The sequence below is a fragment of the Aminobacter sp. MET-1 genome (assembly GCF_026521175.1).
In the GTDB taxonomy this organism is placed as follows: Bacteria; Pseudomonadota; Alphaproteobacteria; order Rhizobiales; family Rhizobiaceae; genus Aminobacter.
The window spans coordinates 1-81,864 of the sequence record NZ_JAMSHL010000024.1 but is presented as its reverse complement, the minus strand read 5'-3'; the positions used below and the strand labels follow the sequence as shown (position 1 = coordinate 81,864).

Here is an 81,864-nt window from a genome sequence, read left to right as displayed (position 1 = left end):
ACCCCAAGAAGGAACGCCCGCGGTCCTAAGCCAAACAAACCTCTGGCCAACAACCAAAAGCCCCGCAAACGCGGGGCCTTTTCTTGCAGGGAAAGGGACGCGAACCCGGGGGAGGACGTTCAGGCGACGTTGCTCGCCACAGCGGTGGCCGATCTGCGCATCGACAGCCACAACGCCGTCTGGTCGCCAGGCATCGGCAGGGCGATGCCATAGCCCTGGACGGCTGGGCAGCCGAGTTCCTGCAGGCAGGACAGCTCGGCGTCGGTTTCGGCTCCTTCGGCCACGACCGAGATGCCGAGACCGCGCGCCAGCTCGACGATGGCCCGGACGATCTTCGCATTGGCCGGCTTCTTGTTGATGCCGCTGACAAAGCGGCGGTCGACCTTCAGCCTGTCGATCTCGTTGTCGCCAATATGCGCGAGCGAGGCGTAGCCAGTGCCGAAATCGTCGAGTTCCATGCGAATGCCGGCCCGGCGCAGATGCGTGAGCGCAAGCCCGATGCCGCTGTGCTCGTCGTCGAGCATCACCGACTCGACGATCTCGAGCGCAACCAGACGCGCCGGCAGGCCCTCGCGCCGCAGGAGTGAGAGCAGATGGCTGGCAAAACCGGGCTCGCGCAGTTCCTGGGCCGAGGCATTGAGCGAAAGACGGCCGAAAGCGAGGCCCGAACGATGCCAGGAGGCGGCCGTGGCGATGGCCTTCGCATAGATGATCCGGCCGATGGCCGGCATGAGGCCAGCCTTTTCGGCCACGGGCAGGAATTCGCCGGGCGAAACGGAGCGCCCGTCAATCTGCCAGCGCACCAGCGCCTCGACGCCGATGACCTCGCCCGCTCGGAGCGAAACCTGTGGCTGGAAATGAACCGTAAACGCTTCCTCGGCGATTGCCTTGCGCAGCGCCCGTTCGAGGTTCGTCTGCTCCTCGAACTTGTCGCGTAGGGTCGTGGTGAACAGCTTGTAGCAGCCCCGGCCTTCGGCCTTCGCCCGATAGAGCGCCAGATCGGCGTTGACCATCACGTCGTCGACGACGCTGTCTTCGCTGAACAGGGCGGCACCCACGCTGGCGCTCGGTTTGATCGAGGTGCCGGCAAACTCGATCGGTGCCTTGAGCGCGTCGACGATGCGCGCCACCACCCGGCCTGCATCCATGTCGGAGCCGGCGTCGTTGAGAACAATGGTGAACTCGTCGCCGCCCAGCCGAACGCAGACGTCCGACTCGCGGACGGTCGTCAGCAATCGACACGCCGTCTCCACCAGGACGGCGTCGCCCGCCGCATGGCCGAACGTGTCGTTGACCGTCTTGAAGTGGTCGAGGTCGATACGGACGATTGCCAGGGTTTCGCCCTTGCGCTTGGCGCTGGCAACCGCCGTCTCGATGTAGTCGTTGAGGAAGGCCCTGTTGTAGAGGCCGGTCAGTGCATCATGGTTGGCGGCAAACGCCATCGCGTCGCGCGCCTTGAGCAACTCGCTGGTGGTGGCGACCACCTTGCGGACCAGCGGGCGGAAGATGAGCAAGGCTTCGGCAATCAGCAGCAGGATCGTCAGGATGAAGACGGTCAGGTGGACTTTCTCGACGACCAGGCCCTTTCCGCGTGCCTCGGAAGAAAACAGCCGCGTCAGCGTCTCATATTCCCGACGGGCTTTCTCGACGACATAGAGTCTCAGCGCGGTGAAGTGGGTGACCGCTTCCGACGGCATGCTGGCCGACACGTTGAGCGGCAGCGCGTCCTGGAAGGCGTAGACCGTCTGCGCCAGGGTTTCGGTCGATTGCCTGAGCTGGCCCGGCGCCTGCTCGAACAGCCGCACAGCGTCCTCGGAGAGCTCCAGGCGGTAAAGCGGCGAATTTGGGTTGGTCGAGCCTTCGCGGATCAGCTGCTCGTTGTTGAGGAACTCGGTCAGTGCGTGGTGCAGGTTCTGCCGCGCCTGGGTGCGCATCCACTGGCCGTGGGCCATGTAGGCTTCGGTCGCCGACAGCAGGATGCGTTGCGACAGCATCTGCTGGCGCGCCCCGATCTCGATCAGCGCACCCTTCTGCACATTGGCAGAGATCACCGAACTGAGCAGGAAGAAGCTGGCGGTCGCCAGCGACGCCACCAAAAGCAGCGCGCCCGCATAGGACGCGCTGGTCTTGCGCATCAGACCATGCGCGAGCAACTGGTGTTCCGAACTTGGCCGAAGCCGCTTGTCCGGTGACATGCCGTTCTCCCCCTAGAACCAGCTCAGAATTCCTCCGGCCGGAAACTTAGGCGGCAATAGTGAAATCGATGTAAATCTCCAGACGTCGCAGATGATAAATTTGCGCTGTCAAGCCATGCCGAAATCGAAATGCCGATACATGATTTATATATTTGAGATTAGATCCATGATGAATTTGCAATCGACGCTATTCGAAGTGTGGCGCACGAAACGGTGGCGATGCTCGCTTGGATGTTCTCGGTCACAAGTGTTTCATGGCCAAGATGCCGGGCGACAGAAGTGTAGCCGACCACAGGAATGCTGAGAACCAGTTCGCGACCTGGAACGGCACGACCCTCAGTCCACATACCCCGGAAACGAATGGAACGGTTGCCCGCAAGGGGCCGAAGAATCGGCAGAGCACGATGCTGAGCGCTCCCCAGCGCTGGAAGAACGCTTCGCCTCGCGGCAGCAGATCAGGGTAGCGCCTGGCCAGCCGGGAGTCGTGCACGACATGTGCGAAGCGCCTGCCGAGCCAATAGGACACCCAGTCGCCGAGTGCCGCGCCGGCGCTGATCGCGATCCATACCGGGGTGATGTCGACGCCGCTCGCGCCGATCGAGAAACCGATGCCGATGAGAAGTGCTGTTCCGGGAATGAGCAGCGGTATGAAGGGCAGGGACTTCACGAAGGCGAGTATGAAGGCGATCGTGGTGAGCCAGCCTTCGGCTTCCTGGATAAGTTCGCCGACCGCGGCGGCGTATGGGCCCAAGTCGGCGACATATGGAAACAACCGGCCATCCTTTGTCGGGTGATACGCAGAAGCGACGCTGAAGTAGGAAGTTCAAGCGCGGAGCCCGCATTGCGTGGCTGGCGAAACGAAGCGGTGCCGATCTGCGCAAGAAACAAATGCGTTTCTCGAAGAAGTGCGCCAATGTCCTAGTCGTCGCTCAGAAGTGCCTGCAACTCGGCCAGCCTGTCGTTGATCAGCCAGCCATAATAGTTTTCGACGGGCAGCTTCCGCCCACTGCCGCTCGCCACGGCCTGCCTCAGTTCGGCTGCGCGCCGCCGCGGCTGGCCAACATTGAAAAGGGTCGCGGTAATGCCGGGATTGCCGGAAATGTCGAAGCCCTGGTCGGCATAGGCGTCGATTGCGTCGCGCACGATGGCCGCTATGTAGATGATCGCCCGGTCGGGATCCATGATGTCGCGATAGATGGCCTGCGGTTTTTCCGGGGTGAGCTTGGCAAAGCCGCTGTTTCGGTTGACGAGGTCGGTTACCTGAAGCGCTGTGAGCGGGCTGATCTGGCCGAGGCCGAATGTCTGGCCCGCATAGAACGGCTGGAAGAAGGCGCGTTGCATGGTCACGCCGTCATAGGTCACGCCATCGACCGTTCGGCCGCGAAAGGCATCCTCCCAGACCTGGTCGCGACAGCTCCAGAGGATGGCGCTGCCCTTGTCCTCGGAGCAGTTGGCAAACTCCGGCCGCGTCAGGAATTCCTGGACGGATTTTCCCTTGTACCGGAAGGAGAAGTCAGCATTGGCGTAAGCCAAGGCCTTGACGTAATAGGTCTGGGCGGTGCCGACGGCGCTGACGTTGTAGGTGTGCTCGCCCACAAGCGCGCCGATGATGTGGATCGGCGCAACGTCATAGGCCGCCGCCGCTTTCCTGATCTGGACCATCAGCTTCCTTTCGCGTTGCAGCAACGCGACGATCTGCTGGTATTTGGCGTCATAGGTCGTGTTGAAGGCGCTTGTGCGCCGCGCCGAAGCATCCGGGATGGTTGGCTGGCTGGCCGACCGGTTGCCGGCAGGCACGACCACCATCTTGTCGGCCAGCGAGGCAGTCGGTGCCCCCGATATGGCAATCGCCACCGCAACTGCCGCCACGGCTTTCGTTAGCCTGCCAATAAATCCCATTCCTCGCCCCCTCAGCCGTTCACCCGCGTCCACATAAGCATAGGTCGCCATGACCGGCGATGCGGCGGATTGCTTCACGAAGGTTCGGCTGGCGCGCGCTCGACGTCGAAGTTCACTCGAACCGGCAGGACACGGAGCCCAGTGTTCCGAACTCGACAGACAGGGTCTGGCCCGGAAGTACCTGAAGGATCGGCAGGCATGAGCCGGTCAAGACGACATCGTCGGCATTGAGTTGCCGATGATCGCTTGCAAGCTTCCGTGCCAGCCATGCGACCGCTTCGAGCGGATGGCCGAGGATGGTGCCTGCCGTGCTGCGTGCGACGACGTTGCCGTTCAGCCGTGCCGTCACCTTCAGCCGATCGAGTTGCGATGGGTCGATATGATGGTGCGAAGCGCCGCGGATCGTCGCCACATGCAGGCCGAAATCGGCGATCGCCATGAGCGCGCTCACCCCGGTTGGGCGGCTGCGGCGCCCGAGCAGCCCAATCGCCGGCTGGCAGGCGACGACGATGCCCGCGGCCGTCTGGCGGTCGATCGGGTCGATCGAAAACGGGTAAGTTTCGCCGATGGTCAGCGCCAGTTCGCACTGCGCGCCAAGCATGCCCCGGGGCAGGGTGATGTGCTCAAGACCGTCGTGAAACGACCTGCTGGCAATTGGCGCAAAGATCGGCGAACCAAGGTCGAGCGACCGTTGCACCGCGGGGTTGGTCGCCACAAGCGAGTAGCCCCTGAAGTCGTCGTCGAAGAGGTCGAGTGCTGCGGATTGCGCCGACAGCGCATCGGCTTCAGTCTCCAGGAGCGACATCGGCAGGTCGGTGACCAGCCCGGCGCGCCGATTTCGTGCCAGGTTCTCTGCCAGATTCTGAAGCTGTGCAGCGTCCATGGGCGACCTCGCATGGTTCCAGCATCAGGATAGGGCGGAAGCGCATAAAAATTCGAGATGGAAAGCTGGCCAAAGAAATAAACATCGGCGGTCGGCCATGGGACACCTCGTTCCTTTTTTGGGACAGTTTGTTCCAACGCGGCAGTGTCGGGTCGATTGGCGTTGCAATAGCATCGGATGCGGAGTGTTATCACTGAGATCGTGGAAGGGGGCCCACGTTGAAGATCGATATCCAGAAACTCGACCAGGCCCTGGATGGTGCCATCGAAGCGGCCATCGACGGCTCGTTGTGGCATGGCGTCGTCGAGGACATCGCCCGGGCAACCGGGTCGTACGGAGCCAACATCATCCCGGTGACGGAGCGTGCGCCGGGGCTGATCATCGCCAGCGACAGTCTGGGCGGGGTGTTCGACGACTATTTCAGCGATGGCTGGCATGAGAACGACTTGCGGCTCCGCGCCTTGCCATTGCTGCTGCGCGACGGCACTGCCTGCGATCCGCAATACACTTCCCGCGACGAGTTTGAGCAGCACGCCTACTACAGGTTCCTTGCCAAGCACGGCATTGGCCGTAGCTGCATGATCGGCTTCTCTATGCCCTCGGACATGCTCGTGCTGACGCTCAACCGAAAGCTCGAGCAGGACTTCTTCGACGAGGAAGAGGTCGCTGTCCTGGGCACAATGCGCGATCGCTTGATGATGTCGTCGGCGATCATGCGCGCCGCCTCGCGCCAGAAAACGGCCGGCATGGCCGAGGCCTTCGAGATGGCCGGGCTCGCGGCCATTTTCTTCGACAGGTTCTGCAAGGTGACGACGGTGAACGGCCCGGCGGAAAGACTGCTGGGAGGCGACCTCCAGGTTTCAGAGCGTGAGCTGCGCTCATCTCGCCGCAACGAAACCAGACTGATCGAGGAGCGGATGCGCGCCGTCCTCAGCGAGGATTGGCTGGGACAGGGCGCAGCCCATGGGCCGATCTTCATAGAGCGTCCGGGCCTGCGGCCGCTCGTGCTGCGCCTCCAGCGGCTGGGCGGCAATTTCCCCGACGTCTTCGCCCATTCGGTCGGTGTCTGCCTGGTCGAGGATTCCGAAGCTGTGGCGAGGTCCGAGCCGCAATTGCTCCGTCAGATGTTCGGCCTGACCCCGACAGAAGCCGAGATTATGGTGCTGCTCGGCCGCGGCATGCGCCTGCGCGACATCGCCGAAGTGAAATCGATTGCTTACGAGACGGCGCGCTCACATCTGCGTTCGATCTTCACCAAGACCGACACCGGCAGGCAGGCCGAACTGGTGGCCCTGGTCGCCAACGTTCGCGCCCGGTGCTGACGGGAAACGGCAACTAGCGGGCCGCTGATCTTGCCGGGCGGCGGATCGCCCTGACCACGCCTTTGTTGCCGCCGCCGCAGTAGAAGCGGCTGCCGCCATCGGATTCGAGCCCCGAAACGCCCATGCCCACGGGCATGTCGAGCTGTTCGAGCACCGCACCTGTCTGAGGATCGATACGCCTGACGTCGCTGGTCTCTCCCTCCCAGGTGCCGTGCCACAGTTCGCCGTCGACCCAGGTGACGCCGGTGACGACGCGCTTGGCCTCGATGGTGCGCAGGATGGTTCCGGTCTCGGGATCGATCTGGTGGATTTTCTGGCCGCGATACTGACCGACCCATAACGTACCCTCGGCCCAGGCCATGCCGGAATCGCCACCGCCGCCGGGAGCGGGGATCGTGGCGAGGATCCGGCCGGTCTCGGGGTCGATCTTGTGGATGCGGTCCTCGGCGATCTGGTAGAGATGTTTGCCGTCGAAGGCCGTGCCGGCATGGGCGGCGACGTCGATGGTCTGAACCGTGTCGCCGCTGTCCGGGTCGAAGGCCTGCAGCTTGTCTTCCGATGCAAACCAGACCTTCTTGCCGTCGAAGGTGACACCGGCGACTTTGGAGACGCCGGGGAAGGGGCCGTATTCCCTGATGATTTCGGCAGCTGCGTGTTTCATGGCTCGATCCCTGGCTTCGTTGGCACTGACCTTACCCTAGTCGCTCGGCAGTGGTCCCGGGAGTAACAACACTGTCGGGAAGTCGAGCACCGGCGGGCTGACCCAGCGTTGCGCCGGCCCGCGACCGAACGACTGCACCTTGCCGTCGGCGGCCAACTGCTCGAGCGCGCGCTGCACTGTGCGCGCGCTGGCGCCGAGCGCGATCGCCAGCGCCGAACTCGACCAGGACTCCCCGTCGGCAAGGAAGGCCAGCACCTGAGCATGCTGCCCTTCGGAAGGGGGCGCAAGCACGACGACCTGGCGCGAACGGTTGGGCGCCAGCGCGAAACCTTCTCGTGTCGCACTGATGTCGGCCAGATCCTTGAGCTCGGCGCGCAGACGCCCGATCTCGACCCGCAACCTGGCACGGTGAGATTCGTCGACATGCCTGGCGCGGAAAGCACGAGCGATCAGCGTGCTTCTGGAGACCTCTTCCGGCCATGCCTCGGCTAGGCTCCGGGCAAGCGCAAACAACACCGGCCGGGTTGCCAGCGGCACCACGGTTTGGTCCTGCCTCACGACGTTTCGGCACGCATCGACGACGAGTGTGTCGGAGGCGAAAAGCGCCTCCACCTCTTCCAAAAGCAGCATGCGCCGTTCGCCCTGCGCGATCAGCCGTGCCGCAGGCACTGCCATGGCTCGAGCCACGCCATCGACTTCGGCTATCAATGCGGGAATTTGGGCCTCGCGCGCCGCCTCCTGCGCGTGCGCCAACGCTGCCTTGGCGGCTTTCGTCTGCAGGCGCCGCATGGCGAGGCCGGCCGCGGCCAGTTGGTGTCCGGTCCTGAGCGGGGCCGGCAGTCCGGCGGTGTCTAGCGCCGAAAGCACGCGCGCGGCTTCATCCAGCCGGCCGATAAGCAGCAGGCGCCGAGCTTCCAGTGTGCGCGCATGCGCAGCGTTCAGGCGGTCGCCATGCGCTTCGAGCGTTGCCCTTGCAGCGTCGAGCGCCTTGGTCGGCCAATTCAGGTCGCGGGACACGAGTGCGATTTCTGCTTCGGCGACGACGCAGCGGGCGCGGGCGACGGCCTCTCTTGAGCCGAAGGCTTTGGCGGCACTCGTGAGCAAGGCTTTTGCGCGAACGAGATCGCCAAGCTGGGCCATGGCGATGCCGCGCAGCGCCAGTGCGGGCGGGTCGTCGCGCAGGGCAACCCGCTTGAGCGCGCCGAGCAGGTCCCCAGTGGCGAGTGCGCGCGCCGCGGCAGTGATCAGCGAGTCCATGAGGCATTTCCAGGAAAGGCGGGGTTTCCGTCAGGAATGGGCTGGAGTCGGGACGACAAAGAACTTTCGCTGCCTGATGAAAAGCTGCGACGTTTCCTGGACCTCGTCACACTTGTCACTCTCGCTTCCTCGTTTCCGCCCCTGGTCTTGCACACACCACCGCCCCGGAGGCGCGGCCGATCTGCAGGGTCGCGCAGTTTCATATGCGAGGACAAGGAGCGGCGACATGAAAAGTCACGATGTCACCGGAACGCGAGCTGTCTGGCATTCATCTATGGGAAACTAAGTTGCCCATGGGTGATGGGTCAGGTATTCAAGACGTGTCTGATGAAAATGGGAGGACTGAAAATGACCCGCAATACGATCCTCAAGTTCGGTCGGCCGGTAAGTGCCGACCCCAGCGATTTGCCGGGCTGGGTGGTGGTGGAAGGAAGTCCGTCGATGAAGACGGCCGTCCAGCACACGACCCAGGACGGCAAGGTCCTCTCGGGAACATGGCAGGCAACCCCGGGCACCTACCACGCGAGCTACACGGACTACGAATTCGTCCACATGATTTCAGGCCGCATCATCATCACGCCAGACGGTGGTGAGCCGGTCGAGGTCGGGCCGGGCGACGCGTTTGTTGTGGAAGCGGACTTCAAGGGCACCTGGAAGATCATCGAGCCAGTGACGAAGCATTTCGTCGTCACCGTCGGATCGTAGGAGCGAACCGACGCTGTCGTCCGAGATAACGCTCCCGTTCACCACGAGCGGCAAGTGTGCACTCAAGGTCCCGGCGGCTAGCCGGGGCTGAACGTGGCGACTGTGAGCCAGTGCGCTGAAGGCAATTCAGTACGTCGCCTCTTGAAACGCTTCTAACCACTTGAGATCTGGGGGAGTGGTGCCCGGAGGCGGATTCGAACCACCGACACGCGGATTTTCAATCCGCTGCTCTACCAACTGAGCTATCCGGGCAACTGTCCTCGATCGGGCCGCTAGGGCTTCGATCCGGGCTTCCTGGAGGTGCGCTGCACCCCTGAAAGCGGGTGGGTTATAGCACGAGTTTTTCCCCTGTCCAGCCGCCCCGATGCGTTTTTCTTGAAAGAAATCACAGGCCGTAGGAGAAGGTCGGGAAAGCCTTCAGCGTCCTTCGCCGGCGTCCGAATTTCCGGTCGAATCTTCCTCTTCGTTGTCGCGAACAGGGATGGCGTAGGAGCCTGAAAGCCAGCGGTTGAGGTCGACCGCCTTGCAGCGCGGAGAGCAGAAGGGATAGGACTCGCGCACTGACGGCTTGCCGCATTCGGGGCAGGAGACCTTGGCGCGCAGAGGCGTGACGGTGTCCTTGGCGTTCACGCGGAGGCGCCGTTCTTCCAGCTGGCCTGGACCTGATAGCCTTCGCCGGACAAAAGCGAGGTCGTCTCGTAGAGCGGCAGGCCGACCACGTTGGTGTAGGAGCCGACAAGCTTGACCACGAAGGTGCCGGCGAGGCCCTGGATGCCGTAGCCGCCGGCCTTGCCGCGCCATTCGCCCGAAGCGAGGTAGTTGTCCATGTCCTGGCGCGACAGGCGCTTGAAGCGCACGCGCGTCTCGACCAGTCGCTGGCGCAGCTTGCCTGAGGGCGTCATCAGCGCGAGGCCGGTGTAGACACGGTGCGACCGGCCGGAGAGCAGTTGCAGGCAGTGCAGCGCCTCATCAGACGTTTCCGCCTTGGGCAGGATCCGGCGCCCGACGGCAACGACCGTGTCGGCCGCCAGGATGAAGCTCGTTGCCTCGTCGTCGCTGGCCAGCACCGAATGCGCCTTCTCGGCCTTGGTCACCGACAGCCGCTTGGCCAGCGAGCGCGGATGCTCGGCGCGCATCGGCCGCTCGTCGACATCGGCCGGGAACAGCCGGTCGGGTTCGATGCCGGCCTGCTGCAAGAGCTCAACACGGCGGGGCGAACCCGAAGCAAGCACAAGCTTTTGCAGATCGCTCAAACCAGAATCCTGTCGGTAAAAGACGCTCTTTGCGCTCGCGGTCGCGGGCGAACTTACTTGAAGCGGTAGGTGATGCGGCCCTTGGTCAGGTCATAGGGCGTCATTTCGACGAGGACCTTGTCACCGGTCAGCACGCGGATGCGATTCTTGCGCATGCGCCCGGCAGTGTGGGCGATGATTTCGTGTTCGTTTTCGAGCTTGACCCGGAACATCGCGTTCGGCAACAATTCCGTAACGGTGCCCGGAAACTCGAGGACTTCTTCCTTCGGCATTAGGTACCTTTGGTTTGGGTGGCTTGCTCCGGCGCCCCGGCCGGAAGTTGCGCGGAACCTATATGATAATCCGCGCTTTGTGAACACGCTTAATCGGCGTCCATTTCCGGCGTTCCCACCGCAAATCTTTCGGCCATTCTGGCCTTCAGCCGCTCGCGCACGTCGCGGTAGGCCGTCATGATCTGGTCGCGCGTTCCCGAGATGACGGTTGGGTCCGGCGTCGGCCAGTATTCGACGTCGACGGCCATCGAGCGGGTGAACTCGAGCGCTGCGTGATGCGCCTCGGGCGCCAGCGTCACGATCAGGTCGAAATAGTCGTCCTCGAGATCGTCCACCGTGCGAGGTTGGTGGTCTTCCATCGCCATACCTTCTTCGGCAAGCACCGCATCAACGAACGGGTCGCGGTCGCCGGCGCGCACCCCTGCCGACGCCACGAAGATCGATTGGGGCAGCCTGTGGCGGGCAATCGCTTCGGCCATCGGCGAGCGGACCGAATTCATCCGGCACATGAACAAGACAGAGCGCGGAGGTTTAGCGTCCGCCATATGTCAGCCGCGCCAGTGCAATACGCAGATGAGCGTGAACAGGCGCCGGGCGGTGTCGAAGTCGATCTCGATCTTGCCGGCAAGCCGGTCGAGCAGGGTTTGCGATCCCTCGTTGTGCAGACCGCGCCGGCCCATGTCGATCGCCTCGATCTGGCTCGGCGTCGACGAGCGGATCGCTTCGTAATAACTCTCGCAGATCATGAAATAGTCTTTCACGATGCGGCGGAACGGCGTCAGCGACAGGATGTGGGTAACGACAGGGTCGCCATGCTCGCGCGCGATGGCAAAGACCAATCGCGAATCGACAAGCGACAGCTTGAGCCGGTAGGGGCCGTGGCCGTCGTCGTTGATCGGGTGGAAGCTGTTTTCCTCGATCAGGTCGAAGATGGCCACCGCCCGTTCATGCTCGACATCGGGCGTCGAACGGCCGATCGATTCGTCGAGTTCGACGTCGACCAGGCGGGATCGTGCGTGGCCTTTGTCGGACATGGTCGCCCTACATGTTCAATCTGATGGCAACGGAGCGGGCATGCGCGTCGAGGCCTTCCGCCTTGGCGAGCGCGATCGCAGCGGGTGCCAGTTCGCGCAGCTGGTCGGGACCGAGCTTCAGGATCGAGCTGCGCTTGACGAAATCGAGCACCGTCAGTCCCGACGAGAACCGCGCCGAGCGCGCCGTCGGCAAGACGTGGTTGGAGCCGCCGACATAGTCGCCGATGACCTCGGGCGTATGCCGTCCGATGAAGATCGCGCCTGCATTGCGGATTTTTGGCAGCATCGCTTCGGGATCAGCGACGGCGAGTTCGAGATGTTCGGCGGCGATGCGGTTGACCAGTGGCAGGGCCGCCTCGAAATCGTCGACCAGGATGACTGCCCCGAAGTCGCGCCAGCTGGCGGCGGCGGTCTCGCCGCGCGGCAACAGCTTGATCTGTCGCTCGACGGCGGCTTCCACCGCCTTGCCGAATTCGGCGTCGTCGGTGATCAGGATCGACTGGGCCGAGACGTCGTGCTCTGCCTGGGCCAGCAGGTCGGCCGCAATCCATTCCGGATCGTTGTCGCGGTCGGCGACGACGAGCACTTCAGAAGGCCCGGCGATCATGTCAATGCCGACAGTGCCGAAAACCTGGCGCTTGGCCGCTGCTACATAGGCGTTGCCGGGGCCGACGATCTTGGCGACCGGGCGGATGGTGTTGGTGCCATAGGCTAGGGCTGCCACTGCCTGGGCGCCGCCGACGCGGTAGATTTCGGAGACGCCGGCTAGGTCGGCTGCGACCAGAACCAGCGGGTTGATGGCGCCGCCCGAGGCCGGCACGACGATGACGATGCGCTCGACGCCTGCGACCTGCGCCGGAACCGCGTTCATCAGCACTGAGCTCGGATAGCTGGCCGTGCCGCCGGGAACATAGAGCCCGACCGCCTCGACCGCCGTCCAGCGTGAGCCGAGTTCGACGCCGATGGCATCCGTATAGCGGTCGTCCTTGGGCATCTGCCGCGCGTGATGCGAGCGGATGCGATCACGGGCAAAGCGCAGCGCTTCAACCGTCGCCGGATCGGCGTCCTTGTAGGCCTGGTCAATGTCGGCGCGCGTCACCGCGATGCCCAAAGCTCCGAGGTCGGCCCTGTCGAATTTCTTCGTATAGTCGATCAGTGCCGTGTCGCCGCGCTCGCGCACGTCGTCGATGATGGCGCGCACCGTCGCCTCCACGTCGGGCGAGACTTCGCGCTTGGTGGTCAGGAACGACGCGAACCGCTTCTCGAAGTCGGCGTCGGATTGGCGAAGCGTGATGGCCATGGTCGAATGCTCAGGTCTTGTGAATGGGGCGGGAGGAGGCCTGCCAAGCAGCTCCCGTATCGGTCAGCCGGGCCTCGATGACCTCGACCTCGAGGCGGATCGCTGCGTTGCCGGAAAAGGTGAGCTCGATGGTTCCCACCGGCTGCTGCGCCGCGGCGAAGCGCACCGCCAGCAACTCCAGCACGTCGTCCTTCTTGTCGCGCGAAATGCCGTGCAGCTTTGCCGAAAGCACGCGGTCGAAATGCAGGATCGAGCGGCGGCGCTCATATTTCGGACGGAAGAAGCCGGTCTTGGTTTCCCAGGCGAAGCGGTTCATCGCCAGCGCGAAACGCTTGGCGGCCGGCTGATACTCGAAGTCGCCGACCTTGACGGTCGCGTCCTGCACATGCGCAGAGACGATCTCCAGATCCTGTTCGTCGAGTGCGACTAGCTTGAGCTGGGTCATGTGGGATCGGCAGCCTGCTTGGAAACGATATGCTTCCTGCCTTGTTAGGCGGTCTTGATGCAGCGCGCAACCGAGCCGGAAGGCAGTAGCGGAATAGGGCACCAAGGCATTGGGGCAGAAGTCACTTGCCGCCCGTTGCCTTGTTCCCTAGGCGCGGCGGCTCAGCCGCTGATGCGCTCGATGATGGCGCCGCAGCGCGACAGCTTTTCTTCCAGTCGCTCGAAGCCACGGTCGAGATGGTAGACGCGGTTGACGGTCGTCTCGCCTTCGGCGGCGAGGCCGGCAATGACCAGCGACACCGAAGCGCGCAGGTCGGTCGCCATGACCGGTGCGCCCTTGAGTTTGGAAACACCCTCGACGATCGCCGTCTGGCCCGACAGCGTGATGTGGGCGCCAAGGCGGGCGAGTTCCTGCACGTGCATGAAACGGTTCTCGAAGATCGTCTCGGTGATCTTCGACTTGCCTTTCGACATGGTCATCAGGCCCATGAACTGCGCCTGCAGGTCGGTGGGGAAGCCGGGGAAGGGCTCGGTCACCACGTCGACGGGCGAGATACCCGAGCCGTTGCGCATGACACGGATGCCGGAATTGGTCGGGATGATTTCGGCGCCGGTGCGGGAAATCACGTCGAGTGCGCCCTGCAAAAGGTCGGCGCGCGCGCCTTCCAGCAGCACATCGCCCCCAGTCATGGCAACGGCCATGGCGTAGGTGCCGGTCTCGATGCGGTCGGGGATCACGCGGTGGCGTGCGCCCGACAGCGAATCGACGCCTTCGATGGTGATCGTCGAGGTGCCGGCGCCTGAAATCCTGGCGCCCATGGCGTTGAGGCATTCGGCGAGGTTGACGACCTCGGGCTCGCGGGCGGCGTTTTCAAGCACCGTTTCGCCGCGGGCGAGCGTTGCCGCCATCATCAGCACATGCGTGGCGCCGACAGAGATTTTTGGGAAGACGTAACGATTGCCGGTAAGCCGGTTCTTGGCGGTGGCCAGGATGTAGCCATTGTCGACATCGATCTGGGCACCGAGCGCCTGCAGTCCCTCGATGAACAGGTCGACCGGGCGCGTGCCGATGGCGCAGCCGCCCGGCAGCGACACCTTGGCTTCGCCCATGCGGGCGAGCAGCGGGCCGATGACCCAGAAGCTGGCGCGCATCTTGGAGACCAGCTCATAAGGAGCAGTGGTGTCGACGATGTTGCGCGCGGTGAACGAGATGGTGCGCGAATAGCCTTCGCCTTGGCGCTCGCGGCGGCCGGAGACGGAATAGTCGACGCCGTGATTGCCGAGGATGCGGATCAGTTGCTCGACGTCGGCCAGGTGCGGCACGTTTTCGAGCGTCAGCGTATCGTCTGTCAGCAGCGAGGCGATCATCAGCGGCAGGGCCGCGTTCTTCGCGCCCGAGATCGGGATGGTTCCGGTCAGCTCGTTGCCGCCGACAATTCTGATGCGATCCATTGGCCGTCGTTTCTCCGGGGGGATCCCGGTTCTGGCGAGAAATTTTCTTGCCGCCCGTCTAGACCATCGCGCTTTCTGGTTCAAGAAAGCCGGATTTGCGGTCTTTGGGCGCCAAGCGCCTGCCGTCGCCGGTCAGGCCTTCTCGGGTTTCTCTTTGTCACCCTCTCGGCCACCCTCGGCCGCTGCAAGGCCATCGGGCCGCGTATCGGCCTCGCCTGTACGTCGCGAACGCGCCTGCGCCTTGCGTTTCATCAGGTTGGCACGCAGCTCGGCCGCCAGCCGCGCCTTGCGTAGGTCGGCGTCAGCTAAGGGTGGTTTCTTGGTCGACGACATGTGGTGGTCCCCGCTTGTCGTTCGTTCATAGCGGCTTGGCAACGGAAATGGCCAGTATTGTGGCGTAAGCGGGCCTGTGGAAAATCTTCTGAAAAATGGTTCAACTCATAACTTGCGCTTCCGGGAATCATGTGGCACAAGCCGCCCCGTTCACGGTCGCTGCCGTAGCTCAGTGGTAGAGCACTCCCTTGGTAAGGGAGAGGTCGAGAGTTCAATCCTCTCTGGCAGCACCATTCCATCTCCTTGATGGCAAACAACATTCTGGATTTGTTGGCTTTTCCGCCGCCCTGATGGTGCACAGGGGCGTTCGTGTCGCCTTGCCAGCCATTTTCGAACTCGACCGTATCGACCGGTATAGCCGCAGCACCTGGCGGGGTGGCTTTAGGGTCGCGTGTCGGATTGGCTTGACCCATTGTGCTGCGCTTCACCTTGGCGCTGGTCCGCAGCGGTAGTGCTGCGTCTGAAGCGTACGGCAAAACAACGCTATTCGTGTGCGATCAGTTCTCTGGTGATTCTCTCGGTGGAGAGGCCTATCTCGGTCACCAGCTTTCGGCGGAGCGCCGCCGCGTAGTCGTCCGGTGTATCCGGCGCAATGACAAATGCCCCCGGACCGCCAATGACATTGTCAGCGAAGTATTGGGTGAGGTCGTACTTGACGCCGCGCGTCATCCCGGGAATGGCGATTGCGTTGATCGTGTAGCCCTTCGCAATCGCCTTTTGTCGGCTGTCGTGCAAAGGCAAGCCGTCGTTGTTGGTGCCGTTGGCGGAGATGTCGATGATCTTGGTGGAGGCATTGCCGGCGTATTTGTCCAGTAGCAAACTGGCCAGATTGATGGCGAAGGAAATGGAAGTTCCGCAGGAGTCCTCGCATCCATAGCCTCTGTCGCCGTTTTCCCTGATGAACGACGCCACGGGTTGTGCGTCCCCGAGCCCGCAGACGCTTGTCCAAGGCACCACCGACCGCATCTTCCCGGGACTTGACCATTCGACATAGGTGACCGCGATGCAGCCGGCGCGGTTGCGAGTAATGGCCGCTATGACCTCGGGCGAGGAGATTGCGGTGGCATGGCCTTCACGTTGCAGGTCGGCGGTTGCGGGGTCGATGGATGCCGAGACATCGACTGCAAATACAATCGCCGCGTCAACCTCGGCCGCGCCTGCCTGTGCCCCCAAAAGCGCCGGGACCGCGAGTATCGTCATCAGCCATGCAAGGGAATTTGCATCTGCTGCGCCTTCGCCACGAAGCCGCTCCACGCACATGATGCCCTCTACGCCTCAAACAACATCCCCGATGCTACGCCAGCTTCCTGGCGCCTGACAGATGACCGAAGGAGCTAGGCATATTGCGGGTGCTTGGTGATTGGGAGCAGTCCTGACCGACCCTGGCCATGGCACCTGAGTAGTCTGTCGACGCGAAATGCTTTTAAGCTCGCTTACATCGTAGCTTTCGCCTTTCCGCTCGCCTTCCGCTTGGCCGGTGCACGGCGGCGGACCATGCGCTTGGCGGCCTTGAGCGGCACGGCAGGCGTGTCGGCCAAGGCGCCTTCTGCGGCGCCTGCAAGATCGAAGGCGACGAAGTCGGCGTTGAGTTCTGTCGCCAGCTCGCCCGTTTCGCGGTTGGGTAGCTGGTCGCTCCACAACACGACACCGACACGGAGCGACGGTCTTGTGCGCTTGAGGCGCCGCACCAGGAAGCGGCCGTGGTTCAGCGAATCGGCGTTGAGGAAGCCGACAACGACCGTGTCGCGGCCTTCGAGTGGCAAATCGCGGATGCGACTTGGTTCGGCGTCGGCATGGCTGGCCGTTGCCGTATCGGCGCCCTGCACTGACAGCACCTGGGCGAGCATGGTGACCGCCGCATCGTCGAGGTCGCCGCGCCCGCCAATGCACAGCACCGAGCGGCCGGTGCCGTCGGGCAGGTCTATTTCACCGTTGCCCCCTTCGTCGGCGGCGGTTTCGTCGTCGTCTTCCTCCTCCGCCTCTTCCCGTGCGATCTCCTCGAGATTGGAGACGAGCATGCGGGCGCTGCCGGCGACACGCAGTCTCTGTTCGTCGTTCATCGCCCCGCGCGCCCGGTCGCGTTCGCCGAGCAGAAGGGCAGGGATCGCCACCTGGCTGTAGAAATCAGCGAGGTAGATGGTCTCAAGCATTTCTTCGGCCTGGTCTGTGGGTTCGTCCGAATCGCCCGACAGCAGGCGCTGGTAGAGCCGTTCCTTGGGGTCGAGCACAGGTTCGTTGCCGAACAGCACCTCCAGGAACTCGAATTGCGGCACATGCTTGCCGAGCACCACGAGGCAGACGGTGAGCGGCGTCGACAGCACCAGTCCGACAGGCCCCCAGAGCCAGGTCCAGAAGATCGCGGAAACGATGATGGCGAGCGGCGAAAGCCCTGTCCTGGAACCGTAGAGCCAGGGTTCGACGACATTGTTGATGATGAGTTCCATGACCAGGAACAGGGCGGCCGCCCACAGCACCAGCGACCAGCCCGGCGAGACGGCAAGCGCCAGAAACAGCGGCAAGATCATCGCGATCGCCGGGCCGATATAGGGCACGAAACGCAGGACGATCGACAGCAGGCCCCAGAGCAGCGCGTTGGGGATGCCGAGCGCCCACAGGCCAATGGCTATGGGCACGCCATAGGTGACGTTCACCACCAGTTGCATGAGCAGATATTGGCCGACGCGGCTGCCGGCATCCTGCAGCGCCTCGGTGGTGCGGTTGAGGTCGCCATAGCCGACGAGGCGGATGAAGCGGTCGCGCAGATCTTCGCGTTCGAGCAGCATGAAGATGACCACGACGATAACCAGACCTGCTGTGGCCAGCGGACCGATCAGTGGCGAGATCAGGTTCTTCAAGAGTTCGATCGGCTTTTCCGGATTGAAGACCTCGACCAGCAAAGGCTGTTGCCGTGCAGGTGCCGGCTCGGGCGAGGTGTTTGCGGCCGGTCCTTCAGGCTTGTCGATCTCCTGGCCGATGCGTTCGACAACGCGGCCAAGCCGCTCGATGATGCCATTGCCGCTGCCACTTTCCTTGAGCGAGCGAATCTTCTCGACGATGTTGGCCTGGTAGGTCGGCACGTTTTCGGCGACTTGCGCGACCTGCGTGGCGACGACGAAGCTGAATATGGAAACCACCGCAAAGGCTGCTATGACGCAGGCGATGACGGCAGGCAGCTTCGGCACGCCGAGACGTCTCAGCCATGAGACGATCGGCGCCAGCGCGAAGGTCAAAAGCACTGCGATGGCGAGTGGCAGGAAGACGTCGCGGGCGAAATAGAGGATCGCAACGGTCGCTGCGGTTGCCGCAAATGTCGGGAGCGCCGTGCGCATGCCCGGCTGCAATGACAGGCGTGAGCCCGATTCGCTGTTGTTCAAACCTGCATCTGCCACCGACACCCCCTTGCTGCCGACTGCGCGGCATGGGGGCTTAAAGCCGGAGGTCGGCCAATCGTTCCCGCATATCGTCCCGGCATGGCTGTTTCGTCGGCAAGTGTAGCGGAAAAATCAGCGGCAGGCCCGGTTGATGCGGCGGCCGATCTGCCAGAAGGCGGATTTGCTGTAGTCGCGCCGGCGGCCCTCGTCGGCAGGCGGCGGGGGCGGGCAGGGGATCCTGTAGCCGAAGGGTGCCGCGACAAGACCGCCGCGTTCGGCCCAGTAGTCGTCGAGGTCGGCCTGCATCATGCCCCGGCGCTTGGCGCGGCGCTGGTTGATGACATGGCCTGCGTTGGACACCGCCAATACATGCGGTGCGCCGGTCGACGTGGCGAGGCCCTGGAAAACCAGCAGCATCGCATCCTTTGGCCGGAGCCCGCCCATGCAGCGTGTCGCCGCAATTATGGCGCGCTTGGCGGCATCGCCCTTCGGGCCCTGCATGCCGCCGATGGCGGCGGTGTTGCCGCTGCTTTCGGTGAAGATGAAGGTGGCTGTCCACAGCAGATAGTCGTCGCTGGTGCGGCGCAGGCGCAGGGAAAAAGCGCCTTCGTGGCGGCAGCCGCAATGGTCGGCGAGCCGCATCTCGACCAGATAGCTGTCGGTGCGGCCGGCGACCGTTCCGAGAACAAGCCTGCCGCCCTGCCAAAGCGTGGCCAGATCGGCCTGGGCCATCAATTCGGCGGCGATGCGGAAGCTGTCGGTGAGGAGGTCGAGACGCCAGCGGCTTGGCGCTCCATGCAGGAAGAACGCCGCAGTCGACTTGCGCAGGAGGTCGTCATGCGGACGGCCGAGCCCCTGATCCGCGCCGAAGTCGCCGACGAAGCGCAGCCAGCGCAGCGTGGTCGTGGGGCGGATTGCCAGCCGAAGGCAGAAGGTGAGCGAGCGCTTGAGCGTCAGGCGCCTGCCGAGGCTCAGCACCTGCCAGGCGACCGAGCCGCCACGCGCGGCCGGAGTGTTGGCCGAATCCGGTTGCTGCCGGCCAAGGTCCGGGTTCCATTCGTGACGCACGGGCGCACCCCTCAAGCTGATTTGCCCGGTCGTTCGACCGGCGCGGCACATCTAAAGGGCGCATTGGGTTACGCCTGCATTGCACCCAGGGCGGGAAGGGTGTGAAACGGTTACAGTTGGGATTCGATCGGCAGATAGCCGATCAGCCAGGCGATGAGCCGCCGCCGCAGACTTGCGCGCGGTTCGTGGCCGAGTTCGTCGGCTTCGTGGGAATCCGTGTCTGTCCAGCTGATGCGCCCGTCGTCGAGTGCCAGCTGGAACGCGCAGTGCGGCGATATCTGCGAGGCGATCACAGCCGCGACCTCGCTGGCCAGTTCCTCCTGCCTGAACAGCACGCCCATCTCGGTGTTGAGCGAAGCCGAGCGCGGATCGAAGTTGAACGAGCCGACGAAGCCGGCCGAAATGTCGGCGACAAAAGCCTTGGTGTGCAGGCTGGCACCCTTGGAGCCGAACAGCGACAGATCGGTGCGCTCATCCTCGGGCTTGAGTTCGAACATGTGTACACCGGCCGCAAGCAGCGGCTTGCGATAGAGCGCGTAAGCGCCATGCACGGCGGCCACGTCGGTGGCGGCCAGTGAATTGGTCAGCACGGTGACCTTGACGCCCTGTTCGGCAAGCGCCGAAAGCTGGCGCGTGCCGCCCTCGCCGGGGATGAAATAGGGCGAAACGATCTTGAGTTCGCGCTTGGCCGAGAACAGCACCGGCCGAAGCGCTGTCATCAGCCAGTCGTCTTCGCCGGCGCCCATGGCCTTTTCCGGTGGGTCGGAGACGACCACCGCCTCGCTTGTCCAGCGCAGCTTGCCTGTGCCGGCGGTAGACCATTCGCGGCTTTCCGCGGCGACGCGGTGGATGTAGGGCGCGGCAAGCCCCATGGTCGCGACCTTCTCGAGCCGAGCCCGCAAGGCTGGCAGGTCCCCCTTGGCCATGCCGGTGACGTGGCGGATGGGCAGCACGGCTTCGCTGTTCCAGAAGCGGTCAAAGATGCTCTCGGCCTGTTCGACGGCGGGGCCGACGAGCAAAAGGTCCATGTCGCGGAAATTCGATTCTTCCGAGGCGTCGAAATAGGCGTCGCCGATGTTGCGACCGCCGACGATCGCCAGCCTGCCGTCCGAGATCCAGGCCTTGTTGTGCATGCGCCTTGTGGTGCGCACGGCCCGCAAGATGAGCTCGATGCCGCGCTGCAGGCCAAAGGCGCGCGCCCAGCTCGGATTGAACAGCCTGACTTCGATGTTGGGATGGCTGTCGAGCGCAAGGTAGTTGGGGTCATAGCCCCTGGCATTGATGTCGTCGAGGATCAGCCTGACGCGGACGCCACGGTCGGCAGCCCCGAGCACCTCGCGGGAAAGCAGGCCGCCGGTCAGGTCGTCCTTCCAATAGTAATATTGCAGGTCGAGGCTGCGCTGTGCGTGCCGGGCGGTATAGGCGCGCACCGCAAAGGCATGCAGGTTGCTGGACAGCAAGGCAAGGCCGCTCTGGCCGGTGTGGCTGTCGGTGAGCTGCGAGACCAGCGTGTCGAATTCGGCCGTGCCCGTCTTGGTAAGCGCATGCGACGGCTCGCCGCGTGCGCGCCTGGCGAAGCGGCCATAGGCATAGACCGCCAGCAGCGAAGCGATGACCAGGATGCCAGTGACGGCAATGACGATGCCGATGAGCTTCATGCGCCGAGCCGCCAGCCTCCCATAGCCATAAGTTCGCCACGCCAATGCGGTGGATGGCACTGCCGGCCGATGTGGAAAAACTCGAACACTGCAACCATATAGGTTAGACTGAACGGCGACGCATGCCGCAACTGAACATGAATTTCCCAGAGATTCCAGACGCGTGATGGCTAGCAGACAAGGCTTGGAGATTCGGGACAAGGAAGGTGCCTCGCGCCATCCTGTCGCCCCCCGCCATCACGATGGCGATTCCGTTTCCGAAACAGGCACCCACAGCGAAATCGTCGTTGCTTCCTACAACGTCCATAAATGTGTCGGGCTCGACCGTCGCTTCGATCCGGTGCGGACGATGCAGGTCATTTCCGAGATCGACGCCGACGTCATCGCCCTGCAGGAGGCCGACCAGCGCTTCGGCGACCGCGCCGGCCTGCTCGATCTTGCCGCCGTCGAGCGCGAGACGGGCCTCATCCCGGTGCCGCTTGCAGGACGTCTCAAGAGCCATGGTTGGCACGGCAATGTCGTCCTGTTCAGGAAGGGCTCGGTCGCCTCGGCCAGGCAGCTGGTGTTGCCGGGTGCCGAGCCGCGCGGCGCTGTCATTGTCGATCTCGAACTGGAGGCCGGCCCGCTGCGCGTCATCGCCGCGCATTTCGGGCTGTTGCGCCATTCGCGCAAGCTGCAGGCCGGCACGCTTCTGACTGCGGCCGAACTGCACAGCGACAAGCCGACCGTGCTGGTTGGCGATCTCAACGAATGGCGGCTGGGCAAGCGTTCGTCGCTGCGCAGCCTGGAGCCGGCCTTCGGCCCGGCACATGCCATCGTTCCCAGCTTCCCGTCGCGCTTCCCCGTGCTTGCGCTTGATCGTGTCATGGTCCGCCCGCACAACCTGCTCACCGATGTGCAGGCGCATGACACCGCGCTCGCCCGCATCGCCTCCGATCACCTGCCGATCAGGGCCGTGATCCGCCTGAGCGGCAAGCGCGGCGGCATGGCCGCTGCCGCCTGAAACGGCCCCAGCGTAAGGCCGGCGCGTCATTATTGCCCCTTGCGTGCGCAGGTGGTTGCCATATCACCTCCGTAAAAACGGGACCCGGCAAACATGCCGGCTGTGGGAGAGGGACGAAACGACAGGCGCTGGAGAGGCGAGCATGGTTCAGACACGGATAGGCTGCGAAAGCCTGCGTTCCAAGGTGATGAGCGCCGAGGACGCGGCCTCCCTGATCAGGCCCGACAGCACCGTCGGCATGAGTGGTTTTACCGGCTCCGGCTATCCCAAGACCGTCCCCCTGGCACTTGCCGCCCGCATCGAGGCCGAGCACGCCAAGGGCAATCCGTTTTCCCTGCGCGTCTGGACCGGTGCTTCCACCGGCCCCGAACTCGACGGCGCGCTGGCCAAGGCCGACGGCATCGAGTTCCGTCTCCCCTACAATTCCGATCCCATCGCACGCGACAAGATCAATCGCGGCGAGATGGAATATTTCGACATGCATCTGAGCCAGGTGGCGCCAGTCGCCTGGCAGGGTTTCCTCGGGCCGCTCGACACCGCGGTCGTGGAAGTTTCGGCTATCCGGCCAGACGGTTCGCTGGCGCCGTCGTCGTCGGTCGGCAACAACAAGACCTGGCTCGACCGGGCCGAAAAGGTGATCCTCGAGGTCAACCGCTGGCAGAATGCCGAGCTCGAAGGCATGCACGACATCTACTACGGCACGGCACTTCCGCCGCATCGCGTGCCGATCCCGCTGGTCAAGGCGGACGACCGCATCGGTGAAACCTTCTTCCGCTGCGACCCGGAAAAGATCGTGGCCATCGTCGAGACCGATGCGCCTGATCGCAACCTGCCGTTCTCCAAGCCCGACGAAACGGCCCATGCCATTGCCGGCCATCTGCTCGAATTCTTCGCCCATGAGGTGAAGAAGGGGCGGCTGCCGGCGTCGCTGCTGCCGATCCAGTCGGGTGTCGGCAACATCGCCAATGCCGTTCTGACCGGGCTTGTCGATGGGCCGTTCGAGAACATGACGGCCTTCACCGAGGTCATCCAGGACGGCATGCTCGACCTGATCGACACGGGCAAGCTGCGCATGGCCTCGGCCACTGCCTTTTCGTTGAGCCCGGAAGCTGCGGCAAGCCTCAACGCCGACCTGGGCCGCTATCGCGACAAGATGATCCTGCGCCCGCAGGAGATCAGCAATCACCCGGAGCTGATCCGGCGCCTGGGTTGCATCGCCATGAACGGCCTGATCGAGGCCGACATCTACGGCAATGTGAACTCGACCCACATCATGGGCTCGCGCATCCAGAACGGCATCGGCGGTTCCGGCGATTTCGCCCGCAATGCCTATGTCTCGATCTTCATGACGCCGTCGACGGCGAAGGGCGGCAAGATCTCGGCCATCGTGCCGCAGGCGAGCCATGTCGACCACATCAACCAGGATGTGCAGGTGCTCGTCACCGAGCAGGGCCTCGCAGACCTGCGTGGCCTGTCGCCCAAGCAGCGGGCGCGGTTCATCATCGAGAACTGTGCTCATCCGGACTATCGTCCGGCACTGTCAGATTATTTTGAGCGGGCGATGCGCGGCTCTTATGGCCTGCAGTCGCCGTCATTGCTCAACGAGGCTCTGTCCTGGCACCAGCGCTACGTCGACACAGGCTCGATGCGGCCCTGATCACTGAACGGCAAAGAAGTCGCTGATCCCTGCGGCTGTCGTCCTCAGGATCGGCAGAATCTGGGCTTCCATCTCGGCCGGCGTATGGCGGGCCGATTGTGTCGACACGTTCACTGCGGCGACGATTGCGCCCGACCGGTCGCGCAACGGTACGGCGATCGAGCGCAGGCCGATCTCCAGTTCTTCGTCGACCAGCGCAAAGCCCTCCCTCCGTACCCCGGCGATGATGTTCACGAGCTTTGCCCTGTCGGTTTCGGTCTTTGGCGTACGCCGGGCGACAGTTGCCCGCGCCAGAAAGACTTCCAGCTCGGCATCGGCAAGTCCCGACAGCAGCACACGCCCCATCGCCGTGCAGAAGGCAGGCAAATGCGCTCCGACCTGCAGGTCAACCGCAATGATGCGGGGGCCGGGCACGCGCGCGACATAGACCATGTCTTCGCCCGACAGGATCGCTGCAGAGCAGGATTCGTTCAGCGTCGCCGCCGTCTCTTTCATGAAGGGTTCGGCGAAGGTCCACAACGGCACGCCCTGAAGCCAGGTACGCGCCTGCGTCAAAAGCCTTGGTGACAGCGAGAAATGGCGTCCCGTCTGCACCGCATATCCCGTCGCCACCAGCGTCAGCAGGAAGCGGCGCGCGCCTGCGCGCGTCAGCCCTGCTTTGTCGGCCGTTTCCGAAAGCGTGAGGCCTGCCGGGTGCGCGGCGAGAATCTCCATCACGCCCAGTCCGCGCTCGAGCGAGGTGACGTGGTCGCGCCTGCTGTCCGCATCGCCGTCCATGGCGGCCCCTTCCGATAGTGTCAGACGCCAGAGCCATTGACACCGGCAACATCCTGCATCAAAAATGTATCGCATATAAAACAATTGTTCGCAATGCGAACTTTTGGTGACCGAGGCAAATTGCGATGGCCAAGTTTCTTCCCCTATCGAAGGCAGTTGCCGAAAATCTCAACAACGGCGACACGGTGGCCTTTGAAGGCTTCACCCATCTCATTCCCACTGCGGCCGCGCATGAGGCGATCCGCCAGGGCTTCAAGGACCTGACGCTGGTGCGCATGACGCCTGACCTGGTCTATGACCAGATGATCGGCATGGGCATGGCAAAGAAGGCAATCTTTTCCTATGCCGGCAATCCTGGCGTCGGCCTGCTGCGCCGCCTGCGCGATGCCGTCGAGAACGGTTTTCCGCATGCGCTGGAGATCGAGGAGCACAGCCACGCCGCCATGGCCAATGCCTATGAGGCGGGTGCTGCGGGTCTGCCTTGCGCCATCTTTCGAGGGTATCGCGGCGCCGAACTTGCCAGGGTCAACCCCAACATCAGGTCGGTGACCTGCCCGTTTTCAGGCGAGGTGCTTGCGGCCGTTCCTTCGGTTCGGCCCGACGTCACATTCATCCACGCGCAGAAGGCCAACAGGAAGGGCGATGTGCTGGTCGAGGGCATCATCGGCATCCAGAAGGAGGCGGCCCTTGCCGCCAGGCGCGCCGTGGTGACCGTCGAGGAGGTGGTCGATAATTTCGACGACCTGCATCCGAACCTGACGGTGCTGCCCAACTGGTCGGTAACGGCCATCTCGGTCGTACCTGGCGGGGCGCATCCATCCTACGCCCATGGCTACTACGTCAGGGACAATGCGTCTTATCTCGAATGGGACGAAATATCAGCCGACCGCGACCGCTTCCGCGAGTGGATGCAGAAGAACGTCATCGAAAAGACCGCCGACGATTTCGCGGCCCGCGTCGAACAGCTGAGGAACGTGGCATGAGCGAACTCGGCTTCACCCCAAACGAAATGATGACCATTGCCGCCTCGCGCGCGCTCAAGGGCGACGATGTCTGCTTTGTTGGCATCGGCGCGCCGTCGGCTGCCTGCAACGTGGCGCGGCTGACGCATGCGCCCGACATCACGCTGATCTACGAATCCGGCACCATCGGCACGGCGCCCGACGTGCTGCCGCTTTCGATCGGCGACGGCGAACTGTGTGACACTGCCGTCACCACCGTGTCGGTGCCGGAGATGTTCCGCTACTGGCTGCAGGGCGGGCGCATCTCCATCGGCTTCCTCGGCGCCGCTCAGCTCGATAGGTTCGGCAACATCAACACCACTGTCATCGGCGATTACGCCCACCCCAAGACCCGTCTTCCGGGCGGTGGTGGCGCGCCGGAGATCGCGACGTCGTCGAAGGAGATCTACGTCACCATGGCGCAATCCAGGCGCGGCATGGTCGAGAAGATCGACTTCTACACTTCGTTCGGCCATGGCGACGGCGGCGACCACCGCCAGCGCCTCGGCATCGACACCAAGGGCCCGACGCTTTTGATCACCGATTTGGCGATCTGGAAGCCGGATCCTGTCACCAAGGAATTCACCGTCGTCTCGCTGCATCCCGGCGTCACCCGCGATCATGTGCAGGAGACCTGCGGCTGGACGGTGAAGTTTGCCGACACGCTTGCCGAAACAGCCGAGCCAAGCCGGTTGGAATTGCAGACGCTGCGTGATTTAAAGGCGCGCACCGACGCCGCCCATAGCGGCCAGGCATCTGTACAGGGAGGATCATGAATGGCCGAGGCCTATATCTGCGACTACATCCGCACGCCGATCGGCCGCTTTGGCGGCTCGCTGTCTTCGGTGCGCGCCGACGATCTCGGCGCCATCCCGCTGAAGGCGTTGGTCGCGCGCAACGCCTCGGTCGACTGGGCCGCCATTGACGACGTGATCTTCGGCTGCGCCAACCAGGCCGGCGAGGACAACCGCAACGTCGCGCGCATGTCGCTGCTTCTGGCCGGACTGCCGCAGGACGTGTCGGGCACGACCATCAACCGCCTCTGCGGCTCGGGCATGGACGCGCTGATTGCGGCTGCTCGCGCCATCAAGGCCGGCGAAGCGGAGTTGATGATCGCAGGCGGCGTCGAGAGCATGAGCCGCGCGCCCTTCGTCATGCCCAAGGCAGATGCAGCGTTTTCGCGTCACGCCGAAATCCACGACACCACCATCGGCTGGCGTTTCGTCAACCCGGTGATGAAGGGGCAGTACGGCATCGATTCGATGCCGGAGACCGGCGAGAACGTGGCCGAGGAATTCTCGGTCAGTCGTGCCGACCAGGACGCCTTTGCCGTGCGCAGCCAGAACAAGGCTGTCGCAGCGCAGGAGAGCGGTCGCCTCGACAAGGAGATCACGCCGGTGACGATCCCGCAGCGCAAGGGCGGTGCAACAGTCGTCGCCAAGGACGAGCATCCGCGCGCCGGCACCACCATCGAGACTTTGGCCAAGCTGCCGACGCCGTTCCGGGAGGGTGGCACGGTGACGGCCGGCAATGCCTCCGGCGTCAATGACGGTGCTGCCGCGCTGATCGTTGCCTCCGAGGTCGCAGTGAAGAAATACGGCCTCACGCCGATCGCGCGCGTGCTTGGCGGTGCAGCCGCCGGTGTTGCCCCGCGCATCATGGGCATCGGCCCAGCGCCGGCAACCAGCAAGCTGTGCGCACGGCTGGGCATTTCGCCTTCCGACTTCGATGTCATTGAGCTGAACGAAGCCTTCGCCTCGCAGGGTATCGCCGTGCTGCGCGAGCTCGGCATTGCCGAGGACGCCGGGCATGTGAACCCGAATGGCGGGGCGATCGCGCTCGGTCATCCGCTGGGCATGTCGGGCGCCCGCATTGCCGGCACCGCAGCGCTCGAGCTTGGCCTGCGCGGTGGCAAGCTGGCGCTGGCCACCATGTGCATCGGCGTCGGCCAAGGCATCGCGGTCGCGCTCGAAAGGGCGTGACCGACTTCTTTCTCTGATGTGCAAACGCCCGGCATTGCCGGGCGTTTTCATTTGGGCAAAGGCATCAGTCGAACAGACTGAACAGGAAGCGCAAGCTGATCAGAAGCAGGAATATGCCGAAGGCAACCTCAAGCTTCCGCTTCGACAGTGCATGGGCAAGTTTTGCGCCCAACGGTGCTGTCAGCACACTGGTCGGCACGAACAGGATCAGGCCGACCAGCGAGACATAGCCGAGCGACAGCGGAAACTGCAGCGCGGCCACATCGGGATACTGGGCAGCGCGCGGCCAGCCGGCATAGATGTAGCCGAGAGCGCCCGGCACCGAGATCAGCACGCCGAGGCCCGACGAGGTCGCCACCGCCTGGTGGATAGGCCGGCCGTAGAAGGTCATGAACAGGTTGGACAGCTGGCCGCCGCCGATGCCCATCAGGCTCGACAGCACGCCGATGATCCAACCATAAACGTTCATCACCAGCTTGCCCGGCATCTCCAGGCCGAGGCGCCAGGAATCCTTGCCGAACAGCAGGCGGATCGCCGAGATGCCGGCGACGATGACGAAGATGGCCTTGAACAGGTCGGCGGGCGCATAGCGCGCAATGACGCTGCCCATGATGACGCCGACCACCACCGGTATGGCCCATTGCTTGAGGATCGCGATGTCGACGGCACCCTTGGCGCGGTGGGCGTTGAACGAGCGGATCGAGGTCGGGATGATGATGGCGAGCGAGGTGCCGACGCAGAGCGGCATGCGTACCTCCTCAGGAACCCCGACAGCCTGGAACAGTTCGTACAGCACCGGCACGATGACGGTGCCGCCGCCGACGCCGAACACGCCGGCGAGCAGGCCGGTGATGGCACCCGCGCCAAGAAGCGCAATAGCGAGCCAGATGAGGTCGAATGTGGTGATGCCGGACATGTCAGGGGGAACTCTTATTGCGGTGACGAAAGGGGAGAATGCGTCGGCGTGGCCGCCAAGGCTCCCATCCCCCATGGTAAGCCAGTCACATATGCCACGAACATGGGGGCCAGTCTCCCCCGGATTGCAGTGCCAACCCAGGCTCGCAACCGCTGCCCCATAGCCGCTGCTGTTGCCGCAACTCTTTCTACCAAAACCACCTCTATGGGTAGTTGCCTGCCCAGTGCTATATCCATATGAATATAACGAACTCGGCGCAAATCGGCCGACAATGACGGAGGGATCATCATGTTCACGCGTAGGGGATTTGGTTTGCGGCTTGCCGCAATGGCAGGCGGCCTGGCCGTCGCGCTGTCGTTTGGCATGCCGTCGGCACGGGCCGAAGGCGATGTTGTCGTGTTTGCAGCGGCGAGCCTCAAGAACGCGCTCGACGCCATCGACGCAGCCTGGAAGACCGAGAGCGGCAAGCAGGCGACCGCGTCTTATGCGGCAAGCTCGGCGCTGGCCAAGCAGATCGAGGAAGGTGCGCCTGCCGACGTGTTCATCTCGGCCGATCTCGACTGGATGAAGTACCTCGCCGACAAGAAGCTCATCAAGGAAGGTTCCGACGTGAAGCTTCTGGGCAACCGCATCGTGCTCGTTGCGCCGAAGGATTCGGCCGCCAAGGCTGACATCGCCGCGAATTTCGACCTCGCCGGACTGCTCGGCGAAGGCCGTCTCGCCATGGGCGACGTCAAGGCCGTACCTGCCGGCAAATATGGCAAGGCGGCGCTCGAGAAGCTCGGCGTCTGGTCGTCGGTCGAGGGCAAGGTCGCCCAGGCTGAAAACGTGCGTGCCGCCCTCAAGCTGGTCTCGACCGGCGAAGCGCCGCTCGGCATCGTCTACCAGACCGACGCAACGGCCGAGCCAGGCGTGAAGATCGTCGGCGTCTTCCCGGAAGACTCGCATCCTCCCATCGTCTATCCGGTCGGCGTGACGGCAGAATCCAAGAACGCGGACGCTGCCGAATACGTGAAGTATCTTCAGTCCGCCAAGGCCAAGGAACTGTTCGAAGCCCAGGGCTTCACGGTGCTGGCCAAATAGCGACTGGTTTACCGCTTTGCAGCTAAGCTCCCGCTATTGGGGACAAACGTCCCATCCCGGATGACGGGGTGGGACAGGTTTTTGAGGGAATGCGACTTGGGAATACTGGACCTCACTCCTGACGAATGGAATGCGGTCCACCTGTCGATAAAGGTCGGGCTGTGGGCGATGGTGGGCAGCCTGCCGCTCGGCATCCTTGTTGCCTTGGTGCTTGCGCGGAAGAATTTCTGGGGCAAGTCGCTGCTCAACGGCATCGTTCACCTGCCGCTCGTGCTGCCGCCTGTCGTCACCGGCTATCTGCTGCTGCTCAGCTTCGGCCGTCGTGGACCGATAGGCGCCTTCCTCGCGGACAATTTCGGCATTGTTTTCTCCTTCCGCTGGACTGGTGCAGCACTTGCCTGCGCCGTCATGGGCTTTCCGCTTATGGTGCGCGCTATCCGCCTGTCCATCGAGGCGGTCGACCGCCGCCTGGAATCCGCGGCCGGAACATTGGGCGCGAGCCCGCTCTGGGTGTTTGCCACTGTCACCCTGCCTCTGGTGCTGCCGGGTATCGTCGCCGGCATGATCCTGTCTTTCGCCAAGGCCATGGGCGAATTCGGCGCCACCATCACCTTCGTCTCCAACATCCCGGGCGAAACCCAGACGCTGCCGTCGGCAATCTACACCTTCACCCAGGTGCCGGGCGGCGACGCCGGGGCCATGCGCCTGACCCTGATTTCGATCATCATCTCGATGGCGGCACTGGTCGTCTCGGAAATGCTGGCGCGCCGCATCGGCAAGCGTATGGATGTCGAATGACGCTCTCGGTCGATGTCAGCCACCGTCTCGGCGCCCTCCAGCTCGAAGCCCGCTTCGAAAGCAGCGGTCATCTGACTGCGCTGTTCGGCCCGTCGGGCTCGGGCAAGACCTCACTCATCAACATCATCGCCGGGCTGATCCGTCCGGATGCCGGGCGGATCGTCATCGACGGGCGTACGCTGGTCGACAACGCCACGCGCAGCTTCGTGCCTGCCCACAAGCGGCGCGTCGGCTTCGTGTTTCAGGACGCCCGGCTGTTCCCGCATCTGACGGTGCGCTCCAACCTGACCTATGGCCGCTGGTTCACGCCCCGCGCCGAGCGTTATGCCGACTTCGATCGCGTGGTCGACATGCTCGGCATCGGCCAGCTGCTAGCGCGTCGGCCGTCGCTGCTGTCAGGTGGCGAAAAGCAGCGGGTTGCCATTGGCCGGGCGCTGCTGGCGAGCCCGAAGCTGCTCTTGATGGACGAGCCGCTGGCCTCTCTCGACGATGCCCGCAAGGCCGAGATCATGCCTTATCTCGAGCGGTTGCGCGACGAGACCAGGATCCCGATCGTCTATGTCAGCCATTCGATCTCGGAGGTGGCGCGGCTTGCCACCGACATCGTCGTCATGGGCAACGGCAGGGTGGCCGCTGCCGGACCGACCGCCGAGATCATGCGCCGCCTCGACCTTCTGCCGCCGGAAGAGGTGGGCGAGGGCGGTGCAGTCCTCGAGATGAAGGTGCTGGCCCATGACGAGGTCTTTGGCATGACCGTGCTGGGCGCAGCGGCCGGCGAAATGCGCGTAGCTCGCATCGACAGGCACGAAGGTGCGACGGTGCGCGTCCGCATCCGCGCGCGGGACGTGATGATCGCTACCGAGCGGCCGAAAGGCCTCAGTGCGCTCAACATTCTTGCCGGGCGTATCGCCGAGATCAGCCAGGTCGACGGCACTCAGGTCGATCTCAAGGTCGATTGCCATGGCGACCTGCTGGTGTCGCGCATTACCCGCCAGTCCTTCGAGGCGCTGCAACTTGCCATCGGGCGCGACGTGTTTGCGGTCATCAAGACTGTTGCCTTCGACCGCGCCAATCTTTCTCCGGGTGCGCCGCTTGTGCTAACCAGCTGAAGACTGGAGTAGCCGATGCCATCCCTGACCCTGCGCCTGTATCTCGATCCCAAGGGCCGCCTCGGCCCAGGCAAGGTCGAGCTTCTCGAACAGATCGCCGCCACCGGCTCGATTTCGGCCGCGGCACGCGCCATGGAAATGTCCTACAAGCGCGCCTGGGATCTGGTGGAAGAGCTCAAGGACATGTTCGGAAAGCCGCTGGTTGCGGCCAAGACCGGCGGCAAGCATGGCGGTGGCGCCGAGCTCACGCTTGTCGGCGAACAGGTCGTGCGCCAGTTCCGCGATATGGAGCGCGCCGTCAACGAGGCGGCAGCACCCCACATCCGGGCGCTGCAGGCCGAGGCCGAAGCGAAATAGCTACTTGCCGAGCTCGATGGAACGCAGCCGGGCCGCCTCGACGGCTTCGGTGAGCAGGTTCTTCAGGCGGTCCTCGCCCATCAGCACGTTGAGCGCCGCTGCCGTGGTGCCGTTCGGGCTGGTGACCTGACGGCGCAGCACGGCCGGGTCCTCGCGGCTTTCGGCGGCGAGGCTTGCCGCGCCATAGACCGTCTGCATGGCGAGCAGCGATGCCGTCTCCGGCGGCAGGCCGGCATGTTCTGCCGCAGCCGTCAGGCTCTCGATGAAGTGGAAGATGTAGGCCGGGCCCGAACCCGACACCGCGGTGACCGCGTCCATCAGCCCTTCGTCAGCGATGGCGGCAACTTCGCCGCTGGCCGAGAGCAGGTCGCCGACCATAGCCTTGGTCGCGTCGGTTACATGCTCGTTGGAATAGACCACCATCATGCCCTTGCCGATGGCCGCGGGTGTGTTGGGCATGCAGCGGGCGATCGGCGTCTTTGCCCCGAGGATTTCGGCGAAAGTGCTGACAGGTGTGCCTGCTGCGACGCTGACGAAGGTCGTGCGGCCATCGCCGAAGCGGCGGTAGCCTGATGTGACATCCTTGATGACCTGGGGCTTGACCGCGAGCACCACGATTTCGGGCTCGGCGTCAGCCGGGATGCCGCCGACTTCCGATGCGACGCGGCTGCCGAGTTCGGCCGCACGGGCGCGCAGCTCGGCATTGGGCTCGACGACGAAGGTTTCCGCCGCAGCCAGTTTGCCTGAATTCAGCCAGCCCTTGAGCATGGCATAGCCCATGTTGCCGCAACCGGCGAGGATCAGTCTGATGGTCATTCAAAGCCTCCGAACACTCCTGACATAGACGGTCTTGCCGCTATGCGGAAGGGCGAAGCGCAGCTTCAGGGTGTGCCAGATAGTTTCTTGGTGAAGGCGTTGGTGAAGGTAATGTCGCCTTGCTGGCCTGCTTCTGCCAGAACCACGTCCATGAACGCGTCGGTGATGCGCACCACTGCGAAGCCGCCCTTGAAGGCGGCAATCGGCTTGAACAGGTCCAGCCCGTTGCGCTTGTAGGCCATAGGTACCTTGTGTTCGTGGCCGTGGAATATGCCGATGACATTGTAGCCGCCGATCGCCTGGAGCAAGGCTCTCCGGTCGTCGTCGCTCCACCAATGGGGTTGGCCGCTGCCGCTGTCGTCGAAGGTGTTTGCGGCCGCATCCCACGCCTCGGTTGAAAACGGATCCCAGCCATAATGCTGGAACAGCACGACGGGACGGCCGTCTCCGGCATTGTCCTTCAGGTCCTGTTTCAACCAGTCCAGCGCGCTTACAGCTCCCTTGGCCGTGTCGCCGGCGAAGCGGTGCGTCTGTACCAGATGCAGCCCGCCCCAGTCCCAGGAGTAGCTGTCCGACAGCATGTCGTAATTGCCGGCGGGCACCGGCGGCTTGAAGAACACGCTGGGCCGGTGATTGATCTCGACATAGTCGCGCATCTCGCGGCGGTACCAGTCGACATGCGGGGGGGGGCCGTCCTGGTCGAGGTCGTGGTTGCCGAGCCCGACATAGACGGGCACATGGACCCTGTCGGGACCGGTGCCCTGCTGGTAGCGCTGGCTGAACTGTAGGAGCTGCGTGCCTTCATGCGGCAAGGTCACCTGGCCGCCGCCGTCGTCGGTCATGTCGCCGCCGATGACCAGCCCGAGCGATGCCCCGATGCGCTTGCCAGAACCGGCCAGTTGGGTCGGTACGCCATTGATCTCGCTCGGCCAGTTCAACTCGCCGACCCTGTTGAGCGCTGCGATATGGCGGCGCAAATTGTCATCGGTCTTGCCTTCCTCGAGGCAATGCGGACTAAGCCCGCTTGCCATGCGGCAGGCGTGGATGTCGCACGCAAAGAGAAATGTCGCCTCGATCTTCGGCCAGGCGGCGGCGCGTGCGCCGGGCAGTCCGAGGACAGAAACCGCGCCGGCGCCGGCGGCCTGGAGGAGGAGCTGTCGTCGGGAGAGGGCATGAACCATGGCGCGACAATGTCCCGGCCACATCGGGCGATCAAGGGGCCGACTTGCTGATCACCATACGCGAGGCCAGCCGCAGCCCGAGCACGCCGAAGACGAAGAACATCCACACAGGATCGGCGCGGCGGAAGAAGAAGCTTTCGAGAAACGCGTTGAGCGAGGTGAACAGCAACACCATCATGAAGAAGTCGCCGAGATAGACGTTCTCCTTGTAGAGCGGGATGCGCATGTAGTCGCGCAGGGGGGCAATCAGGAAAACGTAGACGGCTACCATCAGTGCCGGCAAGCCCATCTGCACGGCAAGGTCGACATAACCGTTGTGCCCGTGAACGATGCCGGTGATGTCCCAGTCCTGGTCGAACGACGTGTCGGTGTTGGTGACGACAGGCATGCCCCAGAAACTCTCATAGCCATAGCCGAACCATGGTTGCTTGGCGATCATCTCGCCGGCAAAGGCCCAGATCGTGGTGCGGCCGGTGTAGGTAAGGTCGGGGAAATAGTAGGCAGCGAGCTCTTTCAGCGGATCGATGAAGACGATGCCCAGCGTCGCCAATGCGGTGCCGAGGATCGCAACGGCAAACAGCAGCGCTGTTCCCAGCCGCATTCCGACGATCCCAGGCAGCATCACGAACATGATCGACAGTGGCACCAGGCCGGCTGTCGTCTTCGATCCCGTATGCGCCATGAAGAACATGGCAGCGAGAAACAGCGCGCCACCGCTCCAGCGCCAGTTGCGGCGGAATAGGTAGATACCGGCGAAGCTGAAGCAGGCCATGATCGGCCCGGCAATGTTCTTGTGGGTGAACGCGCCGCGCCACAGCCCGGCATGCTCGGGTTCGACGCCGTCGGCACCGTGGATCGCGACACTGGGATAGACCACGACGCCGGCAAGGCTGACGCCGACAATGATAAAGCCGGCGACAGCGAGCACCAGCGAAAAGGAATCGGCGTCGCGCGGCAGCATCAGGACGCACGACATGGCGAGAATGCCGATCAGTGTGAACGATGCGGCACGGAAGGCCGCCGCAGGATCGATGGCATTGGCAACCGACATCAGGAAAAAGCCGACCAGGATTGCCCATGGCAATCCGGCCAGGGCACGTAGCCGCGAGGGCTCCACCAAAGTCAGCAGCACGAAGATGCACGCAGCACCCAGCGAGCCGAAGCCGAGCTGGTTGACGATGTCACCGCCACCGCCGGTCACGTCGGCGCCCGCCGGCTGGAAGGGGCGGAACGACATGATCACGATGGTCAGCAACGCGGTTGCGATCGCGGTGGCGATGCCCGACCGCGTGAAGGCCGCCGTCAGCGGGGCGGTCTCAGTTTTTCTCAGGCTGCCGGTATTGCTCATTGGCGTAACCGAACTCGACCAGTACGCGGCCAAGTGCAACATGGATCGGATAGGCGGCGATCGAAAGCGAACCCGTTGAAATCAGGCGTTTTGCGGCCCGCAGCGGCGATGCGGCAAGCAGCGCCAGGCTCTTCAGGAACACCCGCGTGTTGGCAAACGGGGTGCCCGCATATTTCTTCTTGGCGACAAGCGTCGAGATCACCCCGTTGCGCAGGCCGCGCGCCCTGATCCAGTCCGGCTCGACGCGCCGAGCCGGCACGGTCTCGAATAGCTTGCCTTCCGCGCACCAGCCGAGCTTGAAGCCCTTCTGGGCCGACCGACTGAGAAAGTCGGAATCGCCCCCGCCCATGAAGTTGAAGCGCAGGTCGAGAAAGGGCGGCCCCATCGCCAGCAGCACCTCGCGGCTGATGAGCAGGTTGCCGGAGGAGTAAAGTGCCGAGACCCGGCCCGTGGTGGTGTAGGGCGGCGCAAAAACCGGATGCGTCGCCCACCGCTGGTGCGCGGGCTCGGCAAAGACGGGAACCTGAGGACCGCCGACAATGTCGACGCCAAGCCGCACCTGCGCCTTGCACATGGTCTCCAGCCAGAGTGGGTCGGCGAGTTCGTCGTCGTCGATCACCAGCAACTGGCTGAAGTTGGGAAAATGCAGCAGCGCGGTGTGCCAGCCGGCATTGTAGGCGCTGCAGTTGCCACGTTCATGGGCGACGATGACCATCCCGTCGATCTTGCCCGCTTCGAACAGCGGCAGCGCGGCCCGGACGCCTTCGCCACCCTCCGCATCGTTCTCCATGACGATGACGGCGAAGCGGCGCATCGTCTTCTGGCCAATGAGCGAATCGAGTGTCGCCAGCAATTGCTCCGGGCGCCGGAATGTCGGCAGCGTCACCACCACGTCCACCGCATCCGCTGCCAGGGCGGGCGACTGACCGGCAACGGTCACGGATCGAAGTGGAGGCAGTGCAGTCATGTCGGGCGCCGTTTTTCGAAGCCTTTCACTAACACCGCGCCGATAACGGTCGGTTAAACAAAGGCGCGCCTTGAGCCGGTTCGACGGCTCGAATTGATGCCGGAGCCGGACTGCACAATGAAGGGTTAACCGCGCCCTGTTATGGCGGTGACCAGGAATTTGTCGTGATGCATTTGCTGTTTGCCACATCCATCGTGCCCGATGGCGCCCTGTCCTCGGGCTACGAAATCGCCAACCAGGCGATCATCGACGCGTTGCGGCGCAGCGGCGTTCGCGTAACCGTGCTCGGATTTGGCTGGCCCGGCAAGGCGCCGTCGGAACCTGAAAGCACCATCCTGCTCGGCTCCGTCGACGTGCGCACCGATGCCGCACCTTTGCCGCGCAAGCTGGCCTGGCTGGCGAGCGCGGTCTCCTCGGGCCTGACCTTCGCCTCGGCCAAACTGCGCATCGTCTCAGAAGAGACGGTGAGGCAGGCGATCAAGGCTGCCGGTCCCGTCGACGGCTATGTGCTGAATTCGGTGCAGATGGCTGCAGCGTTCGAGCCGGTTTTCCAGGACAAGCCGTCGATCTTTGTTGCTCACAATGTTGAGTTCCGCTCGGCAGCCGAAAATGCCCGCGCCGCCGACGGTACCTTCCAGCGCGCTCTTTTCCGTCGCGAGGCGCGGCTGCTCGAAATCATCGAAAAGCGGCTGTGCCGCAATGCCCGTTTCGTCTTCACGCTGGCCGAGGAAGATCGCGCTGCACTCGGCGTCGATGCTGACTCGCGTTCGGCAGCACTCCCGCTGGTGACGCGGTCCGCGCTTCCGGCCATGGCGGGCAGTCGCCGCATCGAATGCGATGCTGCTTTGATCGGTACCTGGACGTGGGAACCCAACAGGATCGGCCTCGACTGGTTTCTCGGCAAGGTCGTGCCGCATCTGCGCAGGGATTTCCGTATCCACATCGCCGGCAGCACCCCGTCAGGCATGGCTTCGGCGCATCCCGGAGTGAAGTTCGTCGGCCGCGTGCCCGATGCGATCGATTTCGTACGTAGCGCCGCCGTTATTCCGCTGGTCAGCACTTCGGGCAGCGGTGTTCAGCTCAAGACCATCGAAACCTTTGAACTCGGCCTCCCGTCGGTGGCAACAGCGCATTCGCTGCGCGGCATTGCCCACAAGCCGGAAAACTGCGTCGTGACCGACGATCCTGCTGCCTTTGCAAGAGCTCTGCAGCGGGCCGTCGATCAGCGCGTCGGCGATGTCGATGGCGCTGATTTCCATGCCAGGCAGAAGGCTGCGCTCGACAAGGCCGTCCGCCTCGGCCTGCAAAAGCTGGGCGAAAACGCTCGCGAGGCCGCGGCGTGAGTATGTTGAAAGCCCAGTCCTTCGTCAGCGGCGTCGCCTTCCGGCGTATTCTTGGCATCCGGGTTGCCAGTCTGAAACGTGACGAGGCGATGTCGCTGCTGTCGGCGCATCTCGCCAGCCGCACCTTCACCAAGATCAGCTTCCTCAACGCCCATAACGCCAACATCGCCTGCTCCGACAAGGAGTTCGCCGCGGCACTCGGGGACTTCCTGGTGCTGGCAGACGGGATCGGGGTCGATATCGCGTCCCGCTGGCTCTATGGCCAGCCTTTCCCCGACAATCTCAACGGTACCGACTTCGTACCGGCCTTGCTCAAGGCGACCGATACGCCTCTGACGGTAGCATTGCTGGGTGCCAAGCAGGCCAGCGTCGACCTGGCGGCCGGACGGCTTGCCGAACTCGCGCCGCAGCACCGTTATGTCGTCATCCACGACGGCTATTTCAGCGCCGACGAAGAGCCCGAAATTGTTGGCCAGATCGGCGAACTGCGGCCCGACATCCTGCTGGTCGCCATGGGCGTGCCGCGCCAGGAACTCTGGATCGAACGCAACCTGAAACCGGAACACTGCACGTTGCCGATTGCCGTCGGTGCGCTGCTCGATTTCCTCAGCGGCTCGACGCCGCGGGCACCGATGTGGATGCGCCGGCTCCGGCTCGAATGGTTGTTTCGGCTGGTGCTCGAGCCCGGCCGTCTGTGGCGGCGCTACATCGTCGGCAACCCGCTCTTCCTCATCCGGGTACTGCGCCAGAAGCTCTTTGGTCGCAACGTGGAGGAGCGCCCGTGAACGCGGGCAGTCCGTCCATTCCCGACGCGGCGTTGCTGACGGCCAGCTATGCCGGCGACTTCGAGCGCTGCAGACTGTTGTGCGAAACGGTCGACGCTTATGTCAGCGGCGCCTCGCACCACTATCTGCTGGTGGAGCATCGCGACGTAGCGCTGTTTCGCCAGCTTGAGACCAGGCACCGCACGGTTGTCGACGAGCGCGACATCCTGCCGTCATGGCTGCGCGACATCCCTGACCCGGCGAGCCTGTTTCGCCGCCGCATCTGGCTGAGCCTCAAGGCGCCGCCGTTGCGAGGCTGGCACGTGCAGCAGCTGCGGCGCATGGCGATTGCCGAGCACATCGCGCAGGAAACGCTCGTCTATGTCGATTCGGACGTCGCCTTCGTGAAGCCGTTCGACTGTCGACGGTTCTGGCACGACGGCAGGCTGCGGCTGTTCCGGCGCGATGATGCCCTGCTCAAACCGGGGCATGAAAACCAGCGCATCTGGTCGCAAAACGCGGCACGGGTCCTTGGCATTCCTGCGTCGAATACGTCATCGCACGACTATATTTCGACCCTGATTGCCTGGCGCCGGTCGAGCGTGCTGGCCATGCTTGCCCGCATAGCCCAAGTCAGCGGCCGGCAATGGGTCGAGACCGTGTGCAGCAGGCGCAAGTTTTCCGAATGCATGATCTATGGCCGCTTCGTCGATGACGTGGCGGGCAGGTCGGGGCATTTCCCGGGATCGCAGGAATTCTGCCGGGTTCACTGGACGGGCGAGGCTATGTCCGACGCCGAGTTCGAGGCCTTCATCCGCGACATGGGCGATGAGCAGGTGGCGATCGGCATGCAGTCCTTCATCGGGACCGACCTCGGCCGCATTCGTCGTTTCGTCAGGGCCTGACGCAGACAATTCCAGAGGAAATGCGAGGCGGCTTTCCGTCCGAAGTGCGGCAGACGATGATCTACCGTGCCTTGGCCGGCCGGCGCAGGAATGAATACGTCACCAGCGCTGATGCCAGGTAGAGCAGCCCAAACATTCCGTTGAGCAGCCAGACCAGTGTTTCGGTGTCGGTGACTTCCTTCAGTAGCAGCGTCAGCAGGCCCGCCTTGAGGGCCGCCAGCATGGCCAGGTTGATCGCGCGGACCAGCGTCTGGCCACGGGCGAACAGCAGTTCGGCGTGGTATTCGACGAGATTGCGCAAGGCCGGGATCAAAAGCGCGAGACCGATCAGCGGCGCGGCTTCTGCGACGTTGCGGCCGAGAATGTTGGGGAAGAAGTGCAGGGCGACGACCAGCGCCAGCAGCGCCGCCGTCGAGACGAAGAAGATGCCGCTTTCGATGCCGACCTTGATCTTCAGCCGCGACAGCATTTCGGGCGCACGCATCATCTTGCGCACCAGCATCATCGAGAAGACGCGGATCGGAATGGCCGTCAGGTCGACCAGCCGCATCAGGATGGCGTAGATGCCGGCGAGATTTGGTCCGCCCATGGCAAGCACCAGAAGCTTGTCGAATTCCATCTGCAGGTAGAACAGAACCTCCGATCCCGCGACATAGATGGAATCGGTGAGACGGCGCCAATAGAGATCGGGCACCAGCCGCAGCCGCTGGCGCGGATAGAAGAAGCCGAAAGCGAAAATCAGCGAGACGAGATTGCAGGCGACATAGAAGCCCGCCCAGGCGGTGATCGAGTGGCTCGGCCAGACGGCGAACAGAGCTGCTGCTGCTGCCTTGATCGCCGCCGTGATGATCAAAAGCGTTGCGGCGCGCCCGAAATGACCAAGACCGTTGTTGACGATCATTGCCACTTCGACGGGGCGCCAGAGCAAAGCCTCGGCGACGATGATGGTTGCGAAAATGCCGGCGGCCAATGTGCCGGAAAAGAACAGCCACCAGGTCAGGGCAGAAGCGGCGGCAAGCAGCGGCAGCGACAGCAATGCCAGCATCAGGAAGCCGGCTGTGTAGGTGCCGATCAGCCGGGGGCGGATCGTTGCGGTGCGGTAGAGCGCGGAGATGAAGCCGAAGGCAAGCGTGCGCGACAGCATGACGCCTGCGGCCGAAGCCGTGGCGAACAGGCCGAAATCGGCGATCGACAGCGTGTTGGCCAGCGCCACGAAATAGACGAGCGAGAAGATCAGCCGTCCGGCCGAGCCGCTGATGGCCGAAAAGTAATCGCGCAGCAGTGTCCGCTGTTGCGACAGCAGACTGCCGATGCGGCTGCGCAGTGGCACGCGCCCTATGTCGTTGGCCTGGGTCATGATCCGGATGAACGATAGGGCGCAAAGCTTAATGTGCCGTTCTGCCCGGCCATTTTGGGGGCGGGATTTGCCGACAATTAACCTTTTGTTTTCCATGCCTGCTTAGCTTGCGTTAACGACCGGATGTCTGATCCGGCGCGACGCATTGAGAGCAGCTCCGCAAAAATGGCCGAATCCGGAAACCGCGATGACTGGAGGCGCAAGCACTCGCTGCTAGCGCTCGGCCAGGAAGATGCGGCCCCAAAGGTTCGGGGCAGCTCGCTGCTGTCGGTTGCCGCCGACGATCATCATCAAGATGTCCACTCCGAAGACGACGTGCAGGATGCAGCGGCGCGCCATCGCCTGGCGCGCTTCCGCCGCGAGGCCGAGCAGGCCGCGCGCGACGAGGCGATTGCCGAGGCGGCTCCGGCGCAAGCCCAGCCGCATACTGGGCCGATCCAAGCGCAGAGCGCTCCGGCCACGATAGTTGCCCCGGCTCCCCGGCCTGAAGCCAATGACGTTGCGGACAGGACGTCGATGCTCGGCGGCTGGCGCGGCCGGCTGTCCCGCTCGACACCTCCACCCTTGGCTGCCGCCGAGCCTCCAGTGCCGGAGCCTGCCCCGGTCTACGAGGATGAGGGCGACGATGCCCGCTGGCGCCCTCTGATCGATCCGATGAAGGTGATCGGCGGCATCACCCGCTCCAAGTGGCTGATCACCACAACAACATTGGTCGGTGCGCTGCTCGGTGTGGCGATCGCGCTGTCGACGCCGAAGATGTACCAGGCGTGGACCGAGATGATCGTCGATCCGCGCAATCTCAAGCTGACCGACCGCGACCTGACCGATACCGGCCTGCCGTCGGACGCGACGTTGGCCATCGTCGAAAATCAGGTCCGCGTCATGACGTCGGGCTCGGTGCTGACCAAGGTGGTCGACAAGCTCAATCTGGCCGACGATCCCGAGTTCAATGGCAAGGCCGGCAGTGGTGGCTTCAGCCCGCGCGCCTTCGTCAAGTCGCTGCTCGGCGCGGGCGAGGCCGGTGGCGACGATGCCGGCCGTCGGCATACGCTTGCCACAGAGCATCTGGCCCAGGCGCTGACCGTCGAGCGCGGTGGCAAGACCTTCGTCATCTCGATTGGTGCCAAGACGCGTGAGCCTGAGAAGTCGGCGCTCATCGCCAACACCATGACCGAGGTCTTCATGCAGACCTATGGTGAGCTGCAGGCCGGCACCGCCGGCCGCGCCACCGACGAGCTTAACGCCCGTCTCAACGAGCTGCGCAGTTCGGTCGAGGCGGCCGAGCGCAAGGTCGAGAGCTTCAAGGCCGAGAACGACCTCATCAATCCGCAGGGCCGGCTGATCACCGACGACGAGATTCAGCGCGTCAACGACCAACTGACCGCCGCGCGTGCCCGCACGCTCGAACTCAACGCCCGCGCGTCGTCGACGCGCAGTGTCGGGGTCGATGCCGTGCTAACCGGCGCGCTGCCGGAAGCCATCAATTCGCCTGCGATCACCGAGCTCAGGGCGCAGTATGCGGCGCTGACCCAGGAGGCCGACCGTGCTTCGGTCCGGCTCGGGCCGCGACATCCAGAGCGTCAGGCAGTCGAAGCCCAGCTTTCTGGCGCGCGCGAGCGCATCGCCACCGAACTCAAGCGTGTTGCCGGCTCGATCCAGGTCGAACTCAAGCGCGCCGTCCAGACCGAACAGGAACTTGCGGCACGGCTTGCCCAGCTCAAGGTGCGCCAGGGCAGCGTCGGCGACGAGCTGGTGACGTTGCGCGAACTCGAGCGCGACGTGGCGGCCAAGCGTTCCGTCTATGAAGCCTTCCTGCTTAGAGCCCGCGAGACTGGCGAGCAGCGCGACATCAACCCGGCCAATGCCAGCGTGATCTCGGTGGCCTCGCCACCGCTCGAATCGACCGGCCCGTCGCGCGCCATGATCTCGCTTGCCGGAGCATTCCTAGGCTTTGCCGCCGGCGTCGGCATCGGCGGCATGCGCGGTGCCCTGGAAAGCCTGAGGGAAACCGCCGCGCGCCGCACGCGCGAGAACAGGCGCCGCAATGTATCAGGCGAGGGGACAAGCGGCGCGCGGGCCGAACCCGTAGTGCCACCTCGATCAACGCAAGTTGCCGAATCGGTCGAAATGGCTACCGAAACAGCGCCTGCACCCGTTCAGCAGCCGGCCCCGCCGCCAATGCCATATGGCGGCATGGCGTCGCCATATCCGCCGCAGCCGGGGTTCGCGCCGGTTTTGCCGCAGGCTGGCTATGGCGCGTCATACCCTTATCCGCCACAGCCGCCGGCAGGGGCCGCCTATCATCCCTGGCCGCAGGCGCCGCAACCGGCCATGCAGCACGAACCGCAGGTGCCGACCAGCCAGATCGAAGAGATCAGCGCCAGCCTGCGCGAGGTACGCAAGGAGCTGAACCAGCTCAGGGAGCGGCGGTCGCGGCGCTACTTCTGAAATTTCGCTGCCACGGTTTCGAGTTTACGGCACCCGACGCCGTTATGGCGCGGTTGCAGGTCGAAAATTTGATGACAATGCCACGCTAGGCGTAGCAGCAGACAGGAGTTGACCATGGCTGAAATTATCGACGGGAAGAGTGTCGCAGCCGAGGTCGTCCAGGGCGTCAAGAAGTCCGCGGCGGCGCTGATAGCGCGTGGCGTGCAGCCGGGTCTTGCGGTGGTAATCGTCGGCGAGGATCCGGCCAGCCAGGTCTATGTTGCCTCCAAGTCGCGCATGGCCAAGGAATGCGGCTTCCATTCGGTCCAGCATACGCTGGCGGTCGATACCTCCGAGGCCGATCTGCTGGGGCTGGTCGAACAACTCAACGCCGATCCTACCATCCACGGCATCCTGGTGCAGCTGCCGCTGCCGGGCCATATTGACGCCGGCAAGGTCATCCAGACCATCGCTCCCGACAAGGATGTCGACGGCTTCCACTTCATGAATGTCGGCAAGCTCGCAACCGGCGAGGTCGAATCCGCGCTGGTACCGTGCACGCCCTTCGGCTCGATGCTGCTCATCGAGCGCTGCCACGGCAAGGATCTCTCGGGCCTCAACGCCGTCGTCGTCGGCCGCTCCAATATCGTCGGCAAGCCGATGGCCAATCTCCTGCTCGCCGCCAACGCGACGGTGACGATTGCCCATAGCCGTACAAAGGATCTGCCGGCGTTGTGCCGCACCGCCGACATCCTGGTCGCTGCCGTCGGCCGCCCGGAAATGGTCAAGGGCGACTGGGTCAAGCCGGGCGCCACCGTTATCGATGTCGGCATCAACCGCATCCCGGCCCCCGAGAAGGGTGAGGGCAAATCGCGACTGGTCGGCGACGTTGAGTTTGCCTCGGCTGAGAAGAATGCCGGCGCCATCACTCCAGTGCCCGGCGGTGTCGGCCCCATGACCATCGCCATGTTGATGGCCAACACGCTGGTGTCGGCCTACCGCCACGCGGGCTTCGAACGACCAGCTTTCTGAAGGCGGGCGGTGTTGTCCAGATCGACGCAGCTTCCTTGCCCAAGTCAACGCATTCTGTAGATTTGGCCTCCATGTCAGAGCCCCATGCCGTCGGCCGCCAGTTCGCTTTCCTGCTGGTCGACAAGTTCTCGATGTTCTCGCTCGTTGCCGCCATCGACACCTGTCGGTCGGCGAACCGCCTGCTCGGTCGCGACGTCTACAGCTGGACCACCGTGTCGCCCGACGGCGAGGCGGTGATGGCGTCCAACGGCCTACCGCTCAAGGTCGACTACAGCGTCGCCGATGTGCCGCCGGTCGACATCCTCTTTGTCTGCGTCGGCGTTGCCACAGAATTCCCCGGCAAGAGCAAGGTACTGGCGGCACTGCGCGCCTGGGGCCGCCGGGGTGGTTCGCTCGGTGCGCTGTCGGTCGGCTCCTATCTTCTGGCCGAGGCCGGCCAGCTCGATGGCTACCGTTGCACCATCCATTGGGAAAACCGCGCCGGCTTCATGGAGAAGTTTCCCGACATCGAATGCACCAACAACGTCTTCGAGATCGACCGCAAGCGCTACACCTGCGCCGGCGTGACCACCTCGATCGACCTGATGCTGGAAATCGTCAAGCGGGACTTCGGCTCCAACCTTGCCAACGAGGTGGCCAACCAGTTCCAGCACGAGCGCATCCGCTCGGCCGGCGACCGCCAGCGCGTCGGCCCCGAGCGCGACCTCACTGGCAAGTCCGACAAGCTCAAACGTATCGTCGAACTGATGGCCGACCATCTCGACGAGCCGTTGTCGGCGGTCCAGCTCGCAAAAACCGCGGGGCTGTCGGTGCGCCAGGTCGAGCGCCTGTTCCTGCGTCATCTCAACGTCACACCGGGGCGCTATTATATGCGCCTCAGGCTGGAGCGCGCGCGCGAGCTTCTGCGCCAGACCAACATGCCGATCCTCGACGTGGCCATCGCCACCGGCTTCACCTCGCATTCCTACTTCGCCCAGAGCTATCGCCTTCAGTTCGGTCGCCCACCGAGCGAAGAGCGACGGACGACCTACTGATCGCTGCCAGGGTTGTCAGCAGCAGGCCTCAAGTTTAGCTTCGCCAGACAGACGGTCTGAATCGGCGAGGGACAGCATGAAGGCGTTTTCGCGAACTTTCCTGGCGTCCATCGTCATGCTGACGGCGGCCTCGGCGCACGCCGCCGACCGCGCCATCATCGTGCTCGACGCCTCGGGCTCGATGTGGGGCCAGATCGACGGCAAGCCGAAGCTCGAAATCGCACGCGAGGCGCTGCGCTCCGTGCTCAAGACGGTGCCCGCCGACACGGAACTCGGGCTGATGGCCTATGGCCACCGCGAGAAGAGCAGCTGCTCCGACATCGAACTGGTGGTGCCGCCCGCTGTCGCTTCGGCAAGTGCCATCACGGCTGCTGCCGACGGCATGAAGTTCCTCGGCAAGACGCCGCTGACGGCGGCGGTCAAGCAGGCGGCCGAGGACCTCAAATACACCGAAGAGAAGGCGACCGTCATCCTCATCACCGACGGGCTGGAGACCTGCAACGCCGACCCCTGCGCGCTTGGCAAGGAGCTGAAGCAGAGCGGCGTCGACTTCACCGCCCATGTCGTTGGTTTCGGCCTGACTGCGGACGAAGGCAAGCAAGTCGCCTGCCTCGCTGAAAACACCGGCGGCAAATACATCCAGGCCTCCGACGCCAAGGGGCTGGAAGAAGCCTTGGCCCAGACGGTTGCCGCCCCTGCGCCGGCACCGGCTCCCGCGCCTGTGGCCGAGCCAGCCAAGCCCGAATTCAACTTCGTGCCCGAACTCGTGATGGCGCAGGGCGGCGACCCGTTGAAGGATGCGGGCAATGCCTGGGAAATCTACAAGGCCGCCGCCGACGGTTCCAAGGGCGAACGCCTGACCACCGAATACAACAACTACAAGGGCTCGCTTGAAGCGGGCGACTACGTCATCCGTGCCACGCTCGGCGAAGCCGGCGTCGAACAGCCGCTCAAGGTCGAGGCCGGCCAGGTGTACAAGCCGACCTTCGTGCTCAATGCCGGCACGCTGGTCATCCGCCCGCGCCCGAGCGAGGGCGACGACATCGACACGGGTGCGACTGTCGTCTTCGACTTCCCCGGCGCCGACCATCCGGCGACCTACTACGGCCAGACCAAGGTGGTCCTGCCGGCGGGCGAGCAGAAGGTGAAGGTCACCATCGGCCAGGGCGAAGCCAGCGAGACCATCCAGCTCGCCGCGGGTCAGACCGTCGAGAAGGACATCGTCGCCGGCGTCGGCCGTGTCGTGGTCAATGCGCTTTATGCGCAAGGCGGCGAGAAGGTCGATGCTTCGGGTCTCGACGTGAAGATCTTCAAGGCCAGGAAGAAGATCGACGGAACGCGCGAGCAGGTGACCTTCGGCTTTGGCCCGGATGGCAAGTTCGACCTGCCCGCCGGCGACTATGTGGCCGTCGTGCGCATGGACCAGGCCGAGGTCGAGCAGCCCTTCAACATCCGCGTCGGCGAAGCCGGCGACGTGACGGCTGTGCTCGATGCCGGCGTGCTGGCGATCGACGCTCCCGGTGCCAAGGAGATCCGCGTCTATTCGGCAAAGAAGGACATCCAGGGCAACCGCAAGGAGTTTGGTTACGCCTACGACCAGAAGCACCAGACGACGCTGCCGACAGGCGAATATGCTGTCGAAGTCGACCGCGGCGACGCCGGCAAGAAGGACGGCACGGCAAGGGTCAATGCCGGCGAGCGCACTGAGCTGAAGATCGACTAGGATTGCCAGCCGCCGCGCATGCGGTTATGAAGGCGGCGCAACTCGAACAACAAAGGAGGGCTGCGTGCATACGTTTTTTCGTCACCACCGTCAGCGCGGCCCCGTCCATGCCCTGCAAATGCGTTTGCAGGGCTGACCACAGACGAGATGCCAGCCGCATCTGCCTCAGTGGCACGATGCGAGACTTATGAAGCTGTTCTCTTTTCCGGTCTGCCCTTCGTGATGATGCAGTGCTGAGCATGTTGCTCGTCCGCCTGCATCGTGAGCTTTCCGCCGGACCCGGTTTCCCCATTTGTGCACCCTTGATGGTGCGGGCGACGGTCCGGACAGACCAGAGAACGAAAATGGCTTTGATCAATCTGCGGTCGCTTGGCGTCACCATCGGTGCGCCGCTCTTCTCCAACCTCAACCTGTCGGTCGAGCCGGGCGATCGCCTGGGCATCGTCGCTGCCAACGGCCGTGGCAAGTCCACCTTGCTGCGCGCCATCTCGGGCAGCTTCGAACCGACCTCGGGTGACATCACCCGTTCGCGCGGGCTGCGGGTCGGCTATGTCGAGCAGGACGTGCCGGCGACCCTGCTGGACGCGACCTTCTACGATGCCGTGCTGCAGGCTCTGCCGGCCGATCAGGCCGAAAGCGAGAGCTGGCGGGTCGACGTCGTGCTTGGTGAACTCGACGTTCCGGAGGAACTGGTTCACAGGCCGCTGTCGAAGCTGAGCGGCGGATGGCAGCGCCTTGCGCTTTTGGCGCGCGTCTGGGTAACCGAGCCCGATATGCTGCTTCTCGACGAACCGACCAACCATCTCGACCTAACCCGCATCGGGCAATTGGAAGGGTGGCTGAATGCCCTGCCGCGCGATGTGCCGGTTGTCATCTGCAGCCACGACCGCGCCTTCCTCGACGCGGTGACCAACAAGACGCTGTTCCTCCGGCCGGAGAATTCACAAAGCTTCTCGCTGCCCTATTCGCGGGCGCGCGAAGCGCTCGATGAGATCGACGCCTCGGACGCCCGCCGTTTCGAAAAGGACATGAAGACGGCCCAGCAACTGCGCCGGCAGGCCGCAAAGCTGAACAATATCGGCATCAACTCCGGTAGCGACCTGCTTGTCGTGAAGACCAAGCAGCTGAAGGAGCGGGCCGAGCGGATCGAAGACAGCGCGCGTCCGGCCCATCTCGAACGATCCGCCGGAACCATCAGGCTGGCAAACCGCGGTACGCATGCCAAGGTGCTGGTGGCGCTCGACGATGCGCCTGTTACCACACCCGACGGTACGTTGCTGTTCAGGACCGGCAAACTGTGGATACGCCAGGGCGACCGCGTTGTCCTGCTGGGCCGCAACGGTGCCGGCAAGACGCGGCTGGTCAATATGCTCAGGCGCGCCATCGCCCAGCCGGACGTCGCTGTTAATGGCATCAAGGCGACGCCCTCGCTGGTGCTGGGCTACGGCGATCAGGGGCTGTCCGACCTTGCCGACAAGGACAAGCCGATGGACGTGCTGACGCGCCGTTTCGAACTCGGCGAGCAGCGCGCCCGCAGCTTGCTCGCCGGAGCGGGCATGACCGTCGAGATGCAGTCGAACCCGATCGGTCGTTTGTCGGGCGGCCAGAAGGCGCGCCTCGGCATGCTTGTGCTCAGACTGACCAACCCCAACTTCTACCTGCTCGATGAGCCGACCAACCATCTGGATATCGATGGGCAGGAAACGCTGGAGGCTGAGCTTCTGAAACACGAGGCGAGCTGCCTGCTTGTATCGCACGACCGCAGCTTCGTCCGCGCCACAGGCAACCGCTTCTGGCAGATCGAGAAACGCAGGTTGGTCGAGGTGGAGAGCCCGGAAGGCTTCTTCACCGACGTGGCAAGGAACGGCGCCTAGCCTTTGGCGTGAAAAAAACTGCCGGAGCTTCGGCTTCGGCAGTCTGTTTCGCCGTGCTATCGTCGGCATGACGAGCAATTCGGGAGACCGTCATGCGCTTGAGCTTCACTGCGATCATCCTCGCTGCCGTGACCAGCGCGGCAATGGCCTCGACCGTGACGCTGGAACTGCCGGGCAGTGCACCGGTCGAGCGCAACTCCGTCAGCTACAAATGCGGCGACCAGGCCGTGAAGGCCGAATACGTCAATGCCGGCGACAATTCGCTCGTGGTGCTGACACTCGGCGACCAGACCGTCGTGGCCGTCACCGTGCTGAGCGGCAGCGGCGCGAAATATGCCGGTCAGCAATATGTCTGGTGGACCAAGGGCGACAACGCCGACCTCTACGACCTGATGAAGGGCGAGGACGCTCCGGCGGTGCTGTCGTGCGAGGCGGTGAAGTAGAAAGGAAGCTCGGCCTCTCGGTCGAGCTTCTGCATTAGACAGAATTACGCCGTCCCGAACGCGCTCGCGCCGTGGTCGGCACGGCCGACCATCTGGCGGAAGCCGGCGAACAGCTCGCGGCCCATGCCGTGTTCGTTGTCCGAGAGGTCGCAGACGGGCTTTGGCCGCGCGGCGAGTTCGGCCGCCGGCACCAGCACTTCCAGCGTGCCGGTCTCTGCGTCGAGCCGGACGATGTCGCCGTCATGGACGCGGCCGATCGGCCCGCCTTCGAGCGCTTCCGGCGTAACGTGGATAGCTGCGGGCACCTTGCCTGAGGCGCCCGACATGCGGCCATCGGTGACCAGCGCCACCTTGTGGCCGCGGTCCTGCAGAATGCCGAGAACGGTCGTCAGCTTGTGCAGTTCCGGCATGCCGTTGGCCTTGGGGCCCTGGAAGCGGATGACGGCGACGAAGTCGCGGTCGAGCAGGCCAGCCTTGAAGGCGTCGTTGAGTCCCTGCTGGCTGTCGAACACCAGCGCCGGCGCCTCGATGATGCGACGTTCGGGCTTCACGGCTGAGGTCTTGATGATGGCATGGCCGAGATTGCCGCCGAGCACCTTGAGCCCACCCGTGGGCTGGAAGGCCTTTGTGGCGGGTGCCAGCACCTTGTCGTCGCCACTCTCCTTGGGAGCCGCTTCGCGCACGACGGACCCGTCGGCGCCGAGCTTGGCTTCGACGGCATAGGGCCGCAGGCCTTCGCCCCACACGGTCTGCACATCCTCATGCACAAGGCCGGCGTCGAGCAGCTCGCGGATCAGGAAGCCCATGCCACCGGCCGCCTGGAAATGGTTCACGTCTGATAGACCGTTCGGATAGACACGAGCGAGCAGTGGTACCGCATCCGACAGGTCGGAAATGTCCTGCCAGGTCAGGCGGATACCGGCTGCGGCGGCCATGGCGATCAGGTGGATGGTGTGGTTGGTCGAGCCGCCTGTCGCATGCAGGCCGACGACGCCGTTGACCACCGAACGCTCGTCGATCATGCGGCCTACCGGCGTGTAGGCGTTGCCGAGCGCAGTGATCGCCAGCGCCCTCCGGGTCGCCTCGCGGGTCAGCGCGTCGCGCAGCGGCGTGCCCGGATTGACGAAGGAAGCGCCCGGCGTGTGCAGGCCCATGATCTCCATCAGCATCTGGTTGGAGTTTGCGGTGCCGTAGAAGGTGCAGGTACCCGGGCCGTGATAGGACTTGGACTCGGCTTCGAGCAGCTCGGCGCGGCCGACCTTGCCCTCGGCGTAAAGCTGGCGGATCTTGGCCTTCTCGTCATTGGGCAGGCCCGAGGTCATCGGTCCGGCCGGCACGAACACGGCGGGCAGGTGGCCAAAGGTCAGGGCCGCGATCACCAGGCCCGGCACAATCTTGTCGCAGACACCGAGATAGACCGCAGCGTCGAACATGTTGTGGCTGAGGCCGATGGCGGCTGCCATGGCGATCACGTCGCGCGAAAACAGCGACAACTCCATGCCCGGCTGCCCTTGGGTGACGCCGTCGCACATCGCCGGCACGCCGCCCGCCACCTGGGCGATGCCGCCGGCTTCGCGCGCTGCGTCCTTGATCAGTTGCGGATAGGTCTCGAACGGCTGATGCGCCGACAACATGTCGTTGTAGGAGGTGATGATGCCGAGATTGGCCACCTTGTCGCCGCCGAGAGCGACTTTTTCCGAAGGGCTGCAGACGGCAAAACCGTGGGCGAGGTTGCCGCAGGAGAGAACGCCTCGGTTGGCGGTCTTGCCTGCGGCACTGGTGATGCGGTCGAGATAAATCTCGCGGCTGACCCTCGAGCGTTCGCGGATGCGCTCGGTGATGGCTTGGATGTCTTTCCTGGCGGTCATGGCCTGTCCTTTCAACTCGGAGCCCGAATTGGGGGGAGCTTCGGGCTGGCGCATGGACCGGAATACGGCGCAGCCGATTGCGCCAGGCCATGCTCGATTTCGGCATTCAAGGCGCAGCGGTCCCGGAGGATGCGCGACGCTTGGAGGCGCCCGGTCAGGGCGCCCAGTAGATCTCGGCGGCGCGTGGCGCCTGGTCGAGCACGGTGCGGATCGGCAACGGCCTTTCGGCGGCAAGTGCTGCCTCGATGACGTTGCGCTTTTCAGCGCCTTCGATGTGCACGATGACAAGTCCGGCGCCGATGAGCGCAGGCAGCGTCAGCGTCAGCCGCGTCTCGCCGGCACTTTCGGAATGCACCGGCATGACAAGCCGCGATGATGCCGGGTCGAGCAGGGTTTCAAGCCCCTGGGCATCGGGAAAGAACGAGGCGGTGTGGCCATCTGCACCCATGCCCAGGATCGCGGCGTCGAGCGGCCAGGGCAGGGACCTCAGCTTGATATCGGCGAGGTCCGCGCCCTCTTCTACTGACGCCGCTTCATGAAACAGCGGCGCGAAGCGCGCGCCCGCCGCTTCGTTCTGCAACAGGCTGGCCTTGGCAAGTGCTGCATTGGAGCGCGGCGAGCTTTCCGGCACGAACCGTTCGTCGACCAGCGTCACCGTGACCTTGCTCCAGTCGAGCACCTGTTTCGACAGGGCCGCGAAGAAGCGGCCGGGCGTGGTGCCGCCCGACACGGCGAGGAATGCCGTGCCACGACTGATGATTGCAGCCTTCAACGTGTCGGCCACCTTGGCGGCAAGGCCTGCCGCCAGTTCGTCCCTTGTCTCGAATTCGTTCCAGCGAGGGGCTGCCATGGCGCTCAATTGCTCTCGTGCCAGGTGCGGCCATCGCGCTCGATCAGCGCGATCGACGCCGACGGGCCCCAGGTGCCGGCGGTGTAGCCCTGGGCTTCCTGGCGGCTGCCTTCCCAGGCGTGCTGGATCGGGTCGATCCACTTCCACGCGGCCTCGACCTCGTCGCGGCGCATGAACAGCGTCTGGTTGCCGCGAACCACGTCCATGATCAGGCGCTCATAGGCGTCAGGTGCGCGGCCGTCGAAGGACTGGGCAAAGCTCATGTCGAGCGGGATCTGGCGCAGGCGCATGCCGCCCGGGCCCGGATCCTTGATCATGATGTACTGCTTCACGCCCTCGTCGGGCTGCAGGCGGATGACCAACTGGTTGTTGAAGATCGGCCCGGCACTCTCGCCGAAGATCGAGTGCGGGATCGGCTTGAACTCGATGACGATCTCGGAGACGCGGGAGGCCAGCCGCTTGCCGGTGCGCAGGTAGAACGGCACGCCGGCCCAGCGCCAGTTGGCGATCTCGGCCTTGATGGCAACGAAAGTCTCGGTGGTGCTCTCGGCGCCCAGCTCCTCGATGTAGCCCTTGACCGGGCCGCCGGCAGAGGCGCCGGCGCGGTATTGGCCGCGCACCGTCTGCTTGGGGGCCTCGTTGCCGTTGACCCGCTTCAGCGCGTTCAGCACCTTGAGCTTTTCGTCGCGCACCGCATTGGCCTCCATCGAGGCAGGCGCTTCCATGGCGACGAGGCAGAGCAGCTGCAGCATGTGGTTCTGCACCATGTCGCGCAGCGCGCCGGCCTTGTCGTAATAGGTGACGCGGTCTTCGAGGCCGACGGTTTCGGCCACCGTGATCTGCACATGGTCGATATGGGCAGAGTTCCACAGCGGTTCGTAGAGCGCGTTGGCGAAACGCAGCGCCATCAGGTTCTGCACCGTCTCCTTGCCGAGATAATGGTCGATGCGGAAAATCTGGTGTTCGCCGAAGTCGTCGCCGATGGTGTCGTTCAGCGCCTTCGCCGACTCGAGGTCGCGGCCGATCGGCTTTTCGACGACAATGCGCGAATCCGGCGTGATCAGCTTGTGCTGCTTGAGATTGTCGGAGATGTCGCCAAACAGGCTGGGCGAGACGGCAAGGTAGAAGACGCGGATGCGCTTGCTGTCGGCCACCGATTTCTTGAGATCCTCGAAGCCGTCGCCCGACTTGGCGTCGACTGTGACGTAGCTCAACCGGTCGAGGAAAGTCGCGAGTTCCTTTTCCTCGATGTATTCTGGCTTCACGTGGTCGGAGATCGCTTTCTTGGCGAAGGCGCGGAACTCCTTGTCGTCCATCTTGGTGCGCGACGCGCCGATGATGCGTGTCGGCTCGGAGAACTGGTGGTCGCGCTGGCGGTGATAGAGCGCCGGCAAGAGCTTGCGTTCCGACAGGTCGCCGGTGCCCCCGAAAATGATGAAGTCGAAAGGATCGACGGGGATGATCTGGCTGGTCATGATCGTTCCAATTTCAAGACGGTTTTCGCGTCGCCGCCTGATATATTCTAATCGATTTAAAAGCGCTAGTGCAAAAGCCGGCACCACGCTGTTCACAGTTTCGTTTTCGGCTCCGCGAATGGCTTGCCGAACATAGGGCTTCGGCGCGCCAAAATCCAAAGGAGAAGCCGCTGGCCTGATCCTTTGTCATGGGCTGACCGGCGGCAAGCATTGCCGCTTGTTGCAACGGCGGCTAGACCGAAAGTGAAGAGCAAGATGGGGCGGAAGACGATGCGTCTGAAAGACAGGGTTGCGATCATCACTGGTTCGGCCGCCGGTTTCGGCGAGGGCATGGCCAAGCGTTTTGCCGAGGAAGGCGCCAAGGTCGTTGTCGCCGACCTCAACACCAGGGAAGCCGAGCGCGTCGCCGCCGAAATCGGGGACAATGCTATCGCGGTCACGACAGACGTCTCGCTCAAGTCCGAATTCGACGAACTCGTCTACGCCGCCAAGAGCGCCTTCGGCCGCATCGACATCATGGTCAACAATGCCGGCTACACCCACCGCAACGGCGACATGATCGATGTCGAGGAGGAGGTCTTCGACCTGATCACCGCCGTCAACATGAAGGCGATCTACCACGCTGCCCGAGCAGTCGTGCCGATCATGGAGCGGCAGGGTGGCGGCGTGATTTTGACCACGGCGTCGACCGCGGGGCTGAGGCCGCGACCGGGTCTCACCTGGTACAACGCCTCGAAGGGCTGGGCGATCACCGCCACCAAGTCGATGGCTATCGAGCTCGCGCCGAAAAACATCCGCGTCAACTGCCTCTGCCCGGTCGCCGGCGAGACCGGCATGCTGGAGAAATTCATGGGTGCCGACACGCCGGAGATCCGCGAAAAATTCCGCTCGTCGATCCCGCTCGGCCGCTTCTCGACGCCGCTCGACATCGCCAATGCTGCCCTGTTCCTCGTCTCCGACGAAGCCGCGCTGATCACGGGCGTGGCCATGGAAGTGGACGGCGGGCGCTGCATTTGAGCGTTTCTGCCGCGAGGTAACCGCGCATTCGGCGTTGAATCGAGGCCGTGGAGCTTGACCGGCTGGCCTCAAACCCTATTCCAATGATGCAAGACCGATAGGGGACGCCATGCACAAGGTTGCGATCAGCGGTACCGGCATCTTCACGCCGGAGGAAGTCATCACCAACGCCGAGTTGGTGGCCTCCTACAATGAATATGCCCACCGCCAGAACAGGCTGCACGCCGACGCCATCGAGGCCGGCGAGCGCGAGCCGATGGCGATGTCTTCGGAAGAATTCATCGTCAAGGCATCAGGCATCGAGCGCCGCCATGTCGTCTCCAAGTTCGGCATCCTCGATCCTGGCATCATGCACCCGGTTCTGCCCGAGCGCGCCGAGGACGAGCTGTCGTTGATGGCCGAGATTTCGGTCAAGGCGGCCGACAAAGCGATGAAGAAGGCCGGGCTCGCCGCCCAGGACGTCGACGCCGTCATCTGTGCCGCCTCCAATCACGAGCGCGCCTATCCGGCCATCGCCATCGAGGTGCAGCAGGCGCTCGGCATCAAGGGCTTCGCCTTTGACATGAACGTCGCCTGTTCTTCGGCGACCTTCGGCATCCAGCTTGCATCAGACATGATCCGCACCGGTTCGGCGCGTGCGATCCTGATGGTCAATCCGGAGATCACCTCGGGCCATCAGGAATGGCGCGACCGCGACTGCCATTTCATTTTCGGCGATGTCTGTACTGCGGTCGTGCTGCAGCGCGCCGAGGAGGTGAAGTCGGAAAACGCCTATGAGGTGCTGGCCACCCGCTGCCTCACCGAGTTCTCCAACAACATCCGCAACAACAATGGCTTCCTGCGTCGCACGCGCGAAGGCCATATGGTCGACCGCCGCGACATGCAGTTCCACCAGGAGGGTCGCAAGGTCTTCAAGCAGGTGGTGCCGATGGTGGCCGAACTGATGCTAGGCCATCTCACTGAGCAGGGCATCGAGCCGCAAAGCCTGTCGCGGCTGTGGCTGCACCAGGCCAACAAGGGCATGAACGACTTGATCGGTTCGAAGGTGTTGGGGCGCGAGCCGAGCCGTGAGGAACAGCCGAACGTGCTGCAGGATTACGCCAACACCTCGTCGGCCGGTTCGATCATCGCGTTTTCGAAGTTCTCCGACGACCTGCCCGCCGGCAGCCTCGGCGTCATCTGTTCCTTCGGCGCCGGTTACTCGGCCGGCTCCGTCATCGTCAGGAAAATTTAAGCCGTCACTCGGCAAGTACCGGCATCGCCTGACTGTCGATCGATGCACTGTAATGTGCGGGCAATCTTCGCCGCCTAGCTGCGCTCATCGATCACAGGAACAAGTTATTGATGTCCGCATCTCTGCTGCGCTTCGGCGCGCCCGCCATCCTTGCCACATTTGTCGTATCGGGCTGCGTCTCCGACACCATGAGGGATCATATCGGCCAGCCCATCAACGAACTGGTCTATGAGTATGGCCCGCCGAGCGGCGTGCTCGATCTCGGGCAAGGCGAGCGTGCCTATCAGTGGCGCAACCTGTCGCGCCCTTGCGTGCCGCGCCGGCCGTATGGCGACGACTTCGACGATTATGGCAGTCGCGGCGGCTATGACGGTTCGGCGCGGCCGGGTAGGGGCATTGACGGCTGCTTCTACACCTTCCATGCGCGCTGGTCCGGCCGCTGGTACGTGACCGGCTTCCAGAAGCCCGAACCCCATTGCGAATAGAGGCAGAGCCTGGAAATGCGTATCCTTCTCGTCGAGGACGAACCAGAGATGGCCTCGACCTTGCTGGCCGCCCTCAAGCGCCGGCAGGTCGTTGTCGACCATGCCCCCAACCTGGCCGACGCGCTGGCGATTGCCGAGCTTGGTACCTATGACGCGATCGTGCTCGACCGTCGCTTGCCGGACGGCGAAGGCCTGGACCTGATTCCGAAGCTGCGGGCGATGAGGATCACCGCACCCGTGTTGATGCTGACGGCCCTCGGTGCGCTTGACGACCGGGTCGCCGGGCTCGACGCGGGCGCCGACGACTATCTGACCAAGCCTTTCGCCGTCGAGGAACTGATGGCGCGGCTGCGGGCCTTGCGCCGACGGGCAGTCGTATCGCAGGCAAATCACGCGATTGTCGGCCAGCTGACTTTCGACTTCGAGCATTGCGAAGCCCTTGTCTCAGAAAAGGTCCTCGATCTCCCGCGGCGCGAGCTACTGGTACTTGAGGCCTTGATGCGCCGCCCTGAACGGACGGTTCTCCGCGCCACCCTTGAGGAACATGTCTACGCGCTCGGCGACGAGATCGGCTCCAATGCTCTGGATGCCCACATGTCGCGCCTGCGCCGTAAGCTCGACGAGGCCGATGCCGGCGTCGAGATCCGGGCGATCCGCAACCTGGGCTACCTGCTGAGGGCGGTGGAATGAAGGGGCGGTCGCTCCAGTGGCATCTTGTCCGTCGCCTGATCCTGCTTCAGGCGGCGACTTTGTCGCTCTTCGTCGTGCTGCTGTGGATCGTGGCGTTCATGCTGGAGCCGCGCGTCATCAGCGACAATGAGAATGCCGCCAACGTGATTGCGGAGGCCGTAGACCGCGACGCCTCCCGGAAGCTTGTCGTCAAGGAAACTTCTGACGTTACCGCATTACGCGCCAGCTTCCCGAATGTCTGGGCCATCGTGCGCGACGCCAAGGATGAGGCATTCGTCCTTGGCCAGGTGCCGGATGCGTTCACCGACGCGGCCGTCCGCGTTCCGATGACGCTGGACCACAGTTGGCTGTATTTTCCGGCGGTGGATGTACGGCCGGACGCCTTCGTGGCCAACCGGAACGGTCCTGCCGGCCGCGTCCAGATTCTTGTCTCGACGATCCATTCGCGCGTGGAGCAGGGGCCCGAGCTCAACTTCAATCTTGGCCTCGATGGTGCCCGCAATCCCGACGGCACCTTCGCCTGGTACGACATGGGGCCGGTGCTGGCGATGATCCTGGTGCTGATGCTGGCGCCCTTCTTCATCGTCATGGGCGTGACCACGCTGGTCACCACCCCTGCAGTGGTGCGGCGCTCGCTCGCTGGCCTTGTCGCCACCGCAAGTCAGGCCAAGGATATCGACATCGACAACCGTGCGGTGCAACTGCCCACCGCCCAGGTGCCCAACGAGATCGCGCCGCTGGTCGACGCCTTCAACCTGGCGCTTGCCCGTCTTGGCGAAGGCTACGATCGGCGCAACCGCTTCCTCACCGACGCCGCCCACGAGCTGCGCACGCCGATTGCCATCCTGCGCACCAGGGCAGAACTTCTACGCGACGATCCAGAGAGCCGCCATCTGGTCCAGGATATCGAACGTCTCTCCCAGCTCGCCCAGCAACTGCTCGACCGGCAGGTGCTGGACTATCAGACCGGCTCGCGCGAGGCGATCAATCTGGTCGGCTTCGTCGGCGACATTACTGCCGACTTCGCTCCGCTGGCTTTCCGCGCCGGCTATGATCTGTCGTTCGAGCCGGCGGCAGGCCCGGTCATGGTCGAGGTCAGGCCCTCGCAGATCCGCCAGGCGATCACCAATCTCCTGCGCAACGCCATCGACCATGGCGGCGGCAGCGGCACGATTTCCGTGGTGGTCGATGCAACAGGCGGCATCGAGATCCGCGACGAGGGCCCCGGCATCCCCAAGGACGAACACGAACGCGTCTTCGAACCGTTCTACCGGCTCAAGCCGCGTTCCCACGGTGCCGGCCTCGGCCTCAATCTGGCGCGCGAGATCGCCCGCCTGCATGGCGGACGCATCGACATCCTGTCGGGGCCGTGGCGTGGCGCGCGCATCCGCATCCAGCTGCCGCTGGTTTCGGCATAGGCATTGCGGGAAATACGCTGAGCCGGTCCGTCATCGTCGGTCGGTAGCCGTGGGAGCCGGCTCAGGCGCCGCGCAGCCGGTCCACCACCCGCTCGGCCATGTTTTCACAACGCCAGCCATTGAACGGGAACAGTTCGGCAAAGCCGGCCGACAGTCGCCTTTCGATTGCCGAGCGCATCAGCCGGCGCGCCCTGAACAGGCGCGTCTTCACCGTCTCCGGCCTCAGCGACAGCTGCGAGGCCGTTTCCTCGACGCTGAGTTCCTCGACGTCGCGCAGGATGAAGACGACGCGGAAAATCTGCGGCAGTTCGTCGATGGCATCCTCGAGCAGTTCCCGTGCCTGGCTGCGCCCGGTCTCTGCATCGGCATCGGGCGGCGTCAGAGACGTTGGAAACATGACCACGCGGCCTCCATCCGCCGCCGCTTTGGTTTCGAGGTCTTCGATGTTGTCGGCCGGTCGCCGACGGCGGATGCGGCCCAGCGCTTCGTTGAGCGCGATCCGCGTCAGCCAGGTCGAGAACGCTGCGTCACCCTTGAAGCTGTCCAGCCTTGTGAAGGCTTTAACATAGGCCTCCTGCACCACGTCCTCCGCTTCCGCGTCGTTACGCACGACCGCGCGGGCGGCACGGAACAGGCGCTGGTTGTTGCGCTTGATCAATACGCGGATGGCGCTCTCGCCGCCGCTGCGGGCGAGCGTCACGAGCTCTTTGTCGTCGAGGCCTTCCACGTCGATCGGCTTGTGCAGTGTTGCGATCTGCATGGCCATCTCCCTTGCCGCGAGCCGGTGCTCAACTGCGGCGGATCACGCCCTTTGCGATGATGTCCTGGACATCGGGAAACCCGTTCAATGCGATATCAGGCAGCGGTGTCAGCGTCGGGTCGACCGCTGCGGGCGCAGACTGCGGCGGCGTTCCAACGACGATGCGGCCGACCATGCCCGCATGTTCGTGCGGCACGCAGTAGTAATCATACACCCCTGGTACAGTCAGGGTCACGGCGAAGGATTGGCCCGGCAGCAGATAGTCCGAGTTCCACGGCTTGGCGCCGGCGGGAATGCGCAGCGGCCGGTCGAAGACATCAGGGTGATAGGATGTCGTGGTGTGTGAATTCGCCGGATCGTGGTTCGTCCAGCGCACCGTCTGGCCCGGCTCTATGCGAACGCCCCAAGGATCGAACCACACATGCGCGCCATCGTCCTTGCCGCGCATTTCGATTTCGACGGAGGGGCCGACAGCGAATGCCGGCCGCGCCAGAAGCACGGCGAAGAAAAGGCCCCCGCCGGCTTCGATCATCGCTCTGCGCGTGAGGCTCATTTGGCCACCCGTGCCTCGTCGGTCTTGCTCACATGCCATAGCACGACATGGACATGCGGCTCCTCCACTCCTGGGTGGCCGGCATTGTAATAGACGCTGACGTGGTCGACATTGCCGCCCGGCGACGACAGGTCGTCGAAGCGCTTGTTCGGATTGAGGTCCTTGATCGGCAGCATGTAGATGGTGCTGACCAGCTTGCCGCCATGGTCATAAGCAAGGAAGGGACCCGCCGGCAGCGTCGCCGGGTCGACGAACAGCTGGCCCATGCCGGGCAGGAAGTCGGGCAGCTTGACCAGGCTGCTCACCGCCTTGAAGGCTCCGGGAGGCGGGGCCTTGCCGACATCGGCGGCAAGCACCGGAAACGACCCGGCCAGCAAAACGGCGAGTGCGAAGGGGACCATTTTCATATCGATATCTCCCTGCTGAGTGCCACCGCACGACGCGGCGGTTTCAGCCATTGGATGCCGGTTTTCGAAAAAAGGTTCCCGCAAAAGCTGTGGCGGAGCGTTTGCTTCGCTGCTTGCAATGTCTGTGCAATCTTGCGCGGCTAGCTGCCGGACTGACAAACAGCACCGGGGTGAAACATGCCTTTCTGCAATGCCCGTCGCCTGGCAGGCGCCGCTTTGGTCGCCGCCGCAGCCATCCTTGCCGGTTGCGCGTCCGACATGATGAAGAGCTACATCGGCCAGCCGGTCGAATCTGTCATCATCGACTACGGTCCGCCGATCGCCGTTCTCGAGCTCGGTCGCGGCGAGCGCGCCTATCAATGGCGCAAGGTGTCGACCAATGTCGTCTCCGGCTCGACCAGTGGCGAGATCAGGGACACAAGGCGCGGCACCCGTTATGAAGAGACCACCACGCCCGGCTATGTCGAGGAGCAGGAGTGCTTCTACACCTTCTATGCGCGCAATTCGGGTGGCCGCTGGTACGTCACCAATTTCCGCCAGCCGAAACTCGAATGCGAGTAACTGGGCCAAGAACCTTGATCCGTCCAGGCGTATGACACGGCGGGCACGGCACGCCATCTGCCCATGAAGGCCATCTCGTGAAGGAACGTGCACATGCGCATCATGCTGCTTGAGGACGAACCGGAAATGGCCTCGGTGCTGAAGACCGCACTGGAGCGCCGCAACGTCATCGTCGACCATGTGGCGACCATTGCCGACGCCGAGGCCGCAGCCGAGTTCGGCCAATATGATGCCGTCGTGCTCGATCGCCGCCTGCCCGACGGCGAAGGGTTGGACCTGATCCCCAAGCTGCGCGCCTTGCGGGTCGAAGCGCCGATCCTGATGCTGACGGCGCTCGGCAGCATCAACGACCGCGTCGTCGGCCTCAACGCAGGGGCCGACGACTATCTGTCCAAGCCCTTTGCCATGGAAGAGCTGATGGCGCGGCTGCGCGCGCTCTACCGCCGTCCAGTGGTGTCGAGGGCCGAACAGGTGGTGGTTGGCCGGTTGACCTACGATTTCGGCCACCACGAGGCGACTGTCGGCGACAGGCCGCTGGAACTGTTGCGGCGCGAGCAGCTGGCGCTGGAGGCGCTGATCCGCCGGCCCGGTCGGGCGGTGCTGCGTGCCACGCTGGAAGAGTCGGTCTATGCCATGGACGACGAGATCGGCTCCAACGCGCTCGACGCCCATGTCTCGCGCTTGCGCCGCAAGCTGGAGGAGGTCTCGGCCGGGGTCGAGATCCGCGCCATCCGAAACCTCGGCTACCTGCTGCGCGCCACCGCATGAGCAAGCCTCGCCGGCGATCGCTGCAGTGGGTCCTTGTCCGCCGCCTCATCCTGCTGCAGGCGGCGATGCTGATCGCCTTCATCGCGCTGCTTTGCGCGGTGCTCTTCATTGCCCAGCCTCGTCTGATCGTCGACAACGAGGCGGCGATCGGCCTGATTGCCGAGGCATTGAAGCGCGATCCGGATGGAAAGCTCGTGGTCGACGACACCCCGGAGCTGCGGACGTTCCGCCAGGATTTTCCGCATCTCTGGTTCATTGCCCGTAACGACAAGGGCGAGGTGCTGCGCCAGGGTGAAGTCCCCGACGCCTATGCCAAGGATACGGGCGATCTGTTGAAGGGCATCGACAAGGCAGTGCTCGCCTTCAAGAAGGGCCTGAATCTGCCCGAGGCGATGCTGCGCAATGTCGACACCCGCGCTGGCCGCGCGCAGATCGTTGCCTCCACTGTCTCGTCGCGTGGCCAGACCGACGGCCTCGAGATCAACATCGATGCCGATTTCGACGTTGCACGTTATCCTGATGGAAGCCCGATCTGGATCCGGGTCGTTCCCATATTGGCAATCGTCGTGCTGATCATGCTGTCACCGATCATCATCGTCATGGGCGTGACGACGCTGGTCACAACACCTGCGGTGGTGCGCCGCTCGCTGGCTGGCCTCGTTGCCACCGCCAGTCAGGCCAAGCACATCGATATCGACAACCGTGCTGTGCAACTGCCGACCGAGCAGGTACCGACCGAAATCGCACCGCTGGTCGACGCCTTCAATAATGCGCTCGCTCGCCTCGGCGAAGGTTACGACCGGCGCAACCGCTTCCTCACCGACGCCGCCCACGAACTGCGTACGCCCATCGCCATCCTGCGCACCAGGGCCGAACTCCTGCGCGACGATCCCGAGAGCAGGCGGCTGCTCAAGGACATCGAACGGTTGTCGAACTTGGCCCAGCAACTGCTGGACAGGCAGGTGCTGGACTACGCCTCCGGGCCGCTCGAGCGCGTAGATCTGGTCGATTTCGTCCGCAACATCACGGCCGATTTTGCGGCACTTGCGATTGGCGCCGGCTACGACCTGTCCTTCGAACCCGCGGCCGCGCCGGTTTGGGTCGAAATCAGGCCCTCGCAGATACATCAGGCGATCGCCAACCTGCTGCGCAACGCCATTGACCACGGTGGCGCCTCAGGCACGATATCGGTGCTGGTCGACGCCACTGCCGGCATCGAAATCCGCGACGACGGGCCCGGCATTCCCGACAGCGAGCACGAGCGTGTCTTCGAGCCGTTCTATCGCCTGAGGCCGCGCTCCAGCGGCGCCGGGCTTGGGCTCAATCTGGCCCGCGAAATCGCCCGTCTGCACGGCGGCCGCATCGACATCCTGTCAGGCCCATGGCACGGCGCACGCGTCCGCATCCAGCTTGCGCTGGCAAAAGTCGAGGCAGGCGCCGCTTCTTAGGCGGCTCCTGCTTTACCAGCCTTAGATCCGGTCCCTAAGGGCAAACCAGTTGAGCGCGAGAAACAGCAGCGGCGCGCGGAAGCGACGGCCGCCGGGGAAAGGTGGAATCTTCAGCTCCTCGATCAGTTTCAGCCGGTTGCGGTTGCCGGTCACGGTTTCGGCGTAGAGTTTGCCGAAGAAGTTGGACAGCATCACGCCGTGGCCGGAATAGCCGCCGACAGAAATGACATTCGGCATCACCTCGCGGACAAAGGGTTTGCGCGGCACGGTGATGCCGACATAGCCACCCCAGCCATGGGTGATCTCCACGTCCTTCAGTTGCGGGTAGATCTCGGTGATCTGCTTGCGGATGTGGATATGGATGTCCTTGGGATCGTTGACCGCGTAGATCTCGCGTCCGCCAAACAGCAGCCGGCCATCCGTCGACTTGCGGAAATAGCGCACCACGAAGCGGGAATCGTCGACCGACTCGCCACCGGGAATGACCGATGAATTCGAACCCAACGGCACCGTTGCGCCGATGAAGGAGCCGATCGGCATGATGTGGGAGGCGCTGATCGGCTCGAGCTTGCCGCCATAAGCGTTGGTCGCGATCAGGCATTTTTGGGCGGTAATGGTTCCGCGCGCGGTCGTCACCACAACCTTGCCGCCCTGCGAGGTGATACCGGTCGCCGGTGTCTTCTCGAAGATATGTGCGCCAGCAGCGGCCGCGACGCGGGCCGTTCCGATGACTAGCTTGAGCGGGTGGATATGGCCGGTTCCGCTGTCGCGCGTGCCGCCATAATAATGCGTCGAGCCCAAGCGCTCAGCCGTTTCCTGCGCATCCATGAACGCGATATGCGGATAATCGAAGCGGCTCGCCATGATCTCGGCATGGGCCTTGTAGTCGTCGACATAACGCGGCTTGTGCGCCACCGACATCTGGCCAGGCACGTAGTCGATGTCGATATCGTTGGCGGCCGAAAATTCGAGCAGGTGCGCCTTGGCCTCTTCGGCGAAGTCGAACAACGCCTTGGCGCGGGTGAGACCGTAGTCGCTTTCGAGTTCTTCGGCCCAGGCCCGCTGGCCCGTGCCCATCTGGCCGCCATTGCGGCCCGAAGCGCCGTCGCCGAAGCGACAGGCCTCGATCAGCACGACATTGGTGCCGGATTTGGCGAGATGCACGGCAGCCGACAGGCCGGTGAAGCCGCCGCCTATGATGACGACGTCGGCCTGCCTGTCACCGTCGAGAACGGGATATTCGGGGCGCGGACCAGAGGTGTCTTCGTACCAGGACACACCGGGGGAAATGGGAGACTGATAGGGCATGATGCGGAGAGGGTTCCGGGATTGCAGGTAGCGAACAGGGAACAGTGAGTAGCGAATAGGGATATCAGCGCTTCTATTCCCTACTCGCTATTCGCTTCTTCCTTCACACGTTGAGCAACAAGTACTCACGCTCCCACGGGCTGATCACTTCCATGAAGGTCTCGAACTCGGCACGCTTGATGGCCGCGTAGGTCGAGGCGAAGGATTTGCCGAGCATGGTCGCCAGTTCGTCGTCTGCCTCGAACAGGTCGACGGCCTCCAGCAGGCCGCGCGGCAGGTCGATCTCGTCCTCGTTGGCCGTGGTCAGGACGGGCGGCTCGGCCGGCAGCTTGTTGTTCATGCCGATCAGGCCGCAGGCCAGTGATGCCGCGAGTGCGAGATAGGGGTTGGCGTCCGAGGACGGGATGCGGTTTTCGACACGCCGCCCGGCCGGGTCCGATCGGGGCACGCGGAAGGCCGTGGTGCGATTGTCGTAGCCCCATTTGTTGTTGACGGGGGCTGACGCAGCCTGGGTCAGCCGGCGGTAGGAATTGACGTAGGGAGCAAGCATCACCAGCGCGTTCGGCACATGCTTCTGCATGCCGCCGATGAAGTGGGTGAAGGCTTCCGTCTCCGCGCCGTCCTCGGCGGTGAAGATGTTCTTGCCGGTCTTCTTGTCGACGATCGACTGGTGGATGTGCATCGCCGAGCCTGGTTGGCCCTGGATGGGCTTGGCCATGAAGGTGGCATAGGTGTCGTGTTTCAGCGCCGCCTCGCGGATCGTGCGCTTGAACATGAACACCTGGTCGGCGAGTTCGATCGGGTCGCCGTGACGCAGGTTGATCTCGAGTTGGCCGGCACCTTCTTCGTGGATCAGCGTATCGATCTCCAGGCCCTGCGCCTCGGAGAAATGGTAGATGTCATCGATGAGTTCGTCGAATTCGTTGACGCCGGCAATCGAATAGCCGGCACCGCCACCGATGGGGCGGCCAGAGCGTCCGACCGGCGGGGTCAGCGGATAATCCGGATCCGGGTTCTTGCGAACGAGGTAGAACTCGATTTCCGGCGCGACCACGGGCTTGAGCCCGAGCTTGTCATAAGCCGCCACCACGCGCTTCAGCACGTTGCGTGGCGTGAACTCGACGTTGCGTCCGTCCTGGTGGACGAGGTCGCAGATCACCTGCGCGGTCGGATCGTCCTCCCACGGCACCACGGACAGCGTCGAGAGATCGGGCACCAGCTTCAGGTCGCCATCGTCTTCAGGATATTCGAAGCCGTTGCCGTTCTCCGGGTAGTCGCCCGAGATCGTCATCATGAACGGCGCCGATGGCAGCGCCAGCGACGTGTTGGAGGTGAATTTGCTCGACGGCATCATCTTGCCGCGGGCAACGCCGGCCTGGTCAGGCGTGATGCACTCTATGTCTTCGATACCGCGCCATTCGAGCCATTCGGAGGCTTCCTTCCAGTTCTTGACGCCACGCTTGTTCTTCACAAAAGCGGGCGTGCGGGCGCGAGCCCCCCGAGTGGTCGGACGGACTTCCTTCTTTGCAGGCGGCATCATTCACCAGATTGTCGTTGCAGATTGCCGAGTATAGCCGTGCCCCATGAAATAAGAAAAGGGGGGCAAGTGGCCGATTCTGCTTGGATTCTGACGCCGATAAGCTGGTTTTTGCCCGATTTTCGGCCTAGAGCACGGCCATGACATCAGCCCCCCGCGACCTCACCACTATCGGATTCGACGCCGACGACACGCTTTGGCAGAACGAGCAGTTCTTCCGCATGACGGAAAAGCACTTCGCCGAACTGCTGGCAGAACATGGCGAGGAAGAACAGCTGAAGGCGCGGCTGCTGGAGGCCGAGAAGCGCAACCTTGGCGCTTATGGTTTCGGCATCAAGGGCTTCACCCTGTCGATGATCGAGACCGCCATCGAAGTCACCGACGGTCGTGTCCCTGCCAATGTCATCAGGCAGATCCTCGCCGCCGGCCGCGACATGCTGAGCCACCCGATCGAAACACTGCCCCATGTCCACGACACGCTGGAAGCGCTCGCCGGACGCTATCGCCTGGTGCTGATCACCAAGGGCGACCTGTTCGACCAGGAGCGCAAGCTGGCGCAGTCGGGGCTCGGCGATTTCTTCAACGCCGTCGAGATCGTCAGCGACAAGTCGAAGCCGACCTATGAGCGCATCTTCGCCCGCCATGGCGATGGGGCGGCCCGAAGCATGATGATCGGCAATTCACTGAAGTCCGACGTCGTGCCGGCGATCGAGGCGGGCAGTTGGGGCGTCTACATTCCCCACGACCTGACCTGGGCCTACGAGCATGTCGATGAACCGACTGCAGCCGAACGCTTCCGCAAGCTCCGGCATCTCGGCGAACTGTCGGAATTGATCCGCAACCTGTAGCTCAGGCTCGGCCGACGAGTCTTTCCACGACGGGCTGCAGCCGCTCGGGCGTGATCGGCTTGGCGATCACGATGTCGACGGCGCTCGACAGCGACAGGCTTTCGGGTGTGCCCGGCTTGGTCGACAACAGGATCACCGACGGCAGCCTGGTGCCGGTCTCGAGCCTGAGCGACATGATCGACGCCATCAGCCCGTCGCAGTCCCTGTTGTCGCTGCCGCCGTCGAGGATGACGGTGCCCGGGGCGAATTTGTGCAGCGCGGCCGCCGCCGTATCAGGGCCTTCTGCCACGGGTTTCAGCCCCGAGCGTTCGACGATCTTGGCGACGACGACACGGTTGATTGGCGAGCGTCCGACCACGAGCACCTGATGGAGGTCGGCAGAGCGCGGAGCCTGCGGGTCCCGCATGCGCGAAATCTCGTCCGGGCCGCGGCCCGGATTTGGTTCATTCCGTTTCATTGGCGCTACCGACTGCTCTGGGGGGGCGTTGTTCAATGCGTGGTTGCGTTCGGTCTCTTACGTTCGCGTCATGTATGCGAAGTGTCAAGCGCAGGTCGGGAAACGGCATTCGACTTTAGTCGTAGAGGGGGCGGATCGCACGAGCTTGTCCCCCGAAAACACAGAACCCGCCCGCAGCAGGGCTGCGGACGGGTTCCGTGGGGGCATGCCGGAAGGGTTAGCCGTGCGGCTGCTGGGTGACTATGACGGGGATCAGCAGATCACCCCAGTTGCCGTTGCCCCCATGGTGACGGGCCGAGCGGACCAGTTCCACCGACACGCCTGCCTCGACCGCCTTCATGACCGACTGGTTCAGCCGGTGCAGGTCGTTGGCGACGATGCGGATCACGGCCTGCTGGTCGGCGCTCATCGTGGTCGCCTGTTCTTCGGCTCGTTCCTTGACACGGGTGCGCGGTGCCATTGTGGTTCTCCTCGGAGTGTTGCCTGTGCCCCTGCGGGGCGTTCCTCTGGCTGGTGTCCGGAGGCTGTTGTGCCTCCGGAGCTGTCGCTTGTGCCCCAGGCCTATTCGGCCGCCGGGCGGAACTGTTCGTGTTCGGTCGATTCATGCATCGCGGTCGTCGAAGACTTGCCGCCGGTGATCGCCATCGACACGGCGTCGAAGTAGCCGGTGCCGACTTCGCGCTGGTGCTTGGTCGCGGTGTAGCCGTTCACCTCGGCTGCGAATTCCGCCTCCTGCAGCTCCGAATAGGCGGCCATCTGGCGATCCTTGTAGCCGCGGGCCAGCTCGAACATGCCGAAGTTGAGCTGGTGGAAGCCAGCCAGCGTGATGAACTGGAACTTGTAGCCCATCGCACCCAGCTCGCGCTGGAACTTGGCGATCGTCGCGTCGTCGAGGTTCTTCTTCCAGTTGAATGATGGCGAGCAGTTGTAGGCCAGCTTCTTGCCCGGATGTGCCTTGTGCACGGCCTCGGCGAACTTCTTGGCCTGGGCGAGGTCCGGCTTGCCGGTCTCCATCCAGATCAGGTCGCAGAACGGAGCGTAGGCGATGGCGCGGGCAATGCACGGCTCGATGCCGTTCTTGACCTGATAGAAGCCTTCCACCGTGCGGCCGGCATCCTTGTCGACGAAGGGCTGGTCGCGCTCGTCGATGTCGGAGGTCAGAAGCTTGGCGGCCTCGGCGTCGGTGCGGGCGACGATCAGCGTCGATGTGCCCATCACGTCGGCTGCGAGACGCGCGGCGTTCAGGTTGCGGATGTGGGCCGCGGTCGGGATCAACACCTTGCCGCCGAGATGGCCGCACTTCTTTTCCGAAGCCAGCTGATCCTCGAAGTGGACGCCTGCGGCACCCGCCTCGATGAAGGCCTTCATGATCTCGAAGGCGTTGAGCGGACCGCCGAAGCCGGCTTCAGCGTCGGCCACGATCGGAGCGAACCAGGTATCAACCGACAGACCCTTGCCTTCGGAGGTCTCGATCTGGTCGGCGCGCTGCAGCGTGCGGTTGATGCGCTTGACCAGTTCGGGTGCAGCGTTGGCCGGGTAGAGCGACTGGTCGGGGTACATGGCCGATGCGGTGTTGGCGTCGGCTGCGACCTGCCAGCCCGAGAGGTAGATGGCCTTCAGGCCGGCGCGGACCTGCTGCATCGCCTGGTTGCCCGACATGGCGCCCAGCGCGTTGACGAAATCTTCCTCGTGGATCAGCTTCCACAGGCGGTTGGCGCCCATCTCGGCGAGCGTCTGCTTGATCTGGACGGAGCCGCGCAGCCGCTTCACGTCCTCCGGCGAATAGGGGCGCTCGATGCCGTCGAAGCGACCTTCGGGGGCCGAGGGGACGAGGTTGTAAAAATCGGTCATTGTCGACTCCGCTCTGTAAAAACCGTTTGGTGGAAGCCGCTGCCTCTTGGGAGCTTGTCGGCGATTTCCATGTGACTTGTTTTACATTGCGGTGCCGAAGCAGCTAGAAAATTCAACAAAATACGCCTGACAATAGGGAAAACCTGTGTTGCGTTTGACAGGAGGGCGCTGTAAATTTGTAAATAATGTAAAAGGACGGGTGGGGAAATCCCCCTCCTTTCGTTGTAAAGATGGTGTAAAAGCCAATGGCAGAGCAGAAAATCTTCGCCGGACCGCGCATCCGGCGCATCCGCAACCAGAAGGGGCTGACCCAGACGGCCATGGCCGAGGGGTTGGGCATTTCGCCGTCCTATCTCAACCTCATCGAGCGCAACCAGAGACCGCTGACCGTGCAGCTTATTCTCAAGCTGGCCTCGGTGTACAAGGTCGACCCCGACGAGCTGCAAGGCGAGGCGAGGGGGTCGATAGCAGCACTTCGCGAGGTTTTCGCCGACCCGCTTTTGTCGGGTGAGTTGCCCGGCGACCAGGAACTGGTCGAGATCGCCGAGGCCGCGCCCAATGCTGCGGCCGCGGTGATCAAGCTGTTCCGCGCCTATCGCGAGCAGGCCGAGCGGCTGTCCGACCTGACGGAGTTGTTGGCGCGCGAGGGGCATACGACGGCGCTGTCGGGCGCCCGGCTGCCAATCGACGAGGTCCACGAGGTCTTCGAGCGCCGGCCCAATCATTTCAACTCGTTGGAGGAGGAAGCCGAGGCCTTCACGACGCTGCTCGACCCGGGCGACGATCTGTTCGGCGCGCTGAAGGGCTGGCTGCGACGCGAGCACGGTATCGTCGTCAAGGTGCTGCCTGTCGCCACCATGCCCAACTGGCGCCGCCGCTACGACCGCCATTCGCAGCGCCTGTTCCTGTCGGAGCGCCTGTCGCCCTTCGACCAGTTGCGCGAGGTCGCAATGGAGGCGAGCCTGATCCGCATGCAGGTGGCGGTGGCGGCAGAAATCCAGGGGCTGAAACTGTCGTCTGACGAAGCCAAGCGCCTGGCCCGCTTCGAACTCGGTCGCTATGCCGCGCATGCTCTGATGATGCCTTACCAGGCGTTCCACTCGGCCGCCCAGCGCGCCCGCTACGATGTCGACGTGCTGCGCTCACGTTTTGGCGTATCGTTCGAGCAGGCGGCCAACCGGCTGACCATGCTCCAGCGATCCGGTGCGTCGGCCGTGCCATTCTTCATGCTCGAGGTCGACAACGCCGGCAACCGCTTCCGCAAGGCGGGCGCCCAGGGCTTTCCGCAGAGCCGCTTCGGCGGCGGCTGTCCCAAGCTGCCCGTGCATGCGGCTTTCACCCAACCCGGCCAGATCTTCGTCGAGGCGGTGGAAATGCCTGACGGTGCCGAGTTCCTCACCGTTGCCCGCACGCTCGAAGGCCCGCAGGGCGCGTTCAGCGAGCGTCCGCGCCGAACCGCCATACTGCTTGGCTGCGATATCGCCTTCCGTGACGAGATCGTTTATGGCGCGGCGTTGCCGGCTGCGGCCGTCGGCGGCAAGCCGGGCATGGTTGCGGCAACCCCCGTCGGGCCTGCCTGCCGGCTGTGCGAGCGTTCCGGCTGCCTCTCACGCGCCGAGCCTCCGGTCACTCGGCCGCTCGGCCTCGACGAGATGGTGACTGGACTTTCCGCCTTCGACTTCCAGTAGTGGTCAGGCGATCAGCCGGGCGACCGCCGCCTGTGCTTCCTTGTCGATGCCGGTCTTGGCAATGGAGCGGGCGGCATTGGAATCAAGCGGTTTGCCATAGAGGAAGCCCTGCGCTTCGTCGCAGCGGCGATCCTTCAGGAACGCCGCCTGGAAGTCCGTCTCCACGCCTTCCGCCAGCACCGGGATCGACAGCTTGTGGCCAAGCTCGATCACCGTCTCGATGACGCTGGTTGCCTGTGCTTGCCTGCCGAGCGCCTTGAGGAAGGTGCGATCCACCTTGATCTTGTCGAAGGGGAACGAGAACAGCGTCGACAGCGACGAGTAGCCGGTGCCGAAGTCGTCCATGGCGACGCGTACGCCCATTGCCTTGATCTGGCGCAGGATCAGCAGTGCCTGGCCGGGGTTTTCGATCAGCGCGGTCTCAGTGATCTCGACCTCCAGGCGCGAGGGCGCGAGACCCGTCTCGTCGAGGATTTGCTTCAGCCGGTCGCCAAAATTCGGCCGCGTCAGCTGCACCGGCGAGACGTTGACGGCCACGCCCAGATGCTCCGGCCACAACGTTGCCTCGCGGCAGGCTGCCTGCAGCACCCAATCGCCGATGCCGACGATGATGCCGGTCTGCTCCGCAACCGGGATGAATTCCGACGGCGAGACTTCGCCCAGCTGCGGGCTCGTCCAGCGCAGCAGCGCCTCGAAACCGAGCAGTTCGCGCTGCTTCATCGAGATCTGCGGCTGGAACACCAGGCGCAGGGTGTCTTCCATCACAGCACTGCGCAGGCCTATGGCGATCAGGCCGCGGCGGCGGCCGTCCTCGTCGGCATCCGCGTCGTACCAGCACCAGGCGCCGCTCTGGCTCTTCTTCGAGCGATACATGGCGAGGTCGGCGCGCATGGTCAGCTCGTCGATGTTGTCGCCATCTCTGGGGTAAACCGCGATGCCGATGCTGGCGCTGGTCTGGAAGCTGGCCTTGCCGAGTTCGTTGGGGCGCGCGAACGCGTCGGCGATGCGGGCGGCGAATTCCTCGACCTCGTTTTCCCGCGTGAACGGCTTGACGGCCATAAACTCGTCGCCGCCGATACGGGCGAAGAATTCGCCCGGTGCAAGGGCTGCGCGCATGCGCTCCGACGTCTGGTTCAACACGGCGTCGCCCGCCGCATGGCCGTAGACGTCGTTGATTTCCTTGAAGCGGTTGAGGTCGATGGCGATGATGGCGAGCGACGTTCCCGCCGCTTCCTTGAGCAGGCGCGGCAACGCGTCCTGCACTGCGGCGCGGTTGGGCAGGCCGGTCAAGGGATCGTGCAGCGCCAGGTGGCGATAGTGCGCCACGGCTTCCTTCTCGCCCTGCTCTTCGGCCAGATGCGTCGCAGCGCCCAGCAGCACCACCAGTATGGTCACGGACGCAACCATGATTGCCATGACTGCATCCGACAGGATCTGTGTCGGCACGATCACCCGTGGGTCAGGCGCGATCTGCACGGCGCCCATGGCGGTGAAATGCATGAAACCGATGCCGAGGATCAATGCGACGATACCGGCGATGAGGCCGTTGCGGCCCTTGCCATCGGCGATGCGGTTGGTGGCGAGCATGCCGAAAACTGCGCCGCCGACGATGGAGACGACGGCAAGCGTCGGGTCGTAGTCGACCTTGCCGGCGACGACGAAACCGGCCATGCCGAGGAAATGCATCAACGCGATGCCGCTGCCCAGGATGAAGCCGCCAAATTCCACCATCGGCCCGGTCTTGCGGCTTGCCGCAAAGAACAGACCGGAGGTCGAGGTAGCGATGGCGACTGCCAGCGACACCAGCGTGTAGATCGGCTCGAAGCCGTGCTCCACTTCAGGCGTGAAGCCCAGCATCGCCAGGAAATGTGTCGTCCAGATCGTCATGCCGCCGGCCAGGCCGGCCATGAACAGCAGTGCGGCATGCCTTGCCCGCTCGACGCTGCGCGCACGCGCAAACAGCCGCATCGAAACGGTGCAGCCGATGGCACAGATGGTCAGCGCTGCGGCGACGAAGCGGTAGTCATGTGCGATGACAAGGCAGTTGAGCACGGTCAGCATATGCAATCCCCAAAAGCTGTCCGTTCATATGTATGCAAACCTTGACGATCCGTTTCCACATTAGCGCTGCGGCTTCGTTGGTTAATGCAATGCCTCGGTCATCGAACTCGTGGTGCAACGCCCCCTGCGGCAATGTGGCTGGCCCTTGTGCGCCAAGCCTTTCCACCCTCCCAGGCGCATCGGGCAAAGGGTTGATGCCCCAGGTAATTGAATGCTGTTCGCAGTGCACCCATGTGCTGGCCCAGAATGGGGATCAACAAGTATTCAGAGGCGGATGAATGAGTAACTCAAGTTCAGAAAGCAAGTGGAGGCGATGGCTGAAACGCGGGGTGCTTGCTGTCTTGGCTGTGTTGGTCGTCGTTGTGCTGCCACTCAGCTTGATCCTGTACCCGACATTCAGGTCATATCGGGCAGCGCCTCCATCCGCCGGCGATACGCAGGCTGACAAGAATACGCAGGACTTGGCCCATCTTCGCAACATGCCGCAGGTGGAGCGCAGCTTTACGGCTGAAACCAGTGCAGCGTTTGCCCAGTCAGTCGACGAACTTTCGGCCCGCGCTGCCCAACTCGACCGGCCAGCACTGGCGATGGGGGCGGCGAAGGCGGTTGCCCTTGCCCGGAATGGCCATACCAACGTGCTCGGTCTTGCCGGTGGACAAGGCTTCAATGCCGTCCCGCTGCGTCTCGGCTGGTTCTCCGATGGTCTTTTCGTTGTCCGCGCCACATCGGAGCATCGCGATCTTCTCGGCGCGCAGGTGCTGACGGCGAATGGCCGATCGCCCGATGAGTTGGCCCAAGCGTTGCGCCCATACATTGGCGGTACAGGCCAGTATGCGCGGGAGCTCTCGCCGAACCTCATGATCTCGCCGGAACTGCTGCACGCCGCCAAGCTGGCGGACAAGCCGACAGAAAGCGCATTTCGCTTTCGCAAGGCCGACGGCTCCGAGATCGGGCGCACGTTCGCCGCAGCGCCAGGCGAAGGCAAGCTTGCGGCCAGGACCGTCTGGCCCAAGCGAGACCTAAGCCCGGTTGCACGGAACGAGAGCGATGCCGGATGGGTTCACGTTCTGGACGGCAAGGAAACGCCGAACTATCTCTCGCGTCCCGACCAGAATTTCTGGCACGCCTATCTCGAAGCCGACAATATCCTCTACGTGCAGCTCAACCGGTTCCGCGACCAGGAGCCGGTCCTGATGTCCGACTATCTGGCGGACGTGCTTGAAGAGGCTGGCAAGCGAGAGGTCAGGCATGCCGTCGTGGACCTGCGGTTCAGTCCTGGGGGCAACTATATGCTCGCCAATGATTTTTCGCGTTTGCTGCCGGAGGTCGTGTCGAATGGCCGGATATTCATCCTGACCAGCGGCAATACGTTCTCGGCGGCAATCAGCATCGCGTCGCGGCTCAAATATTATGCCGGCGAGCGCGCAGTGCTGATCGGCGAGGAGATGGGGGACACTGGCCAGATGTGGGGAGAGGGCGGCACGACGATCATGCCCAATTCCGGGATCTCCTTCCGCTACACGACCGCCTACCATGATTGGGAGAATGGCTGCCGGCTGTCACAGGTAGGCACGTGTTTCTTCCTGAACTACTTCTACGGCACTGCGGCCGGCTCTCTGCTGCCCACGGTTCAGGTTACCCAAACCTTTGCCAGCTATGCCGCTGGCGAAGATACGGTCATGTCGGAGGTGCTGAGGCTGGCGAAGCAGGCCGAGTAGGGACTGCCCCGACCAGCTTCAGTTGATCTCACTTGCCCCTGCCGGTGCTTGCGCGGAGGATTGCCACTGCTCCGCCAAGCACTGCGATGCCGCCGACGACAAGACCGGCGGAGAAGTAGGTCGATGAGAAGCCGAAATTGGCGATCATCGGCTGGCTGACGAAGGGCGAGATGAAATGGCCGGCGAAAATGCTGGCCGTCATGCCGCCGGCAATGCGCCCGCGCATCTCGGGCGCCGCCGCCGCCATGGCAGCACCGGCTATGTTGGGCATCATCATGCCGAGGCCCAGGCCGACAACCGCCGCGGCCGCGAGCACCGCCGGCAACGACGACGCCAGGCCGATCAATGCATATCCGGTGCCAGTCAGGCCGAAGGCGACAGCAAACACCCCGACCACACCGAGCCTGGCGCGCAGCCGCGCATAAGACAGCGAGACAATGGCGCCGATGACATTGCCCAGCCCGATCGCCAGTCCGGTCATGGTCGGTGAGCCGACGCCGAGATGATTGAGATAGAAGGGCAACTGCGTCGGGATCAGGTAGAAAGCGACGCTGTTGAGTATCGCAAGCAGGTAGACAGTTGCGATGGCAAACCATGCCGTGTGGCCAGCACCGCCGGATGCCGTGGAGACATGAGACCTGTTCCGGGACGGTTCGTCGATGAAGGCGAGCACCGCGGGGATCAGCGCCAGCGACAGCCCGTAGACAACAAACGGCGCGCGCCAGTGCAGTTCGGCCAGCAGTCCGCCCGCCGTGAGGAACACCAGCCCGCCGATGCCGACGAAGGACGACTGCAGGCCCATAAAGCGGTCGCGCGCGGGGCCGCTGAAATAGTCGCCGACAAGGGCGGTGGCCGTGGTCATGACGCCGGCAACGGCGATACCAAGCAATGCCCTGCCAACCAGCAAGCCCGCGAGCGAATCTGCGATCAGGCCCGACATGCCGCCCAGCCCATAGAGCGCAGCCGCGGCGATGAGCAGCGGGCGCCGGCCGAAGCGGTCGGCGGCACCTCCGGCAAATGGCGCGCAGATAACGATGAACAGCGCCGGCAGCGTCAGGACCAGCCGGGTCAATATCTCGACATTGTCACTGTCGGCGAAGTGGCTCTCGATGGCCGGCAGCGACGGCGAGATCGTCGCGCCCGACATGATGGTGAGCGTGCTTGCCAGCAGCAGTGTGGTATTGCGGCCGGTATGTCTGCGCGCCTCGACCTCGATCGCGGCTGGCTTGATGTGCTGGACCATGGTCATGCCGCGACCTCCTGAAAAGGCTTGGCCGTGCGCGCATCCCGAAGGATTGTCGCCCACCAGTGAAGGCGCCCAAGCAGCGTCGCCATGGCCTTTTGCGTGTCCTTGGGGTCGGCCAGCGCGCCATCGGCGCCGAACCTGCGCCAGGGAGTAACGAAGCTCACCGTGTCGCGGATGGCCACAGCGTGGAGTTCGGCGAAGACAAGCCTGAGCTGCTCCACAGCGCGTAAGCCCCCGGAAATGCCGCCATACGAAACGAAGGCGAGCGGCTTTACCTGCCAGGGCGTGGAATAGGTATCGATCAGCGCCTTGAGATCGGCAGTGTAGCCGTGATTGTACTCCGGCGTGACGATGACAAAGGCATCGGCGTCGTCAAGCCGTCGTCCGATGCCTGTGTGGTCCTGCGCGAGGTCGCGGGGATCGAAGAAATCGACGGCAAAGCGGCCATTGCCTCGGATCTCCGTTGCCACCCAATTGACGACGGTGTCGCAAAAGCGACCTTCGCGGGCGCTGCCATAGATCACGCCGAGCTTGATTTTCTGAGACATTCCGGTGGGCTCTCCAAATCGGATTCGAGTGGGAGCCCGGTCTGTAAAACCTCAACTAATATTGAGGTCAATAGGAAATAGCAGCGCCTGGTGATACGGCTGAGGCTTATTCGAGTGACCTAATGAGATGAGCACGCTGGACCTCGCAAAAACCCAACGGCGCGACTATTGGCGGCTAGGTGTGCGGCCGATCCGCAACCGCCTCGAAACATGGCGATATCACGGATGAGCGGACAGGCGTCAGCACAACAATTGGGACCGGCCGTCGGCGCAGCGGCTTCGCATCGCGACTATCGCCTCGGCGTGCTGCTGGTGTTCCTGTCGGCGTTGATGTGGAGCCTCGGCGGCGCCATCGGCCGGTTCATCGAGACGCCGGACAGCTGGACGGTGGTGTTCTGGCGCTCTGTTTGGGCGGCGGCTTTCCTGTTGGCCTTCATGTCCTGGCGCGACGGTCCGCGCGCCACACTCAAGCTGTTCCGCGACATGGGACTGCCCGGCCTGCTGGTCGCGATCTGCTTTGCCACCGCCTCGACGTCATTTGTCGTTGCCCTCAGCTACACCACCGTTGCCAATATCCTTCTCATGCAGGCGGGCGTGCCGCTTCTGGCTGCCTTGTTTGCCTGGCTGCTGTTCCGCGAACGTGTGGGACTGGCAACCTGGCTGGCGATTGCCGCCGTGATTTCGGGTGTCGCCATCATGGTCTCCGAATCGTTCAGCGGCCAGGTTTCGCCTGTCGGCGACGGGCTCGCCTTGCTGATTGCGGTCGCCTTTTCGATCGCCACCGTCATCACACGCCGCTATGCCCATGTGCGGATGACCCCTGCCACCTGCCTCGGCACGATCATTGCCGCCACCTTTGCCGCCTCGCAGGCTTCGGTGTTTTCCGTCTCGCCGCACGACATGGGATTCCTGTTTGCCTTCGGCGTGGTCAATCTCGGCCTGGGCCTGGCTTGTTTTGCCACCGGCGCAAGGCTCGTTCCCGCTGCCGTCGCCGCGCTGATCGGTACGTTCGAGCCGATGCTGGGCCCGATCTGGGTATGGCTGGTGCATTCCGAGGTGCCGTCGTTGCGCACCATCATTGGCGGCGCGGTCATCTTCTGCGCCTTGCTCGTCCACCTGGCGCTGGAGTTTCGGCGTCAGGCGCGGCAGCCTCAAAGACCCGGTGTTACCGGCATGCCGATGCCTGATTAAGCAATCTGTTGTTTACCATTGACAACGCCACCGTCGGCCGGGCAGGCTGAAGTAGAGGGTAACAACAAGTCAGGCGTATCTTGCCAGGTCTCACTGTCGGGCCATCGGTGTCCGCAGAACAATATCGCTGGATCTTTTGCGTAGCGCAGTCATGCGCTCGAGCGTCACCTTCACCATCAGACATCGAACAGGGAGTAGGGCGCGGCCGGGACGGGCACGCCCAGGAAAGGAGATTGTCATGAACCGCAGAGCGCTTTGGCTGACCGCTGCGTCAGCCGTCATCGCTGCTTTTGCGACCGCTGCCAACGCCCAGGAGCGTGTCGTCAACGTCTACAACTGGTCGGACTACATCGACGCCTCCATCATCGACGACTTCACCAAGGAAACCGGCATCAAGGTCGTCTACGACGTCTTCGATTCCAACGAGATTCTTGAGACCAAGCTGCTCGCCGGCGGCAGCGGCTACGATGTCGTGGTGCCGACCGCAAACTTCCTGGCCCGCCAGATCACGGCCGGCGTGTTCCAGAAGCTCGACAAGTCGAAGCTGCCGAACCTCGCCAACACCTGGGACATCGTCAACGAGCGTACGGCCAAATACGATCCCGGCAACGAGTACTCCGTGAACTACATGTGGGGCACGGTCGGCATCGGCTACAACGAGAAGAAGGTGAAAGAGGCGCTCGGCGTCGACAAGATCGACAGCTGGGACACTGTCTTCAATCCCGAGCAGATGGCCAAGCTCAAGGATTGCGGCGTCTACATGCTCGATTCGCCGACCGACATGATCCCGACCGTTCTGCGCTATCTCGGCATCGACCCCGAGAGCCATTCGCCCGAGGATATTGCCAAGGTCGAAGAGACGATGCTCAAGATCCGGCCCTTCGTCCGCAAGTTCCACTCGTCGGAATACATCAACGCGCTCGCCAATGGCGATATCTGCGTTGCCGTCGGCTGGTCGGGCGACGTCTTCCAGGCGCGTGACCGTGCTGCCGAGGCCGACCAGGGGGTCGTCGTCGGCTATTCCGTGCCGAAGGAAGGTGCCGAGATGTGGTTTGACCAGATGGCTATCCCGGCCGATGCCAAGCACGTGCCGGAAGCCCTGGAGTTCATCAACTACATGCTGAGGCCGGAAGTGGCGGCCAAGGCCTCCAACTTCATCTATTACGCCAACGGCAACAAGGCGTCTCAGCAGTTCATCGACAAGGACATCATCGGCGATCCGGCGATCTTTCCTGACGATGCCACGCTGCAGAAGCTGTTCACTGTGTCGCCTTACGACCCCAAGACCCAGCGCTTGATCACGCGCAGCTGGACCAAGGTCGTCACAGGACAGTAACGGGCGAGAGCTATCCCGGCGCCATCGGCGCCGGGATTTGGCGTCTGGGCAAGGGGACGGAGAGACACATGAAATCGCTCGGCAATATCCGCAGGGAATTTGCTCCCTGGAACAAGCCCGACGCCAAGCCTTACATTCAGTTCAAGAACGTCACCAAGCGCTTCGGTGACTTCACCGCCGTCAACAACCTGTCGCTGTCCATCTTCGAGCGCGAGTTCTTCGCGCTGCTCGGCGCGTCGGGCTGCGGCAAGTCGACCCTTCTGCGCATGCTCGCCGGCTTCGAGGAGCCGACGGAGGGCCAGATCCTGCTCGACGGGCAGGACTTGCGTGGCATCCCGCCCTACAAGCGGCCGGTCAACATGATGTTCCAGTCCTACGCGCTGTTCCCGCACATGACGGTCGAGCAGAACATCGGCTTCGGCCTCAAGCAGGACGGCATGCCGAAGGCCGATATCGAAAAGCGCGTCGCCGACATGCTGAAGCTGGTCAAGCTTGGCCAGTTCGCCAAGCGCAAGCCGCATCAGCTTTCCGGCGGCCAGCGCCAGCGTGTCGCCCTTGCCCGCGCCGTCGCGAAGCGTCCCAAGGTGCTGCTGCTCGACGAGCCGCTCGGCGCGCTCGACAAGAAGCTGCGCGAGGAAACCCAGTTTGAACTGATGGACCTGCAGCAGACGCTGGGCCTGACCTTCGTCATCGTCACCCACGATCAGGAAGAGGCCATGACCATGGCCGACCGCATCGCCATCCTCGACAAGGGTGAGGTGATGCAGGTGGCGACCCCGGCCGAGGTCTACGAAGCCCCCGGCTCGCGCTTCGTTGCTGATTTCGTCGGCAACATCAACATGTTCGAAGGCAAGATCGCCAGCCGCAACGGCAGCGGCACGGCAATCGCCGGCAACAGCGGATTGACCATTCACACATCGAATGCCGGCGAAGTGCCTGAAGGCACCGAAGTCGCCTTCGCCATCCGCCCGGAGAAGATCAAGGTCTCGTCCAGGAAGCCCGAAAGCGGCGACAACGTGCTGGAGGGCGAAGTCTACGATATCGCCTATCTCGGCGACATGACCATCTTCCACGTCAAGCTCGGCGACGGGCTGGTGGTCAAGGCGAGCTCGCTCAACGCCACCCGCGCCACCGAGGACCCGCTGAGCTGGGATGACAAGGCCTGGATCTCGTTCCGGCAGGATGCCGGCGTCGTGCTGACGCGATAGGTGGGGCGATGAAAAACGTCGTCTCGGCCATCACCAACCGCCTGGTCATCCTCGTTCCCTACGTCTGGCTGCTGTTTTTCTTCCTCATTCCGTTCTTCATCGTCTTCAAGATTTCGCTGTCGACCACGGCGATCGCCATGCCGCCCTACACGCCGGTCCTCGGCCTGGGAGACGGCATTTCAGGGCTGATGGATCAGTTCCGGGAGTTCAGCTTCGACAACTATGTCTGGCTTACCGAGGACCCGCTCTACTACACCGCCTACATTTCCAGCGTGATCATCGCCGGCGTCTCGACGCTGCTGGCCCTGCTGGTCGGCTATCCCATCGCCTACGGCATGGCGCGCGCGCCGGAATCAATTCGCCCGACGCTGTTGATGCTGGTCATCCTGCCGTTCTGGACGAGCTTCCTGATCCGCGTCTACGCCTGGATCGGTATCCTCAAGCCCGAGGGGCTGCTCAATCAGTTCCTGCAGTCAATCGGCGTCATCGACGAACCGCTGATCATCCTCAACACCCACACCGCCATCTTCATCGGCATCGTTTATTCCTACCTGCCGTTCATGATCCTGCCGCTCTATTCGGCGCTGGAGAAGATGGACTATTCGCTGATCGAGGCCGCCCAGGACCTCGGCTGCCCGCCAATGACCGCTTTCTGGAAGATCACCTTCCCGTTGTCGCTTCCCGGCGTCATCGCCGGCTGCCTTCTGGTCTTCATTCCCGCCGTCGGCGAGTTCGTCATCCCCGATTTGCTCGGCGGTTCGCAGACGCTGATGATCGGCCGGACCCTGTGGAACGAATTCTTCTCCAACCGTGACTGGCCGGTTTCCTCGGCCGTGGCCGTCATCCTGCTCTTGCTGCTGGTCGTGCCGATCATGTTCTTCCAACAGGCGCAGGCGCGCGCCCAGGAACAGGGGCGCTGACATGAACACCACCTGGAGCCGCTTCAACATCAGCGCCATCGTGCTCGGCTTTGCCTTCCTCTATCTGCCGATCGTGCTTTTGGTCATCTTCTCCTTCAACGAATCCAAGCTCGTCACCGTCTGGGGCGGCTTCTCGACCAAATGGTATTATTCGCTGTTCCAGAACCAGGGTCTGATGGACGCTGCCTGGGTGACGATCCGCGTCGGCCTGATCTCGGCGACCGTCGCCACCGTACTCGGCACGCTCGCGGCTCTCGCGCTGACCCGCTACACGCGCTTCCGCGGCCGTGTGCTGTTTTCCGGAATGGTATTCGCACCACTGGTCATGCCCGAGGTCATTACCGGCCTGTCGCTGCTGCTCCTGTTTGTCGCCGTTGGTCTCGATCGCGGCTTTTTCACGCTGACGCTCGCCCACATCACCTTCTCCATGTGCTTCGTCGCCGTTGTGGTGCAGTCGCGGCTGGTCACCTTCGACCGCTCGCTCGAGGAGGCCGCGATGGACCTCGGCGCGCCGCCGGTGAAGACCTTCTTCCAGATTACGCTGCCGGTCATCCTGCCGGCCATCATCTCGGGCTGGATGCTGGCCTTCACGCTGTCCATCGACGATCTGGTGATCTCGAGCTTCACCTCGGGTCCAGGCGCGACGACGCTGCCGATGAAGATCTACAGCCAGGTGCGCCTCGGCGTTACACCCGAGATCAACGCCGCATGCACCATCCTGATCGCCATCGTCGCCGTGGGTGTGATCGTTGCCTCGCTGGTCAACAAGCGCCGCGAGGTCCAGCGTCTGCGCGACGAGCGGGCGGCGCAACGGACGTGAGCTGGTGACGGCAGAGTAACGGCCTCAGTTGGGCGTCGCGCGCCCAGATTTCGGACGCACGGCGCGCACCGTGACGGCCGAAATGTCAATAAGAGTCCGCTGGATCGCTAATTCTCGTCATGCTAGCGTTGGGTATTAATCTTCAGGAGTAGGGTCCATGACGCGTTTTCTGGCTACGGCCGCAGTTTTGTCTTTTGTCGCATTGGCCGCGACGGCCTGTAACACCCCTGAGCAGCGCGCGGTCGGCGGCGGCGCCATTGGTGCGGCGGGCGGTGCGCTTGTCGGCCAGGCCATCGGCGGCAACACCGGCTCCACGGTTGCGGGCGCCGTGATCGGCGGTCTCGCCGGTGCGATGATCGGCGCGGGCACCGCTCCTGGCGAATGCCGCTACCATCAGTATGACAGTCGCGGTCGCCCGATGTACGACCGCAACGGCAGGCCGGTGACCTACTTGGCGCCCTGCCGGTAACGGTCCACGCCTGTAGGCTGACGATTCGTCCCCAGGGGACGACAAGCGGGGGGGGGGGGGGGGGGGGGGGGGGGGGGGGGGGGGGGGGGGGGGGGGGGGGGGGGGGGGGGGGGGGGGGGG

Annotated in this window: 77 protein-coding genes and 2 tRNA genes; 38 read left to right on the top strand and 41 right to left on the bottom strand. The window is 63.8% G+C overall.

Going from position 1 to position 81,864, the window contains the following annotated elements; translation table 11 throughout:
• Positions 1-119 precede the first annotated feature (119 nt).
• The 4 genes from NDO48_RS24900 to NDO48_RS24885 form a co-directional block, all read right to left on the bottom strand.
• Positions 120-2,195 (bottom strand): putative bifunctional diguanylate cyclase/phosphodiesterase, encoded by a 2,076-nt coding sequence (locus NDO48_RS24900; protein ID WP_018426516.1) that lies wholly within the window; start codon positions 2,193-2,195, stop codon positions 120-122.
• 241 nt (positions 2,196-2,436) lie between these two features.
• Complete coding sequence (locus NDO48_RS24895) at positions 2,437-2,967, bottom strand: DedA family protein (RefSeq protein WP_267322592.1); 531 nt, start codon at positions 2,965-2,967, stop codon at positions 2,437-2,439.
• A gap of 146 nt (positions 2,968-3,113) precedes the next feature.
• Positions 3,114-4,085 carry a DUF1402 family protein gene (locus tag NDO48_RS24890; protein ID WP_416377222.1) on the bottom strand — a complete coding sequence of 324 codons (972 nt, stop codon included), beginning with the start codon at positions 4,083-4,085 and terminating at the stop codon, positions 3,114-3,116.
• A gap of 121 nt (positions 4,086-4,206) precedes the next feature.
• Positions 4,207-4,977, bottom strand: a complete 771-nt coding sequence (locus tag NDO48_RS24885) for a 2-keto-4-pentenoate hydratase (RefSeq protein ID WP_267322590.1) — start codon at positions 4,975-4,977, stop codon at positions 4,207-4,209.
• Between the two features lie 218 nt (positions 4,978-5,195).
• Here NDO48_RS24885 and NDO48_RS24880 point away from each other — a divergent pair, with 218 nt between their 5' ends.
• A complete protein-coding gene (locus NDO48_RS24880; RefSeq protein WP_267322589.1) occupies positions 5,196-6,299 on the top strand; it encodes a helix-turn-helix transcriptional regulator in 1,104 nt (367 codons plus the stop codon).
• 13 nt (positions 6,300-6,312) lie between these two features.
• Here NDO48_RS24880 and NDO48_RS24875 read toward each other — a convergent pair whose 3' ends face one another.
• Together NDO48_RS24875 and NDO48_RS24870 are read right to left on the bottom strand one after the other, a co-directional pair.
• Positions 6,313-6,960: a DUF5074 domain-containing protein gene (locus tag NDO48_RS24875; protein WP_267322588.1), complete on the bottom strand. Its 648-nt coding sequence runs from the start codon at positions 6,958-6,960 to the stop codon at positions 6,313-6,315.
• Positions 6,961-6,996: 36 nt separating this feature from the next.
• A complete protein-coding gene (locus NDO48_RS24870; protein ID WP_267322587.1) occupies positions 6,997-8,217 on the bottom strand; it encodes a helix-turn-helix domain-containing protein in 1,221 nt (406 codons plus the stop codon).
• 348 nt (positions 8,218-8,565) lie between these two features.
• On the opposite strand from NDO48_RS24870, the gene NDO48_RS24865 reads away from it, so the two are divergent.
• Entirely contained in the window at positions 8,566-8,922 is a 357-nt protein-coding gene (locus tag NDO48_RS24865) for a cupin domain-containing protein (RefSeq protein ID WP_018426523.1), read from the top strand.
• Positions 8,923-9,098: 176 nt separating this feature from the next.
• Here the strand turns inward: NDO48_RS24865 and NDO48_RS24860 are convergent.
• From NDO48_RS24860 to NDO48_RS24815, 10 genes are all read right to left on the bottom strand, one after another.
• Positions 9,099-9,174, bottom strand: a tRNA-Phe gene (locus NDO48_RS24860).
• 165 nt (positions 9,175-9,339) lie between these two features.
• Positions 9,340-9,552: a DNA gyrase inhibitor YacG gene (gene yacG, locus NDO48_RS24855; RefSeq protein WP_267322586.1), complete on the bottom strand. Its 213-nt coding sequence runs from the start codon at positions 9,550-9,552 to the stop codon at positions 9,340-9,342.
• Positions 9,549-10,175, bottom strand: a complete 627-nt coding sequence (locus tag NDO48_RS24850) for a Maf-like protein (protein WP_018426525.1) — start codon at positions 10,173-10,175, stop codon at positions 9,549-9,551. Before NDO48_RS24850 ends, yacG begins: the two co-directional genes overlap by 4 nt.
• Before the next feature lie 53 nt (positions 10,176-10,228).
• Positions 10,229-10,447, bottom strand: coding sequence for a translation initiation factor IF-1 (gene infA / locus NDO48_RS24845; protein ID WP_019172992.1), 219 nt, complete (start codon positions 10,445-10,447; stop codon positions 10,229-10,231).
• Positions 10,448-10,536: 89 nt separating this feature from the next.
• Positions 10,537-10,947, bottom strand: a complete 411-nt coding sequence (locus tag NDO48_RS24840) for a low molecular weight phosphatase family protein (RefSeq protein WP_026226896.1) — start codon at positions 10,945-10,947, stop codon at positions 10,537-10,539.
• 48 nt (positions 10,948-10,995) lie between these two features.
• Positions 10,996-11,481, bottom strand: a complete 486-nt coding sequence (locus NDO48_RS24835; protein WP_018426527.1) for a UPF0262 family protein — start codon at positions 11,479-11,481, stop codon at positions 10,996-10,998.
• A gap of 7 nt (positions 11,482-11,488) precedes the next feature.
• Positions 11,489-12,781 (bottom strand): histidinol dehydrogenase, encoded by a 1,293-nt coding sequence (hisD, locus tag NDO48_RS24830; RefSeq protein WP_018426528.1) that lies wholly within the window; start codon positions 12,779-12,781, stop codon positions 11,489-11,491.
• 10 nt (positions 12,782-12,791) lie between these two features.
• Entirely contained in the window at positions 12,792-13,226 is a 435-nt protein-coding gene (locus NDO48_RS24825; RefSeq protein WP_018426529.1) for a DUF2948 family protein, read from the bottom strand.
• Positions 13,227-13,387: 161 nt separating this feature from the next.
• Positions 13,388-14,677 carry a UDP-N-acetylglucosamine 1-carboxyvinyltransferase gene (gene murA, locus NDO48_RS24820; RefSeq protein WP_018426530.1) on the bottom strand — a complete coding sequence of 430 codons (1,290 nt, stop codon included), beginning with the start codon at positions 14,675-14,677 and terminating at the stop codon, positions 13,388-13,390.
• A 132-nt stretch (positions 14,678-14,809) separates the two neighbouring features.
• Positions 14,810-15,010, bottom strand: coding sequence for a hypothetical protein (locus NDO48_RS24815; RefSeq protein ID WP_018426531.1), 201 nt, complete (start codon positions 15,008-15,010; stop codon positions 14,810-14,812).
• Between the two features lie 158 nt (positions 15,011-15,168).
• On the opposite strand from NDO48_RS24815, the gene NDO48_RS24810 reads away from it, so the two are divergent.
• A tRNA-Thr gene (locus tag NDO48_RS24810) sits at positions 15,169-15,243 on the top strand.
• A 250-nt stretch (positions 15,244-15,493) separates the two neighbouring features.
• Here NDO48_RS24810 and NDO48_RS24805 read toward each other — a convergent pair.
• The 4 genes from NDO48_RS24805 to NDO48_RS24790 all read right to left on the bottom strand — a co-directional run bounded on the left by NDO48_RS24805 (position 15,494) and on the right by NDO48_RS24790 (position 21,107).
• On the bottom strand, positions 15,494-16,270 hold the full coding sequence (locus NDO48_RS24805; RefSeq protein WP_018426532.1) for a DUF1194 domain-containing protein: 777 nt from the start codon (positions 16,268-16,270) through the stop codon (positions 15,494-15,496).
• Between the two features lie 173 nt (positions 16,271-16,443).
• Positions 16,444-18,339 carry an AI-2E family transporter gene (locus NDO48_RS24800; protein WP_267322584.1) on the bottom strand — a complete coding sequence of 632 codons (1,896 nt, stop codon included), beginning with the start codon at positions 18,337-18,339 and terminating at the stop codon, positions 16,444-16,446.
• A 174-nt stretch (positions 18,340-18,513) separates the two neighbouring features.
• On the bottom strand, positions 18,514-19,449 hold the full coding sequence (locus NDO48_RS24795) for a DUF535 family protein (protein ID WP_267322583.1): 936 nt from the start codon (positions 19,447-19,449) through the stop codon (positions 18,514-18,516).
• Between the two features lie 110 nt (positions 19,450-19,559).
• Positions 19,560-21,107, bottom strand: coding sequence for a phospholipase D family protein (locus tag NDO48_RS24790; protein ID WP_267322582.1), 1,548 nt, complete (start codon positions 21,105-21,107; stop codon positions 19,560-19,562).
• A gap of 184 nt (positions 21,108-21,291) precedes the next feature.
• Between NDO48_RS24790 and NDO48_RS24785 the strand changes: the two genes are divergently transcribed.
• Positions 21,292-22,110, top strand: coding sequence for an endonuclease/exonuclease/phosphatase family protein (locus NDO48_RS24785; protein WP_018426536.1), 819 nt, complete (start codon positions 21,292-21,294; stop codon positions 22,108-22,110).
• Positions 22,111-22,252: 142 nt separating this feature from the next.
• Positions 22,253-23,767 carry an acetyl-CoA hydrolase/transferase family protein gene (locus tag NDO48_RS24780; RefSeq protein ID WP_267322581.1) on the top strand — a complete coding sequence of 505 codons (1,515 nt, stop codon included), beginning with the start codon at positions 22,253-22,255 and terminating at the stop codon, positions 23,765-23,767.
• Here NDO48_RS24780 and NDO48_RS24775 read toward each other — a convergent pair whose 3' ends face one another.
• Entirely contained in the window at positions 23,768-24,544 is a 777-nt protein-coding gene (locus NDO48_RS24775; protein ID WP_267322580.1) for an IclR family transcriptional regulator domain-containing protein, read from the bottom strand.
• A 125-nt stretch (positions 24,545-24,669) separates the two neighbouring features.
• On the opposite strand from NDO48_RS24775, the gene NDO48_RS24770 reads away from it, so the two are divergent.
• From NDO48_RS24770 to pcaF, 3 genes are read left to right on the top strand one after another with little or no spacing between them, the layout of a single operon-like run.
• The gene (locus NDO48_RS24770) at positions 24,670-25,527 is read left to right on the top strand and encodes a CoA transferase subunit A (protein WP_267322579.1); all 858 of its coding nucleotides are present in this window, start codon (positions 24,670-24,672) and stop codon (positions 25,525-25,527) included.
• Positions 25,524-26,321, top strand: a complete 798-nt coding sequence (locus tag NDO48_RS24765) for a CoA-transferase subunit beta (protein ID WP_018426540.1) — start codon at positions 25,524-25,526, stop codon at positions 26,319-26,321. Before NDO48_RS24770 ends, NDO48_RS24765 begins: the two co-directional genes overlap by 4 nt.
• Positions 26,322-27,527, top strand: coding sequence for a 3-oxoadipyl-CoA thiolase (gene pcaF, locus NDO48_RS24760; RefSeq protein ID WP_267322578.1), 1,206 nt, complete (start codon positions 26,322-26,324; stop codon positions 27,525-27,527).
• Between the two features lie 64 nt (positions 27,528-27,591).
• Here pcaF and NDO48_RS24755 read toward each other — a convergent pair whose 3' ends face one another.
• Entirely contained in the window at positions 27,592-28,443 is an 852-nt protein-coding gene (locus NDO48_RS24755) for a sulfite exporter TauE/SafE family protein (RefSeq protein WP_267322577.1), read from the bottom strand.
• A gap of 288 nt (positions 28,444-28,731) precedes the next feature.
• Between NDO48_RS24755 and modA the strand changes: the two genes are divergently transcribed.
• The 4 genes from modA to NDO48_RS24735 all read left to right on the top strand — a co-directional run bounded on the left by modA (position 28,732) and on the right by NDO48_RS24735 (position 31,790).
• The gene (gene modA, locus NDO48_RS24750) at positions 28,732-29,526 is read left to right on the top strand and encodes a molybdate ABC transporter substrate-binding protein (protein WP_267322576.1); all 795 of its coding nucleotides are present in this window, start codon (positions 28,732-28,734) and stop codon (positions 29,524-29,526) included.
• A gap of 96 nt (positions 29,527-29,622) precedes the next feature.
• Positions 29,623-30,324 (top strand): molybdate ABC transporter permease subunit, encoded by a 702-nt coding sequence (gene modB, locus NDO48_RS24745; RefSeq protein WP_026226899.1) that lies wholly within the window; start codon positions 29,623-29,625, stop codon positions 30,322-30,324.
• On the top strand, positions 30,321-31,433 hold the full coding sequence (gene modC / locus NDO48_RS24740; protein ID WP_267322575.1) for a molybdenum ABC transporter ATP-binding protein: 1,113 nt from the start codon (positions 30,321-30,323) through the stop codon (positions 31,431-31,433). Before modB ends, modC begins: the two co-directional genes overlap by 4 nt.
• A 15-nt stretch (positions 31,434-31,448) precedes the next feature.
• Positions 31,449-31,790: a winged helix-turn-helix domain-containing protein gene (locus NDO48_RS24735; RefSeq protein WP_018426546.1), complete on the top strand. Its 342-nt coding sequence runs from the start codon at positions 31,449-31,451 to the stop codon at positions 31,788-31,790.
• Here NDO48_RS24735 and proC read toward each other — a convergent pair whose 3' ends face one another.
• The 4 genes from proC to NDO48_RS24715 form a co-directional block, all read right to left on the bottom strand.
• Positions 31,791-32,606: a pyrroline-5-carboxylate reductase gene (gene proC / locus NDO48_RS24730; protein WP_018426547.1), complete on the bottom strand. Its 816-nt coding sequence runs from the start codon at positions 32,604-32,606 to the stop codon at positions 31,791-31,793. It abuts the gene before it with no gap.
• Positions 32,607-32,671: 65 nt separating this feature from the next.
• Positions 32,672-33,787 (bottom strand): metallophosphoesterase, encoded by a 1,116-nt coding sequence (locus NDO48_RS24725; RefSeq protein WP_018426548.1) that lies wholly within the window; start codon positions 33,785-33,787, stop codon positions 32,672-32,674.
• A 31-nt stretch (positions 33,788-33,818) separates the two neighbouring features.
• Entirely contained in the window at positions 33,819-35,135 is a 1,317-nt protein-coding gene (locus NDO48_RS24720; protein ID WP_018426549.1) for an O-antigen ligase family protein, read from the bottom strand.
• Positions 35,104-36,102 carry a glycosyltransferase family 2 protein gene (locus NDO48_RS24715; RefSeq protein WP_026226900.1) on the bottom strand — a complete coding sequence of 333 codons (999 nt, stop codon included), beginning with the start codon at positions 36,100-36,102 and terminating at the stop codon, positions 35,104-35,106. Before NDO48_RS24715 ends, NDO48_RS24720 begins: the two co-directional genes overlap by 32 nt.
• 167 nt (positions 36,103-36,269) lie before the next feature.
• Between NDO48_RS24715 and NDO48_RS24710 the strand changes: the two genes are divergently transcribed.
• The 3 genes from NDO48_RS24710 to NDO48_RS24700 are packed head-to-tail and all read left to right on the top strand — an operon-like array spanning position 36,270 to position 39,114.
• Complete coding sequence (locus tag NDO48_RS24710) at positions 36,270-37,445, top strand: glycosyltransferase (RefSeq protein WP_018426551.1); 1,176 nt, start codon at positions 36,270-36,272, stop codon at positions 37,443-37,445.
• A 2-nt stretch (positions 37,446-37,447) separates the two neighbouring features.
• Positions 37,448-38,230 (top strand): WecB/TagA/CpsF family glycosyltransferase, encoded by a 783-nt coding sequence (locus NDO48_RS24705; RefSeq protein ID WP_018426552.1) that lies wholly within the window; start codon positions 37,448-37,450, stop codon positions 38,228-38,230.
• Positions 38,227-39,114 (top strand): DUF6492 family protein, encoded by an 888-nt coding sequence (locus NDO48_RS24700; protein ID WP_026226902.1) that lies wholly within the window; start codon positions 38,227-38,229, stop codon positions 39,112-39,114. Before NDO48_RS24705 ends, NDO48_RS24700 begins: the two co-directional genes overlap by 4 nt.
• Positions 39,115-39,175: 61 nt before the next feature.
• Here NDO48_RS24700 and NDO48_RS24695 read toward each other — a convergent pair whose 3' ends face one another.
• Positions 39,176-40,471 (bottom strand): lipopolysaccharide biosynthesis protein, encoded by a 1,296-nt coding sequence (locus NDO48_RS24695; protein ID WP_018426554.1) that lies wholly within the window; start codon positions 40,469-40,471, stop codon positions 39,176-39,178.
• Between the two features lie 165 nt (positions 40,472-40,636).
• Between NDO48_RS24695 and NDO48_RS24690 the strand changes: the two genes are divergently transcribed.
• The 6 genes from NDO48_RS24690 (at position 40,637) to NDO48_RS24665 (ending at position 49,004) form a co-directional block, all read left to right on the top strand.
• Complete coding sequence (locus NDO48_RS24690; RefSeq protein WP_267322574.1) at positions 40,637-42,919, top strand: GNVR domain-containing protein; 2,283 nt, start codon at positions 40,637-40,639, stop codon at positions 42,917-42,919.
• Between the two features lie 114 nt (positions 42,920-43,033).
• Positions 43,034-43,930, top strand: coding sequence for a bifunctional methylenetetrahydrofolate dehydrogenase/methenyltetrahydrofolate cyclohydrolase FolD (folD, locus tag NDO48_RS24685; RefSeq protein WP_018426556.1), 897 nt, complete (start codon positions 43,034-43,036; stop codon positions 43,928-43,930).
• A 71-nt stretch (positions 43,931-44,001) separates the two neighbouring features.
• Positions 44,002-44,964, top strand: coding sequence for a GlxA family transcriptional regulator (locus NDO48_RS24680; RefSeq protein ID WP_018426557.1), 963 nt, complete (start codon positions 44,002-44,004; stop codon positions 44,962-44,964).
• A 76-nt stretch (positions 44,965-45,040) separates the two neighbouring features.
• Positions 45,041-46,687 carry a vWA domain-containing protein gene (locus NDO48_RS24675; RefSeq protein ID WP_267322573.1) on the top strand — a complete coding sequence of 549 codons (1,647 nt, stop codon included), beginning with the start codon at positions 45,041-45,043 and terminating at the stop codon, positions 46,685-46,687.
• A gap of 344 nt (positions 46,688-47,031) precedes the next feature.
• Positions 47,032-48,561 (top strand): ABC-F family ATP-binding cassette domain-containing protein, encoded by a 1,530-nt coding sequence (locus tag NDO48_RS24670; RefSeq protein WP_026226903.1) that lies wholly within the window; start codon positions 47,032-47,034, stop codon positions 48,559-48,561.
• Positions 48,562-48,653: 92 nt separating this feature from the next.
• Positions 48,654-49,004: an MliC family protein gene (locus tag NDO48_RS24665; RefSeq protein ID WP_018426560.1), complete on the top strand. Its 351-nt coding sequence runs from the start codon at positions 48,654-48,656 to the stop codon at positions 49,002-49,004.
• A 44-nt stretch (positions 49,005-49,048) separates the two neighbouring features.
• Here NDO48_RS24665 and edd read toward each other — a convergent pair whose 3' ends face one another.
• From edd to zwf, 3 genes are all read right to left on the bottom strand, one after another.
• Entirely contained in the window at positions 49,049-50,872 is a 1,824-nt protein-coding gene (gene edd, locus NDO48_RS24660; protein ID WP_018426561.1) for a phosphogluconate dehydratase, read from the bottom strand.
• A gap of 154 nt (positions 50,873-51,026) precedes the next feature.
• Positions 51,027-51,722: a 6-phosphogluconolactonase gene (gene pgl / locus NDO48_RS24655; protein ID WP_267322572.1), complete on the bottom strand. Its 696-nt coding sequence runs from the start codon at positions 51,720-51,722 to the stop codon at positions 51,027-51,029.
• A 5-nt stretch (positions 51,723-51,727) separates the two neighbouring features.
• Complete coding sequence (gene zwf / locus NDO48_RS24650; RefSeq protein WP_018426563.1) at positions 51,728-53,197, bottom strand: glucose-6-phosphate dehydrogenase; 1,470 nt, start codon at positions 53,195-53,197, stop codon at positions 51,728-51,730.
• A 270-nt stretch (positions 53,198-53,467) separates the two neighbouring features.
• Here zwf and NDO48_RS24645 point away from each other — a divergent pair, with 270 nt between their 5' ends.
• The 5 genes from NDO48_RS24645 (at position 53,468) to NDO48_RS24625 (ending at position 58,041) form a co-directional block, all read left to right on the top strand.
• Positions 53,468-54,214: an SDR family oxidoreductase gene (locus tag NDO48_RS24645; RefSeq protein WP_267322571.1), complete on the top strand. Its 747-nt coding sequence runs from the start codon at positions 53,468-53,470 to the stop codon at positions 54,212-54,214.
• Positions 54,215-54,323: 109 nt separating this feature from the next.
• On the top strand, positions 54,324-55,448 hold the full coding sequence (locus tag NDO48_RS24640) for a beta-ketoacyl-ACP synthase III (RefSeq protein WP_267322570.1): 1,125 nt from the start codon (positions 54,324-54,326) through the stop codon (positions 55,446-55,448).
• A 110-nt stretch (positions 55,449-55,558) separates the two neighbouring features.
• Positions 55,559-55,933: a hypothetical protein gene (locus NDO48_RS24635; protein WP_267322569.1), complete on the top strand. Its 375-nt coding sequence runs from the start codon at positions 55,559-55,561 to the stop codon at positions 55,931-55,933.
• Between the two features lie 15 nt (positions 55,934-55,948).
• Complete coding sequence (locus NDO48_RS24630) at positions 55,949-56,623, top strand: response regulator transcription factor (protein ID WP_267322568.1); 675 nt, start codon at positions 55,949-55,951, stop codon at positions 56,621-56,623.
• Positions 56,620-58,041 carry a sensor histidine kinase gene (locus tag NDO48_RS24625; protein WP_018426568.1) on the top strand — a complete coding sequence of 474 codons (1,422 nt, stop codon included), beginning with the start codon at positions 56,620-56,622 and terminating at the stop codon, positions 58,039-58,041. Before NDO48_RS24630 ends, NDO48_RS24625 begins: the two co-directional genes overlap by 4 nt.
• Before the next feature lie 61 nt (positions 58,042-58,102).
• Here NDO48_RS24625 and NDO48_RS24620 read toward each other — a convergent pair whose 3' ends face one another.
• The 3 genes from NDO48_RS24620 to NDO48_RS24610 are packed head-to-tail and all read right to left on the bottom strand — an operon-like array spanning position 58,103 to position 59,761.
• Positions 58,103-58,807 (bottom strand): RNA polymerase sigma factor, encoded by a 705-nt coding sequence (locus NDO48_RS24620; protein WP_018426569.1) that lies wholly within the window; start codon positions 58,805-58,807, stop codon positions 58,103-58,105.
• Between the two features lie 22 nt (positions 58,808-58,829).
• Positions 58,830-59,354, bottom strand: coding sequence for a plastocyanin/azurin family copper-binding protein (locus tag NDO48_RS24615; protein ID WP_026226908.1), 525 nt, complete (start codon positions 59,352-59,354; stop codon positions 58,830-58,832).
• On the bottom strand, positions 59,351-59,761 hold the full coding sequence (locus tag NDO48_RS24610) for a DUF5602 domain-containing protein (RefSeq protein WP_018426571.1): 411 nt from the start codon (positions 59,759-59,761) through the stop codon (positions 59,351-59,353). The genes NDO48_RS24615 and NDO48_RS24610 overlap by 4 nt, the downstream gene beginning before the upstream one ends.
• Before the next feature lie 177 nt (positions 59,762-59,938).
• Between NDO48_RS24610 and NDO48_RS24605 the strand changes: the two genes are divergently transcribed.
• From NDO48_RS24605 to NDO48_RS24595, 3 genes are all read left to right on the top strand, one after another.
• Positions 59,939-60,322 carry a hypothetical protein gene (locus NDO48_RS24605; RefSeq protein WP_018426572.1) on the top strand — a complete coding sequence of 128 codons (384 nt, stop codon included), beginning with the start codon at positions 59,939-59,941 and terminating at the stop codon, positions 60,320-60,322.
• Between the two features lie 93 nt (positions 60,323-60,415).
• Entirely contained in the window at positions 60,416-61,090 is a 675-nt protein-coding gene (locus NDO48_RS24600) for a response regulator transcription factor (RefSeq protein ID WP_018426573.1), read from the top strand.
• Positions 61,087-62,538: a sensor histidine kinase gene (locus NDO48_RS24595; protein ID WP_018426574.1), complete on the top strand. Its 1,452-nt coding sequence runs from the start codon at positions 61,087-61,089 to the stop codon at positions 62,536-62,538. The genes NDO48_RS24600 and NDO48_RS24595 overlap by 4 nt, the downstream gene beginning before the upstream one ends.
• Before the next feature lie 21 nt (positions 62,539-62,559).
• Here the strand turns inward: NDO48_RS24595 and NDO48_RS24590 are convergent, their stop codons facing one another.
• Both NDO48_RS24590 and NDO48_RS24585 read right to left on the bottom strand, forming a co-directional pair.
• Positions 62,560-63,846 (bottom strand): NAD(P)/FAD-dependent oxidoreductase, encoded by a 1,287-nt coding sequence (locus NDO48_RS24590; RefSeq protein WP_018426575.1) that lies wholly within the window; start codon positions 63,844-63,846, stop codon positions 62,560-62,562.
• 103 nt (positions 63,847-63,949) lie between these two features.
• Positions 63,950-65,386, bottom strand: a complete 1,437-nt coding sequence (locus tag NDO48_RS24585) for a glutamine synthetase family protein (RefSeq protein ID WP_018426576.1) — start codon at positions 65,384-65,386, stop codon at positions 63,950-63,952.
• A 137-nt stretch (positions 65,387-65,523) separates the two neighbouring features.
• Here NDO48_RS24585 and NDO48_RS24580 point away from each other — a divergent pair, with 137 nt between their 5' ends.
• Positions 65,524-66,231 (top strand): HAD family hydrolase, encoded by a 708-nt coding sequence (locus NDO48_RS24580; RefSeq protein ID WP_018426577.1) that lies wholly within the window; start codon positions 65,524-65,526, stop codon positions 66,229-66,231.
• 1 nt (position 66,232) lies between these two features.
• Here the strand turns inward: NDO48_RS24580 and NDO48_RS24575 are convergent, their stop codons facing one another.
• From NDO48_RS24575 to aceA, 3 genes are all read right to left on the bottom strand, one after another.
• The gene (locus NDO48_RS24575; RefSeq protein ID WP_018426578.1) at positions 66,233-66,688 is read right to left on the bottom strand and encodes a response regulator; all 456 of its coding nucleotides are present in this window, start codon (positions 66,686-66,688) and stop codon (positions 66,233-66,235) included.
• Positions 66,689-66,905: 217 nt separating this feature from the next.
• Positions 66,906-67,148, bottom strand: a complete 243-nt coding sequence (locus tag NDO48_RS24570; RefSeq protein ID WP_018426579.1) for a hypothetical protein — start codon at positions 67,146-67,148, stop codon at positions 66,906-66,908.
• A gap of 101 nt (positions 67,149-67,249) precedes the next feature.
• Positions 67,250-68,539 carry an isocitrate lyase gene (gene aceA / locus NDO48_RS24565; RefSeq protein WP_018426580.1) on the bottom strand — a complete coding sequence of 430 codons (1,290 nt, stop codon included), beginning with the start codon at positions 68,537-68,539 and terminating at the stop codon, positions 67,250-67,252.
• 245 nt (positions 68,540-68,784) lie between these two features.
• On the opposite strand from aceA, the gene NDO48_RS24560 reads away from it, so the two are divergent.
• Positions 68,785-70,227 carry a helix-turn-helix domain-containing protein gene (locus NDO48_RS24560; RefSeq protein WP_018426581.1) on the top strand — a complete coding sequence of 481 codons (1,443 nt, stop codon included), beginning with the start codon at positions 68,785-68,787 and terminating at the stop codon, positions 70,225-70,227.
• Positions 70,228-70,230: 3 nt separating this feature from the next.
• On the opposite strand, the gene NDO48_RS24555 is transcribed toward NDO48_RS24560, so the two are convergent.
• Positions 70,231-72,288 carry a putative bifunctional diguanylate cyclase/phosphodiesterase gene (locus tag NDO48_RS24555; protein WP_018426582.1) on the bottom strand — a complete coding sequence of 686 codons (2,058 nt, stop codon included), beginning with the start codon at positions 72,286-72,288 and terminating at the stop codon, positions 70,231-70,233.
• 461 nt (positions 72,289-72,749) lie between these two features.
• On the opposite strand from NDO48_RS24555, the gene NDO48_RS24550 reads away from it, so the two are divergent.
• The gene (locus NDO48_RS24550; RefSeq protein ID WP_157632686.1) at positions 72,750-74,006 is read left to right on the top strand and encodes a hypothetical protein; all 1,257 of its coding nucleotides are present in this window, start codon (positions 72,750-72,752) and stop codon (positions 74,004-74,006) included.
• Between the two features lie 28 nt (positions 74,007-74,034).
• On the opposite strand, the gene NDO48_RS24545 is transcribed toward NDO48_RS24550, so the two are convergent.
• Both NDO48_RS24545 and NDO48_RS24540 read right to left on the bottom strand, forming a co-directional pair.
• Positions 74,035-75,255, bottom strand: a complete 1,221-nt coding sequence (locus NDO48_RS24545; RefSeq protein WP_018426584.1) for an MFS transporter — start codon at positions 75,253-75,255, stop codon at positions 74,035-74,037.
• Positions 75,252-75,800 carry an NADPH-dependent FMN reductase gene (locus NDO48_RS24540; RefSeq protein ID WP_018426585.1) on the bottom strand — a complete coding sequence of 183 codons (549 nt, stop codon included), beginning with the start codon at positions 75,798-75,800 and terminating at the stop codon, positions 75,252-75,254. Before NDO48_RS24540 ends, NDO48_RS24545 begins: the two co-directional genes overlap by 4 nt.
• 225 nt (positions 75,801-76,025) lie before the next feature.
• Between NDO48_RS24540 and NDO48_RS24535 the strand changes: the two genes are divergently transcribed.
• The 6 genes from NDO48_RS24535 to NDO48_RS24510 all read left to right on the top strand — a co-directional run bounded on the left by NDO48_RS24535 (position 76,026) and on the right by NDO48_RS24510 (position 81,744).
• Positions 76,026-76,991, top strand: a complete 966-nt coding sequence (locus tag NDO48_RS24535) for a DMT family transporter (protein ID WP_026226914.1) — start codon at positions 76,026-76,028, stop codon at positions 76,989-76,991.
• Between the two features lie 238 nt (positions 76,992-77,229).
• A complete protein-coding gene (locus NDO48_RS24530) occupies positions 77,230-78,327 on the top strand; it encodes a polyamine ABC transporter substrate-binding protein (RefSeq protein ID WP_018426587.1) in 1,098 nt (365 codons plus the stop codon).
• A 68-nt stretch (positions 78,328-78,395) separates the two neighbouring features.
• Positions 78,396-79,535 carry an ABC transporter ATP-binding protein gene (locus NDO48_RS24525; RefSeq protein ID WP_018426588.1) on the top strand — a complete coding sequence of 380 codons (1,140 nt, stop codon included), beginning with the start codon at positions 78,396-78,398 and terminating at the stop codon, positions 79,533-79,535.
• An 8-nt stretch (positions 79,536-79,543) separates the two neighbouring features.
• Positions 79,544-80,455 carry an ABC transporter permease subunit gene (locus NDO48_RS24520; RefSeq protein ID WP_018426589.1) on the top strand — a complete coding sequence of 304 codons (912 nt, stop codon included), beginning with the start codon at positions 79,544-79,546 and terminating at the stop codon, positions 80,453-80,455.
• A gap of 1 nt (position 80,456) precedes the next feature.
• Positions 80,457-81,275, top strand: a complete 819-nt coding sequence (locus NDO48_RS24515; protein WP_018426590.1) for an ABC transporter permease — start codon at positions 80,457-80,459, stop codon at positions 81,273-81,275.
• Positions 81,276-81,432: 157 nt separating this feature from the next.
• Positions 81,433-81,744 (top strand): hypothetical protein, encoded by a 312-nt coding sequence (locus tag NDO48_RS24510; protein ID WP_018426591.1) that lies wholly within the window; start codon positions 81,433-81,435, stop codon positions 81,742-81,744.
• Positions 81,745-81,864: the final 120 nt, after the last annotated feature.

Coding starts and splice junctions, on each gene's coding strand:
- NDO48_RS24900 (WP_018426516.1), bottom strand. CDS start 2,195: ATGTCACCGGACAAGCGGCTTCGGCCAAGTTCGGAACACCAGTTGCTC.
- NDO48_RS24885 (WP_267322590.1), bottom strand. CDS start 4,977: ATGGACGCTGCACAGCTTCAGAATCTGGCAGAGAACCTGGCACGAAAT.
- NDO48_RS24875 (WP_267322588.1), bottom strand. CDS start 6,960: ATGAAACACGCAGCTGCCGAAATCATCAGGGAATACGGCCCCTTCCCC.
- NDO48_RS24870 (WP_267322587.1), bottom strand. CDS start 8,217: ATGGACTCGCTGATCACTGCCGCGGCGCGCGCACTCGCCACTGGGGAC.
- NDO48_RS24865 (WP_018426523.1), top strand. CDS start 8,566: ATGACCCGCAATACGATCCTCAAGTTCGGTCGGCCGGTAAGTGCCGAC.
- infA (WP_019172992.1), bottom strand. CDS start 10,447: ATGCCGAAGGAAGAAGTCCTCGAGTTTCCGGGCACCGTTACGGAATTG.
- NDO48_RS24840 (WP_026226896.1), bottom strand. CDS start 10,947: ATGAATTCGGTCCGCTCGCCGATGGCCGAAGCGATTGCCCGCCACAGG.
- NDO48_RS24835 (WP_018426527.1), bottom strand. CDS start 11,481: ATGTCCGACAAAGGCCACGCACGATCCCGCCTGGTCGACGTCGAACTC.
- hisD (WP_018426528.1), bottom strand. CDS start 12,781: ATGGCCATCACGCTTCGCCAATCCGACGCCGACTTCGAGAAGCGGTTC.
- NDO48_RS24825 (WP_018426529.1), bottom strand. CDS start 13,226: ATGACCCAGCTCAAGCTAGTCGCACTCGACGAACAGGATCTGGAGATC.
- murA (WP_018426530.1), bottom strand. CDS start 14,677: ATGGATCGCATCAGAATTGTCGGCGGCAACGAGCTGACCGGAACCATC.
- NDO48_RS24815 (WP_018426531.1), bottom strand. CDS start 15,010: ATGTCGTCGACCAAGAAACCACCCTTAGCTGACGCCGACCTACGCAAG.
- NDO48_RS24805 (WP_018426532.1), bottom strand. CDS start 16,270: ATGTGCGTGGAGCGGCTTCGTGGCGAAGGCGCAGCAGATGCAAATTCC.
- NDO48_RS24800 (WP_267322584.1), bottom strand. CDS start 18,339: ATGCGCACGGCGCTCCCGACATTTGCGGCAACCGCAGCGACCGTTGCG.
- NDO48_RS24790 (WP_267322582.1), bottom strand. CDS start 21,107: ATGAAGCTCATCGGCATCGTCATTGCCGTCACTGGCATCCTGGTCATC.
- NDO48_RS24780 (WP_267322581.1), top strand. CDS start 22,253: ATGGTTCAGACACGGATAGGCTGCGAAAGCCTGCGTTCCAAGGTGATG.
- NDO48_RS24775 (WP_267322580.1), bottom strand. CDS start 24,544: ATGGACGGCGATGCGGACAGCAGGCGCGACCACGTCACCTCGCTCGAG.
- NDO48_RS24770 (WP_267322579.1), top strand. CDS start 24,670: ATGGCCAAGTTTCTTCCCCTATCGAAGGCAGTTGCCGAAAATCTCAAC.
- NDO48_RS24765 (WP_018426540.1), top strand. CDS start 25,524: ATGAGCGAACTCGGCTTCACCCCAAACGAAATGATGACCATTGCCGCC.
- pcaF (WP_267322578.1), top strand. CDS start 26,322: ATGGCCGAGGCCTATATCTGCGACTACATCCGCACGCCGATCGGCCGC.
- NDO48_RS24755 (WP_267322577.1), bottom strand. CDS start 28,443: ATGTCCGGCATCACCACATTCGACCTCATCTGGCTCGCTATTGCGCTT.
- modA (WP_267322576.1), top strand. CDS start 28,732: ATGTTCACGCGTAGGGGATTTGGTTTGCGGCTTGCCGCAATGGCAGGC.
- modC (WP_267322575.1), top strand. CDS start 30,321: ATGACGCTCTCGGTCGATGTCAGCCACCGTCTCGGCGCCCTCCAGCTC.
- NDO48_RS24735 (WP_018426546.1), top strand. CDS start 31,449: ATGCCATCCCTGACCCTGCGCCTGTATCTCGATCCCAAGGGCCGCCTC.
- proC (WP_018426547.1), bottom strand. CDS start 32,606: ATGACCATCAGACTGATCCTCGCCGGTTGCGGCAACATGGGCTATGCC.
- NDO48_RS24725 (WP_018426548.1), bottom strand. CDS start 33,787: ATGGTTCATGCCCTCTCCCGACGACAGCTCCTCCTCCAGGCCGCCGGC.
- NDO48_RS24720 (WP_018426549.1), bottom strand. CDS start 35,135: ATGAGCAATACCGGCAGCCTGAGAAAAACTGAGACCGCCCCGCTGACG.
- NDO48_RS24715 (WP_026226900.1), bottom strand. CDS start 36,102: ATGACTGCACTGCCTCCACTTCGATCCGTGACCGTTGCCGGTCAGTCG.
- NDO48_RS24710 (WP_018426551.1), top strand. CDS start 36,270: ATGCATTTGCTGTTTGCCACATCCATCGTGCCCGATGGCGCCCTGTCC.
- NDO48_RS24705 (WP_018426552.1), top strand. CDS start 37,448: ATGTTGAAAGCCCAGTCCTTCGTCAGCGGCGTCGCCTTCCGGCGTATT.
- NDO48_RS24695 (WP_018426554.1), bottom strand. CDS start 40,471: ATGACCCAGGCCAACGACATAGGGCGCGTGCCACTGCGCAGCCGCATC.
- NDO48_RS24690 (WP_267322574.1), top strand. CDS start 40,637: ATGGCCGAATCCGGAAACCGCGATGACTGGAGGCGCAAGCACTCGCTG.
- folD (WP_018426556.1), top strand. CDS start 43,034: ATGGCTGAAATTATCGACGGGAAGAGTGTCGCAGCCGAGGTCGTCCAG.
- NDO48_RS24680 (WP_018426557.1), top strand. CDS start 44,002: ATGTCAGAGCCCCATGCCGTCGGCCGCCAGTTCGCTTTCCTGCTGGTC.
- NDO48_RS24675 (WP_267322573.1), top strand. CDS start 45,041: ATGAAGGCGTTTTCGCGAACTTTCCTGGCGTCCATCGTCATGCTGACG.
- NDO48_RS24670 (WP_026226903.1), top strand. CDS start 47,032: ATGGCTTTGATCAATCTGCGGTCGCTTGGCGTCACCATCGGTGCGCCG.
- NDO48_RS24665 (WP_018426560.1), top strand. CDS start 48,654: ATGCGCTTGAGCTTCACTGCGATCATCCTCGCTGCCGTGACCAGCGCG.
- edd (WP_018426561.1), bottom strand. CDS start 50,872: ATGACCGCCAGGAAAGACATCCAAGCCATCACCGAGCGCATCCGCGAA.
- pgl (WP_267322572.1), bottom strand. CDS start 51,722: ATGGCAGCCCCTCGCTGGAACGAATTCGAGACAAGGGACGAACTGGCG.
- zwf (WP_018426563.1), bottom strand. CDS start 53,197: ATGACCAGCCAGATCATCCCCGTCGATCCTTTCGACTTCATCATTTTC.
- NDO48_RS24645 (WP_267322571.1), top strand. CDS start 53,468: ATGCGTCTGAAAGACAGGGTTGCGATCATCACTGGTTCGGCCGCCGGT.
- NDO48_RS24640 (WP_267322570.1), top strand. CDS start 54,324: ATGCACAAGGTTGCGATCAGCGGTACCGGCATCTTCACGCCGGAGGAA.
- NDO48_RS24635 (WP_267322569.1), top strand. CDS start 55,559: ATGTCCGCATCTCTGCTGCGCTTCGGCGCGCCCGCCATCCTTGCCACA.
- NDO48_RS24630 (WP_267322568.1), top strand. CDS start 55,949: ATGCGTATCCTTCTCGTCGAGGACGAACCAGAGATGGCCTCGACCTTG.
- NDO48_RS24625 (WP_018426568.1), top strand. CDS start 56,620: ATGAAGGGGCGGTCGCTCCAGTGGCATCTTGTCCGTCGCCTGATCCTG.
- NDO48_RS24620 (WP_018426569.1), bottom strand. CDS start 58,807: ATGGCCATGCAGATCGCAACACTGCACAAGCCGATCGACGTGGAAGGC.
- NDO48_RS24615 (WP_026226908.1), bottom strand. CDS start 59,354: ATGAGCCTCACGCGCAGAGCGATGATCGAAGCCGGCGGGGGCCTTTTC.
- NDO48_RS24610 (WP_018426571.1), bottom strand. CDS start 59,761: ATGAAAATGGTCCCCTTCGCACTCGCCGTTTTGCTGGCCGGGTCGTTT.
- NDO48_RS24605 (WP_018426572.1), top strand. CDS start 59,939: ATGCCTTTCTGCAATGCCCGTCGCCTGGCAGGCGCCGCTTTGGTCGCC.
- NDO48_RS24600 (WP_018426573.1), top strand. CDS start 60,416: ATGCGCATCATGCTGCTTGAGGACGAACCGGAAATGGCCTCGGTGCTG.
- NDO48_RS24595 (WP_018426574.1), top strand. CDS start 61,087: ATGAGCAAGCCTCGCCGGCGATCGCTGCAGTGGGTCCTTGTCCGCCGC.
- NDO48_RS24590 (WP_018426575.1), bottom strand. CDS start 63,846: ATGCCCTATCAGTCTCCCATTTCCCCCGGTGTGTCCTGGTACGAAGAC.
- NDO48_RS24585 (WP_018426576.1), bottom strand. CDS start 65,386: ATGATGCCGCCTGCAAAGAAGGAAGTCCGTCCGACCACTCGGGGGGCT.
- NDO48_RS24580 (WP_018426577.1), top strand. CDS start 65,524: ATGACATCAGCCCCCCGCGACCTCACCACTATCGGATTCGACGCCGAC.
- NDO48_RS24575 (WP_018426578.1), bottom strand. CDS start 66,688: ATGAAACGGAATGAACCAAATCCGGGCCGCGGCCCGGACGAGATTTCG.
- NDO48_RS24570 (WP_018426579.1), bottom strand. CDS start 67,148: ATGGCACCGCGCACCCGTGTCAAGGAACGAGCCGAAGAACAGGCGACC.
- aceA (WP_018426580.1), bottom strand. CDS start 68,539: ATGACCGATTTTTACAACCTCGTCCCCTCGGCCCCCGAAGGTCGCTTC.
- NDO48_RS24560 (WP_018426581.1), top strand. CDS start 68,785: ATGGCAGAGCAGAAAATCTTCGCCGGACCGCGCATCCGGCGCATCCGC.
- NDO48_RS24555 (WP_018426582.1), bottom strand. CDS start 72,288: ATGCTGACCGTGCTCAACTGCCTTGTCATCGCACATGACTACCGCTTC.
- NDO48_RS24545 (WP_018426584.1), bottom strand. CDS start 75,255: ATGACCATGGTCCAGCACATCAAGCCAGCCGCGATCGAGGTCGAGGCG.
- NDO48_RS24540 (WP_018426585.1), bottom strand. CDS start 75,800: ATGTCTCAGAAAATCAAGCTCGGCGTGATCTATGGCAGCGCCCGCGAA.
- NDO48_RS24535 (WP_026226914.1), top strand. CDS start 76,026: ATGAGCGGACAGGCGTCAGCACAACAATTGGGACCGGCCGTCGGCGCA.
- NDO48_RS24530 (WP_018426587.1), top strand. CDS start 77,230: ATGAACCGCAGAGCGCTTTGGCTGACCGCTGCGTCAGCCGTCATCGCT.
- NDO48_RS24525 (WP_018426588.1), top strand. CDS start 78,396: ATGAAATCGCTCGGCAATATCCGCAGGGAATTTGCTCCCTGGAACAAG.
- NDO48_RS24520 (WP_018426589.1), top strand. CDS start 79,544: ATGAAAAACGTCGTCTCGGCCATCACCAACCGCCTGGTCATCCTCGTT.
- NDO48_RS24515 (WP_018426590.1), top strand. CDS start 80,457: ATGAACACCACCTGGAGCCGCTTCAACATCAGCGCCATCGTGCTCGGC.
- NDO48_RS24510 (WP_018426591.1), top strand. CDS start 81,433: ATGACGCGTTTTCTGGCTACGGCCGCAGTTTTGTCTTTTGTCGCATTG.